Raw genomic sequence first — 115343 nt, forward strand, 5'->3', positions numbered from 1 at the left:
GGGCGCATGCTCACGCGCGACGACGTCGAGCGCACGGTGCTCCACGAGATCGAGGGGCACGCGGCGCCCAGCGTGCGCGCCGCGGCGCTCCCGCTCGGGATCTTCGCGATCGGGACCGCGAACGGGGGCGACGATCAGGAGGGCTGGGCGCTCGCGCGCGAGCGCGCCGCGGGGTACCTGGTCGGCGCCCGCCGGATCGAGCTCGGGCTGCGCCACCTCGCCGCGCGGAGCGTCGAGCGCGGCGCGGGCTTCGTCGAGACCGCGCGGCTGATCGAGGCGCGCGGCGCGCGCTCCACGGGGGACGCCCTGCGCATCGCGGCGCGCGTCCACCGGGGCGGCGGCCTCGCGCGGGAGGTCGTCTACCTTCCGGCGCTGCTGCGGGTCGAGGCGCTGCTCGTGGAGCAGCCAGCGCTGGGGCCGGTGCTCGCCTCGGGCCGGGTCTCGGTGGGCGCAGCAGCGTCGCTCTCGTCCTGGGCGAGGGAGAGGTGAGGGATCGTGGCTGCCCAGCTCGACAGGGGTTGCCCGGCTCGATCGGGAGGATGGGAAGCCGGAAGAAAAGTCCGATCCTCGCTGAACTTCGTGCCTTCCTGTGAAGCCGATCCCATGAAATGAAGGCAGCGCCGGTCGGGTGAGGAGCGGGCGAGAAAGGGGGCTGCGTGAAGGGAAGGATCACTCCAGCCGTGCGAGCGCGGCATGGAACGCGCTTGACGTGGTGGCCGGCGGGCGGGCTGCCTCGCGCGTGCGGTCGCGTCCGGGTCGGCCGCGCGGCGTGCGGCGGCGGTCCTGGGCGTGGACGGGCCAGTGGGCGGAGGCGGGCATGAACTCGAAGAAGGCCATGGAGAGGGAACCCAGGCGGCCGCCGAGGGGAGGCGAGGCCCCGACGGTGGTCCTCAAGGGGGACCTTCATGTCCTGGATCTCGGCGCGGGCCTGATGCTCGACGTGTTCATCAACGTCGAGGGGCGCCTGACGACGTTCGTCAGCCTGGATGGCCAGCTCATCGCGGAGCTCCGCGTCGCCGGTCTCGCCTGAGGTCCCGGGCCGATCAGGGGCCCGAGAACTCCCGGACGACGCGGAGGATGCCCTCCCCGTAGCTCGAGATCTTCGCCTGCCCCATGCCGCGCGCGAGCGCGAGGTCGTCGAGCGACGCGGGCCGGATCCGCGCGATTTCCCGGAGCGTCCGGTCGTGCGCGATGACGTAGGCGGGCAGCGACTTCTCCTTCGCGAGCGCGGCCCTGTGCGCCCGGAGCGCCTCGTACAGCGGCACGTCGCGCTCCTCGAGCTCGACGCCGGGCTCCGCTTGCGCGCGCGAGGCGGGGAGGGGGGCGACCGGCGCAGGGCGCGCGGCGTCGTCGTGGGTCGCTGCGGACGCGAACGCCTGCGGGGCCGGCTGCGCGCGCGCCCGCGGGGAGGGCGCGGCCGCCGGCGACGGGCCCGGCGCCGCGCCGCGCGGGCGATGGGCCCGGCGCCGCGCCGCGGGCACCGGGAGCCGCACCCGCGCGGGCACCTCTCCGCGCATCACGCGCCAGCCCGCCGGCGTGATGAGGGGGACGGGGAACTCGCCGGTCGTGAGATCGATCCACGCGTTGGCGAGCAGCGCGCGGAGGATCGACATCGCCTCGTCGTGGCTCTTCCTCTCGAGGACGCCGAAGGTCGAGAGCCTGTCGAGCCCCATGCGGCGGACGCGCTCGTTCGACTCGCCGATCAGCATCGACGCGACCGCCTGCATCCCGGCGCCGCCCTTCACCCGCGCGACGCCGGCGAGCGCGCGGCGCACGAGGTCGTTGTCGCGGGCGAGCGCGGCCGGGTCGCTCGCCTCGAGGGCGTCGACCTCCAGGCAGACGTCGCAGTGGCCGCAGCCGCCGAGCGACTCCGCCTCGTCGCCGAAGTAGCGGAGGATGAAGTCGTGCCGGCACGTCGCGGCGTCGACGTAGCGGAGCAGCTCGCGGAACAGCCCCCAGGCGCGCGCGGCGTCGTCGGCGCTGGCCTCGACGCCCCCCTCGCCGAGCTGGCAGAGCCGGCGGCGCAGCGCGATGTCCGCGGGCGCGAACAAGAGGAGGCCGCGGGCCGGGGCGCCGTCCCGCCCGGCGCGGCCGACCTCCTGGTAGTACGCCTCGATCGACGACGGCGGCTGGGCGTGCACGACGAGGCGGACGTCGGGGCGATCGATCCCCATGCCGAAGGCGTTCGTGGCCACGACCACGGAGAGGCTGCGATCGGCGAAGCCCGCCGAGAGGCGCGCGCGGGACTCGGGGGCGAGCCCGGCGTGGTACGCTTCCGCGTTCCAGCCGGCGTCGCGGAGCGCCTCGGCGAGGCGCTCGGCTCCCTTGCGGGTGGCCGCGTAGACGATGCCCGCCCCGCGGGGCCGCCCGGGATCACCGAGGGCCTCCAGCAGCGCGCGCGCCGTGCGGCGCCCCGCCTCGCGCGGGCCGTCGACCGCGGAGACCTGCAGGTGGAGGTTGGGCCGGGCGAAGCCGCGCAGGATCACCTTGGGGGGCGGCTCCTCGGGGCCCCGCCCGCGCCCGCTCACCGCATCGCCTGCGCCGTCGGGCGCGGGCAGCGGCCAGCCGAGCCGGCGGATGATCTCGTCGCGCGCGTCGGGGGTCGCCGTCGCGGTGCAGGCGAGGACCCGGGGCGGCCGGAGCCGCGCGAGCGCGGCGCCGATCCGCAGGTAGTCGGGCCGGAAGTCGTGCCCCCACTGGACGATGCAGTGCGCCTCGTCGACGGCGACGAGCGAGAGGCGGCACGCGGCGAGCGCCTCGAGGAACCCGTCGAGGGCGAGGCGCTCGGGCGCGGCGTAGACGAGCTTGTACTCGCCGCGGCGGAGGGCGGCGAGGCGGCGGCCGTTCTCCTCGCGCGCGAGGCTGGACGCGATGAACGTCGCCGGGATGCCGCGCGCCTCGAGGGCGCGGACCTGATCTTCCATCAGGGAGATGAGCGGGCTCAGGACGAGCGCCGTGCCTGGCAGGGCGACGGCCGGGAGCTGGTAGCAGAGCGACTTGCCGCCGCCGGTCGGGGCGACCACGAGGACGCGGCCCGCGCCCCCGAGCAGGGCCTCGATCGCCTCGCGCTGCCACGGCCGGAACGCGGCGATGCCGAACCGCTCCGCGAGCACGGCGTCGAGCGACGGCGGCGGGCTCTCCGGCGGGCGCAGCGGGGAGGGGGCGAGACGCTCGGTCACGATCGGCGAGGGGCGTTCAGCGAGGACCATGGCGGCGTCATCGAGCGAGCGCCGTGCCTGCCGAGAGCCCTAGCATTTTCGCGCGCTTGCGTCGCCCGGTGGGTGGCGGCGCCATGGCGGTGATCAGGCCTGGACGACGCCGATGCCCTTGGCGAGCGCTTCCATGTCGTCGAAGTGATAGACGTGGCGACCGCTCCGCCCGCCGAGCGCGGCGGCGACCATCGCGCCGGCGACGGTCCTCGCGTCGATGGGCCGGTACCTGCGCAGGCCGCCCTTCATCGTGAACCGGAGCGTCTGCGCCGCCGCGACGCCGATGGCCTCGCCCTTCCTGACCTCGCCCCGCTCGCCGAGGAGCAGGCTCGGCCTGAGCACGTGGACCGCCGCGAAGCTCGCCGCCGAGAGCTCCTGCTCCAGCTCGCCCTTTACGCGCAGGTAGAAGCTGGTCGAGCGCGGGTCGGCGCCCACGGAGGAGACCAGGACGAACTGCTTCACCCCGGCCTTCTCGGCGAGCCTGGCGACGGTGATGGGGTAGCGATAATCGATCTCGTAGAAGGCCTCTTCGGAGCCGGCCTTGGCGATCGTCGTCCCGAGCGCACAGAACACGTCGCTCACGCCGGCGAAGTCCGCGCCTTCGAGCCGGTCGAAGTCGACGATGCGCTGCGAGAGCCGCGCATCCTCGATCGGGGCCGGGCGGCGGAGCAGGGCGACGACCTTCGTGTACGCTGGCTGTTGCACGAGGAGGCGCAGGCAGTGGCCGCCGACGAGGCCCGTTCCTCCCACGATGAGAGCTGTCTTGTCGACCGTCATGTCTTCCATGTCCGTGCGGAATCACCCGCGGAGAGCGCCGCCGCGGGGATCCACAGCCGTACCACGCAGCGTAACGCAAGCGGCGCGCGAACCATAGCGGCCGGCCGTGCACGGCGCGAGCGGACCGACGGCGCGGCCCCCCCACGCTTCCTTTCCTGGTGTGTCTGGGCGCTACATGCTCTGTCCGTGTCCAGTCACGCGCCGCGCTCGCCCGGAGCAGCATAGACGGACGACCGCAGCGCTCCATCGAGCAGCTGGCGCTGGAGATGGCTGTACGCTGAAGGGCGGATGATCACACATCTCCTGTGATCCCGCGGGCGCCTCTCGGAGCGAGCGTCCGAGATGTGCCTTGAGCGGGGCGCGCTCGCGTGGCCGGACCCCGCGCGGATCCTCACGTGAGCGGCGCGCTGGCGACCTTCTGCGAGCGCTTCGCGCGCTGGGCCTGCGAGCGCTTCGCGCGCTGGGCGTGGAAGGCCTTGACCGCCATCGGGATGATCAGCTCCCGGTGCTTGGGTACCAGGTTGTTCGGCAGCTGCTCGACTGGCCACCAGGTGCCCGTGGCCGGGAGCTCGGCGAGCTTCGCCTGATGGACCCGGGAGAGCATCCAGCCGCGCGTGGCGGCCGAGAAGTAGTCGCCGACGAACGTGAAGTCGGAGATCGTCATCCCGACCCGGTGGAGGACGTGCTCGGGCTGCTCGCCCGGCGAGAGGACGCTGCCGGGGCAGCACCACTCTCCAGGGCCTGCCGCCGACGCTCCGCGCTGGGTCAGGAGCACCTCGAGGGCGCCGGAGTCCGCGTTCCTCCGGAGGCATACGGCGTCCGCGGCGAGGTGGATGGGGAGCCGGGAAAGAGCGTTGATGAGCGAGCTGCCGAGCGGCTCCCGTGGATCGACGTACCCGAGGAGCCAGCCGGCCATCGACTTGATGAGCCTCATCTCGGCACCCTCCGCGAGGGCGTGCGGCGGGGCTGCTGGAGCACCGCCTGCCGGGCGTTCAGGCGAGCGCGTCGGCGCTGCTCAGGGCTGGACGTCGTGCCAGGGTCGTCCTTCGCGCTGCTCCCGGGGCGGCGCGGCCGGGTCGACGGGATCGAGGTTCGAGTTGGATCTTTCATAGAGGTTGCTGCGTTGGTGTCGTTGTGCGTTGTTGCGTGATGTTGCGCGGGTTCAGATCTTCATGTCGTTTCTCCTGGGATGTCGGGCTGCGCCGACGACGTTGAGGAGCCTACAATGCTCTCTGTTTCTTTGTCGTTTCAGTCGTGCAGCTCGGACGTGAATCATTGTCCTGCGTCATTGCTCGCGTGTCTCGCCGAGCTCCTGACGCCGGTGTTCGGGGGTCGTGCGTGAGAGTCGCTGGTGCTCCGGGCAGCGCGAGCGCGCGTGCGTTCGCCGGGGCATCGATGACATCGGGGTGTCAGCCGGGCAGTCGTCGCGTCGTTCGCGCTGGCCCGCCGGCTTCATCCTGCTCGGCGCCCTCGGTCACCTCCGCATCGACGTCGATGACCTGCCATGACGCCGGTTGCCCGCGGGACGCGCCAGCGCGCCCCTCGGTGCGCTCGCCGAACGGCCCGCCGCTCAGGTCGATGACCTTCATGCTGAAGAACGCGCCGTTGCCGGGGCCGCCCACGCCGATACCGGCGGCGCTCGCCGCGGCCACCCGTCGCTCGAACCGCTCCCGCACCACCGCCGCGACGCGGCGGCGCACCGGCGGGAGCAGGAGCAGGAGCCCTGCCACGTCGGTCAGCACCCCCGGCGTGACGAGCAGGGCCGCCCCGAGGAGCACAAGGAGCCCTCCCGTGAGCCCCTCGTCCGGGACGCGCCCCGCGGCCATCGCGCCGCGCCACGAGGCGAGCACCTTGAGCCCCTCGCGCTTCGCGAGTGCTGCGCCGAGGACCGCCGTCCCGAGCGCGATCGCCACGGTAGGCCAGAAGCCGATGACGTCGCCGATCGACAGGAGGAGCCAGAGCTCCAGGATCGGGAGCGCCGTGAAGAGCAGGATGAGCTTGCCCATGACCCCCGTCGTCTAGCGCCCCCGGCCGCGCCGCGCACGCGTGAGGCCGCCCGCCGCCGGCGTCGCTGCCGAGCGCCGTGCGCCGTGCGCCGTCATCGCGCGCCGCGCCGCGCCGTCATCGGCCGCCGCTGAGTCCCGCAAGGCCGGCTGTTCCACGCTCCGCCATGGATCCTGCGGCGGAGTACCGGCCGCGGTGAGAGTGCGCTAAGAGCGCTTGCCCCGGAGAAATCCATGACGACTGTCCCCGTGGAGCAGGAAAAGGTGGAGGCGTGCCGCGCGTTTGCCGCCGACATCGCCGACGAGGTGCAGCGCTTCATCGACCGCCACACAACGGTCGGCGTCGAGCGCACCGTCGCCCGCGCCTACGGCGTGGTCGGCGCCGACGCCGAGGGGACGCCGCTCGTGAACGCGCTGGTCGATCGCATCCACAGGGCGGGGCAAGCCGGCCGCGGCGTCGCATACCACCTCGGCCGGGCGCTCTGCGAGGGCGCCGGCTCGGTGCAGGAGGCCGCGGAGATGCTGGCGTTCAGCGAGGCGGCCGACCTCGGCCCGGGGCCCTCCGCGGCCGAGGCGCGCGGCGCGCTCGAGGCCGCGACGCGGGAGGCGATCGCCCGGATCGACAGGGCCCGCGACGAGCGCGAGGCCACCAAGGCGGCGCACCGGGTCGGCGTCGCGCCGCTCAAGTACGTCATCGTCGCGACGGGCAACATCTACGACGACGCCGTGCAGGCCAAGGCCGCCGGGTTCGCCGGCGCCGACATCGTCGCCGTGATCCGCGCGACCGCCCAGTCGCTCCTCGACTACGTCCCAGAGGGGCCGACCACCGAGGGATACGGCGGCACGTACGCGACCCAGGAGAACTTCAGGATCATCCGCCGCGCCGCCGACGAGGCGACCCGCGACACCGGCACCTACCTCGCGCAGACGAACTACTCCTCCGGCCTCTGCATGAGCGAGATCGCCTGGATGGCGGCGGTGGAGCGGCTCGACATGCTGCTCAACGACGCGATGTACGGGATCCTGTTCCGCGACATCAACATGCAGCGGACGTTCATCGATCAGTACTTCTCCCGCAGGATCATCGCGAGGAGCGGCATCGTCATCAACACGGGAGAGGACAACTACCTCACGACCGCCGACGCGGTCGAGAAGGCCCATACGGTGCTCGCGTCGCAGTTCATCAACGAGGCGTTCGCGCGGCGCGCGGGCCTCCGCGAGGAGCAGATGGGCCTCGGCCACGCCTTCGAGATCGACCCCTGGCTCGAGGACAGCCTCCTCTTCGAGCTCGCCCAGGCCCAGCTCGTCCGGCAGATCTTCGACCGGCACCCGATCAAGTGGATGCCGCCCACCAAGTTCAAGACAGGCGACATCTTCCACAGCCACGTCCACGACGCGATGTTCAACCTGGTCGGGATCACGACCGGCCAGTCGATCGAGCTGCTCGGGATGTTCAGCGAGGCGGTCCACACACCGCTCCTCATGGACAGGTATCTCTCGCTGAAGAGCGCCCGCTACATCTTCACGGCGGCGCGGCACCTCGGCGACGAGATCCAGTGGAAGCCGGGCGGTATCGTCGAGCGGCGCGCCCGGGAGGTCCTCGACAAGGCGCACGAGCTGCTGCGAGAGGTCGAGCAGGAGACCGTCTGGGACGCCATCGGGCGAGGCGCGTTCGGCGACGTCAAGCGCACGCGCACCGGGGGGAAGGGGTACTCGGGCGTCGTGGTGCGGCACCCGGAGTACCTCAATCCGATCCTCGATGTGCTGGAGCGGCCATAAGCCGACCGGAATCTGCGAGCATGGGCGCATGAGCGGAAGGACGCCCGGGGAGACACGGCGCGGCGGTTCGCCTTACCGGAGCGGAGCGACCGATGCAGTGCGGCTCGAGATCCTCGAGGATCGGGTCGAGGAGCAGCGGCAGGCGCTCGACCGACAGCAGCGCGCGATCGACGAGCTCAGGGAGGAGCTCGAGCGGATGCGCGCTCAGCTCGCTCACCTCCCGGCGCCCGCGCCCCCCGCGAAGGCGAAGCCGCCGCAGAGGGACGACGTCCGCCGCGCGGCCGAGGATCTCCTGCGCCGCGCGGGTCGCCTTCCCTCGTCAGAGGTGTTCTCCGAGCTGCGCAAGCTGATCGACGCCCACCCGTCGCACGGCTTCATCGAGGAGCTCGTCGATCGGGTCCACTGCGCCCGCTGCGCGCGGCGGATCCGACGCCCGGACCCCAGCGAGCCGGCCCACCACGAGCGGTACTGGTCGGGTCGATGCCCGCGCTGCAACGAGCCCCTCTCCTTCCAGCGCTGACGCGCCGATCGAGGGGAACGGAACGATCGGAAAAGGGACCGCCGAGGCGCCATGGACGCCAGGAACCCCTGGATCTCTGCTCATTACATCCTGGCGTCTCACTCCCTTCTCGTCCCAGCACAGCGCCGGAGTCGGGCTCGAACCGCTCCGGGAAGCCACGTCACTGGAGTCTTCAGAAGGCATGCTCTCTGAGCTTTCGTATCGTTTTCGCTCGCTCTCTGCGGCGCGATCGCCCTAGCCGCGCGAGGCCGCCTGGCGCTACTGTCAACGAGGGATCGGCGCAGCCCGCCCCCTGTAGCCTGTAGACGGAGGTGAGCATGACACCGCGAAACATCCTGCGTGCGTATGGCGACCGCGAGGGCGACGGGATGGTCCAGATGTCGTTCACGCTCCGCGTCCTGCCGGGCGACCGCGCGCGCGAGGCGGCGAAGCGCTTTGCGGAGTCGCACGGCCTGCGCGAGCCGCTGGTCACGGCGATGGAGCAGGCCAGCCGGGAGCACACGTATTTCGTCGTTTACGGGCACTCCCAGCACGGGGTCGACCTCTCGGACATCGAGGTCGAGGAGCTCGCCGCCCAGCCGCTCACGCGGGACGACATCGAGGCGCAGGCGAAGAAGCTCGGCCGCAAGATCGTGGTCGTCGGGGCCTGCACGGGCAGCGACGCGCACACGGTCGGCATCGACGCGATCCTGAATTACAAGGGGTTTGCCGGCGAGAAGGGGCTCGAGAGCTTCAAGTGCTTCGACGCCCACAACCTCGGCGCGCAGGTCGAGAACGCCGAGCTCTGCGAGAAGGCCAAGGCGCTCGGCGCGGACGCGATCCTGGTCTCGCAGGTGATCACGCAGCGGAACTGCCACAAGGAGAACGCGGCGGCGCTCGTCGACCTCGCGACGCGCCAGGGCTTCCGGGACAAGGTGATCCTGCTGCTCGGCGGCCCGCGCATCGATCACAACCTGGCCGTCGAGCTCGGCTTCGACGCTGGCTTCGGCCCGGGCACCAAGCCGATCACCGTGGCGTCGTTCCTGATCGAGCGCCTCGTGGGCCGGGCGTAGGCGGTCAGGCGACGAGCAGGTGGTAGGCGGCCGAGAGCTCGGCGAACCGCGCGGTGCGCTGGGCGCCGTCGCCGGCGTGCGCGGCCGCGCGGTCGGGGTGCAGGGACGCGGCCAGGCGGCGGAATGCGCGGCGGATCTCGGCCTCGGTCGCGCCCTCTCGCAGGCCCAGCGCTTCGAGCGCCCGGCGGCGCGGCTCCTCCGCCCGAGCGGCGCGCGGCGGCGCGCCTGCCGGTCCGCCGTGCGCGGCGCGCGCCGATGAGCCGGCGCGCCGCTGCCGATCCCGCGCGCGCGGGCGGCCGTGGAGGAAATCGGTCGGCGAGAGCGGGCCGGTCTGCCGCAGCGACCCGGCGAGGGGCCTCGCCGTGTGGAAGCAGATGGTCGCCTCCTCGATGCTGAAGAGCGCCTCGAGGCGCGCGCGGAGCTGGATCCGGAGCGCGCGGTCGACCGCGGTCGCCGGGATGAGCCCCGCCGCCACGAGCACCTCGCCGGTCCGGCGCCCCCGGTGCGCGGCGACGAGCGCGGCGAGCCGCTGGATCGACGGCTCGGGCGCGGAGCCCTCCTTCGCGAGGATCTCGCCGAGGCGGGGCACCCGGAGCGGCGTCTCGACGGCCGTGACGAGGCCGGAGAAGAGCTGGATCCTGTGCTGGCGGCCCGGCACCGTCGAGCCGCTCGGCGTCCGGAGCTCGCAGAGCTCCAGGAGCCCGGTGGTCTTCTCGCGGTGCAGCGCGCCGAGCAGGTCTCCCAGGGTCGACGTGGAAAGGCGGCTGGGCAGTTGCATCGAAGGCGGCGTTATCACTGCCGCGCTCGATCGGCCAAGGAAGCGGCGCAGGCGCTCGGGTGCACGGCCGTCACCCTCGCCGGACGGGCCCGCTCGCGCGCGCCGTCGCTCGGCGCTCGGCGCTCGCTCGGCCCTCGCTCGGCCCTCGCTCGATTCCGTTGCGCGCGCCTGCGCGCACGAATGTGTGCCCGGGTCGAGGCCCGCCGTGCGAAGCTCCGCGCGAAAACGGCACGGCGCACAGCGCCGGCGCGCGGATCAGGAGGAATCTGCGATGGGCTTGCTCGACGGAAAGGTCGCGATCATCACGGGAGCCGGCGGCGGGATCGGCCGCGAGGAAGCGCTGCTCTTCGCCCGGGAGGGCGCGAAGGTCGTCGTCAACGACCTCGGCGGGACGCGCGACGGGTCCGGCTCGAGCGACGCGATGGCGGCGCAGGTCGCGGAGGAGATCAAGGCCGCGGGCGGGCAGGCCGCGCCGAGCTTCGACAGCGTGACGACCCCCGAGGGCGCGGCGAAGATCGTGAAGACCGCTGTCGATGCGTTCGGCCGGGTCGACATCCTGGTGAACAACGCGGGAATCGTCCGCGACAAGACGCTCCTCAAGATGGATGAGGGCATGTGGGACGCCGTCATCGCCGTTCACCTGAAGGGGACGTTCCTTTGCACGCAGGCCGCCGCGAAGCAGATGGTCGCGCAGGGCGGGGGAGGGCGGATCGTCAACACCACGAGCGTCTCCGGGATGCTCGGCAACTTCGGGCAGGCCAACTACGCGGCTGCCAAGGCCGGCATCTACGGCATCACCCGCACCGCCGCGATCGAGCTGCAGAAGCAACGGATCACCGTCAACGCGATCGCGCCCATCGCCAAGACCCGTATGACGGAGGATCTGCCCATGTTCCAATCGGCGGGTGACACGCTCACGCCGGCGCACGTGGCGCCTGCGGCGCTGTTCCTCGCGTCCGACCTGTGCGCCGACAAGACCGGCAACGTCCTCGCCGTCGCCGGTGCACAGATGTACATTTACAAGGTCGTCCAGAGCCCCGGGAAGTTCAAGGACGAGGGCGGCGTCTGGACGGCGCAGGAGATCGCGGATCACTGGGACGCGATCATCAAGCTCTGATCGTGGCGCCGGCGCGACGGCGCAGGGCGCCTCGCCGAGGGCGGGCGCAGCCGGGGCGCCGGCGCGCCCGCCCGGGGCTGCTTCCCGCGGATCGCGTCGCACGCGCGGCGCGGCGCGGCGCGGCGCGGCGCCGCGCGGACGATGCGGCTGATGCGGCTGAGCGCGAGCCGACCGTTGCTGCGCTGATCCCTGGATGCTAGGTTCGAACCGCTTCCGGGGTACGTTTGGCGCATCGGCGCACTGTTCGAGCAGGTCGTTCACGCGGAGTCTGGAGGTGCCACCGGTGACCGTCTTTCGCTGCTGTTACGCCTGCGCCATGTCGCGCGGTGCGGCCTCTGCAGCGCGGAGGCGTTGAGCGCCGTGTCGCGTGACGCCCACATCCCGCTCGCCCTGTGGATCTGCGCGGCGATCGTGGCGCACATGGCGGGCGGCGGCGGCGCCGTCGAGGTGGCGCAGGTCATCGAGGATCGCGCCCAGCTCCGCCAGATGGTCCACGCGGTGAGGGACGGCCTCCGGCCGGGCGATACGACGTTCGAGATCCTGACCGACGGCGCGGCGCTCACGCCGCCTCCCGCCCCGCTCGCGCCGCCCCAGCTACCGTCGGACAGCGAGCCGGACAAGGACGCGACGCCCGATCCGCAGCAGCCGACGCCCGAGCCGACCAGGGCGGCGACGATCCCGCCGCGGAAGCCGCCGAAGGCCGAGCCGCCGCGCCAGGCGAAGGCGCCTCCGCCCGCGCCGCCAAAGCCTGAGCCGCCCAAGGAAGAGGTGGCCAAGATCGTACCGGTCCAGCCGGCGCCGCCGCCGCCGCTGCCCCCGGCGGATCAGCGGATCGCCGTCCGTCAGCACGTCCAGAAGGACCAGCAGGACAACCCCGAGGCGCACCGGATCGCGGACGACGCCAACAAGGTCGACGAGGAGACCATGGCGCAGATCCGCTCGAAGGATCAGGACGATCCCGAGCCGACGCCCGGGACGCCGTCGGGGCCGAAGGCGCCGACGGACAGGGTCGGCGACAGCGACCACGATCACAGCGGCCACAGCGAGGAGCGCGCCGGAAACGAGAAGCACGCCCCCGGCGAGGGGAACCCCGAGAGCGAGAGCGCGGAGCACCACAGCCCGGCGTCGCCGGCGCAGGCAGCGCAGGCCGCGCGGGCGGCGTCCCCGCCGAGCGTGCCGGGCGCGAGCGGCGGCGCTCGCGTCGCGCAGGTCTCTCCCGCGCTTCCGCCGCCGGAGAAGGGCGCCGCGGGCGGCTCCGGCCCTGCGTCGCCCGAGGTGATCGACGGCGCGCGCGGCGGCTATACGCTCAATCCGGCGAACCCGGGCGGCGACGGCAAGAGCCGCGTGGCCGGCAAGAAGGCGACGCCGCAGCCCTACCAGAGCCCGGTCCGTGTCGGCTCGATCGGCCTCGGCGCGCCGGGCCTCCCCGGCGGGCCCAACCTCAACCTGGACATGGCCGGCGTGCAGGCGGCCGTCGGCAACGAGAAGCTCAGGGCGGAGCGGGCCTCGGACGGCGCCTCCCGCAGGAGCGCGCACCGGGGCTCGTGGGAGACGACGGACAAGTGGAAGAAATGGCGTGCCGCGATCGAGAACTACGATCCCTCGGTCAAGCCCGGCAACCAGACCTCGCTCAACGCCGCGCGGGTGCCGTTCGCGACGTACATCAACATGATCCACAACCGGCTCCACCCGATCTTCGCGGAGGAGTTCCTGGCGTCGCTCGAGAGCTTGCCCTCCGGACACGCGTTCAACCAGAACCGGGTCACGCACGTGGAGATCGTCCTGAACAAGGACAGCGGCAGCGTCGTGCGCCTCGGGGTCACGAGGCCGAGCGGGATGACGGCCTTCGACATCGTCGCGCTGAACTCGGTGCACCGCGCGTCGCCGTTCGGCAAGGCGCCGGACGCGATCGTCTCGCCGGACGGCAACGTGTACCTTCACTGGGAGTTCCACCGGGATCCGTACGACGCGTGCTCGACCCGCAACGCCCGCCCGTTCCTGCTGAAGGCGCCCACCGGCGCCGCCCCGATCGAGCCGGCGCCTGTGCGCAAGGGGCCGCGGCCCGTCCCGGGCGACGAGGGGGCGCCGGCGACGCCAGGTCCGCTGCTTCCGCTCAGGCGTTAGGTCCCGGCTCTGCACCGGGACCGCGGCGATGTATCCTCCGCGTCATGCCGAAGGATTCCGACGAGGCCGTTCGAGTGACCAACGCGCGCATCGAGGCGGCGCTCGCGGATTCCCCGGCGTTCACCCGAGTCGAGCCGCAGTTCTACGTCGTTCGCCAGGGGACCGCGTACGTCTACCTTCATGTCCTTCCCTGGGCGCCCGATCGCGCGCTCGTGCGGCTCGTCGCGCAGCTCGCCCGCGGCGTCGAGATGACGCCGGACCTCGCGATGAAGCTGCTCCGCCTGAACGCGCGCATCCGCTTCGGCGCCTTCGGTTACGTCGCGCAGGGCTCGTGTGTGGTCATCGTCCACACGCTCCTCGGCGGCGAGACGCTCGACGCCGACGAGATCCTGGTCGCCCTCCGGGATCTGTCCGTGCTCGCGGACGAGTACGACGATCGCATCGTCGAGGAGGCCGGCGGCCAGCGGATGCAGGACCTGATCGACGCCTCGGCGACCGCCGCGGTCTTCACGGATCTCGACGCCCCCCGCGCCTGGGACAAGGGCTGAGCGACGGGCGCTCTTCTTTCATGCTCCTCACCATCGATCTCCCACCCGAAGGCCCTCCTCCCTCCGCCGCGCCGGACACCGCTGCCTCGCCTCGTCGCGAGGAGGGCGGCGAGCCTCCGCCCACCGAGCGCCGGTCCTCCGCCGCAGGGCGGCCTCCGCTCGCCGGCCTGCCTGTGCTCGCGCTCATCCGGCCGCTCGCCGTCCTCGCCCTGCTCGCGATGATCCTCGGCCGCATGGTCGCGCCGGCGATGGTCGGCCTGGCGGTGGGCATCGAGCGCGCTGTCCACACGATCGAGCTCGCCGGCGCCGGCGCATCGCAGCTCTTCGCGATCGGCGCCATCGTCGTCGCGATGGCGCTGATCAGCGCGGTCGTGCGGAGCCGCGTCCCGTACGCGCTGCGGATCGGCGCCATCGTCGCGGGCAGCTTCGTCATCCTGGTCGTGCTGCACGCGACCGTGCAGCGCGTGCCCGATCTGTCCGCCGCGCTCATCGGCGTGAGCGCCGCGATCCTCGCGGTCGGCAGCGCGTGGGAGGCGCTCCGCGTCCCGTTCGTGCGGCCGGTCGCGGCCGCGCTCGGGCTCGTCGGCGCCTCCGCGCTCGTGCGGCTCGCCGGCGTCTTCCTGGCCGTCTGGGCGAACGAACGCGGCTCGAAGGCGCTCGCCGGCGCGACGAGCTCTGTCGCGACCGCCGCGTTCGCGCTCGACGCGCTGGCCGTCCTCGCGGCGACGGTCGCGCTCGGCGCGGGCCGCGAGGCGCGGCCGCGTGACGCCGAGCCGCCGCGGCCGCGCCTCGTGAGCCCGCTCTCGCTGGTGGCGCTCGCGTCGGCGCTGTTCGCCACGCGGGCGGCGCTCGCGGGCGCCGCCGACGACGCATCCGTGGTCGAGGCGCTCTTCCGCCGCGCGCTCGACCGGCTGCTCACCCGCCCCGCTCCGGTCGTGCCGCTCTCGATCCAGCTCTTCGTCGCCGCCCTGTCGGTGGTGGTCGTCGCGCTCGCGCTCGTCGCCCCGCCGCGGCTGCCGGCGCTGGGCGGCGCGCTCGCGCTGCTGCTCGTCGCGGGCAGCGCCCCGGAGGTGCCGCTCGGCGCGCTGTCGCTGGTGATCGCCGCCCTCTGCATCGCGCTCGCGGCCCGCGACGAGCGCGGCTTGTGGGCGGCCATGCTCGCGAACGAGCGCGAGCGCACCTCGAGCTCGCTCCCGGGCGCCGGGAAACCGGACATCACCGGCGGCGCGTCAGGTTGACGCGAGCGACGACACTCGTTAAGCACGCCCTCGCTGTGCGGAAGAACAGCGCGCGGCATTCCACCCGTTGCTCGCCAGAAGGACGCGGCGGGAGCCGCCGCCCGGTCCAGACGGTCCCTCCTTAAAAGGCCAGGTCAGGCCCGGGGAGGGGCGCGAATCAGGCTCGCGTGGCGCGCCGCGGGCGCGGGAGAGTCCTCATGCATCGTCGCGATCTCGCCTCGCTCTCTGCTCTCGCGCTCAGCGCGCTGGCGCTCGCAGGGTGCCCCGAGGAGCCCTCGAGGCCCAGCGGCGGAACGGCCGCGACCGCCACCACGGCGGCTTCGGTCGAGAAGCCCGCCGCGGCCCCGCAGGGGTCTGAAGCGCCGAAGGCCACGGCGCAGGAGGCCGCCCCGGCTGCCCCCGCGGGCAAGGGGATCATCAAGGGGGTCGTCAAGTTCACCGGGAAGCCGGTCGAGATGAAGGTCCCCACCGCGCGCAAGGACGCCCCGGTCTGCCAGGACAAAGATGTCCTGTACAACGCTGTTGTCGTCAACGATGGCAAGCTCAAGGACACCTTCGTCCGCATCGCGGTCGGAGGCGTGCCGGGCAGCTGGAAGGCGCCCGACGCGCACGCGGTGGTCGACCAGCAGGACTGCATGTATGTGCCGCGCATCCAGGGCGTGGTCTCCGAGCAGCAGGTCGACATCAAGAACAGCGACCGGACGCTGCACAACGTGCACACCTACAAGGGCTCTGAGACGCTGTTCAACCAGGCGCAGCCGGGGGGCGCCGCGCCGCTCACGAAGGCGTGGAAGGACGGCATCATCAAGCTCACCTGCGACGTCCACCCGTGGATGCGCGGCTTTGTCGTGGTGACGGATCACCCCTTCTTCGCCGTGAGCGGCGATGACGGCTCGTTCACGATCGAGAAGGTCCCTGCCGGCAAGTACAAGCTCGAGGCGTGGCACCCCCACCATGGCCTGAAGACGGCCGACGTCACGGTGGCGGACGACAAGCCTGCCCAGGTCACGTTCACGTACGCCGGCACAGAGCCTGAGCCGGCGGAAAACAAGGACGAGCTCAAGGGCCTTTGGTGAGATCCATGGCAGCGCCTGCAGCAGGCGTCGCCCCGCCCCGGGCCGCCCGGCTGGCGGCGAGCGGCGCGGTGCAGCGACCTTTCCAGGCTCGCTCGACGCGCAAAGAACGGATGAGCACGCCACGACGGTTGCCGCAAGGGGACTCGTGCCCTAAAGGAAGGCGGGCGACAACTGACGAACTCGACTCCCCGAGACGTGTTGTGCGCGCTAGTCTCCCGGCCCCGATGCTGTTTTCTCCCGCCTCCCGCGCTCCGGTGATGACATCGTTTTTCAGTGTAGCTGTCCCGAGACCAGGGGTCTTGGGAGATGTCGCGCGAGCGCGCGGCGCGGGCGCCGGGCACAGCAGCGAGGTGCGCGCGTGACCATGAGCGTCGAGCAGGCTGCCGAGCGCGCCCCGGTCCCTTACGTTGGCCAGGCCGAGCCGTCCGAGGGCGACGGCTGTGCGGTCCCCACGGGCGCGCGCCCGCTGCTCAAGGCAGCGGCCGATCTCGTGAGCCTCACCAAGCCGCGCATCACGAGGATGGTGGTCGCCACGATGCTCGGCGGCATGTGGGTCGCGAGCCGCTATCTCCGCGCCGGACTGGCGGGAGAGGCCGCGATCGAGCGCGCGGCGGTGCCCCCGGCGCAGCTCGCGCTGGCGTTGCTGGGGACGGCGCTCGTCGTGTCCGGCGCCAACGCGCTCAACATGTACATCGAGCGCGACACCGATCTGCTGATGGCGCGGACGCGGAGCCGCCCCTTGCCGGCGCGGCGGCTTTCGCCGGAGCTGGCGCTCTGGTTCGGGATCGCGCTCTCGGCCGCCTCGATTCCGGTGCTGTTTCTCGGGGTGAACGCGATCACGGGCGTGCTCGCCGCGGTGGCGCTGCTCAGCTACGTCCTCGTCTATACCCCGCTCAAGCGCAGGACGACGCTGTCGCTGCCGATCGGGGCGATCCCCGGCGCCATCCCGCCGCTGCTCGGGTGGACGAGCGTCACAGGGCAGATCGACGCGCCCGGCTTCCTGCTCTTCGCTGTCATGTTTCTCTGGCAGATCCCGCATTTCCTCGCGATTTCGCTCTTCCGTCAGGACGAGTACCAGCGCGCGGGGCTCAAGGTGCTGCCGCTCGAGAAGGGCGATCTCACGACACGGCGCCACATCGTCGGCTACCTCGCGCTGCTCGTGCTGTCCTCGGTGCTTTTCGTCCCGCTCGGCGTGGCGGGCCCTGTCTACCTCGGCGCCGCGGTCCTCCTCGGCGGCGCGTTCTTCGGGCTCGGCGTCTACGGTCTCCGCGCGGGCACAGGCGCTCGCTGGGCGCGTCAGGTCTTCTTCGCCTCCATGGTCTACCTGGTGCTCCTCTTCGCTGCGCTGATGATCGGCGCCTGAGCGGCGCCTCGTCGCCTTGACTCACTGGCGACAGGCCCTTAAGCGTCACCGGATGGTCTCAACGGAGCACACGCGCCACGCGAGCGGCGCTCTGCCGCCCGCGGAGCCGACCGGCCAATCATTTCCATCCGACCGCGGCGACGCGGGGAGGACTCGGCGCCGCGGGCTCGTGGGCACGCCGTTGTTCTGGGCCGCGCTCCTCGCGCTGGTCGGGCTCGTCGCGCTCGCCACCATCGGGGTCGCCGGGCGCGCGCTCCACGGCCAGGCCGCGGAGACGCCCGCGATCCGCATCCCTCTGCCCGCCTTCGAGCTCACGGATCAGCGGGGCGCGCGGTTCGGGCGGGAGCAGCTCCGGGGCCGCGTGTGGATCGCGGACTTCATCTTCACGACCTGCCCGACCGTCTGTCCCAAGCTCACGCAGCGCATGAGCGAGATCGAGCGCCGAGGCCGCGATCTCGGTGACGCGCTCCATCTCGTGACATTCACCGTCGATCCGGAGAACGACACCCCGGCGGTGCTCGCGGCCTACGCGGCGTCGCAGCGGCTCCCGCTCGAGCGCTGGACGTTCCTGACAGGCCCCCTCGATCAGATAGAGTCGACGGTCCTCGACGGCTTCAAGATCGCCATGGGCAAGAAGGAGTCGAGCCCTGGCCTGTTCAGCATCTTCCATGGCGAGCGCCTCGTGCTGGTCGACCAGCAGGGCGTGATCCGCGGCTACTACGAGGCGAACGACGACGGGATCGACGCGATCCTGCGCGACGCGGGCGCCCTCGTGAAGTCGAGGTGACCCGCTCGGGCCCTCCTCACGCCTCGATGGAGAGCCGCTTGATCATCTTCTGAAGGCCGAACCTGGACAGGCCCAGCAGCTTGGCGGCCTGCGTCTGGTTCCCGCGCGTGCGCTCGAGCGCGTCGCGCACGAGCTCCGTCTCCAGCGCGTCGATCCTCGCTCGAACGTTGAGGCCGAGCTCGCGGGGCGTCGCGTTGCCGCCGTGCGCGATCTCCGGTGAGAGGTGCTCCCGATCGATGGTCCCGTCGCAGAGCACGATCGCCCGCCGGATCTCGTTCTCCAGCTGGCGCACGTTGCCCGGCCACGCGCAGGCCGAGAGCCGCTCCATCGCCCCGCGCGTGACCCGGACCGAGCCGCGGCTGTGCTTCTCGACGAAGTGCTGGACGATGAGCGGAACGTCCGTCGCGCGCTCGCGCAGCGGCGGCACCCGGATCGTGATGATGTTCAGCCTGTAGAGCAGATCCTCCCGGAATGCGCGGGCCCGGACGAGCGCCTCCAGATCCCGGTGGGTCGCGGCGATGACGCGCACGTCGACCTTGCGCGCCCGCTCGGAGCCGATCGGCCTAACGAGGCCGTCCTCGATGACCCGCAGCAGCTTCGTCTGCATCGCGAGGCTCATCTCGCCGATCTCGTCGAGGAACAGCGTGCCCCGATCGGCCACCTCGAAGAGCCCGGCGCGCGGGCGATCCGCGCCCGTGAACGCGCCGCGCACGTGCCCGAAGAGCGCCGACTCGAGGAGCCCTTCGGGGATCGCGCCGCAGTTCTCGCTCACGAACGCGTGCGCGGCGCGCGGGCCGTTGTGGTGGATGGCCCGCGCCACGAGCTCCTTGCCGCTGCCGGACTCGCCGCACACGAGCACCGGCACCTCGGAGGCGGTCACCCGATCGACGAGGCGCAGCATCGCGCGGAGCGGCTCGCTCTCGCCGATGATGGCGTCGTACCGGTAGCGCGTGTCGCGGCCGCCGCGCGCCCTGGCGAGCTCGAGCGCCGCGGCGTCGAGCTCCGCCTCGCGCCGCGCGAGCTCCTCGGCGAGGCGCGACGAGGCGCGCTCCGCGCGGCGTGCGGCGCGGCGCAGCTCGACCTGCGCGCGCGCGTCGGAGATCGCGAGCGCCGCGACCGACGCGATGGCGCGCGCCCACCGGAGCTCCTGCGCGCCGAACGCGCCGCGGCGCACGCGGTCGTCGAGGTAGACGACGCCGAGCGCCTCGCCGCGCGCCACGAGCGGGACGGCCAGCACGCTCCGCAGCTTCAGCGCGTGCACGCTGTGGTGCACGCTCGGCAGCTCCCCCGCCGCGTCGACCGCGACCACCGGCTCGCGCGCCTCCAGGGCGCGGCGCGCGAGGGTCTCCGACAGCGCGAGCTGCTCCGCGCCGAGGCTCGAGCGCGCCAGGTTGCGCGCGGCCCGCGGGACGAGGCGCCCGTTCGGGGCGCGCAGGAGCAGGAGCCCCCGCTCGACCCCCGTCCAGAGCACGAGCGCGTCGACGACCCGGTCGAGCAGCGGCGCGAGCCGCTCGCGCTCGCCGAGCGCGCCGACGAGGGCCTCCAGATCGCGCGCCTGCTCGGGCCGAAGCCCGCTCTCCGGCAGCGCCCGCGCGCGGACGACCCACGGGAGCGACCGGACCGCGCCGGAGAGCGCCGACGCCCCTGGCGAGGCGGCGGAGGCGCCCGCCGAGCCTGCCCCAGCGTTGCGCCCGCAGAGCTCGCGCGCGGCGTCGGCGAGCGCCGCGAGCACCCGGTGCGCGACGTCCGTCTGCCCGGCCCTGACGGCCAGCGCGTGCGCCGCGGCCAGCGCCGGGCCGCGCGCGGCGATCGGGGCGCGGGCGCCCGCGAGCGCGGCGATCGCGGCGAGGATGCGGTCGCTGCGGCCGCGCCACACCGACGCGCCCGCCGGGCCGCGCGGCGCGTCCTCCGCGGCGGTCGCGGCGCCGACGTCGTCCGCGGCGGTCGCGGCGTCGACGTCGTCCGCGGCGGTCGCGGCGTCGACATCGTCCGCGGCGGTCGCGGCGCCGACGTCGTCCGCGACGAGCGCGATCACGGCGCGCGCTCCCCACCAGTCGAGCCGCGAGGCCGCCGCGGGCTCCGGGCCGTTCGCGAGCTCGTCGAGCTCCTCGACGCGGGCTCCATCGAGCTCGCCCGCGCCGTGGCGGAGGAGCCGCGCGGCCGCCCGGAGCGCGTCGTCCGCGGAGCCTCCGGCGAGGAGCGCCGCCGCGCGCGCCGCCGCCGCGCGCGGGTCGACGTGCGATCCGACGTCCGCGCTCACGACGCCGTCGCCCCGCGCGGCGACCACGTCGGCGATGGCCCAGAGCGCGTACGCCTCCGCCTTCGCGTCGCCCGCGTCGCGGGCCCGCGCGATGGCGTCCTCGGCGGTCCGGCAGGTCTCGTGCACCAGGCCCGCGGTGGCGTAGGCGGCGGCGCAGGCGAGCAGCGCCCGCGCGCCCTGCGCCGGCCGGCCGAGGTGCTCCCAGAGCAGCGCCGCGCGGGTCGAGGTCGCGATCGCGCCGTCGAGATCGCCGAGATCCACCGCCGCCGCCGCCTCGCCGGTCCGGTAGGTCGCCTCCTCGACCACCGCGCCGGCGCGGACGGCGTAGTCCACCGCGGCGCTGAACGACGCGTGCGCGCGCTCCGGATCGCTCGCGTGCCACGCGTAGCCGCGCACGGCGGCCATCCGCGCCAGCTCCTCGACGGAGCTCGCGAGCGCCTCGCCGCGCGCCACCTCCGACAGCGCCCGCGCGGTGTCGCCGCGCAGCACGGCGAGCAGCGCGCGCACCTCGCAGAGCGGCGCCGTGGCCGCCTCCCCGGCGAGCGCGTCGGCCGCCTCCAGCGCCCCCGCGTCGATCGCGAGGCGCGCGAGCACCGCGCGCGCGCGCCCCTCCGAGTCCGCGCCGGCGTCGATCGCGGCGCGCGCGCGCTCCTCCGCGAGGGCGCGATCGCCGGCGCGCCGCAGCACCTCCGCCGCGAGCGCCGCGGCCTCCGTCGCGCCTCGAACGCACGAGCGCAGCATCAGGCTCCGCGCGCGCCCGGCGTCGCCGTGCAGCCGGAGCGCGTTGGCCGCCGCGACGACCAGGCTGGCCGGCGCGTCGTCGCGCTGCTCGATCGCCTCGATCGCGAGCGGATCCGGCGGCACCCGCGCGATCGCGAGCGCCAGCGCCGCCGCCTCCGCCGCGCCGATGGCGTGCGCTTCGGCGGCGCCCTCGGCCGCTCCGCGGTCGTTCGGCGGCGCGCTCGCCCCCCGCCGCGCGCCGCTCCCCGGGGTTCCCAGCACGGCCACCTCGACGTCCGCGAACGTCCAGGCGCGCGGCGGGACCTGCCGCGCGAGCGCGACGAGCGCGTCCGCGAGCGCCCTCTCCGGCGCAGACGCGAGCGGCCCCATCGGCCACGCCGCCGCGCTCGTCCCCGCGAGCGCGGTGAGCCACCGCGCGACGCGGTCCGGCCCGAGCCGCCCCAGCCACGCCGCGTCGCTCTGCGGCGGACCCACGCGGGCCGCGCCGTCGCCCGCGCGGAGCGGCGCGCCGGAGAGCGCCCGCACGCGCTCGACCACCGCGAACGCGTCCACGAGCCAGGGGGCGACATCGTCGCGCACCCCGAGCGCCGCCTCGAGCTCCTGCCGCCGCAGGCGCAGGTAGGCGGCGCGCACGCGGCGCGCGTCGCGGTCCTGTCGATCGCGCTCTGCGCCGGGCGCCCCCGCATCGCGGCCGCCGCGCCCCGCGGGGGGCGCGGCGAACGGGGGCCGCGCGCGCCGCGCGCCGGCGATCGCGGCGCGGGCCGACTCGGTGACCCACGCGGACGACGGGCGCGCCGCGGGGGAGGGCGAGAGGAGCGCCCGGCAGATCGCGTCGAGCGGCGGCCCGGCCGCGCTCTCCGCGGCCGCCGCGGACCGCGCCGCTCCGATCGGATCGTCCGCGTCCGCCACGCCGGGGAAGGCGATCTCGGCGAGCAGCGTCCCCAGCGCGAGCAGATCCCTCGCCCGCGCGTCTCCGAGCTCCGCGTCCCGGCGCGCGATGTACCGCAGCGTCGCCCCGTCCACGGACGTCTCGTGGATCGAGCAGGCGAGCCCCAGGTCGATCACCGCGATCCGCCCCTCCGGCGTCAGGATCAGGTTCTCCGGCTTGAGGTCTCCGTGCGCCAGGCCGATGCCGTGCAGGTCGGCGAGCGCCTCGCCCGCGTCGCGCGCGGCGGCGAGCGCGAGCGCCGCGCGCTCGTCAGGGGGCAGCCCGCGCAGGGCGTCGGCGACGGCTCGCCCTTCGATCCAGCGCATCGCGACGAACGCGCGCCCCTCCTCGCCGGGAGCCCCCTCGCCGCGCGCGACGCGCGCGACGCCGGACGGCCCCACGAACCAGCCGACGTCGACGAGCTCCGGCAGCCGCGGCGAGAGCGCCAGCGCCGCGTGCAGCGCCTCGCGGCCGAGGGCCCGCCGCGCGGAGGCGCGCTGCGCCGCGGACGCTCCGCGCCCGCGCGCCTCGATCTTGAGCGCCACCACGCCGCCGCGCTCCTGATCGACGGCCCTCCAGACCTCGGCCGACCCGCCGGACCCCGCGACGTCCAGCAGCCGGAAGCGCTCTGCCAACCGAGGTGTCACGGTCGACGGCTCGCTCATCCCCGGAATGCTCCCGGGCAAGGAGCCACCTGTCAACCCGGTTACGGATCCGGCGCCGCGCCCCCCGCCGCGCCTGCCCCGCCGCCGCCGCCCGATCCGTCACCGCAGGTCGGCGCGCCGCCGTCCGGCAGATCGATATCGACGGCCCCCGCGTCGCTGCAGGTGTCTTCCGGGCCCTTGCCGTAGTGGTCCGCCACGAAGCGCGCGAGCGACGCTTTGTCGAGGCACGTCGCGGTGTACGTCGCGCCCCAGGCCGCGGCCGCGACCGGCGTGTCCAGCGCGCTGTCGGGCGTCATCACGAGGCGCGCCTCCGGCCCTCCCGGCACCATGAGGCACTTCGGATCGGAGGCGGCCTCGGCCCGCACCTCGTCGAGCACCGCCTTCACCTCTGCGCAGCCCGACGAGGCGCATCGGTACGCGAGGACGATCGCGCCGTGCTCGAGGTTGTGGACGTACATCTCGCGCGGGACCTCGGACTCGAAGCGCTTGTACTCGGCCCACAGGCCCCAGTGATCTCCCCCGCTCGGCGGGTTGGTCGCGTACTGTACAGGCGCGCACGTGGCCACGTGTTGCGCCGACGTGACGGGGATCCCCGTCGTGACGACGACCTTGCACTCGGCCTCGCCCGGGAGCGGCGGCGCGTCCGGAAAGGTCGTGACGGTCTCGGGTTGCTGCGGCGCGGGCGCGGCGTCGCCCTCGTCGATCGGGGGCGAGCTCGTGCCACACCCGCTGAGAGGAAAGGCGAGCCCGGCGACCATCGTGGCAGCGACACACATCTGCGCGAAACCGCAGTGTTTCATGGCCGAAGCCTACCATGTCCGACGCGCGACGCGCGTTGCCCTGGCACGTCGGCTCTGGTGTACTTGGGTCCCCTAGCGTGGCGAAGCAAGAGAACGATCATCGGCAGACGCTCGTCACCTGCACCGCGATCGCCCCGCCGGTGCTGCCGGCGGCGCCGGGCACCGCGTGCCTGGTGGTGATCTACGGCACCGAGCTCGGGCGCCGCATCGCGCTAGGGACCGGGGCGATCGAGTGTGGGCGCGCGATACAGACCGATATCCCGCTCGACGACGACGCGGTGAGCCGGCGTCACGCGCGCATCTCCTGGACGGGGATGAGCTACGTTGTCCGCGATCTCGGCTCGACCAATGGCACCTACGTGAACGACGTCTCCGTCGATGAGCGCGTCCTCAAGGACGGTGACCAGGTGAAGATCGGCCGGACGATCTTCAAGTTCATCCAGGGTGGGAACGTCGAGCTCTCGTATCACGAGGAGATCTACCGGCTGATGACCTTCGACGGTCTGACGCAGGTCCACAACAAGCGCTCCTTCGAGGTCGCGCTGGAGCGCGAGGTGTCGCGGGCTTGTCGCTACCATCGCCACCTCGCGCTCATCATGTTCGACATCGATCACTTCAAGAACATCAACGACACCCGCGGGCACCTCACGGGCGACGCCGTGCTCCGCCAGATGGCCTCGCTCGCCGCTGCGAATGTCCGCCGCGACGACATCCTCGCGCGCGTCGGCGGGGAGGAGTTCGCCCTGCTCGTGCCGGAGATCGCCGTCGACAGCGCCCGCCTGGTGGCCGAGAAGCTGCGCGCGCTCGTGGAGCGCACGCCGTTCCGCTTCGAGGAGGGTGAGGTCGCCGTCACCGCGAGCTTCGGGGTCGCCGGCGTCACGCCGGACGCGCCGGTCTCGCCGATGGAGCTCTACCGCCGCGCCGACGAGCGGCTCTACCATGCGAAGAAGGCCGGGCGGAATCGCGTGATGTGACGTTCCGCGAGCGCCGTCAGGGCGAGGCAGCTGGGGCGGAGCAGTCTCGCGGCGCGGCGCCGTTGAGGATCCACGCGGACAGGATGTCCATGCCGTCCACGTAGGGCGTTGTGTTCTGCTCGTCCGGCCCCTGGGAGTGGAGCCAGAAGATGGGGTTTGATGGCGGGGGCGGCATCGGCATCCCCACCACGAACGCCGCCTGCAGCCGCTCGTTCTCCTGGCGGAGCTTCTCCGCCGCATCGGCGGGCAAGGAGGGGTCGACCGCGCTCGGCCCGATGAGGATCTTGTAGAGCAGGTAGCTGTTCCCCGGATTTCCCGGGTCGATGAGCGGCATGGCCCTGCCGAAGCGCTCCGGGGATGCCTCTCCCACGTGCGCCTTCTCGCCCATCTGGGTCTGGTGCGCGGTGCGCCCGATCGCGGTCTCGAGCAGCGGATCGAGCTGGTTGAACGCCGTGCCCAGGTTCAGGTCCAGCCCTGCGGCGGCGCTCGCGCCGTTGTGGCACCCGAAGCAGCCGTAGAAGAGGTAGTACGCGGCGCCCCTCACGCAGGCGACGCACGTCGGATCCGTGGGAGCGTCGCCCTGGCAAGCTGCCGTGGCCGTGACGCACTCGAGGTCTCGCTGGCAGAAGAAGTCGCCGCTCGGCGGGCGCTCCAGCATCGCCTGAGGCGGGTTCGTCGCTGCGACGGAGAACTCGATGCGCGTGTTGCCGCCGAGGGGCGCGCCGTCGAACGCGCGGACGCCGGACGGCGCAGCCTCGTCCGCCGGCTTGAAGACCGTCAGCGCATACCGGGTCCCGGGAACCAGGCCCGGCATGCCCTCGATCTGGCGGAAGATGACCTCCCGCTGGACAGGGTTGTACGTGGGCGCCAGGGCGATCGGATTGACGCAGTCCGCGTAGGTCTGGACCGTGGCCAGATCGCCCGAGACGCACACGGATTCGGCGCCGACCGTGGCGCTCACCGAGCTCGGCAGCAGGTAACGATCGAACTTCAAAACGAAGCTCGCGGTCGACAGGACCTCGGTCGTGCCGGCGGGATCGAGCGCGGTGCGGACGGGCTGATAGTTCTGGTCGAGGCTGGTCGTGGCGCGCGCCTCGATCAGCTGGACAGGCGGGGTGTCGATCGGCTGGAGCGTGGCCTCCCCCACGTCGCAGCCGGCCGTCGCGAGGGCCGCCTGCAGGCAGAGGGGGAGGGGGGCGAGGCGTGTGGCGCGAGCCAGCGTGCTCAGCTCTCGGAGTAGAGCGAGAGCTGCTCGCGGACGACCTTCTCGTTTACCCCGGACTGAATGTGCTCCTTGAGACAGTCGGCCAGCGTGATCAGCATGTCGTCTACCCCTTTCTCCTCGATGAGCTTCGACAAAAGTTGGCGTGCATCCCGTCCGTCGTCCTCGCGGAGGAAGCCCCGCACTTGCTCCAGCGTGATTTCCCCCTGGAAATCGAGATAGAGGTTGTCGATCAGGTACTTGATCAGCTCCTTCACGCCCGTTCTCCTTGGCGTTCGCGGCGATCGTTAGGGAAGCCGCGCGCACTTCGCTATACCCGTCGCCGGAAGGCCAGGGCAAGGAATATACTGACGGATTTTGACTTTTCATTGGCACCGCTGCACGAACCTGTCGCTCGACTGATGGCACACCAGGCACGGACGCGGGTTCCTGGAGAACGCCGTCTTGCACTTGCTCTCGAACCCGAGCGGGTGCGGGTTCAGCCCTTGCCCGCCTGACGCCCCGCGCGTCGCGTGGCAGGTCGCGCAGTCCCGCTCGGTGTGGCAGGAAACGCACGCATTCAGGTTTCGCTCGGCTTCCCAGGCGTGGTGCTTCGCGCTCCGCGGCGCCGTGGTCCACTCCGCCGGCGGGGGATGGAAGCGGCGCCCCGTGGGCCGCGCTGCGCTCGGCGCATCGCGCGCCACGCCCGTCCGCCGGTGACAGTCCGCACAGAACGTCTGCTCCTGATGGCAGCTCACGCAGCGAGGATTGTCCTGCCGGGCCGCTTGCGGGTGCATCGAGAGGAAGTCGTTCGGGTGGACGTTGCGCGGACGGATCTTCCCGTCGTGGCAGTCGGTGCAGTAGTTCGCGCTGTGGCATGACCCGCAGAAGGCGCTGTCGTTCGCGGCGACCTGCTTGTGCCGCTCGAGCCAGTCGGGCGTGTGCCCCGCGCTGTGCAGCCACGCGGGCGGCAGCAGATCGCCCGTGGCGAACGCCGTCACGAGCCGCCCGTCGGGGCGCGTCAGGTGGCAGACGTCGCAGTCGCTCTTCGCCTCACCCTGAGCCGCGCCGCTCATGTTGTGGCACGTGAAGCAGCCGGCCATGCGAGGCAGCTGATCACGGGTAGCGAGCTCGATCCGGTCGACGCGGCCGTGGCACTGGCTGCACTTGATGTTCCGGTTCACGTGCTTCGCGTGAGGGAAGCGGAGGTTCGCGTGCGGCAGCACGAGCGGCGCCACCTTTCCGTCGCTGCCAGCGTTCTCCCCGATATGGCAGTACACACACTGTCCGTTCTCGTTCGTCCCCGCCTTCACCTGGGTGAGGTCGGAGTGATCGACATCATGACAGTTGTCGCACGTCTCGCTCGGCTTCGGCAGCAGCCGATCCGTCACCGCGCCGCTCGTGTAGGCCGCGCCGTGGCACGATTTGCACGTCTGCTTGAGCCCCTTGACGTGCTTCTTGTGGTTGAAGCGGATCGTCAGCGTCTGCGGGGGGTAGATCTCGTCGCTCGGGACCGGGGTCGCGCTCGTCCCGGGCGGCATCCACGCCAGCGGCACCTCCGCGTCCGCGGGCATCGGGTGGAGGCCCGACGTGTATCCGCCGCGCGGCGCCTTGGCGGGCGCCTCTCCCTCGGCGTCGCCTTCCTCCGCGTCATCCTCTGCCGCCTCGGCGCTGTCGTCGCCTGCTGCCGCCGGGGGCTTCGGCTGAGCTGCCGCCTCGGGGCCCACGATCGCGAGCGCCAGCGCGCCCAGGCATGCGACGATCGCGACCCACCCAGGGACGAATCTCGCCTCGTCTCGCCGAGCGCGGCGGCGTCCGTCCTGTCTTGCGTCCATGCGATCCTCGCTCACGGCGCCACCCGCAGGTTCACGAGGCCGACGACGCGGAAGCGCTGGCCCACCAGCCGGTTCATGTCGTGCTCCCACTCGATCTTGAAATCCGCCGCCTCGCCCGGCCGATACCCGGCCCCGAGGACATATCCGAACGACGTCGCGCCCCGGTCCGGCCTGAGCGGATCCTCCCAGTTGTACAGCGACATCCGCGCTCCGAGCGCGTAGCGCTGCCCGCTCAGCCGCTTCTCTCCCGAGAGATCGGCCCCCGTCCGCCGCCCGCGCTCCCCCGTCTGCAGCATCCCGCGGAGCTCGACCGACGTCGTGCGCGTGCGGTAGCGGCCCGCGAGGTTCGCGAGCACATCGGTCGAGATCGTCGCGGCGCGGTTCTCCTCGTCGCGCGCGTAGTCGCGGAGATCGCCGTCATTCGGATCGAGCGACGTCGCACCGACGCAGCCCGGTTGCCTCACCGCCTCGCACTGGCCAGCGCCGAACTCCTCCGGGTTGCCTTCCGCGATCCACATCCGCGTGCCGCCCCAGGCCGCGACATCGATCTCGCGGGTGACGTCCACCGCCGCCCGTCCGGTGATCGTGGTGATGGGATCGTGGGTGAACCAGTTCCAGATCGAGTCCGCGTCAAACGTCGGAACGAAGTAGTCGACGTCCGCCCCCAGCGTGACCCGGCTCCCGGCGTACACCTCCAGGCCGCCGTAGAACGAGCCGACGAGCTGGTTATAGAAGTCGTAGGTCACTCCGCCCTTGATGCCACCGAGATCCGGCTTGTTGAGGTTGGCGGCGTACCCGAGGCGATCCTGCGAGATGCGCGACCCATCGGACGTCCGGACGCCTCCGTCCGGATCCGGGAACTGCTGGGTGACAGAGGTTCCCAGGTTGTAAACGCGGCGGTAGGTCAGGCGACCGTGGATGTAGTTCGGACCGGCGCTCTCGAGCGCGACGCCGAACGCCGGCGCCAGATCGGCCTCCTGGTACGACGGGAAATCGGCTGCGCTCCCGGGCTGCGTCCGGTCGTCGCCGAATCCCCGGTGGCTGCCGCGCCAGATCCCCTGCCGCTCGAAGCGCGATGTGGAGAGCGGCAGGCCGCCGCGCTGCTCGAGCCCGCCGTACGCCTCGAGTTGGACGTAGTAGGGCGTCGTCACCCGGACGAGCGCGCCGTCGAACGACCACCACCCGAGCACGTCGCTCACGTACTGGCGGCCGACCCGGAAGCCGAGCCACCCGCTGGCGACGTTCCGCCCTTCGACGTACGCGTACATCAGATCGAGGGGCGCCTCGCGCAGCCCCGGGATGTAGCGCGAGCCGCCATCGATGCTGTAGTCGGTCTCGCCGCCCCGCTGCGCGCCGTCGAGGTGGCCATTCATCCCGAAGTCCGCGTCGAGCCGGAGCCGCACGGTCGCCGAGTAGTCGGCCTCGCCTGGGGCGGAGTCGCCCTGGAGGTTGTAGACGGCGAGCCCCAGCGTCTGAAGGAGCCGCCGCCGCTCGATGTTCGTGTCGCCCCAGGGGCCCGCGACCTCGTAGGCCTGGACGCCGGTCGTCGACTCGACCTCGAAGTCGGCTGCGGCCGCGCTGCGCGCGGCGAGCGCGCACGGCAGCAGGCACGCCGCGGCGAGCGCGCGTGACAGGGGGATGCGACAGAGGAGGACGCGACGGGCGCTCCCCACGAGCGTGCCTGGGCGCGCGTCGCTCGCGCGCCGGGGACGAGGTCGTGACGGAAGCTCCGCCAGCCATGAGCGGTGCTCAATCACGGACTGCGCTCGCTTTCGTCTTGTGCGGGCCGGTCTGCGCGGCTTCGCTCTCAGCTACCGCCGAGGGCTGAACAAGCATGGCGTGGAGTTTCGTCCACGTGCGGTGATGATGTCAACCCGATCGCAGGACGAACGGACTTGTCACGATGCGCGCCGGGTCAGCTGTATCCAGCGCCCTTCCGGAGCTTGCCGTCCGAGCCCACGCTGAAGCCGTTCGAGTCCTGGAGCGCCTGGCTCGCGCCGCTCCGCAGCTCGGCGGGCACCGTCCAGCCCCGGGCCATCAGCCCCTCGGCGACCTTGTTCTTCACCCGGACCGACTCCTCGGTCGCGAGCATCTTCACCAGCGCTGGCACGCTCGCCTCGTCGCCCTGGGAAAAGATGGTCTGCACGGCGTGGAAACGGACCGTCTCGTTGACGTCGTCGAGGAACCGCTCGACCGCCACCCGCACGTCGTCGCCCTTGATGTCGCCCAGCGCCATGATGAGCTGCTGCTTCGGCTCGACGTTGCGCGCATACTCCGTGTCGAAGCGGTCGAGCAGCTGGACGAGCTCGGTTCGGTACCCGGTGTCGTCGAGCAGCGCCCGCAGGATCTTGAGCGGCCAGGTGAGCGCCTCGGCCTTGATGCAGAACTCGACAACGGCAGGCACCGCGTCCTTGCCCGCATCGACGATCCCCCGGAACGCCAGATCCTTCTCCTCTTGATCCGTGATGGAGGGGTCGATCGAGAACGTGAAGCGCCTGAGGAGCGCAGCCGCCGCATCCGCGCTCTTCATCGCGGCGAGCGACTGGATGGCGTCAAGGCGGTCGTACGTCTGAGCGCGCTTGTCCGCGACGACCTTCGCAGGCCCGGCCACCTTCTTGTCGGAGGGGGCGCCCCCGGCAGGGGGATTGCTTTTGCGGAGAAAATCGAAAATACCCAACGCTGACCTCTGGTGGCTGTCCCCGCCGCCCGGTCCGAGCTACCCGGCGATCGTCGCCCGATCTATAGCGGGGTGCATCTTCGTGCGCTACGGGCTCATCGGCGTCGTTCGGCTCGCTGAGGCGTACTTTCGTACGCCTCACGCGCCTGCCTAGCGGCGGAGCTCGTATCACACGAACCCGCACCCCGCTAGAGCGGCTCCCGGCAAAGTGGGCTTCCCGCCCGGGCTATCCCGGGCGGAGCGGCTCGGTCACCGCGAGCCGGCGCAGCCGTCTACTCGGTTGTCTTGATGCCGGTGGGGAACTGAATACTCAGGCTCACGGTGACCATGCTCGTGAAGTGGAACTCGCGATCCTTGTCGTCCACCTTGCGATCAGGGAACGCCTCGTCCGTTCCGAGCCCGTGGTTGTCGAAGCCCGAAGTATTCCATGCGAACGGCAGGGCGCGCCACTCCGCGCCGAAGCCGATGAAGTCCGACGGGTAGAAGTTCCAGCCGAGGCCGAACGTCGGCGCGAAGGCCATGCGGCTCTCGAGCCCGAAGGTCTCCGCGCAGGCGTTCTGGGTAGTCGTGCCGCACTCCTTGCGCTCCTTCACGCCGATCGCCGCGGCTCCCGCGAAGAAGCTCACGTCGGTGTCAACGAAGAGCTCGGCGAACAGCGCCAGCTTTCCGCGGAAGGGAACGACTGTGACCTGAGGCGCTGCGACCCACTGGATCTGTCCGAGCTGATCCTTCGTCAGGTCGCCCTTGGTCAGGTTGACCCTGGTCAGCTGGCACGCCTTCGTGAACGGCTGGGTGTCGCAGTTACGCCCGTCGATCGCGACGCGCTGGAGCTCGTCCGTCAACCCGGTGTTGTACTGAAACCCGTACCCGCCCCAGGCGCCGAAGCCGAGCCAGTCCGTGAAGTGGTAGGTGAGCCGCAGGCCCGGCATGATCGTCCGCCGGTACTCGTCCAGCAGCGTGAACGATGCGCCTGGAGCCACCTCGAACCGCCCGTCACGGTGGAGCCGGAGCTTCCGCACGGCCGGCGCGCCGGCAAGAGGGCCCGTGAGCTGAATCTCCTGCGCCTCCGCGGGCGCAGCCGTCATCAGAAGTGCACAGCCGGTAAGCCCTGCCACCACGGTGCAGAGGCTCTGGACGAATCGACGCATCATGCCTGTCCCCGTCTTTGGCTGAATCATCCTATGTCTCGCGCTCAGCGTCTGCGCGTCCCCGCGTCCAAAGTCCTCACTTCGGCAGCCGGTATTCCCAGGAGAACGGCAGGAAGACCGACAGCCCGACCTGCGCCTGTACGTTGTTGGTGAAGCTCTTCCCCTCGGCGAGCCAGGTGCTCTTGTCCTGAGGGTTGTTCTTGTCGACGCTGGGGTTCTCGAGCTCGTCGAAGAAGATGTAGTCGCTGACCTCGAACATCGCCGCAAACCAGCGGTTGAAGAAGATGCGGAGGCCACCGCCGACGTGGAACGAGAGCTTCGGCTTCCAGTCGAAGGTGCGGTTGTCGGGATCGACGACGGCCATGGGCCTCGTCGAGATCGCGCCGACACCGCCCAGTACGAAGAAGTCGTAGTGGAAGATGAAGTCGCTGAACCCGGCGAACTTGCCGTACGCGGGGACGTACGTGAAGTTCGCATTCGCGTTCCACTGATACTCGGTGATCGGCTCGCCGACACGCGCCGCCCTGCTCGTCTGGAAGTTGAAATCCGACGGCGTGTTGAGCGCACCGTACCAGTTGCCGTTGACCCCGATCGCGAGGACGTTGGTGAGGTACCAGTTGACCGCGAGCCCCGGCCCGTTGTGGCCGACGAACTGATCGTTCATCGTCAGCCCGAAGTACGGGTTCACCTCGAAGCGGTGGTAGCGCAGCGCGTAGATCTGCTGCACCGCGTAGGTCTCGTTCTTGAGATCCTTCGCGGCCTCCTTCTCCAAATTGATCGTGGGACACGCCGTCGGATCGATCGCACAGATGTCCCCAAGCCCCGTCGTCTCGCCGCCCTCGGCAGGGGCTGCGGGCGCCTCCACCGGCTCCGTGCCTTCGGCAGGAGTCTCTGGCTCGTCGAGGTTGATTTCCTTGGGTTGCCCTTTTGGCTGAGCTGATGCCGTAAGCGGCATCGCGACCAGCGCAGCCGCAACGAGAAGCCCCACGCGAGCCTGGTTCATCGCCATCCCTTCCGAAGTCCGTGCGATGCGAGCGATCGATCGCCCAGGTAGTACAGCTTCCTAACTACTCGAATTCATTAAATAATTCGGTCAACCGCCAAGCCCGACGGACTATATCACGCCGAAAATAAAAGGATCAACAACCAAATCCTTTTGCCACGGACGACCGGCGCGTTCGCAGAGGGCACGCGACCGTGTGGACTCGCGCCGAGCGGCAGACTCGCTGCACAATCACCGCATGCTCGGAACGCCGGTGTGCTTGCGCCGGGGGCGAGGCGATGGCGGCGCCTGACGGGTTCAGCGGCAGAGCCGCGGCGTGCTGAGACATCGGAGCCATCGCCCGTTGGTTGGACCGGCGCGGAGCCGCGCGATTGGGTGGTGAGGAGAGATCGAGCGCCGCCAGCGCTCACGCCGCGGAGCGCGCGTCAGGCGGCCGCGTCTTCGGAGCCGCTGGCGCGGCCGAGCATCGCCTCGACGAACTCGTCGGGCTCGAACTCGCGGAGGTCTTCCGCGCGTTCGCCGATGCCGACGTACCGGACGGGCAGCCCGTGCTCGGCGCAGATGCCGAGGATGACGCCGCCCTTGGCGGTGCCGTCGAGCTTCGTCAGCACGATGCCGGTGATGGGCAGCGCCTCCTTGAAGAGCGCGGCCTGCTGCATGGCGTTCTGGCCGTTCGTCGCGTCGAGCACGAGCAGCGTCTCGTGAGGCGCACCCTCGAGCGCCTTGTTCATGGTGCGCGCGACCCTGGACAGCTCCTCCATGAGGTTCGTCTTCGTGTGCAGCCTGCCGGCCGTGTCGGCGAGCACCACGTCGGCGCCGGTGTCCTTCGCCTTCTGGATCGCGTCGAAGATCACCGCGCCGGGGTTCGCGCCGTCCTTGCCGCGCACGACCTCGCAGCCGACGCGCTTGCCCCAGACGTTGAGCTGCTGCACCGCCGCCGCCCGGAACGTGTCGCCCGCCGCGAGCACCACCGTCCGGCCCTCGGCCTTGAGCTGCGTCGCGAGCTTGCCGATCGTGGTCGTCTTTCCCACGCCGTTCACTCCGACCACCATCACCACGGTGGGCTGCGCCTTCAGCGGCAGCCCGCCGCCGGCGCCGACGCGCAGGATCCGCTTCGCGTGCTCGCGCAGCGCGTCCCAGACCTTGTCGGTGTCTGCGAGCTCGTTCCTGCTGAGCGCCGACCGGATCTCGTCGAGGAGGAGCTCTGTCGTCTTCACGCCGACGTCCGAGGTGAGCAGCACCTCTTCGATCTGCTCGACGACGTTGGGATCGATCTCCTTCTTGCCGGCGAACAGCGCCTTCAGCCGGCCGAAGAACCCCTCGCTCTCCCGCACCTTCGTGAGGCCTTTGCGGAGCCCCTCGATGTCTCGCTTGCGCGCGGCCGGAGGCGCGGTCTCCCGCGCTGGCCTGGCGGCCGGCTTGACGGCTGGCGCCTCGATCGCGGGCGCGATGGGCGCCTCCGCGACCGTGGGCTCGGGCGCCGCCGGCGCGATGGCGGGCGGCGGCGCGACGGGCGCCTCGACAGGGGCGGGCGCCCCCGCGGGCGGCTCCTCCTGCGGCGCGGGCTCCTTCGCCTTCGGAGGAGCTTCCTCCGCCGGAGGCTTCTTCGGGGCACGCGGCTTCTCGGTCGGCTTGTCCGCCGGCTTCTCGGAGGGCTGCTTCGCCTTCTCCTGGAGCTTCTTCGGTTCGGGGGGCGCTGCGATCTCCGGTGGCGGCGCCTTCTTCGTGACGAAGTAGACGATCGCCGCCACCACGACGAGGCCGACGATAATTAGGGCGATTTCCACGTTGGCGTTCTCCGGCGAGGGAGCCGACTATATGGGACGCACCCCATACGTCAACGTGCGGTCGCGCGGGGGCGCGATCCGACCAGCGAAACGGCAGATCGGCGCGGCGACGGGGCCGGCGCTCCGCAGGCCCCGTGCGCCTGGCTCACGGGGCCTGCGGCGAGGCGCCCGGCTTGGGCTCCGACGCCCCGAGGTCCTGCTCGATCCGCTCGTCCACGGGATCGGGACCGAAGGCGGCGTGCTCGATCCGACTCGCCCAGAGCTCGACCTCGCGCTGCTGAACCCTGCTCGCCACCCGGCGCACGTGCCCGGGCGTCGGCTCCGGCGGCCCCTCGAAGGGCGCCCCCTGGCGCCGCGCCCAGCGGACGAGGCGATCGAGGACGGCGCGGCGCCGCGTGACCAGCGCGATGCCCAGCTTGCTCGGCGACGGGAGCGCCTGCTCGTGGCTGCTGTGCATCGGCGCGCGGACCACGAGCCTCGCGTCGCTCCGGTACGGCGCCTCGATCGAGAACTCGCCGACGTCGTCGGTCAGCGCGCGGGCGATGACGCCGCTGCCATCGAAGGCAGGGACGACGATCTCGAGCTCGGCGCGCGCGATGGGCGTCCCGTCATGCGCGTCGGCGACGGCGCCTCGCCAGCCGGTCGCGCCCTCGAGCGGTCCCATGACGCGCACGCCGGCGCGGCCGGGCGGCGCGACGGGCCGCTCGTCGCCCGCGCGCGTCGTTGCGGCGCGCTTCGGCGCCCGCCGCCAGCCGCCGAGCACCCAGCCCGCGATGGCGAGGACGGCGGCGCCGAGCGCGATCTGCCGCCACGCCCCGGGGCCCGCGACGGGCACGTCGATCGCGAGCTCCGCGCCGGGGATCCACCAGGGCGAGGCGGGCACGTAGCGGAGCGAGATCGGGACCGTCCCCGCTCGCTCGGCGGTGAACGCGGCGATCACCCGCGCCTTGCCGCCGGCCACGGTGGCCGCCCCGACGGGCTCGCCCGCGCGCAGCGCCTCGACCACGCCGCCCTCGACCGGGCCGCGGGACGAGCGAACCTCGACGTCGATCGGCACGCCGTCCTCCGCGCGCGCCGGCTCGACAGGATGCGACAGAGCAAGCGTGACCTGCGCGTACCGGACGACGCTCTGGCTGACGCTCGCCTTCGCGAGCGTGTCGGTTCCATCGAAGCGCGCGCGCAGCACGCCCTGGCCGGCGCCGTCGAGCCGCTCGGTCGGGAGCTCGAAGCGCGCGCGGCCGTCGCCGCCGGTCGGAGCCTCCGCGAGCCGCGCGCCGCGCTCGTCCTCGAGCACGACCGGGAGGCGCTCGCGCTCGAACGGCGCGCCGCTCCCGACGCCGCGCGCGCCGCTGCGATCGAGCCGGAGCGCCACGGTGACGTTCACCGTCGGGCGATCGAGATCGACCGCGTCGACCGGCGGATCGAACCGGAGGATCACCGGCGCGAGCGGGGCCGCGTGCGCCTCGATCGGGATCTTCGCCTCGACCGCGTCGTAGAGCTTTCCCCCTGCGAACCGGATGCGCAGCGTCGCGCCCGCGAGCGGCGCGCGCCCGCGGAGGCAGAACCCGCCGCGCTCGTCTGTCGCGATCACGTAGCCGCCTTGCGAGGGGCGGGGCTCGCGGGCGCGCGCCCCGCCGTCGGCCGCGCACCCGAAGGCCGCCGGCAGGACCGCGGGGGCGCCGGCGCTCGTGAGAGCATCGATGGAGAGCGGCGCCTCCGCGATCGCGCTCCGCGCGTCGTCGACCACGCTTCCGCGCACGACGAACGCGTCGGGCTCGGTCCAGGCGACCGCCTCGATCTGCGCGCTTCCGCGCACATGGATGCGGAGCGGCGCACCTTGCGTCTGCGCGTGCGCCGCGGGCGCCGCCGCGAGCGCCGTGGCCGCGAGGAGCGCCCACGGCAGGCATCGTCTCAGTCCGCGCATCTCCCGAAGGCCTCCGGCGAGCTCCTCGTCATGATCGCGCATTATCGGTCACGCCGACGCGGTACGGGCAAGGGGAAGCCGATCCGAAGCCGTGCCGAGCTCGCGCTCGCCCGGCGCGCGTGGCGCGAGCGAGCGAGCAAGCGGCGAGTGCGGACGTAAGCGGACGTGAGCGGACGTGCACGCGAGCTCGCGGCAGCGCGTCGGGTCGATGGCGGCAGCGGTGGGTAGATAAGCGGATGGTGAAGCCGTGTTCGCCGTGAGCCCAACATGGTTCACGCGTTGAAGCGCCGCGGGCAGGCCGCGTCAAACCGTCCAGTCTGGTCGCAGCGAGGAGCGAGCGAATGCAAGGCAAAAGTGCGAGCGTGTGCGCACCAAATTTCGGGCGTAGACCCGCTGATCCGATCGCCACGGCGGCGATGCGCTCGTGTATCGTCGGACGTGGAATGCGTCGGCCCTTTTCAGTGCTCGTGTTGCTGGTTGTGACGCTTGTACTCTCGCTGATACCCACGAGGCTCTACGCGGATCAGCGCACGAGCTACCTGGCCGACCAGCTCAGGACCAACGAGGACTATCGCGTCCGCACGCAGGCGGCGCTCGCGCTCGGCGCGTCGGGAGACGACGCCGCCACGAGGCCGCTCTGCGACGCGCTCACGGACGGCAACGCGTCCGTCAAGGTCGCGGCGGCCGCGGCGCTCGGCAAGCTCGGCAAGCCCGCGGGGCTCGCGTGCCTGGAGCGCGCCGAGGGCCGCGAGCAGACGCCGGCGGTCAAGTCGCAGATGCAGAAGTCGATCGCGGCGCTGTCCGCCGGCGGCGGGGGCGCGGGCGGCTCGGCGGCGCCGCCGCCTCCGGGCGCGGACACGAAGTACTACGTGGCCATCGAGATCACGAACAAGAGCGGCCGCCCGGAGTCCGAGATCGAGCCGCTCGTGCGCGCCGCGATACAGTCGAAGATCCTCGCGAAGGCCGGCTACGCGGTCGCCCCCAAGGGCGAGACGGTGGCGCAAGGCAAGAAGATTCTGAACGGCAAGAAGCTGAAGGGGTTCTATCTCCTCGCCACGGTCGAGCCCGCCGTGTACCAGGGCGGCAACCTCACCCAGGTGGTCCGCGTCAGCATGTGGACCTATCCGTCCAAGTCGCTCCAGGGTGAGTTCGCGCCGAAGCTCACGCAGAGCGGCACCCCGAAGAAAGACGTCCAGAGCGAGAACATCCTGATGAAGATGTGCGTCGAGAACGCGGTCGAGACCTTCCACAAGGTCGTCGCCTCGCTGTGACGCACCTTCGCTGCTCGAACTTGGCTTCTCCAGTGCCTCACGACCCTTGTCATCTCCAGCCAGCTCCGAGGATCCCATGAGCGACGCTTCCAGCACGGCCCCGCAGACCTCCGCGCCGGAGGTCAGAGCGCGCTACCAGCGGAGCGCGCGGAACTACCTGATCGACCAGAACTTTCAGCTGAAATACACGGGGTTCCTCGTGGGGATCAGCCTTGCGCTCTCCGTGGCGCTCGGGATCCTCCTCTGGAACGCGAGCTCGAAGATCATCGAGCAGAGCCGCAGCGCCGTGCAGCAGGGACAAGAGACGGTCCGTCAGGGTCAGGAGACCGTCAAGCGCGGCCAGGAGGTGCTCGTCCAGAGCCGTCGGGTCAGCGAGGTCGTCGCGATGAACATCGCGAAGGAGTACAAGGACGACCCCGAGCTCGCGAAGACGTTCGGCGAGGCGGCGCAGCGCGACGAGAGCAAGCTCAAGGACGAGCAGTCGCGGCTCGAGCGCGACGCGGCCACGCTGCAGCAGCGGGCGGAGGCGCTCGAGCGGCAGGCCGCCGACGTCGCGAACAACCAGCAGATGCTGCTCCGCCTCATCGTCGCGCTCCTGTCGTTGCTCGTCCTCGGCGTCGGCATCGCGGGCATCGTCTTCACGCACAAGATCGCCGGGCCGATCTTCAAGATGAAGCGGCTGCTCCGTCAGGTCGGCGAGGGCAAGCTGATCGTGCGCGAGAAGCTCCGGAAGGGCGACGAGCTCCAGCACTTCTTCGAGGCGTTCGAGAAGATGGTCGAGGACCTGAGGGCGCGCCAGCAGGGCAAGATCGCCAAGATGGATGCGATCCTCGAGAAGCTCGAGGCGGGGGCGCACGCCCAGAAGGGGACGATGGAGATCGATCCCGAGGGGCTCTCCCAGCTGAAGCGACTCCGCAGCGAGATGCAGGAGCAGCTCGACGCGTGAACGCGCCCGCGCGCGGCCGATCGACGTACGCGCTGTTCGAATCCAGCCCGAAATCAAGCCAAAAATAGGAGGAGTTCAGGCCACGCTAGAATGCGGCCTTGACGATCTCGACCGTCGCTTCTCCGCTCGGGAGGAACGTCACGGACGCGGCGTCGAAGCGCATCCGCTCCACGCCCCTCACGCGCGAGAACGTGGCGCGCCAGAGCCGCTCGCCCGCTCGCCGCACGCGGGCGCGCTTGCGCGCGTCGATGCTGTCGAGGGCGCGGACGTACGAGCCGGCGCCGCGCGTTCGCACCTCGATGATCACGATGACGGGGCCGTCGCGCGCGATCACGTCGATCTCCAGCCGCCCGACCCGCGCGTTGCGCGCGACGATCTCCACGCCCTGCGCGGCGAGGTGAGCGACGACCGCGTCCTCCGCGCGCGCGCCGAGCGCTCGCCGCGCGTCGGCCGCCGGAGCGCCAGCGGGCCCCATCGCGGTCCGGCTCGTCGCCGAAGCCGCCGGTGCGCTGCGCGTGGCGGCGCGCCCGGGCGGCCGGCCGTCGTGTGAACTCGAATCGTCGATGGGAGGGAGGGAGAGGGAGGTGCCGGCCAGATCGGCCGTCGTCGGGCGAGGGCTTCGCGAACCGCGACGGCCGGTCACCCGACGCCTAGAAGCCTTCGCACTGGTCCGAGTTGGCGCGGCCCTGCACGTCGCCGCAGGCCCCCTCGTTCTCGAACCCCGTGTTCTGCTTGATGCAGTACTTGCCGGTGATGTTCGGGTCCCCGAGGCCGACGTTCGGCCGGATCTCCGAGCAGGTGAAGCCCTGCGGGCACTCGCAGAAGTTGAAGTTCGGGTCGTCCGGCTCGCCGTCGGCCACGCCGCACCGGCACGAGCAGTACACCGCCTGCTGCGCGTTCCGGTTCGAGTTGGCGGCGCATTGGCCGCACACGGGCGACGCGACCTGGTCGTCGGTCCCCGGCACGCAGCAGGCTTTGCCCTCGTTCTCTGCCGCCGACTTCGTCGGGTCCTGGCAGCCGGTGAAGCCGTCGCGGCAGAGGTAGAGCTTGCAGACGCCCTCCTCGCACTTCCAGCCGCTGCCGGGGCAGTCCGCGTCGGCGCCGCAGCGACAGAAGGCGCCCGCTGCGTCGCACACGCCGCTGAGGCACTGGCTCGCGCCGCCGTCCGGCCTCGACGGTTCGCAGTCGGGCGCGTATGTCCCCGACTCCACGCAGCTGGTGCACCCGCCCTGCCCGGGGATACACGTCGCGGGCGCCTCCTGGCCGAGCGGGCAGCTCACGCGCCCCTGGAAGTGGTTCACCAGGCAGATCCGCGTCTGGCACTGGAAGGATCGCGATTCGATGTTCTCTTCCGTCACCTTGAAGCCAGCGAACTGCGAATCGTACTCGTCTTCAGGCAGACACGGGTCGCCGACGCCGCCGCTCTCGCACGCGGAGGGCAGGCTCGCCATTGCGACGACGCTGAGCAGGCCGAGCAGGCCGGACAGAATGGAACGGGTCATCAGAACGTGCTCCTTCGGCGGCGGTGCGCGCCACCGCTTCTGCAGAGGCGCGCGGACGGGAGGCAAGAAAACGCTCAAGTCGAGGTGCTCAAAGGCACAACGTCAGCGGTTGGACCCTAGACGAAGCGCGCCTCGAGCGTCAACAGCCGGATGGGGCGCGCCCGTCCACGTCGCCGAGGTGGGCGGGCGCCGCCGGTGCGAGGCGTTCGACCCTGCGCGTTCTCGTCCCTTGGCGTCCCTTGGCAGCGGACGGTCACGCTGCCGCCTGGGCGGCAACAGTGCGGCGACGGCGCGACGAACGCACTTAAGGAAGCGAGCGCGCCTCCGTTCGATAATTCCACCGTCGACTCCTACGCAGTGCGCAACCCCAAGGTCGACCCGGCGCCCGGTGTCTCAGGACGGGAATGCAAGAGGGGCCCCTTGCCCGGCATCGCTTGACAAGCTGCGCGCCACAATCCTACCATCCCCCGCCACACGCAAGTATCCGTTGATTCTCATTGAACTTTTTGGTTCCTGACCGAGCTGCCTCGGGGGTCTACGGCGCGCGTTCTCCGTGTGTGGAGCCGCGAACGGGGCGAAGGGGCCACGATCTTTACGTCGCCGAAAGCGAGGAACGACGATGCGGAACCGGGTGGCGAGTATCTGCCTTGTAGCTTCTGCCCTGTTGCTATCCCCCGCCGTGGGGCATGCGCAGCCCGGCAAAGGTAAGCCCGTCGCGGCTGAAAAGGCGGACGCCAAGGGCGACAAGAAGCCCAGCAAAGAGGTCAGCGCCGACGAGGATGCGGGCCCCGTGACCGCGGGCCAGATGACGGAGGAGGCGGCGCAGGGCAAGCGGCTCTTCGACAGCGAGCGGTGGAGCGACGCCGCGCGGCAGCTGAAGCGCGTCGTCGACGGCGACACCGGCGATGACGATGGCAACAAGCAGATCGCCCAGTACCACCTCGCGATCGCGCTCTACCGCCTGCAGTTCTACCAGGCGAGCTACGCGATCTTCTCGCAGATCGCCGACAAGCCGAACCACCTCAAGTTCAACGAGACGCTGCTCTGGCTGTCCAAGCTCGCGACGCAGCTCCCGGAGCCGGCGGACATCATCGAGCGCGTCGGCAAGTACAAGACCGAGCAGGTCGCGCGGTTCAACAACCCCCAGCAGCGCGACCTCTACTGGCAGCTCAACTACCTGCTCGGCCGCTACAAGTACCGGAACCGGAACTACGAGGAGGCCATCAGCCTCTTCGCCAAGGTCGACCCGAACAGCAAGTACTACGTCCAGGCCCAGTTCTTCAGCGGCATCTCGTACGTGCAGCTGCGCAAGTCGGTGCCGGCTGTCAAGTCGTTCCAGCGCATCGTCCAGGCGATCGACGAGGGCGTCGAGGGCCTCGAGGACGAGGCGCGCATGCGCGACCTCGCGTTCCTCTCGATGGCGCGCACCTACTACTCGGCCTCCGTCCGCCTCGACGACAACAACGTTCCGACGATCGACGCCGCGAAGCTCTCGGCCGCCGTCAAGTACTGGAACCGCGTCGACGTCGCGAGCGAGTACTGGCTGGACAGCCTCTTCGAGCAGTCCTGGGCGTACTTCATGGCCGGGCTGTACCCGCAGGCGCTCGGCAACATCCACACGATCGAGTCGCCCTACTTCCCGAACTCGTTCTATCCCGAGGCCGACATCCTGAAGGCCGTCGTCTCGTTCACGATCTGCCAGTACGGCGACGCGACCACGATCGTCGCGAAGATGAAGAAGAAGTACGAGCCGATCAAGAAGGACCTCGAGTCGATCCTGGCGCGGTACCAGGGGGAGGGGAACGAGGAGCGCTTCTTCCAGTTCCTGAAGGACGTGGGCGCCGGCAAGGGCGACATCCCGCCGAGGGTCCGGCCGATCGTCGAGAACGCGCTCTCCGACCGCCAGCTCCGCCGCAACATGGAGTACGTGCGCATCCTCGATGAGGAGGCCGACCGGTTCAAGAAGGCGCCCGCCAACTTCCGCAACTCTCCGGTCGGCAGCGACGTGACCGACGCGCTCGAGTTCGCGAGGAGCCTCGCGATCCGGAACGCCGGCACGCTCGGCCGGGAGCGCTACCAGCGCAACCTCGACGAGCTCAACGAGCACCTCCGCGACTCGTCGAAGATCCTCATCGACATCACCGCGGCCGAGAGGAACAAGCTCGATCAGCAGGTCGTCAGCGGCCAGCTGTCGAAGGAGGACGCGCTCACGTACGGCGTCGTCAAGCCCGACGACGAGCACGTGCTCTGGCCGTTCGACGGCGAGTACTGGCGCGACGAGCTCGGCTTCTACCGGCAGGTCGTGACGTCGAAGTGCAGCAAGTGAGCGATTTCATCATGGTTGGCCCCGCGGCCGGCGGTCGCGGGGCAGGCAGCGCTTCCTCACGGGGGTCCGTGGCGGAGGGACGGAGATGGAGATGAAGCAGTCGAAGTTCGGTGTACTGCATGCGCTCCGCGCGGCGGCGGGTACGTTGGCCGTGGCGGCGTGCGCGGTCACAACGAGCCCCGCGTCGGCGGCCGACGCGTGCATCACGCAGCCGGCGAAGGATGCGATCGCCGCCTGTCCGGGCGGCAAGCTCCAGGTGTCGGCGGGCAAGAAGCCGCAGGTCAGCTTCAAGTCAGCCCCGCAGGGGATCCAGCTGAAGAAGCGCGAGGATTTGACGAAGCCGGCCAATCCGACCGCTTCACAGGCCTCGGCGCAGCGCGACGAGCGGCGCAATCGCCTCGCCCCGAAGGTGAGGAGCCTGCTCGTGACGGAGATCCAGGGGCTCGAGGGCCTGTACTCCTCGACACCCAAGAACGCGCCGGACCGGCCGAAGCTGATGCGGCGCCTCGCCGAGGGCTACGTCGAGCTCGAGTCGGCGGCGTTCCGTGACAAGACCGAGGGGCAGATCAAGGCGGACGAGGCCAAGCGAAAGAACCCGAAGGCCGTCGCCGGGCTCAAGGCAGAGATCGGCAAGGCCGACAAGATCCTCGTCCTCGCGCGTAAGCAGGCGATCAAGTACTACACGGACCTGAAGACCCAGTATCCGAAGTACTGCCAGAGCACCAACGCGGCCGACCCCGCGAAGAGCACGGGCTGCACGGACGAGGTCCTCTACTACCTCGCCTATGAGTACGAGCAGGCCCAGCAGCTCGAGGACGCTCGCAAGGTCTACTTCGAGCTCATCAAGAACTGGCCGAACTCGAAGTACATCCCGAACGCGTACCTCGCCTTCGGTGAGCTCTTCTTCAACGAGGCGCAGGGCGACCCGTCCAAGTGGGACCTGGCGGAGCAGTCGTACGTCAAGGTCACCCAGTACCCGCCGCCCGAGAACAAGGTCTGGGGCTACGCCCACTACAAGCTCGGGTACGTCTACTGGAACAAGGGCGACTTCGCCCGCGCCATCAGCGAGTTCAAGAAGACGATCGAGTACGGGCAGCAGTTCCAGCAGATGCCGAACGCGGCGCAGCTCGCGGTCTCGGCGCGGCGCGACATCATCCCCGTCTACGCGCTCGCGGGCGACCCGCGCAAGTCGCACGACTTCCTCCGTCCGCTCAGCGGCGACGCGAGCGGCAGCTCCGAGAAGACGTTCAAGATGATGGACGACCTCGGGCAGAACTACCTCGACACCGGTCACTACAAGGAGGGCATCGAGCTCTACACCGACCTGATGACCCGCGATCGGGGCCCGAGGTACTGCGTCTACCAGGGGCACATCGCGGAGGCGACGCTCGCCATGAAGTCTGGCAACAAGGACCAGATCATGGGCGAGCTCGGGCGCCAGCTCGACGTCCACAACAAGTTCCAGGGCGAGGGGCACCCGGCGGACGCCAAGCTGAAGTGCTCGAACATCACCGCTGGTCTGCTGACCGAGACGGCGATGGCCTGGCACCTGGAGGCGGTGGGCTCGGGCGGCGTGCGCGGCACCGGCGACAAGAAGACGATGCAGCTCGCCGCGCAGCTCTACGACAAGGTCGTCAACAACTTCAAGCAGGAGCAGTTCGCCAAGTTCGAGTTCCCCCGCATCCTGAAGGAGGACTGGCCGAACATCTTCAAGATCAAGTACGCGATGGCCGACCTTCTGTACTTCCAGAAGGACTGGGCCAAGTGCGGTCCCGCGTTCGACTCGGTCGTGGCCGAGGATCCGAACGGCCCGCAGGCCGCTGAGGCCGCGTACGCCTCGGTGCTCTGCTACCAGAACATCTACACCGAGACCCACAAGGACGGCTCCGACAAGAAGGGGTCCGGCAACCTCCCCGACGGGGGGACGGGCAAGAAGGGCGACAAGAAGGCGGAGAAGGCGAAGTTCCAGCCGAAGGACTTCAGTGACAGCCAGAAGGGCATGATCACCGCCTTCAACCGGTACGTCTGCTACATCAAGCCTGCGGCGAACGACAAGGAAGCCCAGGAGCAGTACGTCGAGGTGAAGTACGCGCGCGGCCGCACGTACTTCGAGGCGCAGCACTGGGAGGAGGCCGCGCTCGCGTTCCGCGACGTGGCGCTGAACCATGCCGACAAGGAGGTCGGCATCTACGCGTCTCAGCTCTACCTCGAGTCGCTCAACGTCCTCGGCGCGAACATGGATCCGCCGCGTCCGTCTTGTTACGACGACATGGCCGCGGACGTGCCCAAGTTCATCGATCTCTACTGCAAGGGCGGCAAGGAGAAGGAGAACGCCGAGCAGTGCGGCATCCTGATCCGCATCCAGCGCGACATCGAGCGCCTGCGCGCGCAGAAGCTCGTCGAGGCTGCTGACGCGGCCGGTGGCGTCGAGGCCCTCAAGAACTATGAGAAGGCCGCCGTCGCCTACATGGACATGTGGAAGAAGTACGGCGAGGCCGCTTGCGAGGCGAAGCAGCCCGCGTGCGAGAAGAGCGAAGAGGTCCTCTACAACGCCGCGAAGGCGTTCCAGGCCGCCCGCCTCATCGCCAAGTCGATCTCGGCCCGCAAGATCCTGCTCGACCCGCGGTACAACCTCCACAACACCGAGCTGGCGAAGACGTCGATCTACGAGATCGGCGGCAACTACCAGGCGATCGCGGTCTACGACGAGGCGGCGAACTGGTACGAGCGCTACGCCCGCGAGAACCCGAAGGGGGAGAAGGCCGCCGAGGCGCTCCAGGACGCGGTCGTGCTGCGGCTCGGCCTCGGTCAGGAGGACCAGGCGATCAAGGACGCCGACCTCTTCAACAAGAACTACGGCAAGGCGAAGCCGGCGCAGACGGCGCAGATCGCGTTCGCGATCGGCGCGCACTACATCGATCGCGAGGACTGGGATCAGGCGCGCCGGCGGCTGTCGACGGCGATGCCGCAGATCGATCGCAACGCGACGTTCGACGTCCAGGTGCAGGCGCACGCGATGTACGCGCGCGTCCTGCTGCAGACGAAGAGCGTGACCCCGGCGAACGGCGAGTACAACAAGGTCCGCGGCTACTGGAAGGACCCCGCGGCCGCGCTCAAGAAGCTCGACGCGATCGGCGGCGAGGAGCCGGAGAAGCTGCGCCGGCTCGGCAAGGTGCTGACCGCGGTCGGCGAGGCCTACTTCCACTTCGCCGAGCAGAAGCGGAAGGACGTCGATAAGATCAAGTTCCCCGAGTACAAGGGCTCCGGGAACCGCGAGGACGTCCTCAAGCACATCAACACCAAGGTCGCCGACTGGGTGAAGAAGAAGCGCCCGGCGATCGAGGCGGCCGACGTCGAGTACCAGAAGATCCTCAAGCTGGAGCCGACGCCTCCGCCGAAGTGGGTCATCGCGGCCGGCGCGCGCGTCGGTCAGATGTGGGGCAAGTTCGTCGCCGAGTTCCGCGCCGCGCCCATCCCGAAGGAATGGAAGGGGCACGGCGTGGTCCCGGGCACCGACGTCTCGTACGACGAGATCCGGGGTGAGTACTACTCGCGCCTCGACGAGGCGAGCGAGCCTCAGAAGCAGATGGCGAAGGGCGCGTTCAAGACCTGCCTCGACCTGTCCGTGAAGTACCAGTACTTCGACGACTACTCGCGTACCTGCGAGGTGTGGCTGTCGAAGAACTACGGCGCCGAGTACCACCTCATCGACGAATTCCGTGGCTCGCCGTCGCGGGTCAACTCCGGCATGAGCGAACGCCCTGCGCCGCTGAACCTCGACGGGACCCCCTTCCGAGAAGCGCTGACCGCAACCGACAAGCCGGCTGCGAGCAAGGACAAGGAAGAGGGCGAGGACAAGAAGGCGGGCGAGGACAAGAAGGCGGCGCCGGCGGGTGGCGCGTCCAAGGAAGGCTCGGCGCTCGATCGGGCCACGACCCGACCCAGGAAGTGATGGAGCGAAACATGAGAAGCATCACCTCATTGGCAGCGGTTGCGGTGCTCCTTCTGGCCGCGACGGGTTGTGGCGGCGGCACCACCGGCGGCACGGCTCACGGGGCGAAGGACCCGACGACGGGCAAGACGATCACGGACAGCAAGGGTCAGGCCGTGTCGGTCGAGGCGGCCAACAAGTTCAAGACGGCCATGGATACCATGGTCCAGCACGACAAGGCTGGGGACTGGTCCGAGGCGACTTGCAGCTCGACGGCCCAGCTGTTCCTGGACGCGGCGGACGAGCAAGGGGACTCGACGTTCGCCGAGGCCATCTACAACGCGGGGCTCGCGTACCAGCGTTGCAAGAAGGACTCGGAGGCGAAGAAGCACTTCACGCAAGCGCTTCAGAGGAACCCGAAGTTCCACCCCGCGCGGGTCCAGGTGGCGCTCTACAACCTGGCGGAGTCGGGCGAGAGGAACCTCGACGCGGCGATCAGCGAGATGCGCCAGGCCGCCGTCGTCGATGCTCAGTACAAGAACGTCGAGGCGCTCGTGCACCTCGCGCTCCTGTACATGAAGCGCGGCAACCAGGTCGCGGACAACGATGGCCCCAACGACTTCCAGCGCGCGAAGAGGTACATCCAGAGCGCGCTGGCCGTCGATGACGCCTTCATGCCCGCGTTCAACCAGCTCGCGATCTACTACCTGGAGACGGCGAAGCAGAAGGCGGGCAGGAAGACGGGCAAGGCGGTCGCGACCAACGTCAGCAAGCAGAAGAAGGTCGACACCCAGGCGCTGGAGCTCGCGGCGCTTGTCTGCTCCCAGGCCATCCGCAAGAACCCCAACTACGCGCCGATCCACAACACCGCGGGGATGATCCAGGTCGAGCTCGCGAACCTGAACGGCGCCGTGCAGGAGTTCAACCTCGCGAGGAGGCTCGATCCGACCTTCTACGAGGCGCAGATGAACTACGCGGCGGTGAACCTCCAGTTCCGCGGGTTCCAGCAGGCGGACGAGGCGTACCGCGCGGCCCTGAAGATGCGTCCGAACGACTACGACGCTCATCTGGGCCTCGCGCTCGCCCTGCGCGGTCAGATCGACGACGCGAACTTCGACAGCATGGTGGCGTCCGCGAGCGCCGAGCTCGAAGCCGCGAAGAAGGTCGCCCCCGAGCGCGCCGAGACCTACTACAACGAGGCGATCCTGACCCAGGAGTACAAGGCGAAGTCGGGCGGCAAGGGGGCCGAGGGCGCCCTCATGTCGGCGAAGGGGCTGTTCGGTCAGTTCATCCAGAAGGCGGGCGCAAGCGCCGAGTTCGCCGACGCGGTGAAGCGGTCGAAGGAGCGTATGAGCGAGATCGACCAGATCATCGCCTTCAACAAGCAGACCGAGGCCGAGCGGAAGGCGGCCGAGGCCGACATGAAGACGAAGGAAGCCGAGCAGGAGGCAGCTGCCGGGAGCGAGGGCGAAGGGGGTGAAGGGGGCGAAGCGACGACCCCGGCCCCGGCTCCTGCCCAGTAGCGGAGCCTCGTCCGGCGCGCCGTGAGCGAGGGATACGGTAGTATTCCGGGCGAGCTCGACGGGCGGGTCGGACTACGTGGCGGTGCGACGGACAACGGCACCTGGAGCCCTCTTCTCTCGCTGCACGAAGCTGCATCAAGGAGAAGGGGGCTCGCTCTTTTCGTCTTCGTCGCCGCGTTCTGGGAACCTTGGGTCGAATCGGTTGTCGAGGCGTGTGTGGGTCGTGCTCTCCGACGCCTCGATAGCATGCGAAGCTGGTTGACCGGCCGCCGTCGAAGGCGGTACAATGGCACTGTAACCGCGTCGGAACATTGTGAGGAGGCTGGAATGAGAGGGTTGACCCGATTGGGTGCGGGAGTCGTGGCTGCCGTTCTTACGAGCGTGGTCGCCTCATCGGCGTTCGCGCAGGGAGCGGCTCCTGGCGGTGGGAAGAAGGACGAGGGGTACGGGTACGAGTTCTCGGACGACCCGCTGAACGCCGGCGGGTTCGGCCCCAACGACGCCACCATCCGCGTGCGGCCCGGCCCTGTCCGGACGACGCTGATCAGGCCCCGCACCTCGTTCGTTCCGGAAATGCTCAAGTCGGTCGAGAACCTCTGATGTGACGGGCAGGTTTGGCACCTGCCCTATCGATTTACCCCCCGGTGCTGGGGGCGTGCGCCGCGCGGCGCACAGGGAAGGCTGGCGGAGATGGAAGGCAAGCAAAGGGTCGCTCTCACATTTGCGCTCTACCAAAACGAGGCGCTTGTCCGCCGGGAGACGATCACCCAGGATATCGTCAAGGTAGGCAAGGACGCGAAGAGCCATCTGCGTGTCGATGACGAGCTTGCCTCGCGCATGCACGCGGTCATCGAGGTCGCCTCCCCGCAGGACATCACGCTCATCGATCTCGGCAACGAGCCGGGCACGATGGTGAACGGGGCGCGCGTCAACAAGTGCAAGATCAGCCCAGGCGATCAGCTCCAGATCGGCGGCACGAAGATCATGCTGGAGCGCGCGGAGCCGGTGGCGGTCGCCGCGGCCGCGGGCCCTGCGAAGCCGGTTCCCGCCAACCCGTTTGCGGCGGCGCCTGGTGGGAACCCGTTCGGCGCTGCGGCGCCCGGGAATCCGTTCGCGGCCGCGCCGCCTGGGAACCCGTTCGCCGCGGCCTCCGCGGGCGGCGCGGATGCGTTCTCCTACAACAACCCGTTCGCGCAGTCGGCGCCGGCCGTCGACGAGGTGCCCCCGGACGCGCCCGAGGGCTCCTACACGTACACGCTCGTGAAGAACGGGCCGGACGTGCCGAGCGACGAAACCGAGGTCCCGGCGGCCTCGGTCGAGGTCATGATTCTGTGGGATGCCGCGGTGCTCCACGTCGAGCACCTCACGCCGCCGCGCTCCTTCTACGTGGGTGAGGAGGCGGGGAAGAACTTCAAGTGCGACTACTTCATCCCCTCGGAGAAGCTCGGCACGACGCGGGCGCCCATCATCCTCGCGGATCGCTCTGGCTCGGTCTCCGTGGTGCTCCTGCCCCGCGCGACCGGGACCATCGAGATCCCGGGTAGGCCGAAGATGACGGTGCAGCAGGCGATCGATCAGGGCCTCACGCAGCCGTGTTCCGAGCTCTCTGGCGCCTACCAGATGGCGCTTCCGTCGGGCGGGAAGGCGAAGGTCGAGCTCGACGGCATCGTCTTCCAGGTGTCCGCCGTGAACGCAGGCAAGGTCGTGGCCGGCCACCTCCAGCTGGACACGCAGAGCCTGCTGTACACGGGCCTCTCGATGGCGGTTCACCTCGGGCTGCTCGCGGCGATGGCCTTCTTCATGCCGCCCCTCGGCGATACGGGCGAGGACGGGATCTCCGCTGACCAGCAGTTCCTCATCCAGCAGTACCTCGCGGCGGCCGCCGAGAAGGAGATGGAGGAGAAGGAGACCGAGCAGGTCGCCGACAACGCGGCGGACAACAAGGAGGGTGGCACCGGTACCCGCGCCAAGGGTGAAGAGGGTTCGATGGGTAACCCGAACACCAAGGCCACCGGCAACCGCTACGGCGTCCAGGGGCCCGCCGACAACCCGGATCCGCACATCGCCCGCCAGGCTGCGCTCCGCGACGCCGCGGAGTTCGGCATGATCGGGCTGCTGAACGCCGGCGCAGGCGGCGATCCGAACGCGCCGACCGCGCCGTGGGGACGCGACGATTCGCTCGGGAACGATCCGCTGAGCGCCCGCGGCAACATGTGGGGCGATCAGATCGGCGACTCGTTCGGCGCTGGCGGCCTCGGCCTCTCCGGCATCGGCGAGGGCGGTGGCGGGCGCGGCGAGGGCATCGGCCTCGGCTCGATCGGCACCATCGGGCACGGCGCTGGCACCGGCACCGGCCAGGGCTTCGGCTCCGGCCATGGCCGCCTCGGTGGGTCGCATCGCACCAAGCCGCCGCAGGTGCGCATGGGTGCGACCAGCGTGAGCGGCCGTCTGCCCCCCGAGGTCATCCAGCGTATCGTCCGCCAGAACTTCGGTCGATTCCGGCTCTGCTACGAGAACGGGCTCAGGAACAACCCGAATCTGCAGGGCCGTGTCGCGGTGCGCTTCGTCATCGGGCGCGACGGCGCGGTCTCCAACGTGGGTAACGGAGGTTCGGATCTGCCCGATAACGGCGTGGTTTCCTGCGTCGTTCGGGCGTTCTACGGCCTGTCGTTCCCGCAGCCCGAGGGCGGCATCGTCACCGTCGTCTACCCGATCATGCTCAGCCCCGGCGGCTGAGCCCGCCTCGCCGCTCGGTTCGAGCGAACGCCCCGCACGCGATGTGCGGGGCGTTTTCCATTTCAGCGCTGGCTGCGGCCGGCGCCGGGCGCGGCCGGCGGTCTGCGGCGAGCGCCGTGGGGTGGCCAGCTCGGCGTCCGCCGCGCGGGGGAGGGCGGGGGCGCCGCGTGGAGGCGCTGCAGCGAGGCGCATGCGCGGGGTCTGAAGCCCTGGACTTCCGCGGTTGCCTCCGCCTATTCTCGCGTCGCCGCGTGAGGTTCAACGCGCGCCACCTCGGGACGCTTGTGACGGTGCCACACGGAGCGGGGCAGCCCGTCTCCTAGATTGCTGACGGAGCGGCGCAGCCGACTCCGGGATTGGGGACGGAGCGGCGTAGCCGACTCCGGAACGCTGTGAAGGAGCGGCGCAGCCGACTCCGGGACGTTGAAGAGGGGCGACGCGACGCCCAGGTCACTCAGAGGCCGGCGATGCCGGGGCCATTCGAAAGGTGAGCGAGATGAAGCTTGGGGCATTCTTGATGGTTGGCCTGGTCGCGGCGAGCGCGGCAGGCCTGGGCTGCAGCCGCCATCGCCAGGAGGCCGTCATCCTGGCGAATCAGGCCGACAAGGAGGTCGCCGTCAACCCCGACGGTGCGGCCAACAAGTACGAGCAGGCGACCAAGCTCGACCCGAACAACCACCGCATCTTCTTCAAGCTGGCGATGGCACACAAGAAGTCGGAGTCCTGGGACAAGGTCGCATCGACGCTGGCTCGCGCCACGCAGATCGCCCCGAAGTTCGCCAACTACTGGTTCGAACGGGGGTGGGCGCTCGAGCAGCAAGCGAAGAAAAAGACGATCTCGTACGAAGAGGCCAAAGAGCCGTACCAGAAGTGTATCGAGAACGACCCCAACTTCGCGGATTGCTACTCCCAGCTCGGGAACGTCTACCTCTGGACGGACGACGAGCAGAAGTCGCTCGAGAACCTCACCAAGGCGATCGAGCACAATCCGAGCGAAATCCGCTACTACGCGGCGCTCGCCGACCTGTACACCCGTCTCGGGTACACGAAGGAGGCCGAGCAGGTGCTCAAGGAGGCGATGTCGTTCGCGAAGCCGGGGGACAAGTACCTCTTCGGCGTCCACAGCCTGCTCGCGTCGGTCTACCAGGATCGGGGGTCCACGGCGGAGATGGTGTCCGAGCTCGAGGCCGCCAAGGCGGTGGCGCCCACGGATGGTCCCGAGTCGGTACAGATTCTCTGGAGTCTCGGGAGCACCTACGCGACCCTGGATCCGCCGCGCAAGCAGGAGGCAATCCAGATGCTCAAGGGGTTCACCACGCGCGCCTGCAAGGGCTCGAAGGCGGCGAGCTTCAAGACCGAGTGCGAGACGGCGAACACGCTCGTCGCGCGGCTCGGCGGTCAGTAGCCGTGATGCCGCGCGCGGCACGGGGCACGTAAGCGTTTCAATTCGTTCGAAGGTCGGGGCCGAGGGTCGATAATCAATGGATCTTGCGCAGCGTCTCAATCATCTCGAGTCGGTTCATGACTGGCAAGGGCTCGTCGAGGAGCTCGAGAAGGGGATTGCGGCCGAAGGGGACGCGACCCGGAAGGCGGCATATCACCTGAAGCTCGGGCGGCTGCTCGAGGAGAAGTTCCTTCAGGCCGTCAAGGCGCTGAAGCACTTCCAGGACGCCTACAAGCTGAATCCAGCGCTGCTAGAGGCGCTGGAGTCGGCTCGTTCCATCTACTGGGACCTCGGCAAGACCAACATGGTCCAGAAGCTCCTGGAGCTCGAGCTGAGGAACGCCCCCGAGGGGACCGCGGCCGCCGAGCTCCGCGTGGAGCTCGGCGACGTGCTCTGCGACGCGGGCGATTTCGAGCGCGCGACGGAGATGTACGCGAAAGGCCTCGCCGCGTCCGGCGGGACGAGCGAGGAGGCGCGGGCCTGCCTCTTCGACATGCAGGTCGATCAGTCATCGTGGTCGGCGCGCATGGCGGAGCTGGTGGATGCGGCCGACGCCGCCGCGAGCACCGACGAGCGCAAGCGGCTGCTGCTCCGCGCGGCGCGCCTCGCGAAGCGCTTCGATCGCGGTCAGCTCGAGGACCTGCTCCGGAGGGCGTACGAGACGGCGCCTTCCGACAAGCAGGCCGCGGCGATGTTCGAGGGGCTCCTCGTCGAGGCGGAGCGGCCGCAGGCGATCGTGGAGACGCAGCGCCGGATCCTCGACGCGCGCGCCGGCGTGGCGCGCGGAGAGGCGGCGTTCAAGTTCGGCGTCCGCTGGGCCACGCGGCACCAGAACGTCGAGATCGGGTCGAAGCTCCTCGAGGAATCGCTCCGGTTCGATCCATCGAACGAGGCTGCGTTCGCCTACCTGCGCGAGCTGTGGGGGACGAAGGAGGGCAACTGGGAGCGCGTCGCGTCGCTGGCGGAGAGCGCTGCCAACCAGAACGGCAGCTCCCCGTACATGATCGCGCAGGCGGGCGGCGTCGCCTGGCGCCAGCTCGGCAACCTCATCCGGGCCAGGAGCTGGTTCGAGAGGCTCGCGGCGGTTGCCCCGACGCACCCGAGCGTGAGCGCGTTCGAAGCGCAGATCGGCGAGCGCCTCGCGGCCGCTCCTGTCGCGCCGTCCGCGCCTCCGCCGGCTGCCGCCGCGCCTGCGCCCGTTGTCGTCGCACCCGCGCCCGCGCCCGTCGCCGCCGCGCCCGTTGTCGTCGCGCCCGCGCCCGTTGTCGTCGCGCCGGTCGCGCCTGCGGACGCCACGCCGCTTCCCGCGAGCGCGCCTGCGCCCGTCAGCGCGCAGGCCCCGCTCAGCACGCCGGCCCCGGTGAGCGCGCCGGCCCCGCTCAGTACGCCGGCCCCGGTGAGCGCGCCGGCCCCGGTGAGCGGCAGGGCGAGCGCGCCCGCGAGCGCCCCTGTGGACGCCTCGTCCGTGGACGAGCGCGACGCGAGGTCCTCGGTGGCCGACATCGAGCCGCCGCCTCCTGCGCGGGCTCCCGCCGAGAGCAGGCCTGCGGACTCGGAGGTCGGCCGGCGGCCGACAGCGCCGCCTCCTCCCGGGGCGGAGACCGCGGGCCGCGTCGAGGAGCTCAAGGCCAAGGCCCAGAAGCAGGAGCAGGCCAAGCGGTACAACGAATACGTCAAGACGCTGATCGAGATCGCCGAGGCGGTCTCGGATCCTGCCGAGAAGATCGACAACTACGCGAAGGCGGCGGAGCTCTACTCGGGCAAGTTCTCGAACGCGGCCGAGGCGGTGAAGTGCTACGAGTCGATCCTCGCGATCGACGGCGAGCACGCGCAGGCGATCGACTTCCTCCGCCAGAGCTACGAGAAGCGGCGCGACTGGGAGAAGCTCATCGGGCTGCTCCGCCGCGAGGCCGCGGCGCTCCCGGAGGGCGGCGATCGCGCCGCGAAGTACCTCGAGATCGCGAAGCTCGCGTCGGAGCGGGTGAAGAAGGTCGACTTCTGCATCGAGCTCTGGGACGAGGTCCTCGCGAACGACCCGGAGAACCCCGAGGCGCTGAACGCGCTGGCCGGGCTCTACGAGAAGAACAAGGACTACCAGGCGTTCGCGAGGGTGCTGCAGAAGCAGGTCGACACGACCTTCGACAGCACCCAGAAGCTCGCGCTCCTCAGCAAGCTCGCGCAGCTCTACGGCGAGCGCCTCAAGGACGACGAGGCGGCCGTCAAGGCCTGGCAAGAGGTGATCGCGCTGAACCCCCAGGACCGCAAGGCCCAGGAGGCGCTCAAGAAGGCGTACCTGCAGCTGCAGCGCTGGGACGACCTCGAGGTGTTCTACGCCGAGAGCGGCAAGTGGGACGAGTTCATCCGCGTCCTCGAGTCGCAGGAGGCCAAGGAGACCGACGACGCGGCCAAGATCAGCCTGCTGGTCAAGATCGCCGAGCTCTGGATGGTCCAGAAGCAGAAGGCGGATCGCGCGGCGCGCGCCTACGAGAAGGTGCTCTCGATCGACGGCTCGCACCTCGCCGCGGCCGAGGCGCTCATCCCGATCTACACGCAGGCGAACAACCCGAAGGGGCTCGCCGGCGCCATCGAGGTGAAGCTCTCGCACGACCAGGACGACGTCTCCCGGCTCGACCTCTACCGGCAGGTCGCGGCGCTCTACGAGACGCGCCTCAAGGAGCCGCAGCGGGCGTTCGAGCGTTACCTCTCGGCCTTCCAGATCGCCCCGCAGGACGAGCAGTGCATCGATGACGTCGAGCGCGCCGCGCGCTCGACGGAGGGGTGGGACGCCCTGATCCAGGCCTACTCGTCGGCGATCTCGCGCGCCGAGAGCGAGGGGGACATCGCGCTCGGGGTCGATCTCCGGCTCCGGCTCGGGCGGGTGCTGCTCGATGAGGTGAAGCGCATCGACGAGGCGCTCTCGCAGTTCCGCGCCGTGTACGAGGCGGACGGCGAGAACCAGGCCGCGATCGGCGCGCTGGAGCGGCTCTACCGCGAGACGGGCCGGTTCGGCGAGCTGCTCGGCATCTACGAGAAGAAGCTCGGCATCGTCACCGAGCCGGAGGAGCGCAAGCAGATCCTCTATGCGATCGCGGAGCTCTACGAAGGGGAGCTGCGCGACGCGGCGCAGGCGATCGGGACGTACCGCCAGGTGCTCGACGACGAGCCGACGGACCCGCAGGCGCTCGCGGCGCTCGACAAGCTCTACCGCGAGCAGCAGGACTGGGAGTCCTACGTCGACGTGCTCCGCAAGCGGATCGACTCTCCGCTCGACGAGCAGGCGCTCATCGACCTCAAGTTCCGGCTCGGGAGCACCCTCGAGAAGCACCTGAACGATGCGGCCGGAGCGCTCGAGAACTACAAGGAAATCCTGATCCTCGATCCGGGCAACGACGCGGCGCGCCTCGCGCTCGAGGCGCTGCTCTCGAACGAGTCCCTGCGGGCCGAGGCGGCGGCCATCCTGCAGGAGATCTACGAGGGGCGCGGCGACTGGGAGAAGCTGATCCAGGCGCTCGAGATCCTCGCCGCGGCCGAGGGCGACACGGCGACCCGCGTCGCGCTGCTCCGGAAGGTGGCGCGGACGGCGGCCGAGAGCCTGAGCGACCTGGGCCGCGCGTTCGACGCGCAGTCGCGGGCGCTCAAGGACGACCCGTCGCACGCCGAGACGCGGGCGGAGCTCGAGTCGCTCGCCGCGCAGGCGGGCGCCTGGGACAAGCTCGACGTCATCTTCAGCGAGATCGCCGATTCGCTGAGCGACGCGCGGCTGAGCCGCGAGTACTGGATGCGCCTCGCGAGCATCCACGAGCGGCTCGGCAAGGTCGAGGAGGCGGCGAACGGCTACCTCCGCGTGCTCTCGATCGACCCCGCCGACTCGGAGGCGCTGGAGGCGATGGACGAGCTCTACCGGCGCACCGAGCGCTGGGGCGACCTCATCGGCGTCTACCGGCGCCGCATCGAGCTCGTGCACCAGCCGACCGAGCGCGAGGGCCTCTATGCGCAGATGGCCGAGGTCTACGAGCAGCGGCTCGGGCAGCCGGAGGAGGCGATCGCCGCGTACCGCGAGGTCCTCTCCATCGACAACACGAGCCTGGTGGCGCTGACGGCGCTCGACGGGCTCTTCAGCCGCCAGGGCATGTGGGAAGAGCTGGCGGACAACCTCGAGGCGCAGCTCGGCATCGCGGTCGAGGAGGAGGCGCAGATCCGGTTGATGCTCCGGCTCGCCGCGCTGCGGGAGTCGCGGATGCGGCTCGTCGACTCGGCGATCGACATCTACCGGCAGGTGCTCGAGCGCGAGCCGACCAACGTCGAGGCGCTCGGGGCGCTCGAGCGCCTCGGGAAGGTCGCCGAGCACGAGCTCGCGATCGCGGAGATCCTCGAGCCGCTGTACCGCCAGTCGGGCGACTTCCAGAAGCTCATCGGGGTGCACGAGGTGCAGGTGCGGCGCAGCGACGACGTGACCCGTCGCGTCGAGCTGCTCCACCAGATCGCCGTGCTCTACGAGGACGCGGGCGGCGACCTCAGCTCGGCCTTCGACACCTACGCGCGGGCGCTGAGCCAGGATCCGGCCTCGGAGTCGACGCAGGAGGGGCTCGACCGGCTCGCGCGCGCGACCGGTCGCTTCGCCGACCTGGCGCGCGTGTTCGAGACGCTGGCGGCGCAGCAGACGGACGCGGAGCTCGCGAGCTCGCTCTACACGATGAGCGCGCGGATCTACGAGGGAGACCTCGGCGACATGGACAGCGCCGTCGGGCACTACCGGCGCGTGCTCGAGATCGATCCGCGCAACCTGCACGCCGCCGAGTCGCTCGAGCGGCTGTTCAGGACCTCGGAGCGCTACAACGAGCTGTCGCAGATCCTCCAGCAGAAGGCGGACATCCTCGACGACCTGAGCGAGAAGAAGCTCGCCCTCTTCCAGGCCGCGAGCCTCGAGGAGGAGGTGCTCGAGCGGCACGATCAGGCCATCGCCGTCTACGGCAAGGTGCTCGAGCTCGACGCCGAGGATCTTCGGGCCATCGACGCGCTGACGAAGCTCTACCTCAGCCTCTCACGCTGGCAGGAGCTCCTCTCGGTCTACGCGAAGAAGGCCGATCTCGTCCTCGATTCGAACGAGAAGAAGCGCATCTACTACCAGATCGGCGCGGTGTACGAGCGCGAGCTCGGCAACGTCGCGAGCGCGATCGACACGTACCAGCGCGTTCTCGAGATCGATCCGGACGATCTCCAGGCGCTCGGGCGGCTCGACGTCCTCTACCAGACGTCGCAGAACTGGCTCGAGCTGCTCAGCGTGCTCCAGCACGAGGCGGAGATCACCGCGGACCCGGCGGAGGGCATCAGCTACCAGTACCGGATCGCGGAGCTCTACGAGAAGCACCTCGACGACGTGTCCCGCGCGATCGAGCTCTACCGCGATCTCTTGCAGCAGATGCCCGATCACGAGCCGACGCTGCGGGCGCTCGAGCAGATCAAGGACGGCAGCCGCGAGCCGCTCGGCGCCGCGCTGGTGCTCGAGCCGATCTACGACGCGTCCGGCGAGTGGCAGAAGCTGATCAGCGTGCTCGAGGTCCGGGTCAAGGTGGCCGAGGACCCGTACGAGAAGGTCGATCTGCTCCACCGCATCGCGCGCCTGTCGGAGGAGATGCTGAGCGACCACGTCACCGCGTTCGAGACGTACGCGCGGGCGGTGACGTGCGACATCGGCAACGAGGAGTCGCTCTCGAACCTGGAGCGGCTCGCGATGATGGTGAACCGCTGGCCGCAGGTCGCCGCGCTGTACGACACGGAGCTCGGCCGGCTCGGCGAGGAGCCGGCGCGCTTCGTGGAGCTCGGGCTCCGGCTCGCGCAGATCTTCGAGACGCAGCTCGACGACATCGACAGCGCCGTCGCGCGCTACCGGCGCGTGCTCGAGGTCGAGCCGGAGAACCAGACCGCGATCGCGTCGCTCGATCGCCTGTTCACCGCGACCGAGCGGTGGGGCGATCTCGTCACCATCCTGTCGCGCGAGTCGGAGATCGCGCAGTCGCCGGACGAGATCCTCGAGTTCAAGTACCGGCTCGGCGTGGTCTATCAAACGCGCCTCAACGACCTGCCCGCGGCCATCGGGGCGTACCGCGAGGTGCTCACGGCGGCGCCCGAGCACTCGCCCACGCTCGAGGCCCTCGAGGGGCTCTTCGCGGCCGGGATCAAGCAGATCGAGATCGGCGCCATCCTGGAGCCGCTCTACCAGGCGGCGGCGGAGTGGGAGAAGCTCGGCGGGGTGCTCGAGGCGGAGCTCACCCACCTCACCGAGGCGCAGGAGCGGCAGGCGATGTACTACCGGCTGGGGGAGCTCCAGGAGGAGCGCCTCATCTCGCCGGACGGGGCCCTCGCCGTCTTCATGCGGGCGTTGAAGGAGTACCCGGGCGACGAGAAGACGCTCGAGGAGGTCGAGCGGCTCGCCGGCTCGGTCGACGGCGGCTGGGAGATGCTCGCCAACGCGTACGCCGACGTGCTGGGCATCCACAGCGACAAGGACGTCCAGACCGGCATCGGCAAGCGGCTCGCGCGGGTCTTCGAGACCGACCTGAGCGACGTCGCCAAGGCCGAGGAGACGTACCGGTACGTGCTCGGCATCGAGCCGCTCGAGGCCGAGGCGCTCTCGAACCTCGATCGGATCTACACGCAGCTCGAGCAGTACCCGGAGCTCGCGAGCGTGCTCGAGCAGCGGGTGCGCGCGACCGAGGATCGCCCGGAGCTCGTCGACCTGTACCTCCGGCTCGGGCAGACGTACGAGGAGCGGCTTGGTCAGCTCGACGACGCCATCCGCGCGTTCCGGCGCATCTTCGACGAGCTCGAGACGACGAACGAGCAGGCGATCAGCGCCCTCGAGCGCATCTACACGGCCAAGGGTGCCTGGACCCAGCTCAAGGTCGTGCTGGAGCGGGAGCTCGAGAACGCGATGGGCGACAGCCAGGAGGCCGACATCCGCGCCAAGATGGCGCACCTGCTCGCCGATCGGCTGAACGACGTCCAGGGCGCGGTCGAGACCTGGAAGCGCGTCCTCGACCTCCGGGGCGAGGATCCGGAGGCGCTCGGGGCGCTGTCCAACCTCTATGAGCGGGTGGGGCAGTGGTCCGAGCTCTGCGACGTCCTCGAGCGGCATTACGACATCGCGATCGACGACGAGTCGCGCGTCGCGGTGCTGCTCCGCCGCGCCAAGCTGTTCCACGAGCAGCTCGGCCGCGACGACTCGTCGCTCGACGACTACCAGCGCGTGCTCGACATCGACTACGCGAACCTCGAGGCGCTCTACGCCATCGCGGCGATCTGGCGGCTGCGCAATGAGCCCGAGCAGATCGTGAGCTCGCTCCACCAGACGGTGGATCGGGCGCGGGACGTGCTGCCGGCCGAGAACGTGATCGCGCTGTACCGCGAGCTCGGGACGACCTACCAGCACGTCCTCGGGCAGGCGTACGACGCCATCGACGCCTGGAGGAAGCTGCTCGAGGTCGACCCGAAGGACTTCGAGGCGATGGCCGCCCTGGAGAACCTGCTCCGGGCCGAGGGGCGCTGGGTCGAGGTCATCGACGTGAAGATGGGCCGGGCGGCGGCCTACGAGTCGCCGGCGGACAAGGTGCGCGAGTACCTCGAGGTGGCGCAGATCTGGGAGCACCAGGTCGAGGAGAGGGACCGGGGCACGCTCGCGTACGAGAAGGTCCTGGAGCTCGAGCCGACGCACGACCAGGCCTTCGCGGCGCTCGAGCAGCTCCACGACGCGGCCCGGCGGAGCGAGCCGCTCATCGAGCTCTACCTCGCGCGGCTCGACTCGCGCGAGGAGGTCTCCGAGAAGACCGACATCCTCCGCAAGGTGGCCCGTGTCTTCGAGGAGCAGCTCGAGGACAAGCCGCAGGCCTTCGACGCGCTGCTCACGGCGTTCGAGATGGACTTCTCCGACATGGACACGGTCCGCTACCTCGAGCGCATGGCGCAGGCGACGAACCGCTGGCCGGAGCTCGTGCAGACGGTGAACGGGTGGCTGCAGCAGCAGACGGCCCCGCTCCAGAAGATCACGCTCTGCCTGCGCCTCGCCAAGTGGTACGCGGAGGACCTCGGCCACCCCGAGTACGCCCAGCCGTACTACCAGCAGATCCTCGCGCACGACCCGAACAACGTCGCCGTGCTGCGCCAGATGGCGAACTTCTTCAAGAAGACCGGCCAGTGGCAGCAGCAGGGGCAGATGCTGACGAGCGCCCTCAACGTCGCGGTCACTGACGTCGATCGGAAGGAGGTCCTGACCGAGCTCGGCGAGGTCCTCGAGCGGCACATGGGCGAGGTCGAGCAGGGGCTCAGCTTCTACCGGCGCGCCCTCGACGTGGATCCGCTGCACCTCCCGGCCCTCGAGGCGCTGGAGCGGATCTACACGGATCGCGATCAGTCGAACGATCTCGTCGACGTCCTGCTCCGCAAGGCGCGGGCCGTGAACGAGTCCGACGTCGTCGCGGCCGTGAAGCTGCGCACCGCCGGCCTCTACGAGTCCAAGCTCGGCCTGATCGACAAGGCCGGCGCGGTCTACCGCGAGGTGCTGGACATCGACGCCTCGAACCTCCTCGCGATGCGGGGGCTCGAGCGCGTCTACACGGCCACGCACCAGTGGCCGGATCTCGTGCGCGTCCTCGAGATGCAGCTCGACGTGGTCACCACGGAGCGCGAGCGCATCGACGTGCTGATGAAGATCGCGACCCTCCAGGAGGAGCAGTTCCTGAAGCCCGATCTGTCGGCCGCGCGCCTCGAGCAGGTGGTCGAGATCGACCCGAGCCACGAGCCCGCGCTCGAGGCCCTGGAGCGCTGCTATCGCCGGCTCCGCCAGTGGCACGATCTCATCAACACCTACGATCGCCACATCAACGCGGCGGAGGATCGGCAGAAGAAGATCGAGCTCTGGTCCCACACGGCCAAGGTCTACGCAGAGGAGATCGAGGACCTCGACCGCGCCATCGACGCGTACCTGAACATCGTCGACATCCAGGACACGCACATCCCGGCCCTGGAGGCGCTGGCGAAGCTCTACGAGAAGCAGGACAACTCGTCGAAGGCCATCGAGTACATGACGCGCGTCGCCGACCTGACGGCCGACGGCAAGCAGCGCGTCGAGATGTACTTCCGGATCGGCAGGCAGCTCGACGAGAAGCTCGGCGAGCGGGTCCTGGCCCAGGAGCGCTTCGAGATGGCGCTCGATCTCGATCCGTCGCACGTGCCGACGCTGGCGGCGCTGCGGGTGATCGCGATCGACGCGGCCGACTGGGACCGGGCGGCGCGTTACCTCGACCAGGAGCAGATGAACACCGACGCGCCCCGCGCCAAGGCGCGGCTGCTCGTCGAGCTCGGCAAGCTCCGGGACGACATGCTCGGCGAGCACACGCTCGCGGTGCAGGCGTACGAGATGGCGCTCCAGAGCGATCCCGACAACGAGGACGCCGCGATGCCGCTCCTGAGCGAGTACGTCTCCACGGAGCGGTGGGCCCAGGCCGAGCCGCTCGCGGAGATGCTCGTCAGGAAGAGCGGCAAGCGCGACAGGTCAGAGCAGCACCGGCTGCAGCGGACCTTCGGGCGGGTCCTCGATCGGCTCGGCAAGGACGACGCCTCGCTCAAGGCGTACACGGCCGCGCACAACCTCGATCTGGCCGATCAGGAGACGATCCGGGGCCTGGCGGACGTCAGCTTCAAGCTCGGCGACTGGGCGAGCGCGCTGACGAACTACCAGAAGGTGCTCACCAGCCTCGACGAGGCCGAGACCGAGGAGCGCGCGACCGTCTACTACAAGCTCGGCTGCATCAAGCAGGCGCAGGGGCAGTCGAAGCAGGCGGTCAACAACTTCGAGAAGGCGCTCGGGGCCGAGCCCGCGCACCGGCCGACGCTCGAGGCGATGGTCGCCGTCTACGACGCGCTCAAGGACTGGAAGCAGGTCTGCCACTACAAGCGGCTGATCCTCGACAACATCATGGACGGCCCCGAGCGGTTCAAGATGTTGAACGACATCGGCGACATCTGGGTCGACAAGGAGAACAACATCCCGAAGGGCGTGGAGGCCCTGGAGGAGGCGCTCGACCTGGAGCCGCAGAACCACGTGCTGCTCCACAAGCTGCTCCAGCTCTACCAGCGTACGGGGCAGTGGGAGCGGATGGTGGACTGCCTCCAGCGCATCGCGGAGCTCGAGCCGCAGCCGGATCGGAAGAGCCGTTACCTCTACACGATGGCGCAGATCTACCGCGACAAGCTGGACGACCCGGCGCGCGCGGTGGAGCTGTTCAACGACACGCTGGACCTGAACCCGCACTCCCTCGAGGCCTTCGAGCGCATCAACAAGATCCTCACGGCGCAGAAGGAGTGGAAGCAGCTCGAGCGGGCGTACCGCAAGATGCTGCACCGGGTGGCCGGCAAGGGGAACACGGACCTCGAGTACAGCCTCTGGCACGCGCTCGGGCTCATCTACCGCGATCGGCTCGGCGACAGGACGGCCGCCGTCGAGACGTTCCGCATGGCGTCGCGGCTCAAGCCCGAGGACGCGACGGAGCACCTGATCCTCGCGGAGCTCTACGAGCAGTCGGAGCAGTTCGATCTGGCGACCGGCGAGTTCCAGGCGATGGTCAAGATCGATCCGATGAAGATCGACCCGTACAAGCGGCTCTACCGCCTGTACGTGGACAGCAAGCGCTACGACCAGGCCTGGTGCGTCGCGGCGGCGCTGTCGTTCCTCCGCAAGGCCGATCCCGACGAGCAGCAGTACTTCGAGGACTACCGCCCGCAGGGGCTCATCCAGGCGAAGAGCCGGCTCGACAACGAGCAGTGGATCAGGAACCTGTTCCACGAGGAGGAGAACCTCTACGTCGGCAAGATCTTCGAGATGATCGCGGGGGCCGCGCTCAGGGCGAAGATCGAGACGCTGAAGCAGCGCCGTGAGCTGCCGGTCCTCGATCAGCGCTTCCTGCAGGATCCGGCGACCTCGACGGTGACGTTCGCCCGGACCTTCGGGTGGGCGGCCAACGTCCTGGGCCTGCCGGCGCCGCGGCTCTACGTGCGGAGCGACGTGCCCGGCGCGCTCGTCGCGGTGGCGAACGAGCAGCCGGCGTCCGTCGCGGGGCAGACCGTGCTGACCGGGTTCTCGCCGCAGGAGCTCACGTTCATCGTCGGCAAGCACCTCGCGATGTACCGCGGCGAGCACTACATCAAGACGCTGTTCCCGACGGTCACCGAGCTGACGGTGCTCCTCTTCGCCGGGATCAAGCTCGTCGCGCCCGACACGTCGGTCCCGCCGGACATCGAGAAGCAGATCACGGCGACCGCGCAGACGCTCCGCGGGTTCATGCAGCCGATGCAGCTCGAGGGGCTCCGCATGGTGGTCAAGAAGTTCCTTGCGGAGGGCGCGAAGGCCAACATCAAGCGGTGGGTCCAGTGCGTCGACATCACCGCGGCGCGCACCGGCCTGCTCCTCTCGGGCGATCTCGAGATCGCGAAGAAGATCATCGCCGCCGAGCCGCAGCAGCCCGGGGATCTCCCGCCCCAGGACAGGCTCAAGGAGCTGATCGTGTTCTCGACAAGCGATCAGTATTTCGCGCTGCGTCAGGCGCTCGGGATCGCCATCGGCGAGGGGTGATCTCGCGCGGCAGCAGGGCCTAAGTAGCGGAATTCACCTCATTAACCGGAGCACCCGGGGCATTCAGGGGGAGCGCGCGTGCGCTCCTCGCCCCGGGGCTCCGCTGTGCCGGAGGGATGCACATCTCCATGAGTCTGCTTGACGAGTCAGCAATCCTTACGAACGATCAGGTGCTGTGACCTCGTCATCGATGATCGTCCGGCTCCCCGTGCAGTCCGCGAGAGGCTTCGGGAGATACAGGCTGATCGCAAAGCTTGGGCAGGGAGGGATGGCCGAGGTCTTCCTCGCTGCGCATCGCGGCCCGCTCGGGTTCGAGAAGCTGGTCGTGATCAAGCGGCTCAAGCCGGGGATCGCGACCGAGCCCGAGGTCAACGCGATGTTCCTCGACGAGGCGAGGCTCGCCGCGCGGCTGAACCACCCGAACGTCGTGCAGACGTACGAGTGCGGCCAGATCGACGACCAGTACTACATCGTGATGGAGTACCTGGAAGGGCACTCGCTCGATCGGATCTGCAGGAAGATCGACCCGTCGCGTCACCGCGCGGTCTACCTGGCGATCCTCGCCGACGCGCTCGCCGGGCTTCACTACGCGCACGACCTCATGGATTTCAACGGCCAGCCGCTCCATGTGGTCCACCGCGACATCAGCCCGCACAACATCTTCGTCACCTACGACGGGCAGGCGAAGGTCGTCGACTTCGGGATCGCGAAGTGGGCGACGCGCGACGCGGACACCAGCACCGGCGTCGTGAAGGGGAAGATCCGGTACATGGCGCCGGAGCAGGCCCTCGCGACGATGGTCGACCGCCGAGCGGACATCTTCTCGATGGGCCTCATCTTCTGGGAGCTCGTCGTGGGCGAGCGCTTCTGGGGAGATCTCTCCGACGTGCAGATCCTCCAGCGGCTCACGTTCGGCGAGATCCCGAAGCTGCGCGAGCGGTGGCCCGCGGCGCCTGACGCCCTCGAGCGGATATGTTCGCGCGCGCTCGCGATGGCGCCCGAGGAGCGGTACGCGACGGCGGCCCAGATGCGTGACGACGTCGAGGCGTACCTGGCGACGATGGGCCGCCGCCCCTCCTCGGCCGAGATCGGCCGCCTCATCGGCGAGACCTTCGCGCACCGCCGCGCCGAGGTGAGATCCGCGATCAGCGACCAGCTGGGGCGGCTCCACGCCAGCGCGGCCGAGGGCGGGGAGGAGTTCGAGATCCTGCCCGTGCTCGAGGAGCGCGGCGCCGTGCCGTGGTCTCAGCGCATGCCGCTCTCGCAGATGTCGCAGCAGTTCGCCGCGCCGGTGGGGGAGCAGATGCTGGGCGACGACCCGTCGCGCGAGGACAGCATCTCGAACCGCCAGACGATCCCCACGATCATGGTCGCCAACACCAAGTCAACCAGGCGAAAGGCGCTCTGGAGCGCGGGGATCGCCGTGCTCTCGGTGCTGCTGATCGGCGGCGCCTGGGCGGTCCTCGCGCTCCGCACCCCGAGGACCTCGCCGGAGAGCGATGTTCCTCCGGAGGCGAGGGGGGGCGATGCCACGACGCCTTCTCCTCCGACCTACGCGCCCCCGGTCGCCAACCTCGTCGAGCTCCGGATCATCGCCACGCCGCTGGACGCGAAGATCTACCTCGACGACGTGGAGCTCCCCAGCAACCCGTTCTTCGCGAGGTTCAGCCGGGATGGCACCGGGCACCGCATCCGGGTCACGGCCGACGGCTACACCCCGGAGGCGCGCTTCGTGGTGTTCACGCGCGACGAGGTGCTGACCATCAACCTCCGCCAGCTGCAGCCGACGTCGCCCAAGGCGGGCGGCGGCACCGCGCCCCGGAAGTGACGGGCAGGGCCGCGGGCTCGGCGTAACCGCCGGAGGCCGCGCGAGAGGGGCGTCGGAGCGCCGCGCGGGGCCTTACGGCCGGCCGCTCAGCATCGCCTCGAGCTCCGGCGGCACGCAGCCGTAGGCCTCGGCGGCCACGAGCAGCGCCGAGTTCTGCGGCAGGTTGAGCAGGAACGAGCTGGCGTAGGGCGTCCCCTCGAGGCCCTTCAGCCGGCGCAGGAGCGGGGGCATCGCGCGCTCCATCGCGGCCCGCGCGCCCTCCAGATCGCCCATGTCCACGCAGGCGTCGTGGAGCGCGAGGTAGATCGGCGCCTCGTTGAGCAGGCTCGGCGCGCCCGCCTCGACGAGGGCCGCCGCCTCCCGCGCGATCTCGCGGGCCTGCTCGGCGTCGCCGAAGCGGCGCTCCGCCTCGGCGCAGAACCCGAGCGCCACGGGCAGGACGTCGCGGTTGTCCGTGACGCGGTACGCGTCGGTGGCCTTCTTCAGCAGCGAGCGCGCCCGCGCCAGGCCCGACGACTCGAGGCGCAGGAGCTCGCAGCCCCGGTAGAACAGGATGCCGAGCGTCACGCGGTCGCGCACGACCCACATGCTCCCCGCGGCCTCGTCCGCGCTCGCGCGCGGCTCCGCGAGCACGGCGTCGAGCCGGGGCTCGGGGCCGAACGTCGCCGCCCAGCAGAGCAGGATCATCTGCCCGTGCCGCGCCGCCCCCGAGCTGCCGATCGCCTGCGCCCTGGCGATGCCCCCCTCGATCTCCTGGAGCGCCTCTTCCCGGGCGCCGATGGTCGTCAGCGCGAAGCCGACGTTCATCGTCAGCATCGCCTCGCGCTCCTGCAGCCCGGCGCGGCGCGCGGCCCGCGCCGCGTTCCGGCGCGCCCCCAGCGCGGCGGCCGGCTCGCCGCGGGTCTGGTGGGCGACCGCGCGCGTTTGCCAGGCGTCGACCGCCGCCCAGACGAGGTTCCGCCGCGCCGCGAGGTCGAGCAGGTGCGCGGCCTCCTGCTCGGCCATCGCCAGCTGACCGGCGAACGCGTGGACCTGCGCCAGCGTCGCCGAGCACTGCGCCTCCTCCTCGACGAGATCGATCGACCGGGCGCGGTCGCGCAGCGCCGTCAGCCGCTCCTCCAGGTCGATCCCCGAGCCGCACGCGTGGTCGTAGCGCGCGCGGGCCGTCAGCGTGCGCAGCTCGCTCGCCTCGTCGAAGACGTTCTCCCACATCGCCCGGATCGCCGAGTCGCGCTCGGGCGAGCGCGCGTCGAGCCGCGAGTACGCCTCCTCGAGGAGGACCGCGCGCGCGAACGCCGTCGGCTTGTCGGGGGAGAACACGAGCGCGCGATCGGCCATGGTGACCGCGTCGCGGAGCGAGTTCGTCGCCAGGGCGCGCCGCGCGGCGGCCTCCCAGCGGATCGCCGCCTCCTCGTGCTCGCCGCCGAGGTCGAAGTGCTGCGCCACCGTCGCGCTGTCCTCGCCGAGCCGATCGAGCCAGCGCGCCGCCGCGGCGTGCAGCCTCTGGCGGAGCTCGTCGCCGACGGAGGCGTAGGCGACGTCGCGGACGAGCGCGTGCTTGAACAGGTACTCGCGCGCGGCCGGGAAGCGCGACGCGGGCTGCGCGACGAGGAGCTCCGCGGCGATGAGCTTCTTCAGCGCCGTCGCGGGCTCTGCCACCCCGACCTCGGCGAGGCCCACGTCCCACACCGACAGGCCGAAGACGCTCATGCGCACCACCGCCTCCCGGGTGGGCTCGTCGAGCGCGTCGAGGCTCACCTGGATGGCCGCCTCGATGGTCGGCGCCGTGGCGGCGTCCTTGCCTGAAGCGATGACCCGCGCGAGCTCCTCGGCGAAGAGCGGCGAGCCGGCCGCCTGCTGCGCGACGCGGTCGAGCGTCGCGTCCTCGAACGGCCGCGCGGCCGCGGCCGCGCTGAAGACCGCCCGCGCGATCTCGCGCGTGGCCCGGCGCGCGATGGGGCGCAGCTCCACGCGCACGTGGTCGCGGCCGGCGAAGCGCTGGCCCTGGTCGCGCCAGAACGCGGGGCGCACCATGAGCAGGATGAACAGCGCCCTCCCGGTCGCCCGCCCGAGGAGGTGATCGAGCCACGCGACGCTCTCCGGGTCGGCCCACTGCGCGTCCTCGACGAGCAGCGCGCACGGCTCGCTCGATGCCGCGTCGACGGCGATGTCGGTCATCGAGAGGTAGAGCGCGTCGCGCGCGCCGCGCAGGTCGACGCCGTCGGGGAACGGCTGGTTCGCGAGCAGGCGCGCGAGGAGCCCGCCGTCGCCGTGGAGCGGCCGCCGCGCGCGCACCGCGTCCTCGGCCTGCTCCAGCGACGCGCCCTTCGGCAGGCCCATGAGGACCCGCAGCGCGTCCGTGGCGACGCCGAGCGCCTGCGCGCGGCCGAACGACTCGCAGCGCAGCTGGATGAGCCGCGGCGGATCCGGCCGATCCACGATGCGGGCGACGAACTCGCGCGCGAGCCGGCTCTTGCCGATCCCCGGCGGCCCCGAGATGCTCATCACGACCGGCGTCCCGTCCTCCACGCAGCGCTCGAACGCCGCGACGGTCGTGATGAGCTCGGCGTCCCGCCCCACGAACGGCGTCTGCGCGTCGGGCCGCTTCGGCGCGCGCGCGAGCACCCGCACGGCGCCGCTCTCCAGGGGCTCGCCCATGAAGCGCCCGCGGGACAGCTCCACCGTGGTGGCGTCCGCGAGGACCCTGCCGAGGCCCGCCTCGCGCGCGAGCGCGACCGCGCGGTCGACGACCTCGCCGGCCGCGCGCGTCCTGTCGACGCGCATGCGGCCGGAGGCGACGCCGACGCGGCCGCCGCGGCCGCCGAGCGCGAGCCCGAGCTCGAGGGCGCGGGACGCCTCGTCGCCGTGGGCCTGCCGCACGCCGAGGTGGGCGGCGATCGAGTCCGTGCCGAGCGGCAGCGCGTCGGCCCCGCGGCGGCGCAGCGCTTCGAGCTCCCGCTGGCGCTCCTCGCCGGTGGCCACGTGCAGCGCCACGATCGTGGTCACGAGGCGCGTCCCCATCGCGCCCGGCGGGTTGTCGCTCACGCGCAGCGGCGACGGGGTGGGCAGGTACGGCTCGTCGGCGAGCGCCGCGAGCCTGTCCGCCACCTCGTGCGCCGAGCTCGGCCGGAGCTCCCGGTCGGCGAGCAGGAGCGCGTGGATCAGGTCGTCGAGCGCCGGCGGCACGTCGAGCAGGAACTCCGAGAGGCGCGGCGCGGGCGTGGTCGCCAGGCGGACGAGGGTCGCGATCGAGGTCGGCCCCATGTGCGGCGGCCGTCCGGCGACCAGCTCGAACAGCGTCGCGCCGAGCGAGTAGAGGTCGCTGCGCGCGTCCACCGTCGCGTCGCCGCGCGCCTGCTCCGGCGAGATGTACGCCGGCGTGCCGACGAGGCCGCCCGCGTCCGTCGTGAGCACGAGCTCCTTCGACGCCGCGACGCCGAAGTCGACGAGCTTGGTGCGGAGCGGGGCGTCCGGCGAGCCGCGCAGGAGGAGGATGTTGGACGGCTTGATGTCGCGGTGGACGACGCCCGCGGCGTGCGCGGCCGCGAGCGCGCTCGCGACCTGCCGCCCGACCTCGATCCCCTCGCGCAGCGAGAGCGGGGAGCGCTTCTGGCGCGCCGCCAGGTCCTCGCCGTCGAGCCACTCCATCGCGATGAAGGTCGCGCCCTCCTCGATCCGCCGCCCCTCCGCGTCGACAGCGCTCGCCTCGAGCGTCCCGAACGCAACGACCCTCACGATCCCCGGGTGATCGAGCTCGGAGAGGATCTGCCCCTCGCGGGAGAGCCGGGCCTGGCCCTCGGCGTCGACGCCGACCGCCGTGATGATCTTCAGCGCGACGTACCGCTCTGTCTGCACGTCGAAGGCGCGGTGCACGGTGCCGATCCCGCCGCGCCCGACCTCGTGCTCGATGTGGAACCGGCCTGCGACGAGCGGCCGTGCGGACTCGATGCGCGCGGAGCTCATGCGCTGGCCGACGTGGTCCGTAGGACAGGGGCGCCGGGGGGGCTCCGGCGCAGCGGAGAGGCGATCTCATGGCGCCGGGCCGCGTGGGCCTGCGGTGTTCCGACAGGGCGCATTCGCGAAAGAGACTACGCCGTCGCTCATGGCAGTTCCAGTGTCGCCGTCACGGGAACCCTGCAGCGTCGCGGACGCGGCGATCCGGCCGGAGACGTCGTGGAGCGGGCAGCGCGCAGCGCGCGCGGCGGGCCTCCCTTGACGGATCCGGCGGCTCCTCCTACGGTCGTCGGCTCCGCTGCTCCTTCAACGTCACGTTCACCGTCTTCAACGTCACGTTACGTTCGAGCGGCGGGAGCCATTTCGATGCTCGATCGCGTCGCCGTTCACCAGACCCGGCTGCGCACGCCCGGCCTCGGGCTCGACGCCAAGGGGGTCGCGCTCGGCGCCAAGGGGCTCGTCCTCCTGCCGTCGATCGATCGGCTCGTCGCCTTCCTGGCGCTCTACACGCGGCAGGGCTCGCTCGCGGACATCCTCCGCTCGCTCGCCGTCGAGATCGTGCGCTCGAAGCTGGGGGCGCGGGAGGTCACCCTCCTGTTCGCGGCCGAGAGCAGCGATCGGCTCGACCGTGTCGCCGAGATCGCGCGGCTCGCGGGCGGCTACAGCTTCACCGGCACGAGCCGGCATTTCGTCCAGTACCGCGATGCGGCCGCGCCGTTCGGGTACGACGTCCCGCAGATCCTGCCCAGCGACGCGGCGCTCTCGCTCTATCACAACGCCTTCTCGCAGACGTACGAGGTCGAGCGGCGCGTCGACGTGCGGACGCTGCTGCTCCGGCTCGAGCCGCACCTCGATCCGGCCGCCGGACGGGACCCTGGCCCGCGCTGGCTGCTCGCGGAGTCGGGGCTCGGCCCGGCGCTGATCCGGTACTTCTCCCGGAGCAGCGTCGAGGCCGAGGTCGGCCTGTGCGAGTGGCCGCCGGAGTCGAGCTTCGATGACGCCCCGGTGCTCCGGTACCTCTTCCGCGTGCCGGCCATCCCTGCCCGGATGGTCCCGCTGCTCACGAGCACGCCGGGGCTCGGGTATTTCGTCCCGGTCGCGCCGGGCGCGGCGGTGGAGGTCGGGTTCCGGCACCCGGTCAACCTCCGCGCCTGCCCGGTGTTCGGCGAGGCGGGCCTCGTGCTCTTCCGGGGCGGGGGCCGCGAGGCGCTGGAGATCGCGAAGCTTCCGGCGATGGGCGACGTGGCGGCGTTCGCCCGGGTGGAGCTCGGCCGCGAGCCCGTCGCGGCGAAGGTGGCGGCGGAGGGCGACGCGCAGCGCCCCGCGTCGGTCGTGCTCTCGCTCCGCCTCGTCCCGAGCTCCGAGCCGTGGCGGTCGGTCACTGCGTCGTGGATCCGGCCGCAGGAGATGCCGCTCCTGCGGCACGTCGCCTATGCGCTCGGCCCCGAGACCCTGCGCCGCGCCCGCATCGCCTTCACCGCGGCAGGCGCGTTCCTCAGGCACCCCACGGGCATCGAGGGGATCCCGGTCGGCGAGTTCTTCCGGGAGGTCCATCCGGGCCTCTACATCCCTGCCGGGTACGACGCGGTCCCTGCGGTCGCGCCCGGCGTGCTGTTCCGCGCGCTGGGCGCCCCCGCCGGGCAGGCGCTGTTCATCGGGCGCGACGGGAGGGCGATCGGCGTGCCGGAGGAGGCGTTCGTCCCCCTCGAGACGGCGCTGCTCGAGGCCCAGCAATGGTCGGCGGTGGCCGTGTCGTCCGCGGGCCTCACGGCGGCGCTGGCCACCGAGCTGCCCGAGGTCGTGCTCGGCGGCGTCGGCATCCGGCCGCTGCGCGACCTGGCTCCGTCCGAGCCGCTGGCCGAGCCGAGGGCGCTGCCGCCGGGCCCTGGCCGGACGCCCCAATGACCCAGCCTGAAGCGATCGCCGAGCGCCTCTCCGAGCTCCAGGCGAGCGTGCTCGCGCCGCTCGTCCTCGGCGGTCCGCTGCGCCTTGTGCGCCCCTTCGGCGTCCGGCTCGCGCTCCTCCTCGGCGACGGCGCGCCGGCGATCGATCGCGACCTCGGCTCGCGCATCGATCTGGTCCGCGTCCGCGTCGCGCGCCTCATCGCCCCGATCGACGTGCTCCCGGAGCTCGGCGCGGCCGAGTGGGCGCTCCTGGCCGCGCTGAACGACCTGCTCCAGCTCACGAACCACGAGCTCGCCGGCGTGCTCACGCGCAGCCGCTATCCCCGCCTGCTCGCGAGCGTGCGCGACCTCTGCGAGCTCGTGCCCGCGCCGGCGGACGTCGGGTCCGCGCTCTCGCGGCACGCGACGTTCGCGCGGGTGCTCGACTGCTTTCGCACGGACGCGCTCGTCGCCTGGTGGACGGGCCGCGCGAGCTTCCGCGGCCAGCGCCCGCCCCCGCGGCTGCTCCGGTGGCGGCAGCTGCGCGGCGTGCAGGTCGAGACCCGGCGCGTCGGCCTCGCGGACATGGGCCACGGCGTCCCCGGGCTCGCTCCGCCGGACTTCGCCGAGGCGCTCTCCCTCTGGATGACGCGCACGCCGCTCACGGATCTCGCGACCGCCGCGCGGAAGGATCCGCCGTTCGCGTGGTCGGCCTCGACGCTCGCGGTCGTCGCCACGCCTGCTGGCCGGAGCCTCGCGTACCGCGTCCTCGTGCGCCAGCCCCACGACCTCGTCGTCGCGGCGCTCGCCCGCGCCGCCCGGGAGGTCCCGCCGCGGTTCTGCCAGGCCCGGGCGCTCGCCGAGTCGTTCGCCAGCGAGGTCGCCGCCGGTATCAAGCTGCTCGACGAGCGCTCTGCGGCCGGCTGACCCGCGCCTGCCACGCGCCCGTCCCGTCATCTCCACGCACGGCGCGCGGCTTTGCTCGGCTCAAACGGGGCGTGGTACGCTCCGTCCTCCTTGGAGAGGCGCGCCGTCCTCGCGCCCGCGCCTTCGACATCACCTCACGGGCATGGCCCTGGGAGCGACGAACCGTTTGAACCGGCAAGACGCTGAGACTTCCGACAAGTTGCTTGCTTCCCTCTGGCGCGCGCGGCGCCGCGGCTCCTGTGTCGAGGCGTTGCCGCGCGCCGGGCGCTCCTGCGCGCGCCTCGCCGGCGTCGCGCTCGCGCTCGCGCTCGCGGTGAGCCCGGGCGTCGCGTTCGCGCAGGCGGAGGCGCTGCTCGACGAGGGCAAAGCCCTGATGAAGAAGGGCAAGGTCGCGGAGGCCTGCCCGAAGCTCGAGGAGAGTTACAGGCTGAGCCCGAGGTCGGCGACGCTCCTCGCGCTGGCGATGTGCCACGAGAAGCAGGGCAAGATCGCGACGGCGTGGTCCGAGTACATCGATCTCGGCGCGGCGGCCCGCAAGGAGGGCAACAAGCGCCTGGAGGCCGACGCGAAGGCGAGGGGAGCGAAGCTGGAGCTGTCGCTCCCGCGGCTGACGCTGAGCGTGCCGCGGGCGGCCGCGGTCGAGGGGCTCGAGGTGATGCTGGATGGGGCGCCGGTCGACGGCGCGCTCTGGGGTCAGGCGAGGCCGATCGATCCTGGCCAGCACAAGGTGAGCGCGAGCGCTCCTGGCAGAAAGCCGTGGGAGAAGTCGGTCTCGATCAAGCGGGGCGAGCGGAAGACCGTGGCGGTGCCGGCGCTCGCCAAGGACGCCTCGGCCGTTGCGCAGCCTGCTCCCGCGGCGGAAGCGCCGGCGGCGCCGGTGGCGGCGGCGCCGGAGAAGGGGAGCGCGGCGTCAGGGGACGGCGCCGCGGGGCCGGGGAAGGGCGCCGCGGTGCCTGGGAAGGGCGCAGCGGGGTCGGGGAAGGACGCAGCGGTGCCTGGGAAGGGCGCCGTTGCTGCGGCGCCGGGGAAGGGCGCAGCGGTGCCTGGGAAGGGCGCGGTTGCTGCGGCGCCGGGGAAGGGCGCAGCGGTGCCGGAGACCGATGCGTCGCCTGCGGCACCTCCTGCAGCCGAGGAGCCGGAGCGGAGCTCTGGCTCCTCGCCGAGGCACACCGGGGGCTTCGTGATCGAGGCCGGGGTGGCCGGCGGCGCGTTGATCGGCCTGATGGACTCCGGCAGCTTCGGTGATCTGAGCGCGTACTCGTACAGCTACAACATCCCGGAGGGTGAGCTCATCGCGCCCTGCGACGATGAGGTCTGCCATGCGAGCTTCGATCCGGCGATCGGGCCGTTTGCCGGCGGGGAGGCGTTCATCGGGTTTGCGCTCTCCGAGGATCTGCACCTCGGCGCGCGTGTGCGGGGCGGCTACCGGTTCGGCGGCGGTTATCTCGTCGTCGGCGGCCCCTCTGCCTCGATGCGTCTCGGGCGCGTCTGGCTCGGCCTTTCGGGGCTCGTGGGCCCGGTGGCGCAGGAGGCGAAGGTCACCGGGATCAAGGGGGAGATCCCCTCCGAGGTGGTCCATCTCAACTATGGTCGGAGCGAGGTCGCGGTGAACGCGCGCGAGGGCAGCCTCCCCGAGAGCGCGCTCGTGGAGACGATCGCGTTCGGCGGGAGCGTCGATGTCTCGCTCGTGCTCGCGGACCTACCGAGCGCGGGCTGGACGTCGGGCGCGCTCCTGCTGAGCGTCTCGCCGACGGTCATGAAGGGCCTCGACGGCTGGGTGTTCGCGGCGCCGGCGAGCCTCGGTTACCGCTTCTACTGAGCGGCCTCGCGACCCCATCGCGCTCTCTCGTCGGGCGCCGGGTGAGGGCACCGGGAGCTTCGGTGCCCGACGAGCGAGACGCGCGAGAGGGCGCAGCAGCGGCAGCGGATGCCCACCCCCGGTCCGTGCTCGGCGCTCCGCGCCTGCGCGCGGCCCGCCCCTCCCAAATCGCGCGCTCCGCGCGCTCAGGGAGGGGGGAGCCTCGGGCGGGTTCACCACGAACGTGATCCCGCCGCGCGGGGAAGCGGCATCGGCGTCCGATCATTCATCGACGGCGATACCTTCGCGCCGGAGGGCGTCGTGCCCGGCGCGTCCGAGGCCTCCTCGATGATGGGCAGTCGGAGAGCCTGCGCGATCCCGATGCCTTCATTTCCCAGCCAGCCTCGTCGATGTAGAGATCTCGTTCCGTCGTGTACAGGCCTACCTGGACCATCGGATCGCCGGTCGCTGTCAAACGTGCCATGGGCCACGTCGATGAGACGAGCGCGGCGTCGTCCTCGGGCTCTTCGTCGTCGGGAGAACCGAGGCCAAGGCCAGGCGTATCAACTGAAAGAGTCCGAGGGCCAAGGAAGGCGCCTTTGGATGGGTCCCTCGACGCACCAGGCCACCGAAGTCCTCTTCAAATTCGAACACCTTGTCCAACCACGGCGCCCCTCGCCGATCGAGCTCGCCGGCGAGCCGCTTGAAACTACATGTTTGCGAGACATCCGGAGATGCATCATCGCTTGTGAAGAAGGAGCTCGCGCGCTCCGAGAGCTGCCAGCCTGAAGCATCCAGCGATGGACGAGCTTGGCTCATGCGTCGATTCTCGGGGTGACGCATCCAGCCTTTGCTGGTGAGCGAACAGATTCCCAGGCGTCCCCCCACGCGGCGGTGCACGCCGGCGGGCGTCCCCCCACGCGACGCTGAGCTGCCAGGGCGCCCCCGCCGGCGGTCTACCGCCTAGCCTAGCCCCTCGGGTCCGCGCGCCGCCGCCGGGCGCGGCGCGCCTCGCCGCGGGCGCTGTCCGCCCCGCTGGCGGGCTCGGGCGGCGGAGCGAAGCCGATCGCCGCGAGATCCTTCTCGCCGATGACGTCGCCCTTGGCCACGAGCGCCGCGCGGAGCAGGACCGCGCCCATCTCGGCGTCGTTGCCGGGCCACGGGTGATCGAGCACCGCCTGCAGCGCGCGCAGATCCAGGCCGAACGGCCGGCCCCGCAGGCGGACGCCGATGCGCGCGAGGTGATCCAGCGCGAGCGCACGGAGATCCTCGGCGCGCGACGACAGCGAGGGCAGCGCGACGGCACGGTCGCCGAGCCGGTCCGCGAGCCGCTCGCTCAGCTGACCTGTCGCCGCGAGCGCGTCCACGGTCTGAGGCACCGCGACGACGAGCCCCACGTCGTCCGGCAGCGCCGCGCCGAGGTAGCTCTGCACCTCCGACGGCAAGGCCTGGGCGTCGAGCACGAGCAGCGTGCCCCCCCGCGCCGCCTCGATGGGCGAGCTGTCCGGATCGCGCCACAGCGCGAGCGCGCTCGGCGTCCCCGCGGAGCCCTCGATCGCAGCCGCCTCGTCGCGCGCCGGCGCAGCGCCCCGCGCCTGCGCGAACGCCTGCGCGAACCCCTCGGGGACGGGCGCCGCGCCGTCGACGATCGCCAGCGGGCCGCCCGCGCGCGGTGAGGTCAGGTGGACGACCGCGCCCCACGCCACCGCGTCGATCCCTGGCGCCGTCAGCAGCGTGACCGGGCCGCCGGCCACGCCGAGCCGCTCCAGCTGCTCGAGCGCCGCGCGGGCGGCGGGGCTGTAGGCGGCGGCCCGCGCCGGCCGCGCGAGCAGCGCCGCGATCGCGCGGAACCGCCCCGCGCCCTGCGCCACGGCCCGCTCGAGCCGGCTCACCTCGCGCGCGCGCTCCTCCGCCTCGCGGCGGGCGGCGACCTCGCGGCCGCGCGACCCCGACAGCATCGCCGACACCGCGATCACCGCCCCGAGCCGGTCAGCGACCGCGCGCAGGCCGCTCACCTCCTCCAGCGTCATCGGCGACGCGCGCCGGGCCCGCGGGATGGCGAGCGCCCCGATCGGGCCCTCCGCGTCGTTCACAAGGGCGACCACGCCGACGTCGCGCTCCGCGAGCCAGGCGAGCAGCGGGCGCACCTCCGGCCGCCGGACCTCGACGGCCTCGGCGGCCTCGACGCGCAGGACGCGCTCCGGCTCGAGCTGGGCGAGCTCGATGAGGCGCGCCGGCACCTCCGCCGGCTCGGTGTGCTTGTAACCGGCGCGATCGACGGTCACCTGCTCCGGCGGCGAGAGCAGGTAGAGCGCCGGCGGGGCCTGCCCGGCGACGCCGGCGTCCGACGCCTCGCGAAGCGCGGAGAGCGCCGCCTCGAGCGCCGCCTCCGGCTCCGGGTTCATCGCCGCGCGCGTCGCGGCGTCGAAGGCCCCGAGCCAGCGCGCCCCCTCCGGCGCGAACCGGCGCGCGAGCGCCGGCGCCGCGAGCCCCGCGAGCGCGCAGAGCGCGCACGCGCCGAACACGGCGACGCCGACGGACGACTGCGGCGCGCCGCGGAGCCCGAGATCGCCGCGCGGCGCCTGGTGCACGGCATAGACCGCGAGCAGCGCCGGCGGGGTCGCGAGCGTCGCGACGGCGAGCGTGCCGCGGAGCGCGCGCGAGACCTGCGCCGCGTCCGCGGCCACGGTGCAGAACGCGACGCAGACCGCCGCGACGGCGCTCGTGACCGGCAGGATCGACTCGGGGGGCGCGACGCCGACGAAGGCCGCCGCGAGGCCGACCGCCAGCGCGGTCGCCGTGAGCAGCAGCGCTGCCTCGACCCGGTCGGCCACGCCGAGCTCGAGCCGCCGCGCGATGCGGACGCGCGCGATCGCCACGAGCGTCACCGTGAGCGAGCCGAGCGACGCGGCGGAGGTGGCGTAGTGGACGAGCAGCGGATCGAGATCCGCCGCGCGCTCGGGCGCCACCGCGGAGACGGCGGGCAGGGCGACCGCGACGGTCCAGAAGAGCGAAGCGAACGCCGCCGCGTCGAGGCGCCGCGTGCTCGGCGGAGGCTCGAGCAGGCCGCCGAGGCCCGCGATGCGCGCGAGCCCGACCAGGGCGGCCATCGACGCGGCCGCGGCGCCGAGGTTGCCGAGCGCGATCAGCGCGAGCCCGGAGGGGCCGCTCCGCGCGGCGGCGAGCATCGCGGCGCCGGTGAGGCAGACGGCGGCCGCGCGGCGGGCCGCCGGCTCGATCCGGTCCTCTCCCCGCGGCGGCCGCTCTACCCAGCGGAGGCCGAGCGCGAGCAAGACCGGCAGCCCGAGCAGGGCGAGCCACGCGGGCCCGTGGCCACCGGACGCCCGGAGCGCGGCGAAGGCGGTGTAGGCGACGGCGGCCGCGGCGATCCAGAACGAGCGCCGGCGCAGCATCGCGGCGAGCGTAGCGTTTGGCCACGGGGGCGCCAACGAGGCGGTCTCATCGAGGGGACGACCGCGCCGCCCGCGCCGCTGCCGCGGCCAGACGCTCCTTCGCTACCTCACGGCGGGAGCGCCGCGATGTAGTCGTAGAGACACTTTATCTCGTCGGCGTTGAGCGTCGGACCGAGCGGCATCCGGTTGTCGCACGGCGGGGCGTCCGTGACCTTCAAGTACATCAAGCTGGCGTCCGGATCGCCCGGCACGACCACCGTGGCTTCGCCGCCGCAATCGGACGCCTGGCCCGCGACCCTGGTCTCCCAGCCCGCCGTCAGATTGAGGCCCCCCAGGTTCGCTTGCCCATCGTGGCAGCCCGCGGTGGCGCACTTCGCCATCACCAGCGCCTGCGCTTCAGCGCATCCGGCGCCACCGCCGCTGCTCGCGCTGGTGGTCGCGGCGTCGCCGCCGGTGGTCGCGGCGTCGCCGCCGGTGGTGGCCGCGGCGTCGCCGCCGGTGGTGGTCGCGGCCTCGCCGCCGGTCGCCGCGCCGGTGCCCTGGCCGTTTCCGCCGCCAGGCCCGTCGCCGCCGGCGAGGTACTGGTCCTTGTCGTCGAGGGTCCCCGCGCAGCTGATGATGAACGCGGCGCCGCTCATCACGGCGGCGGCGAGCGCGGTGCGCCCGCCAAGGAAAGCGATGTACGTCACGTGCTACCTCTCTCTCTCGCTCAGTAAACGTAGGCTCCGGCGAGCCGCACCCCAAGGTACTGGTCGATCGCCCCGCCGGCGACGTACCGGTCGCCGATCGCGGGCTCGAACGACGAGAAGAACCGCGCGTACTCGACGAGGAGCCGCGCCTCGACGCCGGTCGTGACGGGCACGAGCACCCCGGCCATCGCGCCGATGCCCTGCACGCTCGCGCCCTCGAACCGATCGTAGACCTGGCCTGACGAGAGCGGGAAGAGGTATTCGGCGCCGAGCGCCAGCGCGACCGGGCCGGCCGGCACCCGCGCGTCGAGGCCGGCCCGGATCAGCGTGTAGGAGACGTTCGGAACCGTGCTGGCCAGAGCCTCCGCCGCGTCGACCTCGAAGGTCAGGAGCCGGAGCCCGGCGGAGATGCCGAGCACGGACGACTCGCCGATCGACAGCCGCTCCCGCAGCCCCAGGTTGATGCGCTGGTAGGTCGTGGGGAGCGGGTCGCCGTCGCCCACCGCCGAGTTGAGGCCGGGCGCCATCATGAACCCCGCGGTGATGCCGAGGCCCTTGAGCACCGGGATGTCCGTCGACGCGAGCGGGTACACCTCGCCGGAGATCGACAGCGCGGGCTGACCGAAGACGTCGTAGGGCCGGAGGTTCTGCGTGACCGGATCGGAGTACTCGAACCAGCGGCCGGCAAACTCGACGCCGGCCTCGATCGAGAAGAGCGCCGAGCGGGGGTCGTGGGGCTTGCGCTTCCCGCCCTTGTCGCCGTCGTCGCCGCCCTTGTCGCCGTCGTCGCTGCTCTTCTCGTCGCCGTCGCCGTCCTTCTCGCCGCCGCCGTCGCCGCCCTCGTCGCCGCCGTCCTTCGGCTGGTCCTCGTCGGCCGCGGCGGCCGCCGGCGCGATCTGCGAGAGCGTCGGGCCGAGCAGCTCTTCCAGCGCCTTCTTGCGGTCGTCCCGCGAGCCGCTCAGCGGCACCGCGCTGTCCACCGCGAGGTCACCGGCGTTCTCGTCGACGTAGACGAGATAGACCTCCTTTTTCTTCTTCTTGTTCGTCCGCGAGACGCCGTAGATCACCCCCTCGACCTTCGCGGCCTTGCCCGCCTTGCGGATGCGGTCGAGGGCCTTCTTCCGCTGAGCCTTTCCCACCAGCGCGTCGCCCACCGGCTTGGTCTGGCCGGCGCCCCGCAGCGACTTCGAGAACGCGTCGGCGTCCACGACCTTCAGCGTCTCCGGGACGAGGGACACGATGTCTTCGCGGATGTCGTCCGCGTTCGGCCCCTCGATGTGGATCGCGATCGACTTCGACCCCTTGGGGGCGGCGAGCGCGATGGGCGAGAGCGCGAACGTCGTGACCGTCGCGGCGGAGAGCCCGAGGAGGATCCTCCCACAGAGGCTCAAAGAGAGGGACAGCGTTCTGAACCTGGTCGGCTTCCGCGCGGGCCTTTTGCCGGCAGCGGCGTCAAACGAAGCTTGCACGCGGCGAGCCTACAAGCGATGTCCCGGCTGGATCCAGCCTCTTTCGAGGGGCTCAGCGACATTTTTGGTGACGCGCAGTGTCGCTACGAGACTCCGCTGCAATCGGACTCGCGGGGCGCGCCGAGCCTCGTCTTTCTTGGCGCCTTGACGGGCCCCCGCGACGTGAGACATGTCGTTGCTCGATGCGCAGCGCCGCATCGCAGGCCAGCGCGTTCCCTAAGGGGGGAGAGGGCAGATGGACCGGTTAAGAGGACGGCACCGCCGCGCGGCGCGCGGCCCCGGCGGCTCTCTCGGGCTTGCGACCGTCGTGGCGGCGGCCGTCGCCTGCTCCGGCGGGCGCGGCGGCGGGGCCGCGGGGGGAGCGGAAGGCGAGGCGCCGCGCTGCGCGGAGATCCGGCCGGGCGCGTCGCCGCTCCGGCGGATGACGCGCTTCGAGTACAACAACACGATCCTCGATCTCCTCGGCGACGACAGCGCGCCGGCCGACGCCTTCGTTGTCGAGGAGGAGGCGCTCGGGTTCAACAACCAGGCGGCGGCGCTCGGGGTCACGCAGCTCCTCGCCGAGCAGCTCATGAAGGCCTCCGAGGCGATCGCGGCGCGGGCCGCGAAGGATTTCGAGAGGCTCCTTCCGGGGTGCGACCCGGCGGTGCAGGGGCCCGACGCGTGCGCTGCGGAGCTCATCGATCGCCTCGGCAAGCGCGCGTTCCGCCGGCCCCTCGCGCCCGCGGAGAGCGAGCGGCTCGCGCGGCTCTTCGCCTTCGGGAACGACGAGCACGGCTTCTCGACCGGCGTCGAGCTCGTGATCCAGGCGATGCTCCAGTCGCCGCACTTCCTTTACCGCGTCGAGCACGGCATGCCGGATCCGGCCGGCGAGGGCGTGGTGGCGCTCTCGGACCACGAGATCGCCTCGCGGCTCTCGTACCTGCTCTGGAGCTCGATGCCCGACGACGCGCTGTTCGCGGCAGCCGACGCGGGGGAGCTCCGCTCCGCGGCGCAGATCGCCGCGCAGGCCCGCCGCATGCTCGAGGACCCGCGCGCCCGCGCCGCCGTCGCGAACTTCCACGCGCAATGGCTGCAGCTCTCGAACATCGACACCCTCACCAAGGACCCGGCGGTCTACCCCGGCTTCCACGCCGGGCTCCCGGCGCTCCTCCGGGCGGAGACCGAGGCGTTCCTCGATCACGTCGTGTTCGAGGACGGCGCCGGCGACGTGGCGACGCTGCTGACGGCGCCCTACTCGCTGATGAACGCCGAGCTCCGCGCGTTCTACGGCCTGGGAGCGGCGGGCGGCGCGGAGGCGCCCGGCGAGCTCTCGGTCGTGCCGCTCGACCCAGCGCAGCGCGCCGGCTTCCTCACCCACGCCAGCGTGCTCGCGGTGCTCGCGAAGCCGGATCAGTCCTCGCCCGTCCACCGCGGCAAGTTCGTCCGGGAGCGGCTGCTCTGCCAGATTCTGCCGCCGCCGCCGCCCGACGTGGACATCCAGCCGCCGCCGGTGCGGGAAGGGATCCCGACCCGCCGGCAGTTCGAGCAGCACGCGGCGGACCCGGCCTGCGCTGGCTGCCACCGGCTCATGGATCCGATCGGCTTCGGGTTCGAGCGCTACGACGGGATCGGCCTCTACCGCGAGGTCGACCAGGGCGTCCCGGTCGACGCGAGCGGCGAGATCGTGGCGAGCCGGAATGTCGATGGGCCCTTCGACGGGGCGGTGGAGCTCGCGCACCGCCTCGCGGAGAGCGACGAGGTGCGCCAGTGCGTCGCGACGCAGTGGTTCCGCTTCGGCTACGGCCGCGCCGAGCAGGCGGAGGACGAGTGCAGCATGCGCCAGATCGAGGCGGCGTTCGCCGAGAGCGGGTACAACATCAAGGCGCTGCTCGTGGCGCTGACCCAGACGGACGCGTTCCGCTACCGCCGCGCGGCGCCGGACGCAGGGGGTGCGCCGTGAGCGGCGCCGCACAGCGCCGGGCGTCGAGGAGGCGCCTCGATCGCCGCACCTTCCTGCGCGGGGCCGGCGGGCTCGCCCTCGCGCTCCCCTTCCTCGACGCCATGGCGGGATCGGCGAGCGCCGTCGATCTCCCGAAGCGCTTCGTCGTCTTCTTCACCGGCCTCGGCACGGTGAAGGAGGCCTGGCAGCCGACCGGGACCGAGACGTCGTTCGAGCTCGGAGAGATCCTCGCGCCGCTCTCGCCCTACCGGGACAAGCTGCTCGTCGTCGAGGGCATCGACATGGAGTCCGCCCACCATGGGCCGGGCGACTCTCACCAGCAGGGCATCGGCCAGGCGCTCACGGGCACGGAGCTCCAGGAGGGGACCCTCTTCCCGTACGCCTGCAACCCGGCCGCGCGGGTCGGCTGGGGCGGGGGCATCTCGGTCGATCAGCTCCTCGCCGCGAGGCTCGGGGATCGCACGAAGCTCTCGTCGCTCGAGCTCGGCGTCCAGGTCCAGTACGCCAATGTCTCGTCGCGCCTCTCCTACCTCGGCCCGGGCCAGCCGGTCCCGCCCGAGGACGATCCGCGCGCGGCGTTCGACCGGCTGTTCCTGGACCTCACCGCCGATCCGGCGGAGCTCGCGCGGCGGCGCGTCCTGCGCCGCCGGGTGCTCGGCGGCGTCATGGAGGACTACGGCGCCCTCGCGCGCGAGCTGGGGGGGGAGGACCGGCGGAAGCTCGAGCAGCACCTCCACGCGCTGAACGACATCGAGCAGCGGCTCGACGTGCCGGCGCTCCTCGGCGGCGCGTGCGCCTTGCCGGCGCTGGGCGAGCCGCTCGACGTCTACGCGAACGACAACTTCCCCGCGATCGGGAGGCTGCAGACCGACCTGCTCGCGATGGCGCTCGCCTGCGATCTCACGCGGGTCGCATCCATCCAGTGGAGCGCGACGCAGGCGGGCAAGGTGTTCACGTGGCTCGGCCAGTCGGAGACGCACCACGCGCTCTCGCACTCGAACATCGCCGACGCGGGCAAGCAGCAGCAGCTCGTCGACATCGGGCGCTGGCAGGCGGAGCAGCTCGCTTACCTGCTCGAGAGGCTCGACGCCGTCCAGGAGGGCACGGGCACGCTCCTCGACAACACGCTCGTCCTCTGGTGCACGGACATCTCGGAGGGGCAGAGCCACTCGCGGCGCGACATGCCGTACGTGATCGCGGGGGGCGCCGGCGGGGCGCTCAGGACTGGAAGATTTTTGCGCTATACCGGCGATCCGCACAACAACCTGCTCGTCGCGCTGTGCAACGCGATGGGCGTGGACGTGTCGACGTTCGGCAACCCCGCGTACTGCACGGGGGTGTTGCCGGGCCTCTTGGCCTAGGTGCGCGCGCCGGAAATCCCGCCGGGGATCGCTGAAGCGCGCGACCAGACCGGCCGCGAAGCGGGCGCCGGGTTCGGGGCGGAGCCCCGAGGGACCAGCGCCGGCGCGCGCCGCCGCGTGTTTTGGGCTTTTCGTCGCGCGCCGATTTTGGCAAGTACGCCCGCATGGGCGCCCTGCTGTCCTCCGGGAAGCCTCACGGCGCGCGGCGCGCGGCGCGCCTCGCTCTCTGTCTCGCTCACCTCGCGGCGCTCACGGCGGCGGCGTGCGGCTGTCGCAAGCCCGCGGACGTCCCGGCGGACGCGGGGGCCGCGGCCCTGGCCGGCGACGCGGGCGAAGGCGCGGCGCTCGCGGCGCTCACGGCGACCGACGGGCAGGCCGCGCCCGCGGAGCTCGCGGCGCCCGCGTGGCCGCCGAGCGACAAGCCGCTGCTCGGCGTGACGGCCTTCGTGGCGACCGTCTACAAGGAGCCGCGCGACACGTCGAAGAAGCTCGGGTACCTGCGCGTCGGCTCCAGGGTGCCCCGCTCCGCTGAGCCCGCAGGCACCGCGGGCTGTCCGGGCGGCTGGTATGCGATCGAGCCCCACGGCTACCTCTGCGTGGGCGAGGAGGCGACGCTCGACCTGAACGACCCGATCCTCAAGGCCGCCGGCCCCGGGCCGAACCTGAGGACCGCGCTCCCGTACCGGTACGCCTTCGTCCGCGCGGTGCTGCCGCTCTACCTGCGCGTCCCCACCGCAGAGGAGCAGCGCAAATCGGAGTTCAAGCTCGACGAGCACCTGTCGTGGTTCGAGGAGAACAAGGCGACGGTGCAGCGGGTCATCCTCGGCGCGAACGACGTGGCGATCGACGCGCGCGGCGTGCCGCTTCCGGGCAAGCAGCTCGGCGAGCTCGGCCTGGGGAAGAACTCGCTCGAGCTCGGCGAGGGCGCCCTGCTCGGCGGGGAAGGGGACGGCGACCCGATCCCGTTCTGGCTCGAGGGCGGCAAGCGCCTCATCCGCAACATCAGCGACTTCAAGGTCCCGGACTACGCGGTCTTCGCCGATCGCGCGCGGCGCTTCACCGGCCTGTCGCTGATCGGATCGTTCGCGACCGGACCGGAGTCGCTGAGCCGGCGGTTCGCGATCACGACCGATCTGCGGCTCGCGCCTGCGACGAAGATCAAGCCCGACACCGGCTCTCCCTGGCACGGCGTCGAGCTGACCGATGCGCTCACGCTGCCGCTCGCCTTCGTCCGCGCGCGGGGCGCTCGCGACGTCCAGATCCAGGGCGACAAGGCGACGCCGGGCAAGGAGCTGCCGTTCCGGGACATCGTCCCGCTGACCGGCAGGATGCGCCGGATCGAGGGCGTGAAGTACTACCGCACCCGGGACCAGCGGTACGTGAGCCAGCTGGACGTCGGGCTCGCGGTCGCGCCGTCCGCGTGGCCGGAGGTCGCCGAGAAGGGCGAGAAGTGGATCGAGGTGTCGATCACGCACCAGACGCTCGTCCTCTGGGAGGGCAAGCGCCCGGTCTACGCCACGCTCGTCTCGACCGGCCAGGCCGGGGTGGCCGATCCCAAGACCACGACCGCGACGGTGCGCGGCGTCTTCCGCATCCGCAACAAGCACATCACGGCGACGATGGACTCGAACGAGTCGTCGAGCGTCGGCGGCCGCGCGGAGACGACCGCCGACGCGCCGTCGGGCTCGCGCGGGGCGAAGCCGGAGAAGGGCGGCTCCTCGAAGGAGCGATCCCCGAAGAAGCCCGGCGCGAGCGCGGCGGCGAAGCCCGCGGCGGGCGAGAAGGTGGTCCCCCGCAAGGGCGACGGGGAGTACGGCGTGACGCGGCGCCGCGGCGAGGGGACCTACGCCCTCAAGGACGTGCCGTACATCCAGTACTTCGCGAGCGGCTACGCGCTCCACGCAGCGTACTGGCACGACGTCTTCGGCACGCCGCGCAGCCACGGCTGCATCAACCTGGCGCCCATCGACGCCCACCGGCTGTTCCTGTGGACCGATCCCCCGGTGCCGCCCGGATGGCACGCGATCAACACAGGCGAGGAGCTGGGCGAAGGAACCACGATCATCGTGCACGAATGAATAGGAGAGGCGGTCGCCGTCTGGATGAAGGGGAGCGGGGGGCGCTTCAGTGCTTGGGTGCGGTGTGGAGGAGGTCGGTCAGCGCGTCGTCTGCGGAGGCGGCGAGGGCGTCGAGGAGGGCGGCCAGGCGGGCGTGCTGGTCCGGCGTGAAGGGGGGCATGCCGAAGCGCGCGCGCACGCCTGAGAGGCGGAGGACGAGGCCGGCGCCGTCCTGGTAGCCGGCGATCCAGGGGCCGCGGGTGAGCTCGTCGCAGATGCGACGGAGCCGCGATTCGAAGGCGGCGCGATCGGCGAGGGCGCCGGCGGGGGAGGGAGCGCGCTGCTGGAAGTGGTGGATCGAGGCGGCCGCCTCGGTCGGGGCGCCGTCGATGGCTTCGAGGCCGGCGCGGAGGTCGTCGAGGAGGGGCGCGAGGCCGGTCCTGCGGACGAGCGCGCCGTCGAGGCACATCTCCCAGAGCACGTGGGCGAACAGCGCGAGCCGGGGCGCGCCGAGCGAGGCGGCGCGCAACGCGGCGGCGAGGCGGCGCTCGCCCTCCACGAAGACAGGGGCGGCGTGGAACCAGCGGTCGGCGGCGACGTGGTGGTCGATGCCGGCCAGGACCTCGGCGAGGCGCGGCGGTGGGGCGGCGGGGCGATCGGGCGCGCGGGAGGGCCTGACGCGCCGGTCGGCTATGCGCCAGAGGTCCGGGAGCATCGCCGCCGCGCCCGCGGTGGCCGAGCCGAGGTCGCGCGCGGCGAGGTGGCGATGAAGCAGGAAGTTCATGCGTTCAGGATGGCGCCGCCGTCCGCGGCGGTCGACGGCGAAGCGACGCGGCGCGCTCTCCCTCGCCCTTCTGAATTCCCGCTGTGGAGCAAGGGATACGGCTGCTTCGGCGACGCTGCGGGCCCGTGAGGGCCTGCAGCGCAGGCCGACCGTGACAGGCAGGAGCGCCCATGAGCTGCCTGTCCCCGATCCACGAGACCCGCCTTCGTGCTCGATCCACCGGTACGCGCCGCGTGGTGCGCGTGGCGATGAGAGAAGCGCGAGGACGGCAGTGCGCCTCGATGGACCGGATCTGCGGTGGTCCGGCGGTCCGAGTTCTGCCGCAGCGCCGCAGCGCTCATGTAGGCAGATCGGCGCCGTTGAGCTCGAATCGCCCGCCTCATCGCTACCCGGCCAGCGGAGATGGATCCATGCCAGTCGCCCGCTGCGGCCGTCAGGGCCCCTTTTCCTCCCTGGAGCCGCGAGTTCGGCGCGGCCCCACGCGCGCCCCGCCTCGCACATCCCCTCGCCCGCGGCCGTTGCTTCTCTTGCTCGGGGTTCGGCGCAACAGGTAGCCTAGGCAACGATGCAGGCCAGCGACCCGTTCGGCTGGGTGGGGTCGATCATCGACGGCCAGTTCGCCGTCGAGGCGCTGGCGGGCGAGGGAGCGTTCGGCGTCGTCTACAGGGCCCGGCACCTCGGCTTCGATTCGCCGGTCGCCGTCAAATGTCTCAAGATCCCCGCGGGTCTAAGCCCTGACCAGCAGGACGGCTTCCTCGCGAAGTTCCGCGAGGAGGCGCGCCTGCTCCACCAGCTCTCACGCCGGACGATGGGCATCGTCCAGGCGCTCGACATCGGCGCCGCCGCCGCTCCGAAGGGGCCATGGACGCCGTACATCGTCATGGAGTGGCTGGAGGGCGAGACGCTCGAGCAGGATCTCAAGCGCCGCAGCGCCGACAGGCTCCCGCCGAGGAGCCTCGGCGAGGCGATCCGGCTCCTCGCGCCGGTCGCCTCCGCGCTCGCCGTCGCCCACGACGAGAACGTGTCTCACCGCGACGTCAAGCCGGCCAACCTGTTCCTGCTCGGCGACCGCATGAAGGTGCTCGACTTCGGCCTCGCCAAGGTCTTCTCCGAGACGCCGACGTTCGCAGCGGCGCTCGTCCAGACGGGACGAACCTTCCGCGCCTTCACGCCGCAGTACGGCGCGCCGGAGCAGTTCAGCCCGCGGTTCGGCGCGACAGGGCCCTGGACCGACGTCTATGCGATGGCCCTCATCCTCGTCGAGGTCGCGAGCGGTCAGCCCGCCCTCTCGGGCGGCGACGTCATCCAGCTCTTCGTCGCGTCGAGCGACGAGGCGATCCGGCCGAGCTTCCGCGCCCGCGGGGTGAACGCGAACGCCGACGTCGAGGCGGTGCTCGGCCGCGCGCTCGCGATCAACCCCTCGCAGCGGTTCCACAACCTCGGCGAGATGTGGGCCGCCCTGGAGGCCGCCCACCGCTCAAGCGTCGTCGTCGTCGCGCGCGACACCCTGCGCGCGCCCGCCTTCGGTTCGGGGGACGCGATCGACGACGCGGACGGGCTGCTCGACCTCGCCGCCGTCCACCTGCCGCCGCTGCCGCCGCCGCCGGCGCTGTCCGTCCCGCCGCCGTCGCTGCCGCCGTCGTCGACGCCGTGGCGGGCGCCGGACAGCAGCGGGATGAGGGGGAGCGTGAGCTCCGATCGCGGCTCGCCGCGGACCCGTGCCGCGCTGCCGTTCGAGGGCGGTGAGCACCGGGTCTGCACCGTCCTGTTCGCGGATCTGTCCGAGGCGACCGCGCTCTCGTCGCGGCTCGATCCCGAGGACGTCAAGGACGTCGTCGACCGCTGCTTTCAGGTGCTCGCGGAGCACGTCGAGCAGATGCACGGGATCGTCGAGCGCCCGATCGGCGGGCGCGTCATGGCGGTCTTCGGCGTCCCTCGCTCGACCGACAGCGACGCCGAGCGAGCGATCGTCGCGGCGCTCGGCGCCCAGGCCGCGATCCCGCGCCTCACGCTGCCGCGCGCCGCGCGATCGGTCCGCCTCTCGGTGCGGTTCGGCATCGCGACGGGGCGGGCCTTCGTCGGCGTCGGGGGCTCGGCGCGGCAAGATCTCGCCGTCATCGGCGAGGCGGTCGACGGCGCGGGGCACCTGCAGCAGCTCGCGCCGCGCGGCGCGATCGTGATCGGCCGCGACACCCACCGCCTCGTCCTCGGGCGCTTCCTTGTCGAGGCGCTCGACGCGGGCGCGAGCGCCGGCGCGGTCCGGGCGCCGGCGGCGCCGCCGCCGTCCACCGCGCACGGCGCGGCGCCGCCGATCTATCGGGTGCTCGGCGAGGCGCCGCTCCACCACGCGCTCGTGCCGCCCGATTTCCATGGGCTCTCGACGCGCCTCGTCGGGCGCGGCGCGGAGATGCAGCGTCTGTGTGATCTCGTCGAGACCGCCTTCCACGAGCGGCGGCCGCGCCTCATCACGCTGGTCGGCGCGCCCGGCGTGGGGCGGACGCGGATGCTCGCTGAGCTCTTCGCGGGCCTCCGCGACGGCGGCGCCGGGGGCGGCGCGCCCTCCTCGGAGCGCGGGTACGCGCTCGCGCCGCCCGGGGGGCTGCTCGTCCTGTCGGCGCAGTGCTCGGCGCTCGCGCAGGATTCGAGCTATGGCCTGGCCGGCGCGCTGCTCCGCCGCTGGTTCGGCATCCACGAGGCCGATCCGGCCCAGGTCATCCTGCGCAAGCTGCGCCGCGGCCTGCGCTGGATCCGGCTGCGCGCCGCGCGCGCCCGCGTCCGCGCCGAGCGGGAGGCCGCCGGCGCGGGGGCCAGGGCCGCCGCCCTCGGGGGCGCGTCGCCCATCGTGACCCGCGCCTCGTCCGTCCCGCTCCGAGGGCCGATCAGCTCGACCGTCAGCGGGCGCAGGGGAGCCGGGGCGGCGCGGTACGAGGACGACGACGAGCTCGATCCGTCCCCCTCGCTGTCGAGGCCGACCGGGGGGAGCGACCTCGAGGAGATCCTCGCCCGGCTGGCGGCCATCCTGGGCGCGCGGCCCGCGCCCGCCGGGCTCCTCGAGGCCGCGGCGCGCGGCAGCGTGCTGGCGAGGCGCCGGATCGCCTCCGCGCTCGCGCTGCTCGTCACCTTCGCGCTCGAGCGGACGCCGATGGTGATCGTGTGCGACGACCTGCAGTGGGCCGACGACGCGACGCTCGACCTCGTCGAGGAGCTCGTGGCGAACGCCGAGGGGCTGCCGCTCTGCATGGTGTGCACCGCGCGCCCCGAGCTCTACGAGCGCCGCCCGGACTGGGGCGTCGGGAAGGAAGCGTACGTCCGCGTCGACGCGTCGCCGCTCGCGCGGCGGCACGCGGAGGAGATGATCCGGGATCGGCTCCGCGGCGCCTCCGGGCTCGACCACGAGCTCGTGCGCGCGATCGCCGAGCGCTCCGAGGGCAACCCGCGAACCGTGGAGGAGACCCTCCACCTCCTCGTGGACGCCGGCGCCATCGAGGCCCAGGACGGCGCGTGGCACGTCCGTGACGACGCGATCGGCGCGCTGAGCCTGCCGCCGGCGGTGCACGGCGTGGTCCAGGCGCGCCTCGACCGCCTGGACGAAGGCGCGCGCGGCCTCCTCGCGCAGGCCGCGGTCGTCGGCCGGACCTTCTGGGAGGGCGCGGTCGAGCGGCTCCGGAACGACGCCCCGCAGGCGCGCTCGCCGATGTCGAGCGAGCGCATCCTCGCGGAGCTCCAGGATCTCGATCCGCCGTTCTCGGTGCGCCACGGGGGCAGCGCGTCCACCGCCGAGCTGCTCGCGCGCCTCTGTGAGCGCCAGCTGATCCGGCTCCGCTCCCCCGCGTCGTTCCCCGGCGAGCGCGAGTACGTGTTCGTGGAGCAGGCGACGTGCGAGGTCGCCTACGAGATGCTGAGCCTCAAGATCCGCCGGCGGATCCACCTGCTCGTCGCCGACTGGATCGAGCACCGCGCGTCGAACGTGGAGGCGCGCGACGAGGGGGCCGCCCTCCTCGCCCACCACTACGAGCGGGGCGGCGATCTGCGGGCGGCCGCGGCGGCGCACGACCGCGCCGCGGCGCACGCCGCCGCGATGGGCGAGGGCGCCGCGGCGGTGCGCCACGCGGCGCGCGCCCGGGAGCTCCACGACGAGCTCGCGGCCGACGACGCGTAGCGAGGCCGCCGCTACAGCGCCTTGCCGCGCGCGTTCGGCAGCCGGGCGCCGGACACGACAAGCGCGTGGCGCAGGGCGTCCTCCAGCGCGCCGAAGGTCTCGAGCGTCCGCGCGTCGCTGCCGAGCGTCACGATGGCCTGCGCGACCCCGGGGGAGATCCCGGAGACGAGGCAGCGGCTGCCGAGCAGGCTCGCGGCCCGGGCCACCTGGAACAGGTGGTCGACCGTCGGCGTGTCCACGTCCTCCACGCCGGTCAGATCGAGCACGGCGAAGTGGGCCTGCGTGCGGACGATCTCCCCCAGCAGCTTCTCCATGACGTCCGTGGCCCGGGCGCGGTCGAGCGCGCCGATGATCGGCAGCACGAGGACGCCCTCCCACGCCTGGATGATCGGCGTCGACAGCGCGCGGATCGCCTCCTGCTGCTGGCGCAGGACGCTCGCGGTCCGCTCGCGTTCGGCGTTCTCCGCGGCGAGCATCCGGTTCTTGCCTTCCAGCTCCTCGGCGTACACCTCGAGGCGCTCGATCGACTGGCGCAGCTGATCTTCGAGCCGCTTGCGCTCGGTGGTGTCGCGCATCGTCACGGCGACGCCGCCCTGGATCGGCACGATCTGGTGGTGCACCCAGACGCTCGGGCGCGACGCCTGGGCGTCCGGCGCGGGCAGGAGGATCTCCTCCTCGATCGGCGCCCCCTTCCGGAGGCCGCGCAGGCACCTCTCGAGGAGGACGCCGGCCTCGACCGAGTGGACGAGCTCCGAGAGGCGCCGACCGAGGAGCTGCTCGCGCGGCATCGACGACAGCATCGTCGCGGCGCGCGCGTTGAGCCCCGTGATCACGAAGTCGGCGATCTCCTCGCTGTCGTCGCGGTGGGAGGCCAGCGTGAGGAACGCGTCCATGCTGGCCTCGACGGCCGCGTGGAAGCGCGCCTCGCTCTCCCGGCGCTGCTCCTCGGCGCGCCGGCGCTCGGTGATGTTCTCCCCCACGATGAGCGCGTTCGTGACCTCGTCCGCCCCCCGGATCGCGCTGACGTGGTTCGCGTACCACGCCCGCCCGCCGTTCACCCCGAGGCCGACCACCTCGTAGCTCGCGCGGCCTCCCTCCCGGAGCACCGTGTGGAGCGCCTCCCTCACCGTGGCGTGGTACTCCGGCGCCGTGAAATCGTAGAGGCTCCGGCCGACGACGCTTTCCTCCCGGACCCCGGGAGACGGCCGGTTCACCGAGACGATGCGCGCGTCCTTGTCGACGACCACCAGGTGGTGCGGGATGCCGTCGTACAGCGCCCGCAGCTTCTCCTCGGACTCACGGAGCGAGATCTCGGCGGTCTTGCGCCGCGTGACGTCGCGGGCGACGAAGTAGACGAGCCCCTCGTCGAGCGCGAGCATCGCGTTCCACTCGAGCCACCGGTACGAGCCGTCCTTGCAGAGGAAGCGGTTCTCGTAGGTGATCGTCTGCGCGCCCGTCGAGAACGTGTCTGTCTCCGAGAGGGTGCGCGCCTTGTCCTCGGGGTGGATGAACTCGAGGTAGGGCCGCGCCATCAGCTCCTGGCGGTTGAACCCGAGGGTGCGCTCCCACGAGGGGCTGAGCTCCTTGAACCGCCCGTCGAGCGTCGCGGCGCCGAGCATGTCGACGGCGAGCGCGTAGAGCCGCCGCTGCTCCTTGTCCTCCTCGCGCACGACCGCGCGCAGGATCGGCCCTTCGCGGTCGGGGAGGGTGAGCCGCGCGATCTGCGTGTCGGTCTGGATGAAGTCCCCGCCCGGGCGCCGGTAGAGCCACCGAAACCGCTGCGGCTCGCCCCGGCCCGCCGCGTCGAGCCGCTGCGCGAGGCGTTCGGCGGAGGCCTGTCCGTCGGGCTGCAGGAGCGGCGCGAGCTCCGCGAGCTCCCGTCCGACGAGGCCGCCCGCGGATCCGGCGAGCAGCCGGATCGCGCTCGGGTTGGCGTCGATCACGCGGCCGTTCTCCAGGAGGAGGATCGCGTCTTCGGCCGCCTCGAATGCGGCGCGGTGGAGATCGGGCTGGCTCATCGTGGGCGCCGCAGGGGGTCAGGAGCGCCGTGCCGCCGCGTTGTCCTCTCGATCTCGATCGCCAATCAGCACCTCGAGCGGCCGCCGACACCCCCTCTCTGCCGCTGCCGCAAGCGGCGCATTGTGCAGGAAGCCTCGGTGGAGATCGAGGTCCATGAGCCCGCGCGCGGCTCGGCGCGGGTGGTTGTTGTCGTCGTCCTCGTCGTCCCGCTCGGTTTCGTCGGTTTCGTCGGCATCGTCGGTTTCGTCGGTTCGCCCTTCATCCGCTCCCTGGTCCGGGATCCGTCCCGGTGCAGGCCGCTCGCGCGGTGGCAGTCGAGCGCTGTTGCCTTCGTCGATGTTGTCTTCCACCCACCCGCTGGCGACGACCTCTCGCGTGCTGCGGGCGCCGTGGTAGCGTTGGTCTGTATCGCCGGGGGTTCCTTCTGCGCTGCCTGTCGGCAGGCAGCTCTAGCGCGGTGCGAGGGGGGTGCGATGATCTCGGAGGCGTGCGGGCTCTGCGCTTGGCCAGCGAGCCTCGTTGTCGACGACGTGCAGCGGCACAAGGGGGCGCTCCTGGACAAGGCGCTGCAGATGCGCGCGGACGATAAAGAGCCGCTCGCGCGCGTGGCCTTCCGGGGCGCGCTCTACTGGCAGCGCTGGCTCCTGACGAAGGAGCCTGGGCTCCACGAGGAGGCTCGGGTCGTCTCGGGGCTCGAGTTCGCCCGAGAGGCTGGCGACTGGAAGGAGGCCGATATGCTCCTTGCCCACGCCGACAGCTCGAGCGCCCTCGCCGATCTGCCGTTCGTCGATCACTGGAAGGCGCTCGTCACGCAGCACTTGCCGGAGCAGGTGAGCGACGAGCACGAGCTCGAGGAGACGTTCCAGGAGTTCCGGCGGCACCCCAGCGAGGAGGCCGCCGAGAGCGTGCGGCGCTGCGCCACGGCCATCGCGCCGCTCGGGTCGCCCGTCCCGGTGCACAGCCTCCTGGCGCGTGTCGCGATGGATCTCGGCCAGACCGAGGAGGCGGAGTTCCACCTCGCCGCGCTCGTCGTCTGCAGGCCGCTCTGGATCCCCTACGTCGTGCAGCTGGCCGAGCACCAGGCGAGGCTCGATCTGCCACGTGCCCTCCGCACCATCGAGGACGCGCGCCGGCTCTTCGGGCCGGACTTCTGGCTCCCTCTTTGAGCGGGGCTCACCCGGAGCGGGGCTCACCCGCTTCGGATACGGGCCCATCTCGGCGTTTTCGGTGCTCAGCGCACGGGAGTGCGCTTGCGCGCCGAAAACGCCGATCTGGACCCGTCTCCTGTGCGGGTGAGACCCGCTCGGCGACGCTGCTCGTGAGAGCGTCGGCTATCGAGGGCCTCTGATCCTCTTGGAAAGGTCTCGTGGAGGGGGCCTTGCGCGGGCGCCCCGCGTGCTCGGCTTCCGGCTCAGGTGTTCTCGAGGGTGCGCATCCAGCCGCTGATCCGCGCGCCCGCCGGCTTGGGCCAGCCCATCCGCGCGAAGCGCTCGAGGAGCTGCGGCGTGTGGTCCCCGGTGCGGCTGTCCTTGAAGGCCGCGCGCGCCGCGTCGAGCTCGCGCGCCGCCTCGTGGAAGCGCCCCTCGTGGTACGCGAGCCAGGCGAGCGTCAGGTGCCGGTGCTGCCGGGGCTCCGCCTCCGCGAGCGCCACCGCCTCGCACGCCATCAGGTGCTCGCGAGCGAGCTCCGCGTCCCCGCGGTGGAGCGCGATCTGCGCGAAGAGCAGCCGCGCTTCCACCAGGCCCCACGGATCCCCGAGCCGCTCGAAGAGCCTGCCGGCGGCGAGCGCGTGCTCCTCGGCGAGCTCCGGCGCGCCCGCGTCGAGCGCCACCATCGAGAGGAGGCGCTCGCACCCGGCCTCGCCGCGCGGGTTCGCGACGTCGCGGAAGCTCTGCCGCGCCGCGAGCGCGCCCGAGCGCGCGGCCTCGAAGTTGCCGACGCGGTGGTCCGAGTGCGACAGCGCGAGGTCGCACTGCGCGAGCCCGAGCCGGTAGCCGATGGCGTCGAAGTCGGCGTGCGCGGTCGTGAGCAGCGCGCGCGCCGCCTCCGAGGTCGCCCCGGCCTGCTCGACCATGCTCTGCAGCAGCAGGCATTGCGCCCGGCCGAGCCGATCGCCGACCTCCATGAACCGCGACGCCCCGGACGCGAGCACCGCCCGCGCCCGCGCGTGCTCGCCGAGCAGGTAGTCGATCTCGCCGAGCAGCACCTCGCACTGCGCCTGCCCGTGGCCGTGGCCGATCTCGTCGAAGATCGCGTGCGCCCGCGCCACGAGCCGCCGGCCCTGCGCCTCCGCGCCGAGGTCCGACGCGATGTGCCCGAGCAGGCGCAGGCAGTGCGCCTGGTTCTCGCGGTCGCCGGCTTGCTCGAAGATGCGCCGCGCGTCCTCCGCGTCGCGCCTCGCCTCGTCGAGCCTCCCCGCCAGCCGCAGCGCCTCGGCGCGGAAGCGCAGCTGCGTCCCGAGGCGCGTCCCCGTCAGCACGGGCCGCGCGTCCACCCCGCCCCGGAGGCCCGGGCGCGAGTCGCTCCCCCCGGGCAGCTTGCCGTCGAGCACGGCGAGATCGCGGAGCGTCGCCGCGATGTCGCGCGAGCTCTGCCAGTGCGCCGCCACGTGCGCGTGCATCAGCGCCGCGGCCTCGTCGGTGTCGCCGGCGCGCAGGAGGCTGACGACCCGGTGCCGGAGGATGCGGCGGCTCGACGCGGCCGGGTGCGCCCCGAGCGCGTCGGCGGCGGCGCGGAACACGCGGGCCGCGTCCGGCTCGAGGAAGAGCTGCGAGAGGAGGTGCTCCTGGAGCAGCGCGTGCGGCCAGCGCAGGCGATCGCCCACGGCGAGGAGGATCTGGGCGCGCTGCATGGACGCGATCGCCCGGTCCGCCGAGATGTCGAGCGAGGTGAGCAGCGCGCGCAGGATCTCGCGCCGGATGTCGCCGCCGAGCGCGGCGGCGGCGCGCGCGCCGGTGCGGAGCTCCTCGGGCAGCGCCGCGAGGCGCTCTTCCCAGAGGTCGGCGGTCGTGGCCGCCTGCACGGCCATCGACGCCCTCGGCACGAAGTACTTGCCCGCGCGGAGCTGGAGGTGCCCACCGCCCGCCCACGCGTGCAGCAGCTGCAGCGCGAAGAGCGGGTTCCCCTTGCTGCGGGCCGTCGCCGCCTCGGCCGCCGCGTCGTCGAGCGGAAGCGTCTCCCGGAGCAGCGCGTGCGTCTGCGTGGGGTTCAGCGGGGCGACGTCGAGCCGCTCCCCGACGTAGGCCGCGAGCGCCCCCTCGATCCGCCTCGCCGCCACCGGATCGCACTCGACCGCCTCGCTCCTGACGGTCGCCACGACGAGCAGGCCCAGGTTCGGCGCGTCGCGGTGGAGCGTGAGGAGCCCCTCGAACGTCGTCGACGAGGCGTAGTGCAGATCGTCGAGCCAGAGCAGCACCGGCCTGTCCCGGCCGATCCTCTCCAGCGTCTTGCGGATGATCAGCCAGCGGAGCTCCGGGCGATCCAGGCGGAAGCGCTTCCCCGTCGGGCCGACCGCCTCGCTCCCCGGGGGCGACGGCTTGATCCACTCGGCCGTCGCCGCGACCCACGTCTTGCCGACCTCGTCCTCGGGCGGGACCTCCCAGAGGTTCATCAGCACCTTCTCGACGATCTCGCGCTCGGCCCGCTCCAGCCGGTAGTGCTGGGTCACCGCGCCGAGCACGCCGTCGAGCGGCGCCGCGATGCGCCGGTAGCGCGCGCGGAGCGGCACCATGAGCGCCCGCTCGTGGACCTCCTCGCAGAGCCACTCGGCCAGCCGGCTCTTGCCGACGCCGGCCTCGCCCGCGAGCAGGACGAACCGGTGCATCGCCTTCGGCGCGTCGACCATCTCGGCCACGACCTCCATGAGCCGCGCCCGCTCCCCGGTCCGCGCGACGAACGGGCTCGGCCGGAGCGCGAGCAGCCCGGTGGTCGTCACGGACGGCGGCGGGTCGTCGTCTGGAGGCTCGATGAGCTCGGGCGTGAGCAGCTCCTTGCGGCTCGGGGGCAGACGGCCGCTCGTCAAGAGGGCGATCGGCAGCGGCGTCGCGGTCACGTTCGCGTTGTTGCGCGGCTCGAACCGCTTCCACACCCGCCGCGCGTCGCCCGCGAAGTCGAAGCGGTGCCAGGGCCGCTTCGCGAGCAGCCGCTTCGCGAACTTCGCGACGTCGCCCGGCACCGGCGGGGGGAGCGGCAGGTCCGGGATCGACGCGCTCCGGTGCTGCTGGAGGAGCTCGTCGTTGTTGCCGTCGTAGACCTCGCCGCCGGCGAGCAGGGCGTAGAGGATGCAGCCGAGCGCGTAGAGGTCCGTCGGCGGTCCGACGTGGGGCGCCGCGAAGCGGATCTGCTCGGGCGCCATCCAGCCCGGGGTGCCCGCGCCCCAGCGCACCGTGGGTTCGCTCTCCCTGGAGCCGTCGAGCCGGTGATCGACCCGGTCCTGGATGAGCCAGGCCAGCCCGAGGTCGAGCACGTGCACGAGCGGCGGCTCGCCCCCGTGCTGCAGATCGACGAGGACGTTGGACGGCTTGAGGTCCCCGTGGATCACGCCGCGCGCGTGCGCGTGCGCCAGCGCGCCGAGCACCTGGTCGATGACGCTCCAGATGATCGGCCAGGGCAGCGGGTCCTCGAGCCGCGCGAGGTAGAGCCACTCGTGGAGCGATCGCCCCGGGACGGCGTCCATCACGAGGTACGGCGTCCCGTTGCTGAGCGCCCCGAAGTCGCGGGCCTTGACGAGCGCCGGATGAGAGAGCCCGGCGAGCGCCCGGGCTTCCTCCTGGAACCACCAGGCGTCCTCGGGGCGGGCCGCCGCGCCTGGCCGGTCGAGCAGCTTCACGGCGACGCGCTCGTCGAGCACGAGATCGCGGCAGAGATAGACGACCCCCATGCCGCCGCGGCCCAGCTCTCGGCGGACCTGATAGCGACCGGCCAGGATCGTGCCCGGTAAAAAGCCTTCTTCCGACATGACGATGAGCCGCCCGATGATAGCCGTGCCGGCCGGGCCCGGTAGACTCGAATCTCGCCACGTGCCTGGCGCCAGGGCGGCCCGAGGTCGCTTGGCGGCAGTTCGTCGTGTCGGGTCCGCGGAGCGATGCTAGGTTGCGGTGATGGATGCAGCGGTACGCGTGCTTGCATTCGCTGGCGCGAGGGATGTGCTGGGTACCGGAGAAGTGGCGCTGCCGCTGGCTGGCCCCTGCACCGCAGCGGAGCTCCTGGAGCACGTCTGTGCTCGTTATCCGGGGCTCGGCCCCTACAAGGGATCCATCCGGGTGGCGGTGAACGGCGTCTATGCGACGCCGAGCGATCCTGTAGGTTTCGGTGACGAGGTCGCGCTGATCCCGCCGGTGGCGGGCGGCTAGCGAGAGGACCCGAGAGGGACGCGCCATGCCTTCTTCTATCGGCGGCCTCGATCCTGCGCGCACTGCTGGCGACGCATCGGCTCCGCGGCGGCGATCGCTGCCGCTCGTCGGCGGCGGAGACGCTGGCCGACGCGCCGCCGTGATCCCGTACCGCGACGGCGCCCGCGAGGCAGCTGGCGAGCACGCGGGGCCCGCGCCGCGGAGCGTGCGCATCTCGGTCACGGATCGGTGCGACTTCGCGTGTACCTACTGCCGCCCTTCGCGGCATGACGGCTATGCCGACGGCAAGCTCATGACGGCCGCCTGGCGCACCATGTTCGAGGCGCTGCGCGACGCCGGCATCCGGCGGGTGCGCCTGACCGGCGGCGAGCCGCTGCTCCACCCTGAGATCGTGTCGATCGTCGGGTGCCTCGCCGCGCTCGGCTTCGAGGATCTGGCCCTCACGACGAACGCGTCGCAGCTCGCGCGGCTCGCCGGGCCGCTTCGCGCCGCCGGGCTGCACCGGCTGAACGTCTCGATCGACACCCTCGATCCCGGGCGCTTCGGCGAGATGACCCGGGGCGGCGAGCTCGCCCGGGTGCTCGACGGCATCGGCGCCGCGATCGCGGCGGGCTTCTCGCCGATCAAGCTGAACACGGTGGTCCTCCGCGGCGTGAACGACGACGAGATCGAGCGGCTCGCGCTGTGGGCCTGGGAGCGCCGGATGGTGCCGCGCTTCCTCGAGGTGATGCCGATCGCCGAGGGCGCTCGGCTCGTCGGCAAGCACCTCGTCACCGCGGCCGAGATGAGGGCGCGCCTTGCCGAGCACCTCCTCTCGGAGGAGGCGGCTGCCGAGCCCGGCCTCGGCCCGGCCAGGTACGTCCGCGCTCGCCGCGACCCGTCGCTCCGCGTCGGCTTCATCACGGGCACCAGCGACACGTTCTGCGAGAGCTGTGATCGCCTGCGCGTCTCCTCGACGGGCGTGCTCCGGCCGTGCCTCGCCACCGACGATGGCGTCGACGCCTCGCGCGAGGCGAAGAGCGGCGATCGGGCGGCGATCCGCCTGCGCCTGGACGAGGCGTGGCGCCTCAAGCCGGACGGCAAGGTCTGGAAGGGCTGCACCGAAGAGACGGCCTCCGCGGTGTCGATCCGCGCGATCGGCGGCTGACGGAGCGGGCGGATCCGAGCGGGGCCGGATCACGTTCGGCTTCCGGTCCTCACGGCTGCCGTGTCAGATTCCGGGGCGATGCCGCGAACTCCTGATCGACCCGGCGAGGGCGAAGCGCTCTCGACTCACCTCTCTCCGAGCGGCGAGGCCCGCATGGTGCCTGTCGAAGGCAAGCCCGTCACGCACCGCCGCGCTGTCGCGTCCGGCGCCGTGATGATGCGCCCCGAGACGATCGCCCGGGTCGCGCGCGACGACGCCCCGAAAGGCGACGTGCTGGCCGCGGCGCGGATCGCCGGGATCATGGCGGCGAAGCGCACGCCGGAGCTCATCCCGCTCTGCCACGGCATCGCGCTCACGCACGTCTCGGTCTCGCTCGACGTGGACGAGCCCTCCGCGACGATCCGGGTGACCGCCGCCGCGGAGGCGGTGGATCGCACAGGGGTCGAGATGGAAGCCATGGTCGCGGTGAGCGCCGCGTGCTTGACCATCTACGACATGCTCAAGGGGATCGATCGCGAGATGGTGATCTCGGACATCAAGCTGCTCGAGAAGAGCGGGGGCCGCTCCGGCCATTTCCAGCGGAGCGCGCCGTGAGCCGGATCCGCGCCGAGCCGCTCGGTCTCGACGAGCTCATCGCCGCCGTGTCTCACCCTGGCGCGGGCGGCATCGCCACGTTCCTTGGCGTCGTGCGCGACGTCAACGAGGGCCGTTCGGTCACGCTGCTGGAGTACGAGGCCTACGGGACGATGGCCGAGGCCGAGCTCGAGCGGATCCTGTCGGAGATCGCCGCCGAGCTCCCTGGCGTGCGCGTCGCCGCGACGCACCGGGTGGGCGCGCTCCACGTCGGCGATGTCGCCGTCGCCTGCGCCGCGAGCGCGCCGCACCGGGGAGAGGCGTTCCGCGGGTGCCGCCTGCTCATCGACCGCATCAAGGAGCGCCTGCCGATCTGGAAGCGTGAGCACGGGCCGGACGGCCCCTACTGGGTCGGATGGGAGGACGCCCGCTGCGCCGGCGAGCACGGGCACGAGGCGCATCACGGGCACGCGCACGCGCACGGCGACGAGGAGCCCCACGGCCACGGTGGGACGGCGCCTCCGGCCAGCGCCGGCGCCTAGCGCGGGCGCCGGCCGGGCGCGCCTCCGGGCGGCGCCGGCGCCTAGCGCAGGCGAAGCCCCGCCGGGGGAGGCGAGGAGAGCGGGTCGTTCTCCTTCAGGCGGTTGTGGTGCCGGATGTCCGTCCCCTTGACGAGGAAGACGACCGACTCGGCGATGTTCATCGCGTGATCGGCGATGCGCTCCAGGTACTTGGCGATCGACTGGATGCGTGTGGCCCTGTACACCGTGCTCGGATCGCGGCTCATGACGAGGAGCACCTCCTGGAAGATGCGGGCGTAGTGCTCGTCGATCACGTCATCGCGCGTGAGCAGCTGGTTCGCTCGCTCGCAGTCGCGGGCGACCAGCGCGTCCAGCGCCTCGTGCACCACCTCGATCGCCTCGTCCGCGAGGCCTTGCAGATCCGCCACCGGCGCGAGCGGCGGCTCCTCGTTGAGCTCCTGCACGCGCTCGCAGACGTTCACCACGAGGTCGCCGACCCGCTCCAGATCGGTGACGATCTTCAGCGCCGTGGTGACGAAGCGCAGGTCGGACGCGACGGGCTGGCGCGTCGCGAGGATCCTCATACAGAGCTCGTCGACCTCGCACTCGAGGCGGTTGATCCGGCGATCGAGCCGGATCGTCGCCTTGGCGAGGCCCGTGTCGCGCGTCGTGAGCGCGGTCGAGCCTTTCTGGATCATCTCCTCGACGAGGCTGCCCATGAGCAGCAGCTTCTCGCGAAGCGTGCGTAGCTCGTGCTCGTAGACCTTGCTCGTGTGCGACGTCGGCATGACTCTATCCCCCGCTTCCATCAGCCGAACTTCCCGGTGACGTAGTCTTCCGTCTTGCTCTCCTTGGGGTTGGTGAAGATGGTCTGGGTCCTGTCGAACTCCACCAAGTCCCCCATGTAGAAGAAGGCGGTATAGTCAGAGCACCGCGCGGCCTGCTGCATGTTGTGTGTTACGAGCACGCAAGTATATCGCTCTTTCAGCTCGTCGATGAGCTCCTCGACGCGCGCGGTCGCGATGGGATCGAGCGCAGAGCACGGCTCGTCGAGCAGGATCACCTCCGGCTCCACCGCGAGGACGCGGGCGATGCAGAGCCGCTGCTGCTGGCCGCCCGAGAGGGATAGCCCGGACTGATCGAGCTTGTCCTTCACCTCGTCCCAGAGCGCCACCTGGCGCAGGCACTTCTCGACGAGGCCTGTGGGATCCTTGACGGAGATGCCGTTCAGCTTGTGCCCGGCGAGGACGTTCTCGCGGATGGACATCGTTGGAAACGGGTTGGGTTTCTGGAACACCATGCCGACGCGGCGCCGCAGCCTTACAGGGTCGACGGCTTTGTCATAGATGTTCACGCCGTCGATCATGACGGAGCCCTTCGCCGAGGCCCCGGGCACCTGCTCGTGCATCCGGTTGAGACAGCGCAGGAACGTCGACTTCCCGCACCCGGACGGGCCGATGACCGCTGTGACCTGGCCGTCGGGGATGTTCAGCGTGATGTCGTGGATGGCGTGGAACTTGTGAAAATAGGCGTTGAGCCGGGTGACGCTGATCTTGGCTGGCGGCGCCTCGTCCTCTGGCTCCGTGGAGCGGCTGTCGATGACACCGGTGTCGAGCCCGCTGCGGCGTTCCCCGGACCGTACTTTGTGGTGCAGTGAGTCAAACGAGCTCATCGAGTGCCTTTAGCGCGCCTTGACGCTCCGCGACGTGACGATGCGCGCGAGCAGGTTGAGGAGGAAGACGATGACGATCAGCACGAGGGCGCCGGTCCACGCCTCCTGCTGCCACTTCGGGTAGGGCGAAGTCGCGTTCCGCCAGATCTGCACCGGCAGCGAGGCGATGGGGCGGTCGATGGCGAAGCTCCAGTACGATGAGCCGAGCGCGGTGAGGAGCACCGGCGCGGTCTCGCCGGCGATGCGGGCCACGGCGAGCATCACGCCGGTGCCGATCCCGGGCGAGGCCGTCCGGAGCACGACGAGGAGGCTCGTGCGCCACTCCGGCACGCCGAGGGCGAGCGACGCCTCGCGGAGGTGGGCAGGCACCAGCTTGAGCAGCTCCTCCGTCGTGCGGGTCACCGTCGGGAGCATCACGATCGCGAGCGCGATGCCGCCCGCGAGCGCCGAGAAGCGCTTCATCGTGACCACGACGAGGGCGTAGACGAACACGCCGATGGTGATCGAGGGAACGCCGCCGAGCACGTCGGCGATGAACCGGATGGCGGCAGCGAGCTTGCCGCGCCCGATCTCGGCCAGGTAGATGCCGGCGAGGATGCCCGTCGGCAACCCGATGCCGCAGCCGATGGCGACGAGGATGAGCGTGCCGACGACCGCGTTGCCCATGCCGCTCCGCTCGTCGCCGACGGGCTTCGGCAGCTGCGTGAAGAAGTCGAGGGACAGCCCGCCAAGGCCTTTGCTGACGACGTAGATGAAGATCAGGAACAGCGGGACCAGGACGACGACGGCGCTCGACACGCAGAGCCCTTCGAAGAAGTAGCTGCGTACGCGGCGCAGCGTCTCGCCCGGCGCGGGCTCGAGCAGCGTGCGCCGGGGGGCGCTCGTGGGGCTCGCCACGGGGACAGGGGTGTCGCTGTTCATGCGCGCTTCTCCAGCTTGCTCTTGGTCGAGCTCACGAGCCACCGGGCGAAGAGGTTGAGGAGGAGGGCGACCCCGAAGAGGAGCAGCGCGATCTTGGACAGCGCCGATACGTACATGTCGCTTGTCGCCTCGACGAACTCGTTGGCGATGACGCTCGCCATCGAATAGCCGGGGTGGAAGATCGACGCGCTCACCTTCGGGACGTTGCCGATCATCATCGTGACCGCCATCGTCTCGCCGAGCGCCCGGTTCAGCCCGAGGATGATGGCCCCGATGATGCCCGAGCGCGCCGAGGGGAGGACCGCGTAGCGGATCGTGTCCCACGCGCACGCGCCGAGGCCGACCGCCGCCTCGCGGTGCAGCTGGGGCACCGCCTGCATCACCTCCCGCGACACCGACGTGATCGTCGGGACGATCATGATGGCGAGGATCACGCCCGCGGCGAACATGCCGAATCCGAGCGGCGGACCCTCGAAGAGGGGGATGTACCCGAAGTACTTGATCATGACCGGCTCGACGGTGTCCCGGAGCCAGGGGCGGAGCACGGCGATGCCCCAGAAGCCGTAGACGACGCTCGGGATCGCCGCGAGGAGCTCGACCATGAACCCGAGCGGCTTGCGGATCCGGTGGGGGGCCAGATCCGACAGGAAGATCGCGAGGCCGAGCGAGACGGGGACGGCGAGCACGATGGCGATCAGCGAGGTGACGACCGTGCCGTACACGAACGGGAGCGCGCCGAACTCCTCGCGCGCAGGGTCCCACACGCTCCCGCCGAGGAACCCCAGCCCGAACTTGTCGATGGCGAGCCGCGACGATCGGATGAGCTCCAGCACCATCAGCGCTGGCACCGCGAGCACCGTGAGGCCGAACATCGTCAGGATGGCGCGGAACGCTCGATCTGCGCCGCGCGTGCCATGTGGCGCATCGCTGTGTGGCGCGGGCGAGGCGGCTTGTTGCATCGGGACTTCTACGGTGCTCATGGACCTATCCTGCGCTCCTGCGCGCACGCCAGCCGCGCACGGCGGGGCGCCGTTCGCGCGGCTGGCGCGCATTCCTGGGGTCATGGGGCGAGCAGGGGCTTGCCGTCAGGGCCGACCAGCGCGGCGAGCTTCTTGTTGACCTTCTCGACGACCGCCGCGGGCAGCGGGGCGTAATGGAGGTCGTTCGTGAACTTCTGGCCGTCTTGCATCGCCCACTTGATGAAGCTGGAGAGCACCTTGCCCTTCGCGAGGTCCTTCTGCTCCTGGTACACGAGCAGGTACGTGAAGCCGGCGATGGGGTATGCGTCCTCGCCCTCGGCATCCACGAGCGAGATCCGGAGGTCGTCCGGCATCTTGGCGGCGGCGCCGGCGCCTGCGGCGGTCGTGCTCTCCAGCGACGGGGCGATGAACTTCCCGCTCTTGTTCTTGAGCGAGGCGAACGTGAGCTTGTTCTGCATCGCGTACGCGAGCTCGATGTAGCCGATCGAGGCGGGCGTGCTCGTGATGAGGGCGGAGACGCCGTCGTTGCCCTTGGCGCCGAGGCCGCCGGGCCAGTTGACGCTTGTCCCGGTCCCCGGTCCGCTCTTCCAGTCCGGGCTGACCGCGCTCAGGTAGTCGACGAAGATCTTGGTCGTTCCGCTGCCGTCCGAGCGGTGGACCGTCGCGATCTCCTTGTCGGGGAGCTTCACGTCCGGGTTCTCCTTCTGGAGGGCCGGGTCGTTCCACTTCTTGATCTTGCCCAGGAAGATGTGCGCGGCCGCCTCCGGCGTGAGCTTCAGGCCAGACGGGACACCCTCGAGGTTGTAGGTCAGCACGACCGCGCCCAGGCACGTCGGCAGGTGAAGGATGCCGGCGGCCTTCCCGAGCTGCTCCTCGTTCATCGGCGCGTCGGAGGCGCCGAAGTCGACGGTCCGCTCGGTGATCTGCCGGATCCCACCGCCTGAGCCGATGGACTGGTAGTTGATCTTGACCTTGGAGTTGGCCTTCTGAAACTCAGCGATCCACTTCGTGTAGAGAGGGTACGGGAACGTCGCGCCCGCGCCCGTCAAGGTGATGTCCCCGTCAGCGGTCGGCTGCGGCGCGGTGTCCTTCTTCGCGCCGGGGAGCGAGCCGGTGTCTTGGGGGGCATCGGAGCGACCGCACGCCGCGGTCAGGAGGAACATCGCCAGGGTGAGCAGAATTCGAGCCATGCACAGCAAGGCGTAATCGAGGTTTGTGACAGCTCCGTGACGGCAAGGTGGAACAGCGAGTACCGCGCTTTCCTGCCTTTGCGTGGTTCGCGTGGATCACCCGGCGCGCGCCAGGCGGACGGTGAACTGGGTGCCGCGGCCGATGGCGCTCTCGACCTCGATCGAGCCGTTCATCAGCTCGACCAGGTGCTTCACGATGGCGAGGCCGAGACCGGTGCCGCCCAGATCGCGTGAGCGGCCGGCGTCGACCCGGTAGAACCGCTCGAAGATGCGGCCCAGGTGGTGAGGCGGAATACCGGGGCCGTCGTCGACGACGGCGAGCGTCACCTGCTGATCGGCCGAGCGCGCCTTCACCGTGACGTGAGCCCCCTCGCCCGCGTACTTGATGGCGTTGTCGAGCAGGTTCATGAGGACCTGCTCGAGCGCGCGGCGGTCGCACCGGACGGGCGGGAGCGCGGAGGCGTCGACCGTCAGCGTGACCCTGCGCCGGCGCGCCGCCTCGGCGAGCAGCTGCGTGACGTGCTCGATGGCGGGGGCGATGTCGAGCTCCGACAGCGCGAGGCGGAAGTTCTTCGCCTCGATCTTCGAGAGGTCGAGCAGGTCGTCGACGAGGTGGCGGAGGCGCTTCGCGTGCCGATCGATCACGTCGACGAACTCGGCGGCCTCGTCGGGGTCCTTCAGCGCGCCGAGCTGCAGTGTCTCGGCGGCGGTGCTGATCGCGGTGACCGGGGTGCGCAGCTCGTGGGACACGTTGGCGACGAAGTCGGTCCGGATCGTCTCCAGCCGGCGGAGGTCGGTGACGTCGTGGAACACCGCGATGAGCCCCGGCTCGGCGGACGCGCCGTCGTGATCCGCGCCCCACGCGGCGAGGGCCTCGCGCTCATCGTGCCCGGGCCGCTCCGGGCCCTTCCGGCGCGACACGCGCACGAGCAGCCGCCTCGGCAGCGTCCGCCCGAGCTCGACCTCGACGTCGACCGGCTCGTCCCGCTGGCCGGCGAGCTGGATCGCCTCGGTGAGCCGCGCGTTGCGGATCGACTCGATGACCGATCGACCGAGCGCGTCCTCGCCGAGGGAGGCCATCGCGCGGAGCGCCCGGTTGGCGAGGAGGATCCTCCCGTCGCGATCGAGCACGAGGACGCCCTCGCTCATCCCGTCGAGGATGCCCGCGAGCAGGGCGCGCTCCGTCCGCACCTCGGCGGTGGATCGGGAGAGCTCGCTCGTGAGGTGGTTCAGCGCGCGCGCGAGCTGGCGGAGCTCGCCCGAGCCGCGCAGCGGGGCGCGCGTCGACAGGTCGCCCTCGGACATCGCCTGCGCGAAGCCGGTCAGCCTCCGGATCGGTCGCGTGACGAAGAAGGCCGTGGCGGCACCGACCGAGACGGCGACGACGATCACGGTGCCCATGCCGAGCAGCAGCGTGCGCCGCGAGCGAAGCAGCGCGGCGTCGACGGCCGCGCGCGGGCTGTGCTCCGCGAGCAGCGCCGCTTCCATGTCGCGCGCGGCGAGGCGCTCGATCGGGACGCCTGCGACGAGGAGGGCGAGCACCGTCCCCGCCGCGAGCTTCGCGCCGATGCCCAGCCCCCTCGGCAAGCGCATGGGCCCTCTAGACGACCTCGGGCTCGGCGCGGAACCGGTAGCCGACGCCGCGCACGGTCTCGATGTAATCGCCCGCCGCCCCGAGCTTCTCGCGGACGCGCTTCACGTGGGTGTCGACGTTGCGCGCGGTGACGTCGACGTGCGAGCCCCACACCTCGTCGAGCAGGAGATCGCGCGACAGCACGCGCCCGCGGCGATCGTAGAGCATCATGAGCAGGCGGAACTCGAGCGCGGTCAGCGCGATCTCGGCCTCCTGCACCCAGGCGCGGTGCGCGGCGCGGTCGACCCGCAGGATGCCGAAATCGAATTTCTCCGGCGCCGACGCCGGGCTCTCCGAGCGCTTGAGGATCGCCCGGGCGCGCAGGATGAGCTCGCGCACGCTGAACGGCTTCACGACGTAGTCGTCGGCCCCGAGCTCGAAGCCGACGATCCGGTCGATCTCCTCGCCCTTGGCCGTGACCATGATGACGGGCACCGCCGAGGTTTGCGGGTTCTGCTTGAGGCGGCGGCAGATCTCCGTGCCCGACATGTCCGGGAGCATCAGGTCGAGCAGGACGAGATCGAACCGCTCTTCCTTGACCGCCCGGAGCGCTGTCTCTCCGCTCCCGGCGGACACCACATCGAACCCAGCTTGACGGAAGTTGTAGGTGAGGACGCGCTGGAGGTCGCGCTCGTCCTCCACGATGAGCACATGGCTCGGCATGGCGGATGTATGTAGCAGCGCATTGTGACAGCTTGATGGCGATCGCTCGCCTCACGCGTCGCCGTCGCGAGACGGAATTGCGACAACGACGAGATGGAGCGCGAGGAGAGCGCGGAGATCCGAGACGGACGGCGGGCGGCTCGGACGCGGCCGATCCTCGACCCGGGGGAGCGCGGCAGCGCGGCCGGGAGAGCAGCCTGGAGCGGCGCGGCCGGGCGGCGGATCGTGCAGCGAGGCGGGCGGCGGACTCCCAGGACGGAATGCGTGGCGCTTGCAATGCTCTGCGTTTTCGCCTAATTGGGCCGCCCATGGCCCTCGAGCGAACTCTCTCAATCATCAAGCCTGATGCGATGGAAAAGAACACGGCCGGCGCGATCGTCGCCCGCCTCGAGAAGGAGGGCTTCACGGTCAAAGCGATGAAGCGCATCCACCTTACCCGCGCGGAGGCCGAGGGCTTCTACGCGGAGCACCGGGGTCGCGGCTTCTTCGACGAGCTCGTGACGTTCATGTCGCGCAGCCCCATCCTGGTGATGGCGCTCGAGCGCGAGGACGCGGTGGCGAAGTACCGCGAGGTCATCGGCGCGACGGACCCGGCCAAGGCGGCGGAGGGGACGATCCGCAAGCTCTACGGGGCGAACGTGGGCGAGAACGCGGTCCACGGCTCCGACAAGCCGGCGACCGCCGCGCGGGAGATCGGCTACTTCTTCGCGGGTTACGAGGTCGCCCCGAGCGCGACGGCCTGATGCTCGGCGAGCGGCTCGCGGCTGCGCTCGGCGCGGCGCGGGACGGCGCGGCAGGCATCGAGAGCTTCGCGCACCTCCTCGGCTCGCGCCGCGTCGGGCCGCGTGGGGTCGCGCTCGCGCTGCCGGAGGTGTGCGAGGGGTGCGCGGCGCTCGTCGTTGCCCTCGACAGCCTGTCCGCCGCGGTCCGCGACGGCTTCGTCGAGACAGACTCCGCCGCGGCGGCCGACGCCGCGGCGGCCGACGCCGCCTGCGCGGTCCTCGGCCACGCGGGCGTCGAGGTCGCGCGCCTCACGGACGAGCTGTCCCGCGCCGCGGCGGGCGCCTCGCCGGCGCGCGGCTCTGGCCGCGGCCGCGGGGATCGCGGCGGCTCCGAGCGCGGCATCGACGCGCGGCAGCGCCTGGGGCTCGAGGCGTCGGTGCGCAGGACGGCCCGGGAGCTGAGCGGCGCGCTCCGCCTGTCCGAGCTCGTGATCGCGACCCTCGAGCTGCGCCCGACGCCGCTCGATCTCATCGACGTGCTCCGCAACTGGAGCGCCGCCACGGCCGAGGGGCGGCCCGTCGTCGGCATCTCGATCGCCTCCTCCGATGGCCGCGCCAACGAGGTGGAGGGCGACGTGCGCGCCGTGAGCGGGCTCATGGAGCTCGCGGTCGGCATGGTCAGCGCCGCGGGCGTGGCGAGCCCGCACCTCACCGTGTCCCGCCTCTCGGACGGGCGCTCGATGGTGCGCATCGCCGAGCGCGGCCCGCGCGACGGCGCGCCGGCGGTCGCCCTCGACGTGGTGCTGCGCGACGGGGGCGAGCGGGCGGCCGCCGTGGCCCGCGTCGTCGCGCGCCGCGCGCGCATCGAGCTCGTCGAGGGGACGGGCGGGCGCGTCGTCACCATGACGTTCTGACCCCGGTGCCGGTGCTGGCTCGGCCGTGCTAAAGGCGGCGCCATGGCCACCGAAGAATCCATGAAGTCCCTTGTCGAGGCGGCGTTCCGCGACCGCGAGCTCCTCCGCTCGCCCGCGCACGAGGCCGCGGTCCTCCGCACGATCGAGAGCCTCGATCAAGGCCTGCTCCGCGTCGCCGAGCCCGACAAGACCGCGCAGGCGGGCGGCGAAGGCGCGGCGTCCACCGGCGAGGGCGCCCCGCACAGGTGGGTGACGCACGCGTGGATCAAGGAGGCGATCCTTCTCTACTTCTCGCTCCGCAGCATGAGCGTGATGGAGGTCGGCCCCTTCGAGTTCCACGACAAGATCCCGCTCAAGCGGGGCCTCGACAAGGCGGGCGTGCGCGTCGTCCCGCCGGGGACGGTGCGCTACGGCGCGTTCCTCGAGCAGGGCGCGATCGTGATGCCCGGCTACGTGAACATCGGCGCGTGGGTCGGCTCGGGGTCGATGGTCGACACCTGGGCGACGGTCGGCAGCTGCGCGCAGATCGGGCGAGGGGTGCACCTCGCCGGGGGCGTCGGCATCGGCGGGGTGCTCGAGCCGCCGGGGGCGCGGCCGGTGATTATCGAGGACGGCGTCTTCGTGGGCTCCCGCGTGATCGTGGTGGAGGGCGTCGTGGTCGAGGAGGAGGCGGTGCTCGGCGCCGGCGTGGTGCTCACCGCGTCGACGGCGATCCTGGACGTCACGGGGCCGGAGGTCGTGGAGCACCGCGGCCGGGTGCCCGCGCGCAGCGTGGTGATCCCGGGGACGCGGCCGAAGCGCTTCCCCGCAGGGGAGTTCTCGATCCCCTGCGCGCTCATCATCGGCAAGCGGAGCGAGGCGACGGATCGCAAGGTGTCGCTCAACGCGGCGCTGCGAGATTTCGCGGTGCCGGTGTGAGCGCGCGCTCCGACGCGGACGCGGCGGCCGCGGCCGATCTCGCGGACACGCTGCTCTGGCTCTGCTCCGTGCCGTCGCCCACGGGCGAAGAGCAGGAGCTGTGCTGCGCGGTGGCGGAGCGGCTCGGTCGGGCTCGGCTCGCCGCGCCGGTGCGCCGCCACGGCGACTCGCTCGTCGTGCAGGTGACGCAGGGCACGGGCGGCCCGAAGATCGCGCTGGCCGGGCACCTCGACGTGGTGCGCACCTCGCACGACGGGCCGCCGCGGCTCGAGGGGGATCGCCTCTACGGCCCCGGCGCGAGCGACATGAAGTCAGGGCTCGCGCTGATGCTCGACCTCGTCGAGGGCGAGCGGGAGGCGATCGCGGGCGTGGATCTGACGCTCGTGTTCTACGCGCGGGAGGAGGGCCCGTACCTGGAGAACGAGCTCGCGCTGGTCATCGAGCGCGAGCCGGACCTCCGCGCGCTCGATCTCGCGGTGTGCCTCGAGCCGAGCGACAACCGGCTGAGCCTCGGCGCGAGCGGGTCGCTCCACGCGGGGCTGACGTTCCGCGGGCGGACGGCGCACAGCGCGCGGCCGTGGCAAGGGGAGAACGCCATCTACAAGGCAGGCCCGCTCCTGTGCGAGCTCGCCGCGCTCGCGCCGCGCGAGGTCGAGATCGACGGCTTCGTCTACCGCGCCGTGACGACGGCGACGATGGCGCAGGGCGGGCGCGGGCGGAACGTCGTTCCGGACGAGTTCACGATCAACCTGAACCACCGCTTCTCGCCTGGGACGTCGATCCAGGAGGCGCAGCGGACCATCGAGGCGCTCGTGGACGGGCGCGCCGAGATCGCCTGGCGCGACCTCAGCCCTTCGGCGCCGCCGCACGCGTCGCACCCGCTCGTCGTCGCGCTGCGCGAGGCGGGCGTCGCCGCGGTCGAGCCGAAGCAGGCGTGGACCGACGTGGCCCGCTTCGCGGAGCTCGGGGTGCCTGCGGTCAACTTCGGCCCCGGCGAGAACGCCCAGGCGCACCAGCGCAACGAGTGGTCGTCGCTTCGAAAGCTGTCCGAGGGTCGCACGATCCTCCGCCGCTGGCTCTCGGCGCTCGGACCGGCCTGACGCCGCGCGCACCCGCCGCGCGCGCTCCGCGCCAGGGGGGAGCCCGCCTGATCGCGCGCAGCGTTCGGGGCGCGCCCCGGTGACCCTCGTGCCCTTCAGGTGGCTGTGCGCACCGAGAGCCCGGCGGCGGGGATGGTGAAGAAGAACGTGCTGCCCTGGCCGGGCGAGCTCTCGACCCAGATCGTACCGCCGTGGGCCTCCACGATGCCCTTGGTGACGAACGCCGCGAGCCCCATCCCTTGTCCCATGGGCCTTCGAGGGGGCGCGTGGCGAGCGAAGAGCAGCGGTCGTTGCTCCGGGGAGATGCCAGGTCCGGTATCGGAGATCGAGAATCGCGCGTCGGTGCCCGACGGCTCGGCGCGCACCGTGATGCGTCCGCCCTTCGGCGTGAAGCGCATGGCGTTGCCGAGCAGGGTGGCGATGACCTGGACGATGCGCTCCCGATCGCACGCGATGGGCGGCAGCTCGTGCGGCAGCTCCTTCGCGATCTCGAGCGGCTTCAGCGCGACCGTGGGCGCCATGAGCTCGATCGCCTTGTCGAGGATCGGCTCGACCTCGTGCGCGCCTTTGCCGACCTTCAGCGATCCGCTCTCGATGCTCATGGCGTCGATCAGGTCCTGCGCGAGCTGGTTGATCTCGTCCGCCGCGCGGGTGATCGCCTCGAGCTGCCGCCTACCCGGGCCCTCCTGAGGGACGGATCGCATCAGCATGCGGGCGCTCACGACGATCACGCTCAGCGAGTTCCTGAGGTCGTGAGAGATGGTGGACACGGTCTCGCGGAGGATGCGCTCTGCCGCCTCCGCGCGGCGCTCGAGGAGCTGGCGCTGCTCCTCGATGATCCGCTCGCGCTTGGCCGCGTCGCCCCGCGGGGCGAGCCGCTCCGCGTCCGCCTTCGATCGCCTGGGCGCCCTGGCGCGCAAGGTCGCCGGTCCCGCGGATCGAGGCCCGCTCGCCGCGGCGGACGTCGAGCCCCGCTTCGGAGCGCGCAGGGGCGCCGCTGTGGTGCGCCCGCGGAGCGTGCGGCCGTGCGCTGCGTCCGCGCCGTCCGTCGCGTTCTTCCCGGCTTTTTTTCTCGTCACCCCCGCCATTCTTGTCCCCTCGTGCCTCTCAAGCCCTCAGTTAGCCAGAAAGACCGGACCGAGAATAGTCAGGTGGTGCCGCAGTCAAGTCCTGGCAGCACGGGAGCGCAGGTGCGTTATTCGCAGTCTCGCCGCAGTCTCGCCGCAGTCTCGCGCCTCGCGGATCTCGCGAGCTCGTGCGCGCTGTGTAGGTTTCGCCGATTCCGTGAAGGGGGATTCGCGGCGCGTCAGGGCGCGCTTTCCGGCTGCGATGACGCGCTGCCGCGCGACAGGAGGCGGCGAATCTCGAGCACGAGCGTGTCCGGCAGACACGGCTTCGTCAGGAAGGCGTCGCACCCGGCGTCCTTCGCCTCGCGCGAGTGCCCCGCCAGCGTGTGACCCGTGAGGGCGACGATGGGGATCCTCATGGTGCGAGGATCGCTCTTGAGGTGGCGCGTCGCCTCCCAGCCGTCGATCTCGGGGAGCGAGAGGTCCATCAGGATGAGGTCCGGGATCAGCTCGAAGGCGCGGTCGAGCGCCTCGCGCCCCGTCGCCGCCTCGGCCACGCGGAACCCGGAGAAAGACAAGTATTCCGCGAACATCTCCCGGTTGTCCTGGAAGTCGTCCACGACCAGGACGAGCGGCGAGACCGCGTTGTCATCAGACTTCACTTCCATTCCAGTGAACCTTTCCATTCCTCGGCGCGCCGCGCCGCCCGATCGGTCGTAAGGGGCTCCGGCATCGCTCGGCCGGCCTCTCACGCAGGGTCATGTAGGGGGGCGATCCGCTCGGGTCACGTCATGTTTGTATACCTGATTGCGGGCACAATGCCGGGCATTTCCCCTCCCACGCAGGGGTTATCCTGCATTTGCCCTGAAGGGGTTTCAGGTTGCTCCTGATGTGCCCTAGGTAGGTCCGTAGGGGCGGCGGACGCCGACGATCTCATGGAGCAAACGAGCGGCGCTGTCCCAGTCGACCGGCTTCACGAGCACACCGTCGAACGCCGAGGCGTTGAGGGCGGCGCGGGCCTCGAGATCGCGCCGGCCAGTGCACGCGAAGATGGCGACGTGCTGGGTCGCCGGATCGGCGCGCAGCGCCTCGGCGACGACGAAGCCGTCGATGCCGGGCATCCTCAGGTCACACAGGATCACATCCGGCACGTCCTGCGTCGCGAGGAACACGCCACGCAACCCACCGGCTGCCCGCTCTACCAGGAAGCCGTGCGCAGCGAGCGCCGCCTCCGCCATGACGAGGAAATCAGGATCATCATCGACGATGAGGACCCGGCGCCGCCGCTCGATCACCAGGGTATCCTCGTCTCCCTGCTCGTCGTGATGCTCGGTGAACTCTCTGCGCTCTGCCTCGGACATGCTCCCCCGCTCGCGGCTCGGCTGACAGCGCTCCCCAGGTGCTCGGGCTTCGATGCGCTGATGCGCGGAAGCATGACCATGGACCCATGGAACATGGAAGAACATGGAAGGAGAGCAACGAGGAGCAACGGCCTCCCGCCGGCGTTTCTGGAAAGGCCCCCCCGCGCTGGTGGAGGCGGAACCTGAACCCCAGGTACACCTTGTGCCCAGGTCGCTTATCCGCAACCATCAACTGTCCAGCGCAGATGGGGGTCTCTGCGCGGTTCACCCCCAGCCTCCGGCGACCGCTGTTTCGGGGGAGCCCCGACGACAGTTGGCTTGCTCGTCTGATGCTCGCGGTCCGCGCTGCTGCATATTCGGAGCAGGCGTTTATGTGGATGGATGACGAGTTCTTCGCGCGTGTGGGCCACGATCTTCGGGGCGAGCTGGCGACCATGCTGGCGGGGGTCCACTATCTCCTGCGTTACCAGAAGGACCTCGGGGCGGCGCCGCGGGACATGCTGGAGCGCGTGCGCGGCGCGGGCGAGCGGCTGAAGCGGCTGCTCGACGAGTTCGACAACTCCATCTGGCTCCGCGAGGACGCGAGCCGTCCCATGGCGATCGCCTCGTGTGATGCTGGCGAGCTCGCCCGCCGCGCGGCGGGGCATCTCGAGGAAGCGGCCACCGCCCGTGGCGTGCGCATCTCCTTCGATGCCGAGCCCGACGGGGGCGCGCCCGTGGAGGGGGATCCGGAGCTGCTCCGGGTGGCGATCGAGTACGTGCTCGGCTTCGCCATCCTGCGCTCGCGCGATCGCCCCGTGCAGATGCGTGTCTCGATCTCTGGCGGTGAGGCGATGGTGACCGTCATCGACGAGGCCGGCCCCGTCGCGCCCGAGCCGCTCGCCCGGCTGCTCGATCCGTTCGGCGAGCGGGCGGCGATCCCCGCCGACCCTGTCGCGCCGCGCCGTCGAGAGCGGCTGGGCCTCGGCCTCGCGATCGCGCGTGGCATCCTCGGTGCGCACGGGGGCGGGCTGACCGTGGAGCCCTCGTCCGAGCGCGCGGGCGGCGGCTCGACGGAGCCGGCCCCGGGGCTCTCCGCGACCGGGCTGCGATTCACGTGCTCTCTCGGCGGCGTTCGGCGGGGCTCTCCCCCCGGCTCGCCCGAAACGACGGGTCGCGGCCATGCGGCGAGCGCGAGCGGCGATGACGGATGAGATCCTGCCCTGGGCTCGCAACGCGCGGATCGTGTCCGATGAAGACTTCGTCTAGGATGAACGCGGTCGCACGTCGCGAGCGTGCTCCAACTTCCACCGCCCACCCATGAATGCGCCTCGATGCCGACGCTGAGCTCTCTCCTCGTGCAGCATGGGGTTACCTCGATGCGGGTGGTCGAGGAGGCGATCGCCCGCCAAGTGCTCCACGGCGGCGATCTCGCCACGAATGTGCTGGAGCTGGGTGCGGTGCGTGAGCGAGAGCTCACGGCGCTGCTCGCGGAGAGCCTCGGGCTCCCGCCCGCCGTGGGCCGGCTGCGGCCCGCGTCGCCCGGGGTGCTCCGGACGATCCCCGTCGAGCTTGCGGTCCAGCACCGCGTGTTCCCCCTCGACGTACGCGCAGGCCTCGACGTGGCAGCGACGGGAACCCCGCAGCGCGAGGCGACGCTCGTCATCGCCACGGCAGAGCCCCTCGCGTTGCCCGTGGCGGAGGAGCTGAGCTTCGCGCTGGGGGTCAGCCTGCGGCAGCTCGCCGCGCCGCTGGTGCGCATCCGCCAGGCGCTCGCCGAGCACTACGGCGTGGCCCTGGAGCGGCGGTTGTCGCGGCTGGTGAAGCAGCTCGACGCGCGCGCCGAGCCGAGCCCGAACGAATCGAACGAGTCGAACCCGGCGAACGAGCCTGGCCCTGCGGTCCAGCCGGCGCCGCAGCCCGCCTCACCTGCGGGCACCGACGCGGCTCCACACGCGGCGATCGACGCCAGCTCGTCCGCGCAGAACGACACGGGTTCGCCTGCCGAGATCGTCGCGGATCCACCGGCCGAGCTCGCTGCCGCCTCGCTCCCTGGCGCCGATGTGGATTCTCCGGCAGGGGGCCGCCCCACGTCACCTCCAGGCGTCGAGGCGGCTTCGCTGGCCAGCGTCGATGAGCCCGAGGATGCCGCTGAGACCCAGCAAAAGCGACCCAGCATCGAGGATGCTCCGACGGTCGAATCGCTGACCTCGATCTACGACGAGGACACGGTCGTCGCGGACGTAGCGGACGTCGCGCTCAACGAGGCGGTGCCCACGCCGAGGAAGCCGCCGCTCCACGAGATGGATGACGAGCCGACGGTCGTCGCTGCGTATCCGCTCGATCTCTCCTTGCTCCGCTACCCCGAGGCGCACATGCCTCGGGTCGAGGCGGTCGCTTCACAGCGCGCCGCGCCAGCACCCGGTGAGGCGGCCGCGCATACCGGGCAGGCGGCCGCGTTGCAGGAAGAGCCGGCGATCGAGCCGGCAGTGCCGACGCCGCGCTCCGAGCAGCTCGCTCAGCACCTTTCGCCGCTGACGCCATCGGAGGCCGTGCGCACGTCGTCCCGCGTGGAAGCCCAGGGGCCGCCCGTCGAGATCCCGGAGCCGGCCCCGAAAGCAGCGGCTTCGCCGGCGTCGGCGCTGTCCGGCGTGCGTTCGCCAGCGCCAGGCACCCAGCTCCTGACAGGCTGGCTGAAGCGGGCCTCTGCTGCGCACCGGCCTCAGCAGGAG

Annotated in this window: 77 protein-coding genes and 2 pseudogenes (2 of these 79 cut by a window edge); 42 read left to right on the plus strand and 37 right to left on the minus strand. The window is 71.4% G+C overall.

All coding sequences use genetic code 11. The features are described from left to right. Both WMF45_RS16610 and WMF45_RS16615 read left to right on the plus strand, forming a co-directional pair. Positions 1 to 489: the 3' portion of a tyrosine/phenylalanine carboxypeptidase domain-containing protein gene (locus WMF45_RS16610; RefSeq protein WP_437717863.1), read on the plus strand. It extends 621 nt beyond the left edge of the window; only the last 489 of its 1110 coding nucleotides appear in the window; the start codon falls outside the window, past its left edge; its stop codon occupies positions 487 to 489. Positions 490 to 817: 328 nt separating this feature from the next. Next, a complete protein-coding gene (locus WMF45_RS16615; RefSeq protein WP_437329659.1) occupies positions 818 to 1030 on the plus strand; it encodes a hypothetical protein in 213 nt (70 codons plus the stop codon). Between the two features lie 13 nt (positions 1031 to 1043). Here the strand turns inward: WMF45_RS16615 and WMF45_RS16620 are convergent, their stop codons facing one another. From WMF45_RS16620 to WMF45_RS16635, 4 genes are all read right to left on the minus strand, one after another. Further along, positions 1044 to 3209 (minus strand): RecQ family ATP-dependent DNA helicase, encoded by a 2166-nt coding sequence (locus WMF45_RS16620; RefSeq protein WP_437717864.1) that lies wholly within the window; start codon positions 3207 to 3209, stop codon positions 1044 to 1046. A 93-nt stretch (positions 3210 to 3302) separates the two neighbouring features. Next, positions 3303 to 3995: an oxidoreductase gene (locus WMF45_RS16625; RefSeq protein WP_437552746.1), complete on the minus strand. Its 693-nt coding sequence runs from the start codon at positions 3993 to 3995 to the stop codon at positions 3303 to 3305. 382 nt (positions 3996 to 4377) lie between these two features. Beyond that, complete coding sequence (locus WMF45_RS16630) at positions 4378 to 4920, minus strand: NUDIX hydrolase (protein WP_437717865.1); 543 nt, start codon at positions 4918 to 4920, stop codon at positions 4378 to 4380. A gap of 475 nt (positions 4921 to 5395) precedes the next feature. Further along, positions 5396 to 5992, minus strand: a complete 597-nt coding sequence (locus WMF45_RS16635; protein WP_437717866.1) for an FxsA family protein — start codon at positions 5990 to 5992, stop codon at positions 5396 to 5398. Positions 5993 to 6223: 231 nt separating this feature from the next. Here WMF45_RS16635 and WMF45_RS16640 point away from each other — a divergent pair, with 231 nt between their 5' ends. From WMF45_RS16640 to WMF45_RS16650, 3 genes are all read left to right on the plus strand, one after another. After that, complete coding sequence (locus tag WMF45_RS16640) at positions 6224 to 7768, plus strand: lysine 5,6-aminomutase subunit alpha (RefSeq protein WP_437552749.1); 1545 nt, start codon at positions 6224 to 6226, stop codon at positions 7766 to 7768. Between the two features lie 28 nt (positions 7769 to 7796). After that, the gene (locus WMF45_RS16645) at positions 7797 to 8288 is read left to right on the plus strand and encodes a hypothetical protein (protein ID WP_437717867.1); all 492 of its coding nucleotides are present in this window, start codon (positions 7797 to 7799) and stop codon (positions 8286 to 8288) included. 317 nt (positions 8289 to 8605) lie between these two features. Then, complete coding sequence (locus tag WMF45_RS16650; RefSeq protein ID WP_437717868.1) at positions 8606 to 9340, plus strand: OAM dimerization domain-containing protein; 735 nt, start codon at positions 8606 to 8608, stop codon at positions 9338 to 9340. A gap of 4 nt (positions 9341 to 9344) precedes the next feature. Here WMF45_RS16650 and WMF45_RS16655 read toward each other — a convergent pair whose 3' ends face one another. Next, positions 9345 to 10118 carry a J domain-containing protein gene (locus WMF45_RS16655; protein ID WP_437717869.1) on the minus strand — a complete coding sequence of 258 codons (774 nt, stop codon included), beginning with the start codon at positions 10116 to 10118 and terminating at the stop codon, positions 9345 to 9347. Between the two features lie 271 nt (positions 10119 to 10389). Between WMF45_RS16655 and WMF45_RS16660 the strand changes: the two genes are divergently transcribed. The 7 genes from WMF45_RS16660 (at position 10390) to WMF45_RS16690 (ending at position 18371) form a co-directional block, all read left to right on the plus strand. Further along, positions 10390 to 11235, plus strand: a complete 846-nt coding sequence (locus WMF45_RS16660; RefSeq protein WP_437717870.1) for an SDR family NAD(P)-dependent oxidoreductase — start codon at positions 10390 to 10392, stop codon at positions 11233 to 11235. A 360-nt stretch (positions 11236 to 11595) separates the two neighbouring features. Further along, positions 11596 to 13359 (plus strand): hypothetical protein, encoded by a 1764-nt coding sequence (locus WMF45_RS16665; RefSeq protein ID WP_437717871.1) that lies wholly within the window; start codon positions 11596 to 11598, stop codon positions 13357 to 13359. A 44-nt stretch (positions 13360 to 13403) separates the two neighbouring features. Further along, a complete protein-coding gene (locus tag WMF45_RS16670) occupies positions 13404 to 13907 on the plus strand; it encodes a T3SS (YopN, CesT) and YbjN peptide-binding chaperone 1 (RefSeq protein ID WP_272098114.1) in 504 nt (167 codons plus the stop codon). Between the two features lie 20 nt (positions 13908 to 13927). After that, positions 13928 to 15145: a hypothetical protein gene (locus WMF45_RS16675; RefSeq protein ID WP_437717872.1), complete on the plus strand. Its 1218-nt coding sequence runs from the start codon at positions 13928 to 13930 to the stop codon at positions 15143 to 15145. Positions 15146 to 15342: 197 nt separating this feature from the next. Then, a complete protein-coding gene (locus WMF45_RS16680; RefSeq protein WP_437717873.1) occupies positions 15343 to 16221 on the plus strand; it encodes a carboxypeptidase regulatory-like domain-containing protein in 879 nt (292 codons plus the stop codon). 364 nt (positions 16222 to 16585) lie between these two features. Continuing rightward, the gene (gene cyoE, locus WMF45_RS16685) at positions 16586 to 17584 is read left to right on the plus strand and encodes a heme o synthase (protein WP_437717874.1); all 999 of its coding nucleotides are present in this window, start codon (positions 16586 to 16588) and stop codon (positions 17582 to 17584) included. A gap of 169 nt (positions 17585 to 17753) precedes the next feature. Continuing rightward, positions 17754 to 18371 carry an SCO family protein gene (locus tag WMF45_RS16690; protein ID WP_437717875.1) on the plus strand — a complete coding sequence of 206 codons (618 nt, stop codon included), beginning with the start codon at positions 17754 to 17756 and terminating at the stop codon, positions 18369 to 18371. A 16-nt stretch (positions 18372 to 18387) separates the two neighbouring features. Here WMF45_RS16690 and WMF45_RS16695 read toward each other — a convergent pair whose 3' ends face one another. After that, positions 18388 to 20103 (minus strand): sigma 54-interacting transcriptional regulator, encoded by a 1716-nt coding sequence (locus WMF45_RS16695; RefSeq protein ID WP_437719548.1) that lies wholly within the window; start codon positions 20101 to 20103, stop codon positions 18388 to 18390. A gap of 42 nt (positions 20104 to 20145) precedes the next feature. Between WMF45_RS16695 and WMF45_RS16700 the strand changes: the two are divergent. Beyond that, a pseudogene (locus WMF45_RS16700) lies at positions 20146 to 20340 on the plus strand (hypothetical protein); the annotation flags it as partial. 2082 nt (positions 20341 to 22422) lie between these two features. Here WMF45_RS16700 and WMF45_RS16705 read toward each other — a convergent pair. Continuing rightward, positions 22423 to 22965, minus strand: a pseudogene (locus WMF45_RS16705) (protein kinase); the annotation flags it as partial. 41 nt (positions 22966 to 23006) lie between these two features. Next, positions 23007 to 23765, minus strand: a complete 759-nt coding sequence (locus WMF45_RS16710; RefSeq protein WP_437717876.1) for a DUF3105 domain-containing protein — start codon at positions 23763 to 23765, stop codon at positions 23007 to 23009. 77 nt (positions 23766 to 23842) lie between these two features. Here WMF45_RS16710 and WMF45_RS16715 point away from each other — a divergent pair, with 77 nt between their 5' ends. Continuing rightward, positions 23843 to 24739 carry a diguanylate cyclase gene (locus WMF45_RS16715; protein WP_437717877.1) on the plus strand — a complete coding sequence of 299 codons (897 nt, stop codon included), beginning with the start codon at positions 23843 to 23845 and terminating at the stop codon, positions 24737 to 24739. Between the two features lie 16 nt (positions 24740 to 24755). Here WMF45_RS16715 and WMF45_RS16720 read toward each other — a convergent pair whose 3' ends face one another. The 9 genes from WMF45_RS16720 to WMF45_RS16760 form a co-directional block, all read right to left on the minus strand. Then, entirely contained in the window at positions 24756 to 25886 is a 1131-nt protein-coding gene (locus WMF45_RS16720; protein WP_437717878.1) for a hypothetical protein, read from the minus strand. 77 nt (positions 25887 to 25963) lie between these two features. Further along, a complete protein-coding gene (locus WMF45_RS16725; protein ID WP_437717879.1) occupies positions 25964 to 26218 on the minus strand; it encodes a hypothetical protein in 255 nt (84 codons plus the stop codon). A gap of 108 nt (positions 26219 to 26326) precedes the next feature. Continuing rightward, entirely contained in the window at positions 26327 to 27775 is a 1449-nt protein-coding gene (locus tag WMF45_RS16730) for a cytochrome c3 family protein (RefSeq protein ID WP_437717880.1), read from the minus strand. An 11-nt stretch (positions 27776 to 27786) separates the two neighbouring features. After that, positions 27787 to 29448, minus strand: a complete 1662-nt coding sequence (locus WMF45_RS16735; RefSeq protein WP_437717881.1) for a hypothetical protein — start codon at positions 29446 to 29448, stop codon at positions 27787 to 27789. A gap of 242 nt (positions 29449 to 29690) precedes the next feature. Beyond that, complete coding sequence (locus WMF45_RS16740; protein WP_437717882.1) at positions 29691 to 30452, minus strand: HEAT repeat domain-containing protein; 762 nt, start codon at positions 30450 to 30452, stop codon at positions 29691 to 29693. A 272-nt stretch (positions 30453 to 30724) separates the two neighbouring features. Beyond that, positions 30725 to 31603, minus strand: coding sequence for a hypothetical protein (locus WMF45_RS16745; RefSeq protein WP_437717883.1), 879 nt, complete (start codon positions 31601 to 31603; stop codon positions 30725 to 30727). Positions 31604 to 31676: 73 nt separating this feature from the next. Next, complete coding sequence (locus WMF45_RS16750; protein ID WP_437717884.1) at positions 31677 to 32465, minus strand: outer membrane beta-barrel domain-containing protein; 789 nt, start codon at positions 32463 to 32465, stop codon at positions 31677 to 31679. 563 nt (positions 32466 to 33028) lie between these two features. Beyond that, the gene (ftsY, locus tag WMF45_RS16755; RefSeq protein WP_437717885.1) at positions 33029 to 34390 is read right to left on the minus strand and encodes a signal recognition particle-docking protein FtsY; all 1362 of its coding nucleotides are present in this window, start codon (positions 34388 to 34390) and stop codon (positions 33029 to 33031) included. 145 nt (positions 34391 to 34535) lie between these two features. Beyond that, positions 34536 to 36314, minus strand: a complete 1779-nt coding sequence (locus tag WMF45_RS16760) for a carboxypeptidase regulatory-like domain-containing protein (RefSeq protein WP_437717886.1) — start codon at positions 36312 to 36314, stop codon at positions 34536 to 34538. A gap of 479 nt (positions 36315 to 36793) precedes the next feature. On the opposite strand from WMF45_RS16760, the gene WMF45_RS16765 reads away from it, so the two are divergent. Both WMF45_RS16765 and WMF45_RS16770 read left to right on the plus strand, forming a co-directional pair. Next, positions 36794 to 37585 carry a HEAT repeat domain-containing protein gene (locus tag WMF45_RS16765; RefSeq protein ID WP_437717887.1) on the plus strand — a complete coding sequence of 264 codons (792 nt, stop codon included), beginning with the start codon at positions 36794 to 36796 and terminating at the stop codon, positions 37583 to 37585. Positions 37586 to 37661: 76 nt separating this feature from the next. Beyond that, positions 37662 to 38531, plus strand: coding sequence for a HAMP domain-containing protein (locus tag WMF45_RS16770; protein WP_437717888.1), 870 nt, complete (start codon positions 37662 to 37664; stop codon positions 38529 to 38531). An 85-nt stretch (positions 38532 to 38616) separates the two neighbouring features. Here the strand turns inward: WMF45_RS16770 and WMF45_RS16775 are convergent, their stop codons facing one another. Continuing rightward, positions 38617 to 39006, minus strand: coding sequence for a YraN family protein (locus tag WMF45_RS16775; RefSeq protein WP_437717889.1), 390 nt, complete (start codon positions 39004 to 39006; stop codon positions 38617 to 38619). A 175-nt stretch (positions 39007 to 39181) separates the two neighbouring features. Beyond that, on the minus strand, positions 39182 to 40033 hold the full coding sequence (locus WMF45_RS16780) for a hypothetical protein (protein WP_437717890.1): 852 nt from the start codon (positions 40031 to 40033) through the stop codon (positions 39182 to 39184). Positions 40034 to 40712: 679 nt separating this feature from the next. Between WMF45_RS16780 and WMF45_RS16785 the strand changes: the two genes are divergently transcribed. From WMF45_RS16785 to WMF45_RS16820, 8 genes are all read left to right on the plus strand, one after another. Further along, positions 40713 to 42359, plus strand: a complete 1647-nt coding sequence (locus WMF45_RS16785) for a tetratricopeptide repeat protein (protein ID WP_437717891.1) — start codon at positions 40713 to 40715, stop codon at positions 42357 to 42359. Positions 42360 to 42450: 91 nt separating this feature from the next. Continuing rightward, positions 42451 to 46311 carry a tetratricopeptide repeat protein gene (locus WMF45_RS16790; protein ID WP_437717892.1) on the plus strand — a complete coding sequence of 1287 codons (3861 nt, stop codon included), beginning with the start codon at positions 42451 to 42453 and terminating at the stop codon, positions 46309 to 46311. Positions 46312 to 46322: 11 nt separating this feature from the next. Further along, entirely contained in the window at positions 46323 to 47813 is a 1491-nt protein-coding gene (locus WMF45_RS16795; protein WP_437717893.1) for a tetratricopeptide repeat protein, read from the plus strand. A gap of 360 nt (positions 47814 to 48173) precedes the next feature. After that, positions 48174 to 48413 (plus strand): hypothetical protein, encoded by a 240-nt coding sequence (locus tag WMF45_RS16800; RefSeq protein ID WP_157906686.1) that lies wholly within the window; start codon positions 48174 to 48176, stop codon positions 48411 to 48413. Between the two features lie 90 nt (positions 48414 to 48503). Next, positions 48504 to 50549 (plus strand): AgmX/PglI C-terminal domain-containing protein, encoded by a 2046-nt coding sequence (locus tag WMF45_RS16805; protein ID WP_437717894.1) that lies wholly within the window; start codon positions 48504 to 48506, stop codon positions 50547 to 50549. A gap of 496 nt (positions 50550 to 51045) precedes the next feature. Next, positions 51046 to 51954 carry a tetratricopeptide repeat protein gene (locus WMF45_RS16810; RefSeq protein WP_437717895.1) on the plus strand — a complete coding sequence of 303 codons (909 nt, stop codon included), beginning with the start codon at positions 51046 to 51048 and terminating at the stop codon, positions 51952 to 51954. 76 nt (positions 51955 to 52030) lie between these two features. Continuing rightward, a complete protein-coding gene (locus tag WMF45_RS16815; protein ID WP_437717896.1) occupies positions 52031 to 63616 on the plus strand; it encodes a tetratricopeptide repeat protein in 11586 nt (3861 codons plus the stop codon). Positions 63617 to 63884: 268 nt separating this feature from the next. Beyond that, positions 63885 to 65444 (plus strand): protein kinase domain-containing protein, encoded by a 1560-nt coding sequence (locus WMF45_RS16820; RefSeq protein ID WP_437717897.1) that lies wholly within the window; start codon positions 63885 to 63887, stop codon positions 65442 to 65444. A gap of 72 nt (positions 65445 to 65516) precedes the next feature. Here WMF45_RS16820 and WMF45_RS16825 read toward each other — a convergent pair whose 3' ends face one another. After that, positions 65517 to 69407: a serine/threonine-protein kinase gene (locus WMF45_RS16825; RefSeq protein WP_437717898.1), complete on the minus strand. Its 3891-nt coding sequence runs from the start codon at positions 69405 to 69407 to the stop codon at positions 65517 to 65519. Positions 69408 to 69764: 357 nt separating this feature from the next. Between WMF45_RS16825 and WMF45_RS16830 the strand changes: the two genes are divergently transcribed. The 3 genes from WMF45_RS16830 to WMF45_RS16840 all read left to right on the plus strand — a co-directional run bounded on the left by WMF45_RS16830 (position 69765) and on the right by WMF45_RS16840 (position 74027). Further along, positions 69765 to 71303 (plus strand): hypothetical protein, encoded by a 1539-nt coding sequence (locus tag WMF45_RS16830; protein ID WP_437717899.1) that lies wholly within the window; start codon positions 69765 to 69767, stop codon positions 71301 to 71303. Then, the gene (locus WMF45_RS16835) at positions 71300 to 72208 is read left to right on the plus strand and encodes a hypothetical protein (protein WP_437717900.1); all 909 of its coding nucleotides are present in this window, start codon (positions 71300 to 71302) and stop codon (positions 72206 to 72208) included. The genes WMF45_RS16830 and WMF45_RS16835 overlap by 4 nt, the downstream gene beginning before the upstream one ends. A gap of 199 nt (positions 72209 to 72407) precedes the next feature. Further along, a complete protein-coding gene (locus tag WMF45_RS16840) occupies positions 72408 to 74027 on the plus strand; it encodes a hypothetical protein (RefSeq protein WP_437717901.1) in 1620 nt (539 codons plus the stop codon). A 947-nt stretch (positions 74028 to 74974) separates the two neighbouring features. On the opposite strand, the gene WMF45_RS16845 is transcribed toward WMF45_RS16840, so the two are convergent. From WMF45_RS16845 to WMF45_RS16855, 3 genes are all read right to left on the minus strand, one after another. Then, on the minus strand, positions 74975 to 77419 hold the full coding sequence (locus WMF45_RS16845; protein WP_437717902.1) for a hypothetical protein: 2445 nt from the start codon (positions 77417 to 77419) through the stop codon (positions 74975 to 74977). 107 nt (positions 77420 to 77526) lie between these two features. After that, positions 77527 to 78108, minus strand: a complete 582-nt coding sequence (locus tag WMF45_RS16850) for a hypothetical protein (RefSeq protein ID WP_437717903.1) — start codon at positions 78106 to 78108, stop codon at positions 77527 to 77529. Positions 78109 to 78128: 20 nt separating this feature from the next. Then, the gene (locus WMF45_RS16855) at positions 78129 to 79499 is read right to left on the minus strand and encodes a hypothetical protein (protein ID WP_437717904.1); all 1371 of its coding nucleotides are present in this window, start codon (positions 79497 to 79499) and stop codon (positions 78129 to 78131) included. 313 nt (positions 79500 to 79812) lie between these two features. Here WMF45_RS16855 and WMF45_RS16860 point away from each other — a divergent pair, with 313 nt between their 5' ends. From WMF45_RS16860 to WMF45_RS16870, 3 genes are all read left to right on the plus strand, one after another. Next, entirely contained in the window at positions 79813 to 81519 is a 1707-nt protein-coding gene (locus WMF45_RS16860; RefSeq protein ID WP_437717905.1) for a DUF1592 domain-containing protein, read from the plus strand. Next, entirely contained in the window at positions 81516 to 82880 is a 1365-nt protein-coding gene (locus WMF45_RS16865) for a DUF1552 domain-containing protein (protein WP_437717906.1), read from the plus strand. Before WMF45_RS16860 ends, WMF45_RS16865 begins: the two co-directional genes overlap by 4 nt. A gap of 164 nt (positions 82881 to 83044) precedes the next feature. Next, positions 83045 to 84958 (plus strand): L,D-transpeptidase, encoded by a 1914-nt coding sequence (locus WMF45_RS16870; RefSeq protein ID WP_437717907.1) that lies wholly within the window; start codon positions 83045 to 83047, stop codon positions 84956 to 84958. Positions 84959 to 85004: 46 nt separating this feature from the next. Here the strand turns inward: WMF45_RS16870 and WMF45_RS16875 are convergent, their stop codons facing one another. After that, a complete protein-coding gene (locus tag WMF45_RS16875) occupies positions 85005 to 85721 on the minus strand; it encodes a hypothetical protein (RefSeq protein ID WP_437717908.1) in 717 nt (238 codons plus the stop codon). A 565-nt stretch (positions 85722 to 86286) separates the two neighbouring features. On the opposite strand from WMF45_RS16875, the gene WMF45_RS16880 reads away from it, so the two are divergent. After that, complete coding sequence (locus tag WMF45_RS16880; protein ID WP_437717909.1) at positions 86287 to 89880, plus strand: protein kinase domain-containing protein; 3594 nt, start codon at positions 86287 to 86289, stop codon at positions 89878 to 89880. An 11-nt stretch (positions 89881 to 89891) separates the two neighbouring features. Here the strand turns inward: WMF45_RS16880 and WMF45_RS16885 are convergent, their stop codons facing one another. Then, complete coding sequence (locus WMF45_RS16885) at positions 89892 to 91898, minus strand: PAS domain S-box protein (RefSeq protein WP_437717910.1); 2007 nt, start codon at positions 91896 to 91898, stop codon at positions 89892 to 89894. Positions 91899 to 91916: 18 nt separating this feature from the next. Continuing rightward, positions 91917 to 92249 (minus strand): hypothetical protein, encoded by a 333-nt coding sequence (locus WMF45_RS16890; protein WP_437717911.1) that lies wholly within the window; start codon positions 92247 to 92249, stop codon positions 91917 to 91919. A gap of 123 nt (positions 92250 to 92372) precedes the next feature. On the opposite strand from WMF45_RS16890, the gene WMF45_RS16895 reads away from it, so the two are divergent. After that, on the plus strand, positions 92373 to 93065 hold the full coding sequence (locus WMF45_RS16895; protein ID WP_437717912.1) for a hypothetical protein: 693 nt from the start codon (positions 92373 to 92375) through the stop codon (positions 93063 to 93065). A gap of 245 nt (positions 93066 to 93310) precedes the next feature. Here the strand turns inward: WMF45_RS16895 and WMF45_RS16900 are convergent, their stop codons facing one another. After that, entirely contained in the window at positions 93311 to 96856 is a 3546-nt protein-coding gene (locus WMF45_RS16900; RefSeq protein WP_437717913.1) for a protein kinase domain-containing protein, read from the minus strand. A gap of 160 nt (positions 96857 to 97016) precedes the next feature. Here WMF45_RS16900 and WMF45_RS16905 point away from each other — a divergent pair, with 160 nt between their 5' ends. The 4 genes from WMF45_RS16905 to WMF45_RS16920 all read left to right on the plus strand — a co-directional run bounded on the left by WMF45_RS16905 (position 97017) and on the right by WMF45_RS16920 (position 99512). Continuing rightward, positions 97017 to 97250, plus strand: a complete 234-nt coding sequence (locus WMF45_RS16905; protein ID WP_272098160.1) for a MoaD/ThiS family protein — start codon at positions 97017 to 97019, stop codon at positions 97248 to 97250. A 25-nt stretch (positions 97251 to 97275) separates the two neighbouring features. Further along, positions 97276 to 98397: a GTP 3',8-cyclase MoaA gene (gene moaA, locus WMF45_RS16910; RefSeq protein WP_437717914.1), complete on the plus strand. Its 1122-nt coding sequence runs from the start codon at positions 97276 to 97278 to the stop codon at positions 98395 to 98397. A gap of 78 nt (positions 98398 to 98475) precedes the next feature. Beyond that, positions 98476 to 98991, plus strand: coding sequence for a cyclic pyranopterin monophosphate synthase MoaC (gene moaC / locus WMF45_RS16915; RefSeq protein ID WP_044964956.1), 516 nt, complete (start codon positions 98476 to 98478; stop codon positions 98989 to 98991). Beyond that, complete coding sequence (locus WMF45_RS16920; protein ID WP_437717915.1) at positions 98988 to 99512, plus strand: molybdenum cofactor biosynthesis protein MoaE; 525 nt, start codon at positions 98988 to 98990, stop codon at positions 99510 to 99512. Before moaC ends, WMF45_RS16920 begins: the two co-directional genes overlap by 4 nt. A gap of 41 nt (positions 99513 to 99553) precedes the next feature. Here the strand turns inward: WMF45_RS16920 and phoU are convergent, their stop codons facing one another. From phoU to WMF45_RS16955, 7 genes are all read right to left on the minus strand, one after another. Continuing rightward, on the minus strand, positions 99554 to 100279 hold the full coding sequence (gene phoU / locus WMF45_RS16925) for a phosphate signaling complex protein PhoU (protein WP_044964959.1): 726 nt from the start codon (positions 100277 to 100279) through the stop codon (positions 99554 to 99556). 20 nt (positions 100280 to 100299) lie between these two features. Continuing rightward, positions 100300 to 101163, minus strand: coding sequence for a phosphate ABC transporter ATP-binding protein PstB (gene pstB / locus WMF45_RS16930; protein ID WP_437717916.1), 864 nt, complete (start codon positions 101161 to 101163; stop codon positions 100300 to 100302). Positions 101164 to 101172: 9 nt separating this feature from the next. Further along, the gene (pstA, locus tag WMF45_RS16935; RefSeq protein ID WP_437552804.1) at positions 101173 to 102084 is read right to left on the minus strand and encodes a phosphate ABC transporter permease PstA; all 912 of its coding nucleotides are present in this window, start codon (positions 102082 to 102084) and stop codon (positions 101173 to 101175) included. Continuing rightward, positions 102081 to 103064, minus strand: a complete 984-nt coding sequence (pstC, locus tag WMF45_RS16940) for a phosphate ABC transporter permease subunit PstC (protein ID WP_437717917.1) — start codon at positions 103062 to 103064, stop codon at positions 102081 to 102083. The genes pstA and pstC overlap by 4 nt, the downstream gene beginning before the upstream one ends. Positions 103065 to 103144: 80 nt before the next feature. Beyond that, positions 103145 to 104254, minus strand: a complete 1110-nt coding sequence (gene pstS / locus WMF45_RS16945) for a phosphate ABC transporter substrate-binding protein PstS (RefSeq protein ID WP_437717918.1) — start codon at positions 104252 to 104254, stop codon at positions 103145 to 103147. 96 nt (positions 104255 to 104350) lie between these two features. Continuing rightward, positions 104351 to 105847, minus strand: coding sequence for an ATP-binding protein (locus WMF45_RS16950; RefSeq protein ID WP_437717919.1), 1497 nt, complete (start codon positions 105845 to 105847; stop codon positions 104351 to 104353). A 7-nt stretch (positions 105848 to 105854) separates the two neighbouring features. After that, a complete protein-coding gene (locus tag WMF45_RS16955) occupies positions 105855 to 106550 on the minus strand; it encodes a response regulator (RefSeq protein WP_437717920.1) in 696 nt (231 codons plus the stop codon). Positions 106551 to 106858: 308 nt separating this feature from the next. On the opposite strand from WMF45_RS16955, the gene ndk reads away from it, so the two are divergent. Genes ndk through dapE form a run of 4 tightly spaced genes read left to right on the plus strand, consistent with a single transcriptional unit; the run spans position 106859 to position 110204 of the window. Then, positions 106859 to 107293: a nucleoside-diphosphate kinase gene (ndk, locus tag WMF45_RS16960; protein ID WP_437717921.1), complete on the plus strand. Its 435-nt coding sequence runs from the start codon at positions 106859 to 106861 to the stop codon at positions 107291 to 107293. After that, a complete protein-coding gene (locus WMF45_RS16965) occupies positions 107293 to 108186 on the plus strand; it encodes a hypothetical protein (protein WP_437717922.1) in 894 nt (297 codons plus the stop codon). Before ndk ends, WMF45_RS16965 begins: the two co-directional genes overlap by 1 nt. A 42-nt stretch (positions 108187 to 108228) precedes the next feature. Further along, positions 108229 to 109104, plus strand: coding sequence for a 2,3,4,5-tetrahydropyridine-2,6-dicarboxylate N-succinyltransferase (locus WMF45_RS16970; RefSeq protein WP_437552810.1), 876 nt, complete (start codon positions 108229 to 108231; stop codon positions 109102 to 109104). Further along, the gene (dapE, locus tag WMF45_RS16975; protein ID WP_437717923.1) at positions 109101 to 110204 is read left to right on the plus strand and encodes a succinyl-diaminopimelate desuccinylase; all 1104 of its coding nucleotides are present in this window, start codon (positions 109101 to 109103) and stop codon (positions 110202 to 110204) included. Before WMF45_RS16970 ends, dapE begins: the two co-directional genes overlap by 4 nt. Positions 110205 to 110299: 95 nt before the next feature. Here dapE and WMF45_RS16980 read toward each other — a convergent pair whose 3' ends face one another. The 3 genes from WMF45_RS16980 to WMF45_RS16990 all read right to left on the minus strand — a co-directional run bounded on the left by WMF45_RS16980 (position 110300) and on the right by WMF45_RS16990 (position 112632). Further along, complete coding sequence (locus WMF45_RS16980) at positions 110300 to 111292, minus strand: sensor histidine kinase (protein WP_437717924.1); 993 nt, start codon at positions 111290 to 111292, stop codon at positions 110300 to 110302. A gap of 218 nt (positions 111293 to 111510) precedes the next feature. After that, positions 111511 to 111939, minus strand: a complete 429-nt coding sequence (locus WMF45_RS16985; RefSeq protein ID WP_012235585.1) for a response regulator — start codon at positions 111937 to 111939, stop codon at positions 111511 to 111513. A gap of 228 nt (positions 111940 to 112167) precedes the next feature. After that, a complete protein-coding gene (locus WMF45_RS16990; RefSeq protein WP_012235586.1) occupies positions 112168 to 112632 on the minus strand; it encodes a response regulator in 465 nt (154 codons plus the stop codon). A 371-nt stretch (positions 112633 to 113003) separates the two neighbouring features. Between WMF45_RS16990 and WMF45_RS16995 the strand changes: the two genes are divergently transcribed. After that, positions 113004 to 113825: a sensor histidine kinase gene (locus tag WMF45_RS16995; RefSeq protein WP_437717925.1), complete on the plus strand. Its 822-nt coding sequence runs from the start codon at positions 113004 to 113006 to the stop codon at positions 113823 to 113825. A 120-nt stretch (positions 113826 to 113945) separates the two neighbouring features. Beyond that, on the plus strand, positions 113946 to 115343 hold the beginning of the coding sequence (locus WMF45_RS17000) for a HEAT repeat domain-containing protein (protein WP_437717926.1). It continues 2661 nt past the right edge of the window; the window shows 1398 of its 4059 coding nt (coding positions 1-1398); it begins with the start codon at positions 113946 to 113948; its stop codon lies beyond the right edge, outside the window.

This window comes from Sorangium sp. So ce448 (assembly GCF_051520915.1).
In the GTDB taxonomy this organism is placed as follows: domain Bacteria; phylum Myxococcota_A; class Polyangia; order Polyangiales; family Polyangiaceae; genus Sorangium; species Sorangium cellulosum_B.

What these genes read in the sequence shown, in the direction of transcription:
- WMF45_RS16615 (WP_437329659.1), top strand. Translation starts at nt 818, where the DNA reads ATGAACTCGAAGAAGGCCATGGAGAGGGAACCCAGGCGGCCGCCGAGG.
- WMF45_RS16620 (WP_437717864.1), bottom strand. Translation starts at nt 3,209, where the DNA reads ATGGTCCTCGCTGAACGCCCCTCGCCGATCGTGACCGAGCGTCTCGCC.
- WMF45_RS16625 (WP_437552746.1), bottom strand. Translation starts at nt 3,995, where the DNA reads ATGGAAGACATGACGGTCGACAAGACAGCTCTCATCGTGGGAGGAACG.
- WMF45_RS16630 (WP_437717865.1), bottom strand. Translation starts at nt 4,920, where the DNA reads ATGAGGCTCATCAAGTCGATGGCCGGCTGGCTCCTCGGGTACGTCGAT.
- WMF45_RS16635 (WP_437717866.1), bottom strand. Translation starts at nt 5,992, where the DNA reads ATGGGCAAGCTCATCCTGCTCTTCACGGCGCTCCCGATCCTGGAGCTC.
- WMF45_RS16640 (WP_437552749.1), top strand. Translation starts at nt 6,224, where the DNA reads ATGACGACTGTCCCCGTGGAGCAGGAAAAGGTGGAGGCGTGCCGCGCG.
- WMF45_RS16645 (WP_437717867.1), top strand. Translation starts at nt 7,797, where the DNA reads ATGAGCGGAAGGACGCCCGGGGAGACACGGCGCGGCGGTTCGCCTTAC.
- WMF45_RS16650 (WP_437717868.1), top strand. Translation starts at nt 8,606, where the DNA reads ATGACACCGCGAAACATCCTGCGTGCGTATGGCGACCGCGAGGGCGAC.
- WMF45_RS16655 (WP_437717869.1), bottom strand. Translation starts at nt 10,118, where the DNA reads ATGCAACTGCCCAGCCGCCTTTCCACGTCGACCCTGGGAGACCTGCTC.
- WMF45_RS16660 (WP_437717870.1), top strand. Translation starts at nt 10,390, where the DNA reads ATGGGCTTGCTCGACGGAAAGGTCGCGATCATCACGGGAGCCGGCGGC.
- WMF45_RS16670 (WP_272098114.1), top strand. Translation starts at nt 13,404, where the DNA reads ATGCCGAAGGATTCCGACGAGGCCGTTCGAGTGACCAACGCGCGCATC.
- WMF45_RS16675 (WP_437717872.1), top strand. Translation starts at nt 13,928, where the DNA reads ATGCTCCTCACCATCGATCTCCCACCCGAAGGCCCTCCTCCCTCCGCC.
- WMF45_RS16680 (WP_437717873.1), top strand. Translation starts at nt 15,343, where the DNA reads ATGCATCGTCGCGATCTCGCCTCGCTCTCTGCTCTCGCGCTCAGCGCG.
- cyoE (WP_437717874.1), top strand. Translation starts at nt 16,586, where the DNA reads ATGAGCGTCGAGCAGGCTGCCGAGCGCGCCCCGGTCCCTTACGTTGGC.
- WMF45_RS16710 (WP_437717876.1), bottom strand. Translation starts at nt 23,765, where the DNA reads ATGAAACACTGCGGTTTCGCGCAGATGTGTGTCGCTGCCACGATGGTC.
- WMF45_RS16730 (WP_437717880.1), bottom strand. Translation starts at nt 27,775, where the DNA reads ATGGACGCAAGACAGGACGGACGCCGCCGCGCTCGGCGAGACGAGGCG.
- WMF45_RS16745 (WP_437717883.1), bottom strand. Translation starts at nt 31,603, where the DNA reads ATGATGCGTCGATTCGTCCAGAGCCTCTGCACCGTGGTGGCAGGGCTT.
- WMF45_RS16760 (WP_437717886.1), bottom strand. Translation starts at nt 36,314, where the DNA reads ATGCGCGGACTGAGACGATGCCTGCCGTGGGCGCTCCTCGCGGCCACG.
- WMF45_RS16770 (WP_437717888.1), top strand. Translation starts at nt 37,662, where the DNA reads ATGAGCGACGCTTCCAGCACGGCCCCGCAGACCTCCGCGCCGGAGGTC.
- WMF45_RS16775 (WP_437717889.1), bottom strand. Translation starts at nt 39,006, where the DNA reads ATGGGGCCCGCTGGCGCTCCGGCGGCCGACGCGCGGCGAGCGCTCGGC.
- WMF45_RS16780 (WP_437717890.1), bottom strand. Translation starts at nt 40,033, where the DNA reads ATGACCCGTTCCATTCTGTCCGGCCTGCTCGGCCTGCTCAGCGTCGTC.
- WMF45_RS16790 (WP_437717892.1), top strand. Translation starts at nt 42,451, where the DNA reads ATGAAGCAGTCGAAGTTCGGTGTACTGCATGCGCTCCGCGCGGCGGCG.
- WMF45_RS16795 (WP_437717893.1), top strand. Translation starts at nt 46,323, where the DNA reads ATGAGAAGCATCACCTCATTGGCAGCGGTTGCGGTGCTCCTTCTGGCC.
- WMF45_RS16805 (WP_437717894.1), top strand. Translation starts at nt 48,504, where the DNA reads ATGGAAGGCAAGCAAAGGGTCGCTCTCACATTTGCGCTCTACCAAAAC.
- WMF45_RS16810 (WP_437717895.1), top strand. Translation starts at nt 51,046, where the DNA reads ATGAAGCTTGGGGCATTCTTGATGGTTGGCCTGGTCGCGGCGAGCGCG.
- WMF45_RS16815 (WP_437717896.1), top strand. Translation starts at nt 52,031, where the DNA reads ATGGATCTTGCGCAGCGTCTCAATCATCTCGAGTCGGTTCATGACTGG.
- WMF45_RS16820 (WP_437717897.1), top strand. Translation starts at nt 63,885, where the DNA reads ATGGCCGAGGTCTTCCTCGCTGCGCATCGCGGCCCGCTCGGGTTCGAG.
- WMF45_RS16825 (WP_437717898.1), bottom strand. Translation starts at nt 69,407, where the DNA reads ATGAGCTCCGCGCGCATCGAGTCCGCACGGCCGCTCGTCGCAGGCCGG.
- WMF45_RS16830 (WP_437717899.1), top strand. Translation starts at nt 69,765, where the DNA reads ATGCTCGATCGCGTCGCCGTTCACCAGACCCGGCTGCGCACGCCCGGC.
- WMF45_RS16835 (WP_437717900.1), top strand. Translation starts at nt 71,300, where the DNA reads ATGACCCAGCCTGAAGCGATCGCCGAGCGCCTCTCCGAGCTCCAGGCG.
- WMF45_RS16845 (WP_437717902.1), bottom strand. Translation starts at nt 77,419, where the DNA reads ATGCTGCGCCGGCGCTCGTTCTGGATCGCCGCGGCCGCCGTCGCCTAC.
- WMF45_RS16860 (WP_437717905.1), top strand. Translation starts at nt 79,813, where the DNA reads ATGGACCGGTTAAGAGGACGGCACCGCCGCGCGGCGCGCGGCCCCGGC.
- WMF45_RS16870 (WP_437717907.1), top strand. Translation starts at nt 83,045, where the DNA reads ATGGGCGCCCTGCTGTCCTCCGGGAAGCCTCACGGCGCGCGGCGCGCG.
- WMF45_RS16875 (WP_437717908.1), bottom strand. Translation starts at nt 85,721, where the DNA reads ATGAACTTCCTGCTTCATCGCCACCTCGCCGCGCGCGACCTCGGCTCG.
- WMF45_RS16880 (WP_437717909.1), top strand. Translation starts at nt 86,287, where the DNA reads ATGCAGGCCAGCGACCCGTTCGGCTGGGTGGGGTCGATCATCGACGGC.
- WMF45_RS16885 (WP_437717910.1), bottom strand. Translation starts at nt 91,898, where the DNA reads ATGAGCCAGCCCGATCTCCACCGCGCCGCATTCGAGGCGGCCGAAGAC.
- WMF45_RS16895 (WP_437717912.1), top strand. Translation starts at nt 92,373, where the DNA reads ATGATCTCGGAGGCGTGCGGGCTCTGCGCTTGGCCAGCGAGCCTCGTT.
- WMF45_RS16900 (WP_437717913.1), bottom strand. Translation starts at nt 96,856, where the DNA reads ATGTCGGAAGAAGGCTTTTTACCGGGCACGATCCTGGCCGGTCGCTAT.
- moaA (WP_437717914.1), top strand. Translation starts at nt 97,276, where the DNA reads ATGCCTTCTTCTATCGGCGGCCTCGATCCTGCGCGCACTGCTGGCGAC.
- moaC (WP_044964956.1), top strand. Translation starts at nt 98,476, where the DNA reads ATGCCGCGAACTCCTGATCGACCCGGCGAGGGCGAAGCGCTCTCGACT.
- phoU (WP_044964959.1), bottom strand. Translation starts at nt 100,279, where the DNA reads ATGCCGACGTCGCACACGAGCAAGGTCTACGAGCACGAGCTACGCACG.
- pstB (WP_437717916.1), bottom strand. Translation starts at nt 101,163, where the DNA reads ATGAGCTCGTTTGACTCACTGCACCACAAAGTACGGTCCGGGGAACGC.
- pstA (WP_437552804.1), bottom strand. Translation starts at nt 102,084, where the DNA reads ATGAACAGCGACACCCCTGTCCCCGTGGCGAGCCCCACGAGCGCCCCC.
- pstC (WP_437717917.1), bottom strand. Translation starts at nt 103,064, where the DNA reads ATGAGCACCGTAGAAGTCCCGATGCAACAAGCCGCCTCGCCCGCGCCA.
- pstS (WP_437717918.1), bottom strand. Translation starts at nt 104,254, where the DNA reads ATGGCTCGAATTCTGCTCACCCTGGCGATGTTCCTCCTGACCGCGGCG.
- WMF45_RS16950 (WP_437717919.1), bottom strand. Translation starts at nt 105,847, where the DNA reads ATGCGCTTGCCGAGGGGGCTGGGCATCGGCGCGAAGCTCGCGGCGGGG.
- WMF45_RS16955 (WP_437717920.1), bottom strand. Translation starts at nt 106,550, where the DNA reads ATGCCGAGCCATGTGCTCATCGTGGAGGACGAGCGCGACCTCCAGCGC.
- ndk (WP_437717921.1), top strand. Translation starts at nt 106,859, where the DNA reads ATGGCCCTCGAGCGAACTCTCTCAATCATCAAGCCTGATGCGATGGAA.
- WMF45_RS16965 (WP_437717922.1), top strand. Translation starts at nt 107,293, where the DNA reads ATGCTCGGCGAGCGGCTCGCGGCTGCGCTCGGCGCGGCGCGGGACGGC.
- WMF45_RS16970 (WP_437552810.1), top strand. Translation starts at nt 108,229, where the DNA reads ATGGCCACCGAAGAATCCATGAAGTCCCTTGTCGAGGCGGCGTTCCGC.
- WMF45_RS16980 (WP_437717924.1), bottom strand. Translation starts at nt 111,292, where the DNA reads ATGGCGGGGGTGACGAGAAAAAAAGCCGGGAAGAACGCGACGGACGGC.
- WMF45_RS16985 (WP_012235585.1), bottom strand. Translation starts at nt 111,939, where the DNA reads ATGGAAGTGAAGTCTGATGACAACGCGGTCTCGCCGCTCGTCCTGGTC.
- WMF45_RS16990 (WP_012235586.1), bottom strand. Translation starts at nt 112,632, where the DNA reads ATGTCCGAGGCAGAGCGCAGAGAGTTCACCGAGCATCACGACGAGCAG.
- WMF45_RS16995 (WP_437717925.1), top strand. Translation starts at nt 113,004, where the DNA reads ATGTGGATGGATGACGAGTTCTTCGCGCGTGTGGGCCACGATCTTCGG.